At 70.5% G+C, this 110,261-nt stretch carries 83 protein-coding genes and 4 pseudogenes (1 of these 87 cut by a window edge); 59 read left to right on the forward strand and 28 right to left on the reverse strand.

What is annotated here, in order from left to right; genetic code table 11:
* From FXF51_RS40245 to FXF51_RS40265, 5 genes are all read right to left on the reverse strand, one after another.
* Positions 1–13 carry the start of a PrsW family intramembrane metalloprotease gene (locus FXF51_RS40245; RefSeq protein ID WP_148440025.1) on the reverse strand. It extends 1,463 nt beyond the left edge of the window, so only the first 13 of its 1,476 coding nucleotides appear in the window; its start codon is at positions 11–13; the stop codon falls past the left edge of the window.
* Positions 14–15: 2 nt separating this feature from the next.
* Positions 16–1,041, reverse strand: coding sequence for a hypothetical protein (locus tag FXF51_RS40250; RefSeq protein WP_148440026.1), 1,026 nt, complete (start codon positions 1,039–1,041; stop codon positions 16–18).
* Positions 1,042–1,382: 341 nt separating this feature from the next.
* On the reverse strand, positions 1,383–2,099 hold the full coding sequence (locus tag FXF51_RS40255) for a hypothetical protein (RefSeq protein WP_148440027.1): 717 nt from the start codon (positions 2,097–2,099) through the stop codon (positions 1,383–1,385).
* Positions 2,100–2,252: 153 nt separating this feature from the next.
* A complete protein-coding gene (locus FXF51_RS40260) occupies positions 2,253–3,233 on the reverse strand; it encodes an aldo/keto reductase (protein WP_148440028.1) in 981 nt (326 codons plus the stop codon).
* On the reverse strand, positions 3,221–4,141 hold the full coding sequence (locus FXF51_RS40265) for an EamA family transporter (RefSeq protein WP_148440029.1): 921 nt from the start codon (positions 4,139–4,141) through the stop codon (positions 3,221–3,223). Before FXF51_RS40265 ends, FXF51_RS40260 begins: the two co-directional genes overlap by 13 nt.
* A gap of 35 nt (positions 4,142–4,176) precedes the next feature.
* Here FXF51_RS40265 and FXF51_RS40270 point away from each other — a divergent pair, with 35 nt between their 5' ends.
* Positions 4,177–4,659: an Lrp/AsnC family transcriptional regulator gene (locus tag FXF51_RS40270; RefSeq protein ID WP_148440030.1), complete on the forward strand. Its 483-nt coding sequence runs from the start codon at positions 4,177–4,179 to the stop codon at positions 4,657–4,659.
* Between the two features lie 51 nt (positions 4,660–4,710).
* Here FXF51_RS40270 and FXF51_RS40275 read toward each other — a convergent pair whose 3' ends face one another.
* Positions 4,711–6,132, reverse strand: a complete 1,422-nt coding sequence (locus FXF51_RS40275) for a sensor histidine kinase (protein ID WP_187414832.1) — start codon at positions 6,130–6,132, stop codon at positions 4,711–4,713.
* 76 nt (positions 6,133–6,208) lie between these two features.
* On the reverse strand, positions 6,209–7,678 hold the full coding sequence (locus tag FXF51_RS40280; RefSeq protein ID WP_187414833.1) for a sensor histidine kinase: 1,470 nt from the start codon (positions 7,676–7,678) through the stop codon (positions 6,209–6,211).
* 355 nt (positions 7,679–8,033) lie between these two features.
* Here FXF51_RS40280 and FXF51_RS40285 point away from each other — a divergent pair, with 355 nt between their 5' ends.
* The 3 genes and pseudogenes from FXF51_RS40285 (at position 8,034) to msrA (ending at position 9,355) form a co-directional block, all read left to right on the forward strand.
* Entirely contained in the window at positions 8,034–8,513 is a 480-nt protein-coding gene (locus tag FXF51_RS40285) for a PPOX class F420-dependent oxidoreductase (protein WP_148440033.1), read from the forward strand.
* 83 nt (positions 8,514–8,596) lie between these two features.
* Positions 8,597–8,752 (forward strand): annotated as a pseudogene (locus tag FXF51_RS63920) (peptide-methionine (R)-S-oxide reductase); the annotation flags it as partial.
* Between the two features lie 96 nt (positions 8,753–8,848).
* A complete protein-coding gene (gene msrA, locus FXF51_RS40290) occupies positions 8,849–9,355 on the forward strand; it encodes a peptide-methionine (S)-S-oxide reductase MsrA (protein ID WP_411268421.1) in 507 nt (168 codons plus the stop codon).
* 203 nt (positions 9,356–9,558) lie between these two features.
* Here the strand turns inward: msrA and FXF51_RS40295 are convergent, their stop codons facing one another.
* Together FXF51_RS40295 and FXF51_RS40300 are read right to left on the reverse strand one after the other, a co-directional pair.
* The gene (locus FXF51_RS40295) at positions 9,559–11,103 is read right to left on the reverse strand and encodes a Gfo/Idh/MocA family protein (RefSeq protein ID WP_148440035.1); all 1,545 of its coding nucleotides are present in this window, start codon (positions 11,101–11,103) and stop codon (positions 9,559–9,561) included.
* A 236-nt stretch (positions 11,104–11,339) separates the two neighbouring features.
* Positions 11,340–12,254 carry a LysR family transcriptional regulator gene (locus FXF51_RS40300; RefSeq protein WP_148440036.1) on the reverse strand — a complete coding sequence of 305 codons (915 nt, stop codon included), beginning with the start codon at positions 12,252–12,254 and terminating at the stop codon, positions 11,340–11,342.
* 345 nt (positions 12,255–12,599) lie between these two features.
* Here FXF51_RS40300 and FXF51_RS40305 point away from each other — a divergent pair, with 345 nt between their 5' ends.
* The 9 genes from FXF51_RS40305 (at position 12,600) to FXF51_RS63050 (ending at position 21,416) form a co-directional block, all read left to right on the forward strand.
* Entirely contained in the window at positions 12,600–12,944 is a 345-nt protein-coding gene (locus FXF51_RS40305; protein ID WP_148440037.1) for a DoxX family protein, read from the forward strand.
* Positions 12,945–13,663: 719 nt separating this feature from the next.
* A complete protein-coding gene (locus FXF51_RS40315) occupies positions 13,664–15,256 on the forward strand; it encodes an ABC transporter substrate-binding protein (protein ID WP_187414834.1) in 1,593 nt (530 codons plus the stop codon).
* A complete protein-coding gene (locus tag FXF51_RS40320; RefSeq protein ID WP_148440039.1) occupies positions 15,253–16,203 on the forward strand; it encodes an ABC transporter permease in 951 nt (316 codons plus the stop codon). Before FXF51_RS40315 ends, FXF51_RS40320 begins: the two co-directional genes overlap by 4 nt.
* 1 nt (position 16,204) lies before the next feature.
* Positions 16,205–17,077, forward strand: coding sequence for an ABC transporter permease (locus tag FXF51_RS40325; RefSeq protein WP_148440040.1), 873 nt, complete (start codon positions 16,205–16,207; stop codon positions 17,075–17,077).
* Positions 17,077–18,891 (forward strand): ABC transporter ATP-binding protein, encoded by a 1,815-nt coding sequence (locus tag FXF51_RS40330; protein WP_148440041.1) that lies wholly within the window; start codon positions 17,077–17,079, stop codon positions 18,889–18,891. Before FXF51_RS40325 ends, FXF51_RS40330 begins: the two co-directional genes overlap by 1 nt.
* Before the next feature lie 11 nt (positions 18,892–18,902).
* Positions 18,903–19,331 (forward strand): hypothetical protein, encoded by a 429-nt coding sequence (locus FXF51_RS40335; RefSeq protein WP_148440042.1) that lies wholly within the window; start codon positions 18,903–18,905, stop codon positions 19,329–19,331.
* Positions 19,332–19,343: 12 nt separating this feature from the next.
* Positions 19,344–20,174, forward strand: coding sequence for an SDR family oxidoreductase (locus tag FXF51_RS40340; RefSeq protein WP_148440043.1), 831 nt, complete (start codon positions 19,344–19,346; stop codon positions 20,172–20,174).
* A gap of 10 nt (positions 20,175–20,184) precedes the next feature.
* Positions 20,185–21,213: a PucR family transcriptional regulator gene (locus FXF51_RS63045; RefSeq protein ID WP_262380135.1), complete on the forward strand. Its 1,029-nt coding sequence runs from the start codon at positions 20,185–20,187 to the stop codon at positions 21,211–21,213.
* Entirely contained in the window at positions 21,210–21,416 is a 207-nt protein-coding gene (locus tag FXF51_RS63050) for a PucR family transcriptional regulator (RefSeq protein ID WP_262380136.1), read from the forward strand. The genes FXF51_RS63045 and FXF51_RS63050 overlap by 4 nt, the downstream gene beginning before the upstream one ends.
* Here the strand turns inward: FXF51_RS63050 and FXF51_RS40350 are convergent.
* A complete protein-coding gene (locus FXF51_RS40350) occupies positions 21,407–22,234 on the reverse strand; it encodes a proline racemase family protein (protein ID WP_187414835.1) in 828 nt (275 codons plus the stop codon). The genes FXF51_RS63050 and FXF51_RS40350 overlap by 10 nt on opposite strands.
* 157 nt (positions 22,235–22,391) lie before the next feature.
* On the opposite strand from FXF51_RS40350, the gene FXF51_RS40355 reads away from it, so the two are divergent.
* From FXF51_RS40355 to FXF51_RS40370, 4 genes are read left to right on the forward strand one after another with little or no spacing between them, the layout of a single operon-like run.
* Complete coding sequence (locus FXF51_RS40355) at positions 22,392–23,744, forward strand: serine hydrolase domain-containing protein (RefSeq protein ID WP_148440045.1); 1,353 nt, start codon at positions 22,392–22,394, stop codon at positions 23,742–23,744.
* Positions 23,744–24,904, forward strand: a complete 1,161-nt coding sequence (locus tag FXF51_RS40360; protein WP_148440046.1) for a dipeptidase — start codon at positions 23,744–23,746, stop codon at positions 24,902–24,904. Before FXF51_RS40355 ends, FXF51_RS40360 begins: the two co-directional genes overlap by 1 nt.
* Positions 24,905–24,908: 4 nt before the next feature.
* Positions 24,909–26,246: a hydroxymethylglutaryl-CoA synthase gene (locus FXF51_RS40365; RefSeq protein WP_148440047.1), complete on the forward strand. Its 1,338-nt coding sequence runs from the start codon at positions 24,909–24,911 to the stop codon at positions 26,244–26,246.
* Between the two features lie 8 nt (positions 26,247–26,254).
* Complete coding sequence (locus FXF51_RS40370; protein ID WP_148440048.1) at positions 26,255–27,424, forward strand: acetyl-CoA acetyltransferase; 1,170 nt, start codon at positions 26,255–26,257, stop codon at positions 27,422–27,424.
* Here the strand turns inward: FXF51_RS40370 and FXF51_RS40375 are convergent.
* Positions 27,421–28,650: a metal-dependent hydrolase family protein gene (locus tag FXF51_RS40375; RefSeq protein ID WP_222871662.1), complete on the reverse strand. Its 1,230-nt coding sequence runs from the start codon at positions 28,648–28,650 to the stop codon at positions 27,421–27,423. The two genes, FXF51_RS40370 and FXF51_RS40375, sit on opposite strands and share 4 nt — an antisense overlap.
* Before the next feature lie 51 nt (positions 28,651–28,701).
* On the opposite strand from FXF51_RS40375, the gene FXF51_RS40380 reads away from it, so the two are divergent.
* From FXF51_RS40380 to FXF51_RS40450, 15 genes are all read left to right on the forward strand, one after another.
* Positions 28,702–29,376: a TetR/AcrR family transcriptional regulator gene (locus FXF51_RS40380; protein WP_187414836.1), complete on the forward strand. Its 675-nt coding sequence runs from the start codon at positions 28,702–28,704 to the stop codon at positions 29,374–29,376.
* Positions 29,373–30,893, forward strand: coding sequence for an AMP-binding protein (locus FXF51_RS40385; protein ID WP_148440051.1), 1,521 nt, complete (start codon positions 29,373–29,375; stop codon positions 30,891–30,893). Before FXF51_RS40380 ends, FXF51_RS40385 begins: the two co-directional genes overlap by 4 nt.
* An 8-nt stretch (positions 30,894–30,901) precedes the next feature.
* The gene (locus tag FXF51_RS40390; protein ID WP_148440052.1) at positions 30,902–32,059 is read left to right on the forward strand and encodes an acyl-CoA dehydrogenase family protein; all 1,158 of its coding nucleotides are present in this window, start codon (positions 30,902–30,904) and stop codon (positions 32,057–32,059) included.
* Complete coding sequence (locus FXF51_RS40395) at positions 32,059–32,988, forward strand: threonine/serine dehydratase (protein WP_148440105.1); 930 nt, start codon at positions 32,059–32,061, stop codon at positions 32,986–32,988. Before FXF51_RS40390 ends, FXF51_RS40395 begins: the two co-directional genes overlap by 1 nt.
* A gap of 9 nt (positions 32,989–32,997) precedes the next feature.
* A complete protein-coding gene (locus tag FXF51_RS40400; protein WP_148440053.1) occupies positions 32,998–34,035 on the forward strand; it encodes a dipeptidase in 1,038 nt (345 codons plus the stop codon).
* Positions 34,032–35,867: a CocE/NonD family hydrolase gene (locus FXF51_RS40405; RefSeq protein ID WP_148440054.1), complete on the forward strand. Its 1,836-nt coding sequence runs from the start codon at positions 34,032–34,034 to the stop codon at positions 35,865–35,867. The genes FXF51_RS40400 and FXF51_RS40405 overlap by 4 nt, the downstream gene beginning before the upstream one ends.
* A gap of 8 nt (positions 35,868–35,875) precedes the next feature.
* On the forward strand, positions 35,876–36,640 hold the full coding sequence (locus FXF51_RS40410) for an enoyl-CoA hydratase-related protein (protein ID WP_148440055.1): 765 nt from the start codon (positions 35,876–35,878) through the stop codon (positions 36,638–36,640).
* Complete coding sequence (locus FXF51_RS40415; RefSeq protein ID WP_148440056.1) at positions 36,637–38,418, forward strand: 2Fe-2S iron-sulfur cluster-binding protein; 1,782 nt, start codon at positions 36,637–36,639, stop codon at positions 38,416–38,418. The genes FXF51_RS40410 and FXF51_RS40415 overlap by 4 nt, the downstream gene beginning before the upstream one ends.
* A 55-nt stretch (positions 38,419–38,473) precedes the next feature.
* Positions 38,474–39,154 carry a pyridoxamine 5'-phosphate oxidase family protein gene (locus FXF51_RS40420; protein WP_148440057.1) on the forward strand — a complete coding sequence of 227 codons (681 nt, stop codon included), beginning with the start codon at positions 38,474–38,476 and terminating at the stop codon, positions 39,152–39,154.
* 288 nt (positions 39,155–39,442) lie between these two features.
* The gene (locus FXF51_RS40425; RefSeq protein WP_148440058.1) at positions 39,443–40,999 is read left to right on the forward strand and encodes an ABC transporter substrate-binding protein; all 1,557 of its coding nucleotides are present in this window, start codon (positions 39,443–39,445) and stop codon (positions 40,997–40,999) included.
* On the forward strand, positions 40,999–41,958 hold the full coding sequence (locus FXF51_RS40430; RefSeq protein WP_148440059.1) for an ABC transporter permease: 960 nt from the start codon (positions 40,999–41,001) through the stop codon (positions 41,956–41,958). The genes FXF51_RS40425 and FXF51_RS40430 overlap by 1 nt, the downstream gene beginning before the upstream one ends.
* Entirely contained in the window at positions 41,955–42,833 is an 879-nt protein-coding gene (locus FXF51_RS40435; protein ID WP_148440060.1) for an ABC transporter permease, read from the forward strand. The genes FXF51_RS40430 and FXF51_RS40435 overlap by 4 nt, the downstream gene beginning before the upstream one ends.
* A complete protein-coding gene (locus FXF51_RS40440) occupies positions 42,830–43,807 on the forward strand; it encodes an ABC transporter ATP-binding protein (RefSeq protein WP_148440061.1) in 978 nt (325 codons plus the stop codon). Before FXF51_RS40435 ends, FXF51_RS40440 begins: the two co-directional genes overlap by 4 nt.
* Positions 43,804–44,865 (forward strand): ABC transporter ATP-binding protein, encoded by a 1,062-nt coding sequence (locus FXF51_RS40445; RefSeq protein WP_262380137.1) that lies wholly within the window; start codon positions 43,804–43,806, stop codon positions 44,863–44,865. Before FXF51_RS40440 ends, FXF51_RS40445 begins: the two co-directional genes overlap by 4 nt.
* 151 nt (positions 44,866–45,016) lie before the next feature.
* A complete protein-coding gene (locus FXF51_RS40450; protein ID WP_187414837.1) occupies positions 45,017–47,794 on the forward strand; it encodes a TIM barrel protein in 2,778 nt (925 codons plus the stop codon).
* A 197-nt stretch (positions 47,795–47,991) separates the two neighbouring features.
* Here the strand turns inward: FXF51_RS40450 and FXF51_RS40455 are convergent, their stop codons facing one another.
* Entirely contained in the window at positions 47,992–49,380 is a 1,389-nt protein-coding gene (locus tag FXF51_RS40455; RefSeq protein ID WP_148440062.1) for an alpha/beta hydrolase domain-containing protein, read from the reverse strand.
* A gap of 229 nt (positions 49,381–49,609) precedes the next feature.
* Between FXF51_RS40455 and FXF51_RS40460 the strand changes: the two genes are divergently transcribed.
* Positions 49,610–50,857 (forward strand): PP2C family protein-serine/threonine phosphatase, encoded by a 1,248-nt coding sequence (locus tag FXF51_RS40460; protein WP_148440063.1) that lies wholly within the window; start codon positions 49,610–49,612, stop codon positions 50,855–50,857.
* Positions 50,858–51,560: 703 nt separating this feature from the next.
* On the opposite strand, the gene FXF51_RS40470 is transcribed toward FXF51_RS40460, so the two are convergent.
* Complete coding sequence (locus FXF51_RS40470) at positions 51,561–52,151, reverse strand: RICIN domain-containing protein (RefSeq protein ID WP_148440065.1); 591 nt, start codon at positions 52,149–52,151, stop codon at positions 51,561–51,563.
* A 420-nt stretch (positions 52,152–52,571) separates the two neighbouring features.
* On the opposite strand from FXF51_RS40470, the pseudogene FXF51_RS63540 reads away from it, so the two are divergent.
* Positions 52,572–52,703, forward strand: a pseudogene (locus FXF51_RS63540) (chaplin); the annotation flags it as partial.
* A 61-nt stretch (positions 52,704–52,764) separates the two neighbouring features.
* Here the strand turns inward: FXF51_RS63540 and FXF51_RS40480 are convergent.
* Positions 52,765–53,622 carry an SAM-dependent methyltransferase gene (locus tag FXF51_RS40480; RefSeq protein ID WP_148440066.1) on the reverse strand — a complete coding sequence of 286 codons (858 nt, stop codon included), beginning with the start codon at positions 53,620–53,622 and terminating at the stop codon, positions 52,765–52,767.
* A gap of 656 nt (positions 53,623–54,278) precedes the next feature.
* Between FXF51_RS40480 and FXF51_RS63060 the strand changes: the two genes are divergently transcribed.
* A complete protein-coding gene (locus FXF51_RS63060) occupies positions 54,279–55,409 on the forward strand; it encodes a ricin-type beta-trefoil lectin domain protein (protein WP_262380138.1) in 1,131 nt (376 codons plus the stop codon).
* Positions 55,410–55,445: 36 nt separating this feature from the next.
* Here the strand turns inward: FXF51_RS63060 and FXF51_RS40490 are convergent, their stop codons facing one another.
* From FXF51_RS40490 to FXF51_RS40500, 3 genes are all read right to left on the reverse strand, one after another.
* Positions 55,446–56,462, reverse strand: coding sequence for a LacI family DNA-binding transcriptional regulator (locus FXF51_RS40490; RefSeq protein ID WP_148440067.1), 1,017 nt, complete (start codon positions 56,460–56,462; stop codon positions 55,446–55,448).
* 112 nt (positions 56,463–56,574) lie between these two features.
* The gene (locus FXF51_RS40495; RefSeq protein ID WP_148440068.1) at positions 56,575–57,579 is read right to left on the reverse strand and encodes a LacI family DNA-binding transcriptional regulator; all 1,005 of its coding nucleotides are present in this window, start codon (positions 57,577–57,579) and stop codon (positions 56,575–56,577) included.
* Between the two features lie 214 nt (positions 57,580–57,793).
* Positions 57,794–58,837, reverse strand: a complete 1,044-nt coding sequence (locus FXF51_RS40500; protein ID WP_148440069.1) for a LacI family DNA-binding transcriptional regulator — start codon at positions 58,835–58,837, stop codon at positions 57,794–57,796.
* Between the two features lie 197 nt (positions 58,838–59,034).
* Here FXF51_RS40500 and FXF51_RS40505 point away from each other — a divergent pair, with 197 nt between their 5' ends.
* From FXF51_RS40505 to FXF51_RS40515, 3 genes are read left to right on the forward strand one after another with little or no spacing between them, the layout of a single operon-like run.
* Complete coding sequence (locus FXF51_RS40505; protein ID WP_148440070.1) at positions 59,035–60,306, forward strand: ABC transporter substrate-binding protein; 1,272 nt, start codon at positions 59,035–59,037, stop codon at positions 60,304–60,306.
* A 1-nt stretch (position 60,307) separates the two neighbouring features.
* The gene (locus tag FXF51_RS40510; protein ID WP_148440071.1) at positions 60,308–61,252 is read left to right on the forward strand and encodes a carbohydrate ABC transporter permease; all 945 of its coding nucleotides are present in this window, start codon (positions 60,308–60,310) and stop codon (positions 61,250–61,252) included.
* Positions 61,249–62,079: a carbohydrate ABC transporter permease gene (locus FXF51_RS40515; protein ID WP_262380139.1), complete on the forward strand. Its 831-nt coding sequence runs from the start codon at positions 61,249–61,251 to the stop codon at positions 62,077–62,079. The genes FXF51_RS40510 and FXF51_RS40515 overlap by 4 nt, the downstream gene beginning before the upstream one ends.
* Before the next feature lie 55 nt (positions 62,080–62,134).
* Here the strand turns inward: FXF51_RS40515 and FXF51_RS40520 are convergent, their stop codons facing one another.
* Positions 62,135–63,580 carry a non-reducing end alpha-L-arabinofuranosidase family hydrolase gene (locus tag FXF51_RS40520; protein ID WP_148440072.1) on the reverse strand — a complete coding sequence of 482 codons (1,446 nt, stop codon included), beginning with the start codon at positions 63,578–63,580 and terminating at the stop codon, positions 62,135–62,137.
* Positions 63,581–63,589: 9 nt separating this feature from the next.
* A complete protein-coding gene (locus FXF51_RS40525) occupies positions 63,590–65,602 on the reverse strand; it encodes an RICIN domain-containing protein (protein WP_148440073.1) in 2,013 nt (670 codons plus the stop codon).
* A 658-nt stretch (positions 65,603–66,260) separates the two neighbouring features.
* Between FXF51_RS40525 and FXF51_RS40530 the strand changes: the two genes are divergently transcribed.
* Together FXF51_RS40530 and FXF51_RS40535 are read left to right on the forward strand one after the other, a co-directional pair.
* Positions 66,261–69,047 (forward strand): glycosyl hydrolase family 95 catalytic domain-containing protein, encoded by a 2,787-nt coding sequence (locus tag FXF51_RS40530; protein WP_262380140.1) that lies wholly within the window; start codon positions 66,261–66,263, stop codon positions 69,045–69,047.
* Between the two features lie 44 nt (positions 69,048–69,091).
* Positions 69,092–71,209: an alpha/beta hydrolase gene (locus FXF51_RS40535; protein ID WP_148440075.1), complete on the forward strand. Its 2,118-nt coding sequence runs from the start codon at positions 69,092–69,094 to the stop codon at positions 71,207–71,209.
* On the opposite strand, the gene FXF51_RS40540 is transcribed toward FXF51_RS40535, so the two are convergent.
* Positions 71,206–71,907, reverse strand: coding sequence for a helix-turn-helix domain-containing protein (locus FXF51_RS40540; protein WP_148440076.1), 702 nt, complete (start codon positions 71,905–71,907; stop codon positions 71,206–71,208). The two genes, FXF51_RS40535 and FXF51_RS40540, sit on opposite strands and share 4 nt — an antisense overlap.
* On the opposite strand from FXF51_RS40540, the pseudogene FXF51_RS63925 reads away from it, so the two are divergent.
* Together FXF51_RS63925 and FXF51_RS40550 are read left to right on the forward strand one after the other, a co-directional pair.
* Positions 71,851–72,006: pseudogene (locus FXF51_RS63925) on the forward strand (CocE/NonD family hydrolase); the annotation flags it as partial. The gene FXF51_RS40540 and the pseudogene FXF51_RS63925 overlap by 57 nt on opposite strands.
* 106 nt (positions 72,007–72,112) lie before the next feature.
* Positions 72,113–72,739 (forward strand): CocE/NonD family hydrolase, encoded by a 627-nt coding sequence (locus tag FXF51_RS40550; protein ID WP_187414838.1) that lies wholly within the window; start codon positions 72,113–72,115, stop codon positions 72,737–72,739.
* A 37-nt stretch (positions 72,740–72,776) separates the two neighbouring features.
* Here FXF51_RS40550 and FXF51_RS40555 read toward each other — a convergent pair whose 3' ends face one another.
* Positions 72,777–73,580, reverse strand: coding sequence for a hypothetical protein (locus FXF51_RS40555; RefSeq protein WP_222871665.1), 804 nt, complete (start codon positions 73,578–73,580; stop codon positions 72,777–72,779).
* 434 nt (positions 73,581–74,014) lie between these two features.
* On the opposite strand from FXF51_RS40555, the gene FXF51_RS40560 reads away from it, so the two are divergent.
* From FXF51_RS40560 to FXF51_RS40580, 5 genes are all read left to right on the forward strand, one after another.
* Positions 74,015–74,935 (forward strand): phosphotransferase, encoded by a 921-nt coding sequence (locus FXF51_RS40560; RefSeq protein WP_148440078.1) that lies wholly within the window; start codon positions 74,015–74,017, stop codon positions 74,933–74,935.
* 103 nt (positions 74,936–75,038) lie between these two features.
* A complete protein-coding gene (locus FXF51_RS40565; protein ID WP_148440079.1) occupies positions 75,039–76,337 on the forward strand; it encodes an alpha/beta hydrolase domain-containing protein in 1,299 nt (432 codons plus the stop codon).
* Between the two features lie 124 nt (positions 76,338–76,461).
* Complete coding sequence (locus FXF51_RS40570) at positions 76,462–79,980, forward strand: alpha-N-acetylglucosaminidase TIM-barrel domain-containing protein (RefSeq protein WP_148440080.1); 3,519 nt, start codon at positions 76,462–76,464, stop codon at positions 79,978–79,980.
* 435 nt (positions 79,981–80,415) lie between these two features.
* Positions 80,416–86,505, forward strand: coding sequence for an RHS repeat-associated core domain-containing protein (locus FXF51_RS40575; RefSeq protein ID WP_148440081.1), 6,090 nt, complete (start codon positions 80,416–80,418; stop codon positions 86,503–86,505).
* Between the two features lie 173 nt (positions 86,506–86,678).
* The gene (locus FXF51_RS40580) at positions 86,679–87,911 is read left to right on the forward strand and encodes an MFS transporter (RefSeq protein ID WP_148440082.1); all 1,233 of its coding nucleotides are present in this window, start codon (positions 86,679–86,681) and stop codon (positions 87,909–87,911) included.
* Between the two features lie 171 nt (positions 87,912–88,082).
* Here FXF51_RS40580 and FXF51_RS63545 read toward each other — a convergent pair.
* Positions 88,083–88,319 (reverse strand): annotated as a pseudogene (locus FXF51_RS63545) (alpha/beta hydrolase fold domain-containing protein); the annotation flags it as partial.
* Positions 88,320–88,426: 107 nt separating this feature from the next.
* On the reverse strand, positions 88,427–89,395 hold the full coding sequence (locus FXF51_RS40590; RefSeq protein WP_148440083.1) for a TolB family protein: 969 nt from the start codon (positions 89,393–89,395) through the stop codon (positions 88,427–88,429).
* Between the two features lie 654 nt (positions 89,396–90,049).
* Here FXF51_RS40590 and FXF51_RS40595 point away from each other — a divergent pair.
* Together FXF51_RS40595 and FXF51_RS40600 are read left to right on the forward strand one after the other, a co-directional pair.
* Positions 90,050–90,334, forward strand: a complete 285-nt coding sequence (locus FXF51_RS40595; RefSeq protein WP_148440084.1) for a hypothetical protein — start codon at positions 90,050–90,052, stop codon at positions 90,332–90,334.
* A 121-nt stretch (positions 90,335–90,455) separates the two neighbouring features.
* The gene (locus FXF51_RS40600) at positions 90,456–94,097 is read left to right on the forward strand and encodes a hypothetical protein (RefSeq protein WP_187414839.1); all 3,642 of its coding nucleotides are present in this window, start codon (positions 90,456–90,458) and stop codon (positions 94,095–94,097) included.
* On the opposite strand, the gene FXF51_RS40605 is transcribed toward FXF51_RS40600, so the two are convergent.
* The gene (locus FXF51_RS40605) at positions 94,098–96,938 is read right to left on the reverse strand and encodes an AfsR/SARP family transcriptional regulator (RefSeq protein ID WP_148440086.1); all 2,841 of its coding nucleotides are present in this window, start codon (positions 96,936–96,938) and stop codon (positions 94,098–94,100) included.
* A gap of 183 nt (positions 96,939–97,121) precedes the next feature.
* Positions 97,122–98,042 (reverse strand): RNA polymerase sigma-70 factor, encoded by a 921-nt coding sequence (locus FXF51_RS40610; protein WP_148440087.1) that lies wholly within the window; start codon positions 98,040–98,042, stop codon positions 97,122–97,124.
* Positions 98,043–98,220: 178 nt separating this feature from the next.
* Between FXF51_RS40610 and FXF51_RS40615 the strand changes: the two genes are divergently transcribed.
* The 3 genes from FXF51_RS40615 (at position 98,221) to FXF51_RS40625 (ending at position 100,269) form a co-directional block, all read left to right on the forward strand.
* Entirely contained in the window at positions 98,221–98,718 is a 498-nt protein-coding gene (locus FXF51_RS40615) for a carboxymuconolactone decarboxylase family protein (RefSeq protein ID WP_148440088.1), read from the forward strand.
* 13 nt (positions 98,719–98,731) lie between these two features.
* Positions 98,732–99,484: an SDR family oxidoreductase gene (locus tag FXF51_RS40620; protein WP_148440089.1), complete on the forward strand. Its 753-nt coding sequence runs from the start codon at positions 98,732–98,734 to the stop codon at positions 99,482–99,484.
* 158 nt (positions 99,485–99,642) lie between these two features.
* Positions 99,643–100,269 (forward strand): isochorismatase family protein, encoded by a 627-nt coding sequence (locus FXF51_RS40625; RefSeq protein ID WP_148440090.1) that lies wholly within the window; start codon positions 99,643–99,645, stop codon positions 100,267–100,269.
* 473 nt (positions 100,270–100,742) lie between these two features.
* Here FXF51_RS40625 and FXF51_RS40630 read toward each other — a convergent pair whose 3' ends face one another.
* Entirely contained in the window at positions 100,743–103,265 is a 2,523-nt protein-coding gene (locus FXF51_RS40630; RefSeq protein WP_148440091.1) for an MMPL family transporter, read from the reverse strand.
* 159 nt (positions 103,266–103,424) lie between these two features.
* Between FXF51_RS40630 and FXF51_RS40635 the strand changes: the two genes are divergently transcribed.
* Positions 103,425–104,099 (forward strand): TetR/AcrR family transcriptional regulator, encoded by a 675-nt coding sequence (locus tag FXF51_RS40635; RefSeq protein ID WP_187414840.1) that lies wholly within the window; start codon positions 103,425–103,427, stop codon positions 104,097–104,099.
* A 484-nt stretch (positions 104,100–104,583) separates the two neighbouring features.
* Here the strand turns inward: FXF51_RS40635 and FXF51_RS40645 are convergent, their stop codons facing one another.
* Positions 104,584–105,267 carry a TetR/AcrR family transcriptional regulator gene (locus tag FXF51_RS40645; RefSeq protein ID WP_148440093.1) on the reverse strand — a complete coding sequence of 228 codons (684 nt, stop codon included), beginning with the start codon at positions 105,265–105,267 and terminating at the stop codon, positions 104,584–104,586.
* Positions 105,268–105,378: 111 nt separating this feature from the next.
* Here FXF51_RS40645 and FXF51_RS40650 point away from each other — a divergent pair, with 111 nt between their 5' ends.
* The 6 genes from FXF51_RS40650 (at position 105,379) to FXF51_RS40675 (ending at position 109,705) form a co-directional block, all read left to right on the forward strand.
* Positions 105,379–105,930: a hypothetical protein gene (locus FXF51_RS40650; RefSeq protein WP_148440094.1), complete on the forward strand. Its 552-nt coding sequence runs from the start codon at positions 105,379–105,381 to the stop codon at positions 105,928–105,930.
* 180 nt (positions 105,931–106,110) lie between these two features.
* Positions 106,111–106,437: a PadR family transcriptional regulator gene (locus FXF51_RS40655; protein ID WP_148440095.1), complete on the forward strand. Its 327-nt coding sequence runs from the start codon at positions 106,111–106,113 to the stop codon at positions 106,435–106,437.
* Positions 106,434–106,790 carry a DUF1048 domain-containing protein gene (locus FXF51_RS40660; protein WP_148440096.1) on the forward strand — a complete coding sequence of 119 codons (357 nt, stop codon included), beginning with the start codon at positions 106,434–106,436 and terminating at the stop codon, positions 106,788–106,790. Before FXF51_RS40655 ends, FXF51_RS40660 begins: the two co-directional genes overlap by 4 nt.
* 1 nt (position 106,791) lies before the next feature.
* Positions 106,792–107,118, forward strand: a complete 327-nt coding sequence (locus FXF51_RS40665) for a DUF1048 domain-containing protein (protein ID WP_148440097.1) — start codon at positions 106,792–106,794, stop codon at positions 107,116–107,118.
* Between the two features lie 85 nt (positions 107,119–107,203).
* The gene (locus FXF51_RS40670) at positions 107,204–107,548 is read left to right on the forward strand and encodes an alpha/beta fold hydrolase (protein ID WP_222871666.1); all 345 of its coding nucleotides are present in this window, start codon (positions 107,204–107,206) and stop codon (positions 107,546–107,548) included.
* 306 nt (positions 107,549–107,854) lie between these two features.
* On the forward strand, positions 107,855–109,705 hold the full coding sequence (locus FXF51_RS40675) for an APC family permease (RefSeq protein WP_148440110.1): 1,851 nt from the start codon (positions 107,855–107,857) through the stop codon (positions 109,703–109,705).
* Between the two features lie 103 nt (positions 109,706–109,808).
* Here the strand turns inward: FXF51_RS40675 and FXF51_RS40680 are convergent, their stop codons facing one another.
* Positions 109,809–109,943, reverse strand: a complete 135-nt coding sequence (locus FXF51_RS40680; RefSeq protein WP_222871667.1) for a KUP/HAK/KT family potassium transporter — start codon at positions 109,941–109,943, stop codon at positions 109,809–109,811.
* Between the last annotated feature and the right edge of the window lie 318 nt (positions 109,944–110,261).

Below are 110,261 nucleotides of genomic sequence, written 5' to 3' on the forward strand. Positions count from 1 at the left end.
GTTGCCTGGTCATGGTCACCTGTCGCGCAGCGCGGGAGGACGGGGAGGGGGCGGGGGAGTGGGCCAGGCTCTGGAGTACGGCGATCTGGGCGGCTCCTGCCCGGAACCGGCGTGGAAGGGGGCGGCCGTCGGCCTGCCGCTCTCCGGCGCGGGCAAGGACGGACGGCCCGGCAAGGCAGGCAGATCGTCCAGCGTGGTGCGCCGGTCGACCACGCAGCTCACGACGAGCCCGAGCGTGAGCAGGCAGCCCCCGGCGATCGACGTGAAGGCCCGGAAGAGGCGCAGGTGCGGCTGGGACTCGAAACCGGCAGGCTCCGGCAGCCTGCGTGGCGCGCGGGCCTGCTCGGATCGAGGGCCGCGGGGGCCGTCCGTGCGCGGCTTTCGAGCGCGCCTGAATCTTTGCGGTCTGTTCGCGTAGAGGAAGACCCCGATCGCTACGATGACAAGCGCCATCATGATTCGGCCTGTTGCCGCCACCAGAAGTGACAACGCCGGGTCTTCGCCATCGCCTGTGGCGGGTGGCTGCACGAAGAACTCGCCGACCGGCTCGATGTCGCTCACATGGCAAGTTCCCCCGCCGGGAATGCTGAGCGCGAGGTTTTCGGCATGTAGCCGATATGTGCCGGGGACGGCTTTCCAGCTACCGTCATTCAGGTTGCCGGAACCATTCAAGAAAGCGCGATCGCCCGCCGCCATCCCCTGGACGGGAACCACCAATGAGGCCGTTGCGGCTGCCGTGCGATTGTCATAATCCTCGAACTGCTCGCCGGGCCGCAAGGAGAACGTGACACTGCCGGATACCTGAGCGGGGATGCTCTGGACGCCGGTTCCGCCGCCGCCACCCAGCTCAAGTCGCACCTGAAACGGTGTGGTACCGGGTGTGCCGGCCAGGACGATCGAGGGCGATTGCACGGCCAGTTGTCCTGTTCCGCCCATTTCGCAGGTGATTGCGGCTGGTCCGGAGTGTGCGTAACCCATGGCGAGGACGCCCGGGGCGGTAAGGAGCCCAAGAGCGCCGATCCCGAAGAGGGCGTTTCGCATGGATTCACTTTCGACAGTCGTCCGACGCTATTTCATGCGAGGATATCCCGGCCGCAGGGGAAACTCGCCGGGAATTTCGGCGGGCAGTTCCTGTTCGAGAACTTATGTCCGTTAATTAACGTAAATCCCGGGGTGATCTCGCGCCCTCCGCGACGTCGCTGAGCAGCAGCCGCAGACTGGCCCTGGCCCCGGCCGCGGACGTGGGCCAGCCGGTGTGGCGCGGTGCCTGGTCGGCGTGCACGCCTGGCCGTCACCGGAGCGACCGCCCGGGAGATCGCCGCCCAGTTTTCCTGAGCCCCGCGCCGAGCTTGTCCGGCTGCCGGATCCGGCCTGAGGGCGGGTCACACCCGGCGGTAGATGATCGGCTGCGCGGCGATGCCGTTGGCCTTGAAGTTGGCCAGCACGAAACTGCGGAACGTCGGCCGGAAGAGCAGGCCGGGAAGGAAGGTCCGCAGGTTCGGCCAGCTCGCGTGGTTGATGATGCCGTAGTCGCCGGGCTCGCCCTCCAGCGGACGCATCAGCGCGGAGTCGGGCAGGGCGGTCTTGGCCTGGAACCACCCGGCGGTGTACTCCCACACCTTGAGCAGCCGCTCGCGGTCGTCGGCGTAGAAGTAGTTGAACAGGAAGGCGCCATCCCGGGTGTGGTCCACGTCGCCGAGCCGGGCGGCGTTGTCCGCGACGATCTCATGGGTGCGGCGGGCGGCCGTACGCAGCGTCTCGGCGAGTTCCTTGCAGGCGGGACTCTCGCGCAGCTCCAGGGCGGCCGTCACACTCGCGGCGCGGATCAGCACCACGACGTCGTAGCGCGCCGGCTGGAGCCCCCGGGCGGTCAGCAGCTCATCGCCTTCGCCGGGCGGGCGCAGGATCGCGCGGAACACGTTCGCCTCGCAGGCCTCGACCGTCGAAGCCAGAGCCTTCAGCCGAGTGGCCAACTGGGTGGGAGCGGTCGCGAAGGGGCCGCGCCAGCCGCCGACCTCGCCGGCCAGCATGAGGAATCCGTCGTCGGACGGAGGCACCAGGCGTGCCCCGACCGCCAGATGATCGTTGATCAGCTTCATGAGGGCGACGGTAGTTTCGGACCGGTGGCCTCCGCCTCAGTCACATGACTGGTATGCGTGACCGAGGCGGAGGGTCGGCGCCCTCGCCTCGGGCCGTGAACAGGTGAACTGGCGGCTGTCTACGACTACCGGGGTGCCCCGTAGGCCTGGCACTCAGGAGTGGCCGATGACCTGGTGCGGCCGATAAGGAGCCTGCAGCCGGGCCGTCTCCTCCTCGCTCAGCGACACCTCCACCGCCGCGACCGCGTCGTCCAGGTGGCCCACCTTGCTCGCCCCGACGATCGGCGCGGTCACCCCCGGCCTGCCGAGCAGCCAGGCGAGCGCGAGCTGCGCCGGCGGCAGGCCTCGCTCGGCGGCGACCGCGCGCACCACGTCGACGACGTCGAAGTCCGCGTCGGTGTACATGCTGCCGGCCAGCAGGTCGCTGCCGGATCGCACCGTACGCCGCCGGCCGTCGCGGTGGCGGCTCCCGGTGAGCAGGCCGCGTGCCAGCGGGCTCCACGGGATGACGCCCACCCCCTGGTCCCGGCAGAGCGGGAGCATCTCGCGCTCCTCCTCGCGGTACACGAGGTTGTAGTGATTCTGCATCGACACGAACTCGGTCCAACCGGCCGTCCGCGCGGCGTGCTGCGCCTTGGCGAACTGCCAGGCGTACATGCTGGAGGCGCCGATGTAGCGGGCCTTGCCGGCCCGCACCACGTCGTGCAGGGCCTCCATGGTCTCCTCGATCGGCGTCTCGTCGTCCCAGCGGTGGATCTGGTACAGATCGACATGGTCGGTGCCCAGCCTGGTCAGCGAGGCGTCGATGGCGGCCAGGACGTGTTTGCGGGACAGCCCGCGGTCGTTCGGGCCGGGCCCCATGGGGAAGTAGACCTTCGTGGCGAGGACATAGTCGTCGCGGCGCTCGAAGAGCTTGCCGAGCAGCCGCCCGGTGATCTCCTCGCTCGCGCCGCCGGAGTACATGTCAGCGGTGTCGAAGAACGTCACACCGGCCTCGACCGCACGCCGTACGATCGGCTCGGCCGCGTCCTCGCGCAACATCCACGCCCAGTTGTCCGGATCGCCGTACGTCATCATGCCCAGGCAGATCCGGGAGACCTGCAGTCCTGACGAGCCCAGCCTCATGTAGCGCATGTCGCCTTGCCTTCGTGCGGAAGTGTGGTCTTCGCCGCGACCGGAGCGGCTTCGCTGTGGAGCGCGACGGAGAGCACCACGAGAGCGACGCCGCTGAGCTCGGCGAACGAGGGGAACTGGCGGAGCACCACGACGCCGATCACCGTCGCCGTGGCCGGGAGCAGCGCCACCAGCAGCGCGTACGTCGCCCTGGACATGCGCGCCATCGCGAGCTGGTCGCACACGTACGGGATCACCGACGAGCAGATCCCCACCGCGACCCCCGCGGCGAGGACGACCGGGTCGAGCAGCGCCGGCGCGGCCTGCCCCACGGCCACCGGCGCGACGAACACGCAGGCGACGAGCATGGCGGCGGCCAGCCCGTCGATGCCGCCGACGCCGCGCAGCCGCCGGGCCGTACGGTGGGCCAGCACGATGTAGGCGGCGAACAGCACCGCGTTGGCGAAGGCGAACACCAAGCCCAGGGGCTCTCCGACCGGCCCGATGCCGGTCAGCGTGTAGACGCCGCCGACGGCGGCCACGAGCGCCACGACGTTGCGTACCGTACGGGCGCCGAGCGCGGCCAGCACGATGACCGGCAGGAACTCGATCGCGGCGACGGTACCCAGAGGCACGCGATCGATCGCCAGGTAGAAGCAGACGTTCATGGCCGCGAGGACCGCGCCCCAAGCGAGAATCGTCCGGCGTCCGCGGGCGTCGAGGCGGGCGAGGGTCCGCCAGGGACGGCGCCAGAGCGCGAAGACGAGCGCGGCACTCCAGATCCTGAGGCCCGAGACCCCGAGCGGGGCGAGCCTGTCGAACAGGAGCACGGCGAAGGCCGGGCCGAGGTAATGGAAGACGGCGCTTCCGATGAAGTAGGTCCAGGGAGGCGCCGCGGAGAGGACGGCGCGAGGGCCGGTGAGCGACATGAACGATATCGTCGGCCAAGTCGTAATTTAGGAGAATGGCGAATCGTAGAATCCGGCCCGAGCGGACTTACGAACCGAGGGAAATCGACGCCCTCGACCTTCGTATCCTCACCGAGCTGCAGGCCGACGCCCGGGTGAGCTTCGCCGAGCTGGGCCGCCGGGTCGCCCTGTCGGCGCCGGCGGTGGCCGACAGAGTCCAGCGGCTGGAGGAGAACGGGGTGATCGTCGGCTATCGCGCCGAGGTCGATCCGCGGGCCCTGGGCTTCCCGGTGACGGTGATGGTGCGCATCCGGCCGGCGATCAGGGAGCTCCAGCGCATCTCCAAGATCGCCCAGGAGGTTCCCCAGATCGTCGAGTGCTACCGGATGACCGGCGACGACTGCTTCTACTTCACGATGCACCTGCGGACGGTCGACGAGCTCGAGCCGATCCTCGACCTGTTCACCCCGTACGGCCAGACGACCACGTCCCTCATCCACACCGCGCCCGTGCCGCGCCGCCCGCTGCCCCTGGAGTGAGCGCCCGCGCAGGCCGGACCACGCGGGCCGCGGCCGCGCCACGCTCTCGGCTCAGCTCGGGTGGCGGTCCTTCTCGCGTCCGCCGGCGAACGCCTGCGCGTCGGACATCAGCGGCAGGAGCAGGACGAACCGCGCGCCGCTGCTGCTGTCGTCGAGGTCGAGGGTGCCGCCGTGCGCCTGCGCGATCTGGCGGGCGACCGTCAGCCCCAGGCCGGTGCCGCCGGCGTCCCGGTCGCGGGCGGTGTCCAGGCGGGCGAAGCGCTGGAAGACCATCTCACGCTTGTCCGGCTCGATGCCCGGCCCGTCGTCGAGCACCTCCAGGCGGGCGACCCCGTGGGGTGAGCGTACGGCGTTCTGCCCGGCCCAGGGCTCGCGGCGGACGGTGATCGTGACGGTGGAGGCGGCGTGCCGCTCGGCGTTGTCGAGGAGGGAGCCGAGCAGCCGGGACAGCGCGGCCCGGTCGGCGCTCACCACCGCATCGGGCTCCAGGTCGCAGGTGACGTTCAGGGGCGTGTCACGGCGGTCGCCGCACTGCCCGGTCACGAACGCGGCCAGGTCGATCGGCTCGCGCTGGAGCGGCTGGTCCGCCTCCATGCGGGCGATGTCCAGCAGATCGCCCACGATCGCCTCGATGCGGTCGAGACTTGCCAGAACAGTGCGGCTCAGCCTCGGCACGGTGGTGTCCTCGGGCGCGTACAGGGCGTCTTCGACCTCCGCGCGGATCGCCGCGATCGGGGTGCGCAGCTCGTGCGAGGCGTTGGAGGTGAAGTGACGCTGCTGGCCCATCGCGGCCTGCAGCCGGGCCAGGGTGCGGTTCACGCTGCCGGCCAGGTCGTAGATCTCGTCGTGGCTCGGCGGGAGCGGGACCCGGCGGTCGGAGGTCTCGCTGATCGTGTCCAGTTCCGCGCGGATGGCGGTCACCGGCCGCAGGGCGGTGGTGACGATTCGATGGCCGAGCGTGGTGATCGCCACGGCCATCAACACCGCGACGCCGAGCACGGTCGCGGCCAGCCACGGGGTGACATACGGCGGGACCGTCGGGCCCGAGCTGTAGACGATCCAGTCCTGTCCCTGCCGGTAGGCCGACTGCGCGACCACGATGTGGCAGCCCTGGCCCGCGAACAGCCCGCCGCAGACGACACCGGTGGACACGGTCCGGGGGATGGGGGTGAAGCCGGCCATCGGCGGGCGGCCCCGCAGTTGCGGTGTCGAGGCGACCACGGTGCCCGTGGCGTCCACGATCTGCACGTTGCGGTCGGCGTGCTCCACCAGAGGTGTGCGTACCTGGTCGTGCTCGACCTCGTACGCCACGCGGCCACCGTCCGCGGCGATCTCGCTCATCCGGTCTTCCGTGGCGTAGCGGTGGATCGCCAGCATCACCGCGGCGGCCAGCATGGCGGACAGCAGCGCCGCCATCGCCCCGGCGAACAGGGTGACGCGCTTGGTGATCGGCCAATCGTGCCAAGCGTTCATGGGGCCAGTCGAGCACATGTGCCGTAGCGGGAGGTGCACGCGCCGCTCTGATGACGGCATGAACGAGGCCAACACCTCACCAAGACCTCTTTCGCCGCCCCGCTGATCCGCGCCCGCCGTCCGATTCGGATCCGGGCCCCGCGGGTTCTCTGACGGCCGCTGCCAGCGGCAGGCGGACGACGAACCGCGCGCCGATCGGACAGTCCTCGACCGACAGGGACCCGCCATGGGCCTGGCACGTCTCCCTGCTGATGGCCAGGCCGAGCCCGCTGCCGCCAGGGTCCAGGCGCAGCCCGTCCGTCAGCCGGACGAAGGGCTGGAAGATGCGCTTGCGATCTTCGGCGGCGACGCCCGCGCCATCGTCCTGCACGGTCACCACGGCCTGCCGGCCGTCCTGCCCGACAGTCACCTCGACGTGAGAATGAGCGTGCCGTCGCGCGTTGGCCAGCAGATTGTTCAGCACGCGGGCCAGTTGCACACGCGAGCCGTCCACCGTCGGATCGCTGACCGCCCGCAGCCGGATCGGGATGCCGTCGCGCGGCAGCGCGGACACCTCGTCCCTGGCCAGAGCGGCCAGGCTGAGCGGCTGGTACGCCTCGGCGGCGGCACCGTGCTTGACCCGGGTGTAGGCCAGCAGGTCATCGATGATCGCCTCAAGGCGTTCCGCGCTGCGCAGCGTGTTCTGCAGGGCGGCGTGCGTGTCCACTTCCCTGAAGTACATGAGCGCCTCCTCCGCCTGGATGCGCAGCGCGGTGACCGGGGACCTCAGCTCGTGCGAGACCATGGAGGCGAACCGGCGGTAGGCGGTCACCGACTTCTCCAGCCGATCGAGGTAGGCGTTGGAGGCGCGCGCGAACTCGGCGATCTCGTCCTCGTGCGGCGGCGTCGGAACCCTGATGCTCAAGTCCCGTGCCGTGGCCTCGCGCATCTTCGTGCTGATCGCCCGCACCGGGCGCAGGGTCCGGCCGACCACCATCCAGGTGCCCCAGGCGGCCACCAGCGACCCGATCAGCACCGCGGCGCCGAACCCCGCCTCCAGGTAGTACCTGGCCACGACGACGGGTTGCACCGTGCCCGCGTAGATGTAGTGCACCCCGCCCGGCAGCGGCGCATCCGGCATCCGGGGATCGAGCCGCAGGGCGGTGACCAGCAGGCATTCGCCCTCGCTCCAGGGCGGGCAGACGGTGATGTCCTGCATGCCGTGACCGGCTGCCGGCTTGAGCGTGCTCAGCGGCGCCTTTCCGGCCGCGGCGGCGTTGGCGACCACCACACGCCCGCGGGAGTCGACGAGCTGGAGATACCGGTCTCGCGCGGTCGGCCTGGCCGGATTCGGCGGCGGAAGGTAGCCGGGGCGCATCCTGCTGACCCAGTCGACGACGGCCACATGGACCTGCTCGGAGATGTCCGCCGCGACTCTGTTGCGGACGCCGTACGCCGCGAGTGCGCCGACCACCGTGAGAACGACCAGGGACAACGCCCCCGCGGCCAGGGCGAAGCGGGCGCGCAGCGAACGCGGGTACAACCGGCCCGGTCTGTCGATGCTCATGTGCCCTGCGTCCCTTCTTCGGACACTGTCAGCGCTGTGCTGGTGGGCGAGAAGGGACAGCCCCTGGAACGCCGGCGTGCTCATGACGTCATGCGGGGCGCTTGAGCAGGGACGCTGCCGTTACCTTCGGGTGCGGCGGCATGGATCGCTCGTACTTCCCGGCGGGACGCAGGATGACAGCTTCAGCGCCATTCGCGTGACATGCCATCTCTTGTCGAACTTTGACCGTTTATGTGCGGAGTGACGCCCTGCCCCGCACCCCGACTAGTCCTTTAATGGATCGTCTGCAACAAAACTATCTGCTATGGTTTCTCCTGATCCGTTCACACCCCCGCGACGACAGGGATTGATTCCTATGGCCGACAACGAGAAGGGCGCCGGTCCTGCGCCCCGCATCCTCGCCGACGACGAACTCACCCGCCTGCTCGGCGACCAGCAGTTCGGCGCGCTGGCCACGGTGAAACGCAGCGGCCACCCGCATCTGTCCACCGTTCTGTACCACTGGGAGCCCCGCGAGCGGATCGTCCGGATCTCCACCACCGCAGACCGGCTCAAGGCGCGTCACGTACGCGCCAACCCCCGCGTCGCCCTGCACGTGAACGGGCCGGACGTCTGGTCCTTCGCTGTCGCCGAGGGCGATGCGGAGGTCTCAGAGGAAACCACCGAACCCGGGGACGCGATCGGCAGGGAACTGCTGGCGCTCACCCCAGGCTTCGAGGACCCGGCGGAGGAGGCCGCTTTTCTCCGGCAATTGGTGGACGAACGCCGCGTCGTGATCAGGCTGCACGTCTCGCGTCTGTACGGGACGGCTCTGGACATCTCCGCCCAGGCATAAGGGCCCGGCAGTCCATCGACGCCGAAACCTGGACTCGATCGTGCGGCGTCCCCAGGAATAGACGCGGCCCGTGGAGTGTCTCTATCTCCGCGTCCAAGACGAACGTGGTCGAACGTAAGGACTTGAGTCACAGAATGATCCGGGTGGAGGTCCGCTCGCTGCACGGCGACACCCACTTCGGTCACGTCCTCGACGACGGTCCTCCAGCCAGGGCGCGCCATGGCATCAACTCCGCGTCGTTGCGGTTCATCCACCGCGGTGACCTGGAGCGGGAAGGGTATGGGGACTACCGGACCCTGTGCACGAGTGACATCAACGACAAGTTGGGAGACGACGTGACCACCGAAAAGGCGATCCTCGCCGGCGGCTGCTTCTGGGGCATGGAGGAGTTGTTCCGCCACCAGCCCGGAGTCGTGTCCACGCGCGTCGGCTACAGCGGCGGCGACGTCCCGAACGCCACCTACCGCAACCACGGCACCCACGCGGAGTCCATCGAGGTCGTCTACGACCCCGACAAGACCGACTTCCGTGCGCTGCTCGAGTTCTTCTTCCAGGTGCACGACCCCTCGACGAAGGACCGCCAGGGCAACGACATCGGTACCAGTTACCGCTCGGCGATCTTCTACACCAACGATGAGCAGAAGCGGGTCGCCGAGGACACGATCGCCGACGTCGACGCTTCGGGCCTGTGGCCGGGCAAGGTCGTCACGGAGGTCACCCCGGCGGGCGACTTCTGGGAGGCCGAGCCCGAGCACCAGGACTACCTGCAGAAGTACCCCAACGGCTACACCTGCCATTTCCCCCGTCCCGGGTGGAAGCTCCCGAAGCGGGAAAAGGCCTGACGTCTCCGGCGCGTGGACCCCGGGTCCGCGCGCCGACGCGGCTTCGGCGCGGTCGGCACGCCGGGTCTGCCGCGCACGGGGCGTCGGCAGAAGGCGTCAGGGGCACCGGCAGAAGGCGTCAGGGGCACCGGCAGAAGGCGTCAGGAGCGTCGGCACAAGGCGTCAGGGGCGTCGGCGCAAGGCGTCAGGTGCACTGCCTCGGGTCACTGGCCGTCCGGGCCGCTGCGGGCGCCCGGTGCGGGATCGGCGTCCCCGTTCGCCTCGCTGCTGCCCGGCTCGATGATCCCGGTGGCGCGCCGGCCGGCGGTCGACCCGGCCCTGAGCTGCGGGTCCTCCGGTTGGGGGCGGTCGAAGGTGGGGCGGGCCTCCTTCCAATGGCCGCGGGTGAAGTCGGGCACCTTCACCGGACGCAGGCGTCCGGACCTCAGCGACTCGTGGCTGAGCGGGATCACCGAGCACCACGCCGCCGAGTCGTAGACGTCGATGTCGGGCGTCATGCCGAGCCGCATCAACTGCACGAGGCGGAAGATGGAGACGAAGTCGCCGCCGCCGTGCCCGCCGTACTGGTCGGCCAGCCTTTCCAGCAACGGCCATAACCAGTGGTCGTACTGCTGGCGGATGGCGGTGTAGGCGCTGCCGGTCCGCCAGGTGTGGTCGTCGTGGCCGAGCGATTCGAGGTAGACCCGGGCGTTGTCGAGCTCGATCGAGCCGCGCGTGCCGGTGAGCGTGGTCTCCCTGGTGTACGGGTGGGGGGAGTTCACGTCGTGTTCGACCCGGATGAACCGGCCTCGGGCGGTGGTGACGAAGCAGGTGTGCCGGTCGCCCGAGATGTACGGCTTGTCCTGCCAGGACGAGTGGTCCGGGGTCACCCGCGGGTCCTCCTCGCGGAACAGGGCCAGCGCCTTGGGCAGGGAGGCGACGGCGACCAGCTCGTCGAAGCGGTCCCCGCGGTTGATGCCCATGGCGGCCGAGACCGGTCCCAGGCCGTGCATCGGGTAGTGCAGGGCGTTCATCCGGGTCTGCCAGCGCCGCCGCCAGTACTCGGGGTGGTAGGCGCCGCCGAACAGGTACGGCCAGCGCAGGTCGTGGACGTAGCCGCCGGAGCCGTGCTGCAGGTCGCCGAAGAGCCCCGCCTGGACCATGTTGAACATCTGCAGCTCGGGACGGAAGTAGTTGACGTTCTCCAGGAGCATGCAGTGCTTGCGGGTCCGCTCGGACGTGCGCACCAGGCTCCAGATCTCGTCCAGGTGCGGGGAGATCGGCAGCTCGACGGCGACGTGCTTGCCGTGCTCCATGGCCGCCGCGGCCTGCGGGTAGTGCCATTCCCACGGCGTGGCGATGTAGATCAGGTCGATGTCGTCGCGCTGGACGAGCTTGAGGAAGTCCTGCTCGCCCGCGGAGTAGCCGACCGGCTCGACGTCCTGGAAACCCTGCTGCATGATGCGGGCGATGGTGCGGCTGACCCGTTCCTGACGGATGTCGCACACGGCGGTGACGGTGGAGACGGCGCCCCAGCGCACGTCCTGGCTCCCGCCCCGGTTGCCGAGGCCGATGAGCCCGACGCGGACGTTCTCGAAACCCTCGAACGGCACGTTCACCATGCTGCGCTCGCCCTGGGCGCGCGGCGGCTCCCAGGCGGCCGAGGCGTCGGCGGTGCCGACGCCGGCGACACCCGTGGCGGCGCCGAGCGAGATGCCGGACCTCAGCAGGTCGCGGCGTGAGGGGACGTAGCGGCGCGGAGAGGCCATAGCGATCACTCCCTGGTCGTGGACGGTGATGGTGCCTGGCGCTTTCCCCCCGGTAGTGGGCAGTATCGATCGTCCGCTGCCGGGGGGCAAGAGAGGCGCGCATCACACGAGCGGCGTTCGCGGGGCGGGCAGCAGCACCCTGCGGCGGCGAGGCCCCAGGCCGGGCCACCGGCGACCAGGGCACCGAAGCCGACGATGCCGGAGAGCGAGCGGGAGGTTCGTGCCGTGCTGACCGTTCAGGGGTGGATGGCGCGATCCGTGAGTTCGGGGGACATGATCGGGCCGAGGCGGGTGGCGGTGTGGGCGAGGTCCCGGACAAGGTCGGACTGGGCGGCGGTGCGCCAGATCAGCGCCCATCGTGCGGGCGGTGCGTCGTGGATGGGCACGTAGGTGATGTCGGGACGCGGGAAGTAGCGGGCGGCGTGGGCGTGGGCGGGCGACACGGCCTCTCCATTGGAGAGCAGGGGAAGCATCTCCGCCGAGTTGTTGACGATGGGACCGATCGGGATCAGCCGTCCGCTCGGGGTGCGCCGGGGGACGAGCGCCTCGCGCCAGTAATCCGGCCGCGCGCCGCCCATGACGACCTCGTCGGCCAGATCCTCGTAGGAGACCGAGGTCCGGGCCGCCAGCCGGTGGCAGGCGCCGACTGCCAGGACCACCGGTTCGATGTACACGACCGGGCCCGCGGTGAGATCGGCCTCCCGGACGGGCAGCCAGGCGACCTGCACGTCGACGGCCCCCGTTCGCAGCGGCCCGAAGGGATCGTTGAAGTCGACGTGGCGGATGTTCACGTCGCAGGTGGGACGGCCGGCCTCGAAGGCGTCCAGCAGCGGGCGCAGGTCCTGGTGGTTGGCGTTGGTCATGCCGATGCGCAGGACCTGGGTCTTTCCCCGGGCGGCGCGGGCGGCGCGGTCGAGGCCCTCGCGCATGCCGAGGTACATCGGCTGGAGGTCCTCGAAAAGGCGGCGGCCGATCGGGGTCAGCTCCACGTGCCGGCTACTGCGAGCGAACAGCGCGGCGCCGACCCGGCGCTCCTGCTTCTTGATCGCTTGGCTCACCCGCGACGGTGTCACGTGCAGGCGTTCGGCGGTACGGCCGAAGTGCAGCTCCTCGGCCAGCGTCAGAAAAATCTCGATGTCCCGCAGCTCCATCTTGCCCCCCGATCGTGAACCTATCGCTAATCGATCCGTGGCGGGAATCGTCGTTGTTCACCACGCGGGCAGGCCCGAACCTGGTAGTACACACCCCGTTGCCAAGGAGCCGTCGTGAACGTCCTGTTCTCGGGACGAATCTCGTCGTCCCCACCCCTGCGCCCCGACCACAGGGGCGGCCATGCCGCCACTCGCCCGACGGATGACCTCGGGCAGCGCATCGCAGGTACGGGCGCGGACGGTGATCAAGCCTGACGGGCCTCACTGCGGACTCGTGCCGCTGAAGTGTCGCCGCATGTCCATGATCCGTACCAGTGGTCGTGATTCAACTCTCAAGGAGATCGAATGTCCACCATTCTCATTGTCGTCACCGTGCTGACCGCCGCCTGGGTCGGTTTCTCGGGCTTCTCGCTGCTGCGTCGGGCAGGCTTCGTCGCCGAGCCGCTGATCGCGTACGGGGTGCCCGAGTCCTGGTGGCCGTGGCTGGGCGTGGCCAAGGCCGCAGGCGCGGTGGGCCTGCTCGTAGGGCTGGCGGTGCCTGCGATCGGCGTCGCGGCCGGGATCGGTCTGGTGGTGTACTTCCTGGGCGCCGTCATCACGGTGCTGAGGGCCCGTTCGTACAGGACGGTCGTCTTTCCCGTTCTGTACCTCGCCCCGGTCGCGGCCACCCTGTTCCTGGGCCTGGTCTGACTCCGCTGGCGCTGGGGGCGGTCTGGTCGACACGAGAGGCAAGCGGCCGACCCCGCCGCGGCGACCGTGCTCCCGGGCCGCGCCGTCGGTGTCGAGGCTGCGGGAGGTGCCCTCCGGTCGTGCTGGGCCGCGGCCTCGTCCGGCTCGTTGATGACCTTCTGTACGGTCGCTCTACGGACAGGGGTCCGCGCCGGCCCGGCGCGCCACCGGCCCAGTCCCGGCCGCCACAACCGGTGCCGCACCCGTGCGCCCACGCCGTGGGTCGGGCGTGTCGCCTTCGGCCAGGACGGGAGGATCGCCCTGGATGAGGTCGGGTTCGTGCCCGGCCGGCTGCTCGGGGCGGGTTTCACCTTCGGCCACCCGCAGTGGCCCGGGGCGGCCGCCGACCTTGTTCGGCGGCCGGGTCGTGAACAGGAGGCCCGGGCACTGTAGCGTGATCAACGCGGAGGCGGTGCCCCCGGCCGGCGCGCTGCCGTCATACCGGAGGAAGGCCCGGTGGCCCGCTGCCGGCGACGGGCATGCGCGAACCGTCGAAAACCCGGCCTGCCATTTCCTGCGGCTGTCGATCGACCCTCCGGCCGTCACGGGCAATCATCGATCACGTGCGACGTGGTAACGGCCCTGCCAGGACTTACACCCATGCGTACGTCTGTAGTGTCCGCCGATACGCGACAGTGCCTCGCCGGACACGGAGAAGTCCTCAAGGAAGGGAGACCGCCATGATCAAGCGAACCCAGGTCATGGTCGGCGTCATGGTCTCAGTCGCTCTCGTCACCGCGGGCTGCGGGACGGGCGCGAACAGCGGCGGCTCCGGCGCGGCAGGTCAGGCCATCGCACAGTTGCGGGTCGGCTCGGCGTCGGTCCCCACCCTCGACTACACCAAGAGCGCCTTCGGCTATCACGGCCTGGGAAACCTCGTGCTCGAGCCGCTGCTGATCCGCGATCCGAGCGGTGAGCTGAAGCCCTGGCTCGCGGAGTCGTGGGAGCAGTCCACGCCGACCACCTACGTCTACCGGCTGCGCAAGGGCGTCAAGTTCTCCAGCGGGAACGAGCTGACAGCCGAGGACGCCGCGTACGCGCTCAACGTCTACCGGCAGCCGGGATCGACGAACGCCTACAACTTCCCGCCCGCGTTGAAGAGCATCGAGGCGACCGACAGGTACACGGTCCGCGTCACCCTGAGCGAACCCAACGCCGCATGGGCGCTGGTTCCCGCACGCAATCAGCTGGGGATCTTCGAGAAGAGCTTCTACGAGAAGAACAAGCCCACCTACGGCCAGCCCGGAACGGGCGTCGTCGGCACCGGCCCCTGGAAGCTCGACACGTTCGACCCCACCAGCGCCGCGAAGCTCTCCGCCAACCCGGCCTACTGGGGTGGCCGCGTGCCCATCCAGGGCATCACCTGGACGTTCTTCTCCAGCGAGACCAGCGCGGCCACCGCGTTCCGCGCCAAGCAGCTCGACGTCTACTTCCCCCAGGGAAACCGCGCCTTCGCCTCCACGGCGAACACCAAGCTCGTCACGGCCCCGGACACGCGCTCGTTCGGCCAGTTCTCGATGAACACGCTCGTCCCGCCGTGGAACGACCTGCACGTACGGCGCGCCGTCGCCTACGCGCTCGACAAGCAGTCCCTCATCGAGGCCTGGGGCGGTTACGCCAAGCCGTCGGACTACTTCATCCCGCCCAAGCTCCTTGAGCAGCTCGGCTCGGCGCAGGAGGTCGAGCAGGCGCTCGCGGACGTGCCCACCTACCCGCACGACCTGGCCAAGGCGAAGGCGGAGATGGCCAAGTCGGCGTTCCCCGACGGCGTGGACGTCACCCTCACCTCGGGAGATTCGAGCGCCTTCAGGAACGTCAGCCAGGCGGTCGTCGCGCAGCTCGGCAAGATCGGCATCCGCGCCAAGCTCGAGGTGCAGCCGCCGAGCGCCGCCGTCGCCAAGGTCATCGGCCCCGACCGCAAGGCCGTCCCGTCCTTCGTCACCACCGTAGGCGGCACCTCCGCCGACCCCGGCGCCGCCTACGACTTCGCCATCGGGAGCGCGAACGCGGCCGAAGGCAAGTTCAACACGACGAACTGGAGCAGCCCCAAGGTGGACAAGCTCATCGCGGACGGCTTCGCGACGACGGAAGCCGCCGAGCGCCTCGACATCTACGCGCAGCTCAACAGGGAGTTCGCCGACAACGTGCCCTTCGTGCCGCTGTTCCTGCCCGAGGCGACACTGGCGCTGTCCAGCCGGTATTCCTGGCCGACCTTCAACGGGTTCTTCGCGCTCGACCGGCCCTGGGCGCTGGGGATCGGATACGCGCGATGACAGGGCGCCTCGTCTTCGTCGGCCGGCGGCTGGCGGGCATGGCCGTGCTGCTCACGGTGGTCTCGTTCGTGGTCTTCGCCCTCCTGCACCTGGCACCGGGCAACCCGATCGACTCCCTGCTCGGCCCGAGGCCCCGCTCTCCCGAGACGGTGCAGGCGCTGACCAGGGAGTTCCACCTGGACAGGCCCTTCATGGAGCAGTACTGGATCTGGCTCTCCGACGCGGTGCGCCTCGACTTCGGCACGTCGATCCAGACCACGCTGCCGGTGTCGGAGGAGATCGCGTCCCGCCTGCCGACCTCGCTGCTGCTGGGTCTCTACGCGTTCGTCATCACCATGGTCAGCGGAGTGGGCCTCGGCATCCTCGCGGCGGTCAAGCGCGGCGGCCCGGTCGATCGGGCGGTCGTGGGCGGGGTGGTCGTCGGGATGTCGACGCCGGCGTTCGTCGCGGCCGTCGTCCTGCTGTACGCGTTCGCGATCCAGATCCCCTGGTTCCCGGTGTTCGGCCAGGGAGCCGGCGGGCTCGACACGCTCTGGCACCTCACCCTGCCCGCGATCGCGCTCGCCACGGCGACCTGCGCCCTGGTCGTCAAGCACACCCGATCGTCGATAGCCAGGGTCCTGGACCAGGACTACATCGTCTTCGCCCGCGCGCGGGGCCTGTCCGTCCCGCGGATCCTCTTCCGGTACTCCCTGCGCAACGCCCTCATCCCGGTCATCACTGTCAGCGGGCTCGTCCTCACCTCCCTGGTCATCGGGGCGGTGCTCGTCGAGGTGACGTTCTCGGTCGAGGGGATCGGTCAGTTGCTCGTCAAGTCGGCGGTGGCCGAGGACATCCCGATGATCCAGGGAGTGACACTGCTGACGGCGGCGCTCGTCATGGGCGCCAACCTCCTCACCGACCTCATCTACATGGCGGTCGACCCGCGTATCCGGATGGGGACCTGACATGGCCGGTGTGAACCTCGCCGCCGGCCGACCGCCGGTGGCGGTCCGGGCGAAGCGGAGGCGCAAGGCGCCCGGGCCGATCATCGGGCTGTGCTTCGGCCTGGTGGGCGCCATCGTGGTGATGGCGCTGTTCGGCCCGCTCCTCGTCCCGCACGACCCCGATGCGCAGAACCTGGGCGACATCATGGCCATGCCGTCCGGGCAGCACTGGCTGGGCACGGACATCCTCGGGCGAGACACCTTCTCCAGGGTCATCACGGGCGCCCGGTCGGCGTTCCTCGGCCCGCTGGCCATCGCCGTGGGATCGTTCGTCCTGGGCAACGGCCTGGGCCTGCTGGCCGGTTACCGCGGCGGCCGCGTGGACGCGCTCATCATGCGCTGGGTCGACTTCATGTGGGCGATCCCGGCGCTGCTCGTACTGATCGTCGCGGTCGGTGCGGTCGGCGCGGGCTACTGGCCGACGGTCGCCATCCTGATGGTGCTCACCGTGCCGCTCGACACCCGCGTGGTGCGCGGAGCGACCCTGGAGCAGGTGCCGAGGCCGTACGTGGAGGCGGCCAAGACTCTCGGCGTCCCGGACCGCCGCATCATGCTGCTGCACATCTGGCCGAACGTCTCCCCGGTCTCCGTGGCGAACAGCTTCCTGGTGTTCGCGAGCTCGCTCGGAGTCCTGGCCGCGATGTCGTTCCTGGGCCTGGGCGTCCCGCCCGGCGCTCCCGACTGGGGCCTCATGCTCTCCGAGAGCCAGGCGCTGCTGTTCGACAACCCGATCGCGGCGCTCGCTCCCGGACTGATGATCGTCCTTACGGCCACCTCGACGAACCTCATCGGGGACTGGCTCTACGAGCGGCTGTCGAATCGGGGGACACGCTGATGCTTTCCATCTCCGATCTTCGTATCACGCACGGGGACAGAACCCTCGTGTCCGGCATCGACCTGACCGTGAAGCCAGGAGAGACCGTCGGCGTCGTCGGCGAATCAGGCAGCGGCAAGTCGATCACCGTCCGGGCGGCCACCGGGCTGCTCCCGCCCGGCCTCACGGCGACAGGTGAGGTCAGCTACGGCGGCCGCGACCTGCTCTCCCTCACCGAGCGGCAGTGGCGGCGGTCGATCAGGGGGCAGGAGATCGGGCTGATCATGCAGGACCCGTTCACCATGCTCAACCCGGTCATGCGCTGCGGCGACATCATCGGCGAATCGCTCGGTCACCGCGGAAGCCGCAGGGAGCGGAGGCAGGAGGCCGTCCGCAGGCTCGCCGAGGTGGGCATCCAGGATCCCGCGGTCGCCGATCGTTACCCGTTCCAGCTGTCGGGCGGGATGCGGCAGCGCGTCGCCATCGCCGCCGCGCTCGCCCGCGACCCGAGGGTGCTGATCGCTGACGAGCCGTCCACCGCACTCGACATGACGACCCAGCGGGCCATCCTCGCCCTGATGAAGCGGATCCAGGCCGCGCGCGGCATGAGCCTGGTCCTCATCACGCACGACCTGAGGGTCGCCTTCGCCATGTGCGACCGGGTCTACGTCCTCTACGCCGGATCCGTCGTCGAGGCAGCCGACGCCGCGGATCTCGACGCCGAGCCGCTGCACCCCTACAGCCAGGCGCTCCTGCTGTCCGAGCCCCGCATCGATCGGCGGGTCGGCGAGATCGTCGCCATCCCCGGCTCGGTGTCCGCGCCGGACGAGGTGGCCGGAGGCTGTGTGTTCGCACCCCGCTGCACCTGGACCGACCACGCCTGCCGGCAGGGCGATCCACCGCTGACCGAGGTCGCGCGGGATCGATGGTCCGCCTGCGTCCGCCTCCCCGAGGTGCGGCCGCACATGGCCGCGCTGCGGCAGCGGGCCGCCGCGCAGGCGCCCCCCGTCGAGAGCCCGCAGCCCAGCGCGCCGGTCATCTCCGTGCGGGACCTGTCCAAGACCTTCGGCGCCTTCCAGGCGCTCAAGGACGTCTCCCTCCAGATCGGCGAGGGCGAGAGCATCGGCGTGGTGGGGGAGTCCGGCTCGGGCAAGACGACGCTCGCGCGGGTGCTGGTGGGGCTCGAACAGGCGACGAGCGGAACCCTGACGATCGCCGGCGTCGACGTCGGCGACTGGGCCAAGCTGAGCCGGGCCGACCTGCGCAGGGTCCGCGGCACGGTCCAGATCGTCTTCCAGGACCCGTACTCGAGCCTGAACCCGATGCGGAGCATCGGCTGGACCCTCGCGGAGGCGGTCTCGACCTACGCCGCGAAGGACGTGAACGTCGGCGCCGAGGTCGATCGCCTGCTGTCCTCCGTCGGCCTCCCGGCGGCCGTCGCCGGGCAGCGCCCGGTGGCGCTCTCGGGCGGGATGCGGCAGCGGGTCGCGATCGCCAGAGCTCTGGCGGCAAGACCCAAGATCCTGATCTGCGACGAATCGGTGTCGGCGCTCGACGTCTCCGTCCAGGCCCAGATCCTCAACCTGCTCAACGGCCTGCGCGCCGAGCAGGGCATCGGCTATCTGTTCATCACCCACGACCTTTCCGTCGTCCGCCAGGTCACCGAGCGGATCTACGTGATGCGGGGCGGCCGCGTCGTGGAGTCGGGTGCCACTGATCTCGTCATCCAGTCACCCACCGATCCCTACACGGCGGAGTTGCTCGCCTCGGCCCCGCGCCCGGAACCCGAATGGCTTGACCTGCCCGCGGCGGGCGAAGCCGCGATCAGGCGATGAGGAGGAATCAGGTGACAGAGAGATTCGAGGCCGGGAGCGAGCAGTGGATGAGCGCTCTGCGGGAGGTCGTCGAGGAGACGCTCAAGGGCGTCGACGTGACGGGAGTACAGGTCGCCTTCTACGAGGAGTACCTGAACCCGCCCGCTCATCTGCTCGCCCACGGGGAGACGACGCTCACGTGGCACGTCGAGATCGGTGAGAAGGCCGTGGCGATCGGCCCCGGCCGCGTCGCAGACCCCACGTTCTGGATCGAGGCCGACTACGAGGGGGTGCTCAGGCTGGTCCGGGCCCTTTCCACCGACCCCGCGCTGCCGGAGATCGTCCGGGACCTCGAGACCAAGGGCCGGCTGAGGAGCTTCGGCGACCGGTCGAAGCTCCCGCCGCGGATCGCGGCGGCGCTGGTCACCATGCACGACGAGATCGCGAAGCGAACGAAATAGGAGCCGGGACCGATGAACGACAAATCTTTCGACGGGCAGGTCGCCGTCGTCACCGGCGGCGCCAGCGGGATCGGGCGCGCCATCGCGGAAGAGCTCGCCCGCCGCGGGGCGGCCGTCGCCGTCGCGGACGTCAACGCGGCGCGGATCGAGGAGACGGTCGCCTCGATCGAGGCGCTGGGGGCCGACGCCCTGGGCGTCTCCTGCGACGTCACCAGCGATGAGCAGGTGGGACGCCTGCACGACGCGGTCATCGACCGCTTCGGCCAGGTCGACGTGCTGTGCAACAACGCCGGCATCGCCACGCTCGGGCCCGCCTGGCGCATGGAGGTCGCCGATCTGCAGCGGATCATCGACGTCAACGTGCTCGGCCTGGTGCGAGGCGTCCGCGCGTTCGTCCCCGCGATGGTCGCCCGGGGCTCCGGCCATGTGGTGAACACGGCTTCCGTGGCGGGCATCTGGGCGTTCGCCTGGGGCGCGGCGCCGTACATCACCTCGAAGTTCGCCGCCTACGGATACTCCGAGGCGCTCGCGCGCGATCTCCGGCCGCACGGCGTCGGCGTCTCGGTGCTGTGCCCGGGGCGCGTACGGACGAACCTGGGGGAGTCGGCGAGCGTGTCGGGCGCGCCGAGGGAGAGCATCGCCGACTGGGTGTACTTCCCGCCGGAGATGGGCGAGCCCATCGACGTCGAGCTCGTCGGGCCGATCGTCGCCGACGCCATCACGGCCCGCGACTTCGCCGTCTTCACCCACGCCTACGACGCCGAGGTGTTCCGTACCTGGAGGAACGACATCGACAAGTCGCTCGCGGACGCGATCGCGAACTCACCGGCACCCCCGCAGTAGCCTCATGACTGTGACCCGTGAGCTCCAGAGGCTGCTCGACGCCCTAGGCAAGCGCCTGCGACGCAACGTCACAGTCGATGACCAGAGCCTGCGTCAGCTCGCCTTCTCCTCGCACGAGTACCCGGGCATGGACCGGCTCCGTGAGGAGTCGATCCTCACGCGCGACGTACGGCCCGCGGTCAGCGAATGGATCTTCGGGGCGGGCGCCAGGACCGCGCCGGGCCCCTTCCGCCCGCCGGTCAACCCGGAGATCGGCGCCTCCACCCAGCGGCTGTGCGTGCCGGTGCGCCAGCAGGGCACACTGCTCGGCTTCATCTGGATCCTCGAGGGGGACGACCGGCTCGGCGAGTCCGAGCTGCAGACGGTGCTGAACTCGGTCGACATGATCGCGGTGATCATGCAGCGCGACCAGCTCGCCGGCGAGCTGCACCGCAGCCGGGCCCGCGAGCTGCTGCGCGACCTGGTGGTCCCGGGAGACGCCGCCGCCCGGGCGCACGCCGCCGCAGAACTCGTCGACGAGGAGCTGTTCGTCGCGGGTGAGCCGGCGTTCGTGGTGTTCGTGAGCCTGCGCGCCGAGGACCGGCCACTGCTCGAAGCCGAGCGCGGCTCCCTCGGCGCGTGGCTCGAACGCGTCACGGGCAGGCTCTCCGACCGGCGGCACATCAGCCTGGTGCGCCGCAACCACGGCATGCTGCTGCTGTCGGACAAGGATCCGCTGCTCGCCGGTGCCGCGAAGCACGCGCTGATCGAGGAGCTCCTGGTCAAGCTCGAATCCGACCTGCCCGGCGTCGAGCCTGTCGCGGGCATCGGCAACGTCGTCGAGGACCTGGCCGGCGTGCACGCCTCCTACCGCCAGGCCGAGCGCGCGGCCCGGGTCGTCCGGAACGTGCGCGGCCTCGAACGCATGGCGTCCTTCGACAGGCTCGGCGTGTACGGCCTGCTCACCCTCATCCCGCCCGCCGAGCTCACCGCCGACACCCTCCCCGGCGGGCTGCTCCGCCTGCTGGAGGGGGGCCGAAGGGGGAGCAGCTCGCGGTGACGCTGGAGGCGTTCCTCGACAACGCGGGCGACGTCCAGCTCACCGCCGAGCAGATGTTCGTCCATCGCACGACGCTCTACTACCGGTTGCAGCGGATCGAGGAGCTGACCGGAGTCCAGCTGGCCAGCGGCGAGGACCGGCTGGCCTTCCACCTGGGGCTGAAGGTCGCCCGGCTGCTCGGCCGCCTCGACGATCAGGTCTGACGTGCCGGCCGCCACACGACGGTCCCCTCGATGTCCACGCTGACCCTGTCGTGGCCCGCGCCGCGGGCCCGGGCGCGGAAGGCGTGGCCGTACGGGCTGCGGTGCACGAGCTCGTCCCCGGCGGCGAGCTCCCCGTCATGGAGCGCGAGGATCATCCGCGCGCCGGTGCCCGTGCCGCAGGGGCCCAGGTTGAGGATGTCGTCGCCCCAGACGACCGCGCTGCTCGTCGCGCCGGCCAGGACCGGCTCGGTGAGGAGGAGCAGCCCCGGCCCGTCGAGACGGCGCAGCAGGTCGATGCCCGCGCGCCTGAGCTCCGCCGCCGCCGGCTCGACGGGCCGCAACCCGAGCTCGGCGGCGGGCAGGGCAGCGAACGTGTTGCCCCCGACCGTGACGGTCCGCAGGCGCAGCTTGCGATCACCGGCGTCGGCGAGGTGCGTGCGCGGCACCGCGCTCGCTTCCGGCAGGCGCAGCCGCACGACTCCCGCGCCGCGATCGGTGGCTTCGATGGGCCCGGCCGCGGTCTCGAAGGTGCGCCTGCTTCCCTCGCCGCCCGAGCGGACGGCGGCGGCGAACATCGTCGCCTCACCGCAGCCACCGATCATGCCGTCGGAGACGACGAAGACGAGCCGGTCGTCGCACCCGGGTGACGTCGGCGGGCTCAGCACCGCGACGATCGAGGCCGGGTCCCCGCCCCTGCGCACGAAGTAGTCGTGTCGTACGGCGTCGGTCAGGTCGTGGTCCACGGCCGTGGCTTGCACGCACGCGACGGGTTGCCCCGAAGAGGCGCCGGTGGCCAGGAGGGTGAAGTCGGAGGTCATGCCAGCGAGCCTCCCCGGCGGCATCCGGAGCTTCGACCGACAGCGGAAGGGAATCCTGGCCGCGCCTTTCGACAGGGTGCGGAAGTATTGCCAGCCTCAGGCGTATCACCATAGTTTACGCATATACGTCATCGCCTGACTGGGAACGGAGTCGCACGTGACGGAACTGCAGGAGCTCGTCCAGGACCTGGTGGCGCGGCACGGAATTCCGGGCGCCGTGGTCGGGGTGGTCGAGGACGGCCGGGTCGAGACCGCAGCCGCCGGCATCGCGAATCTCAACAGCGGGGTCGAGATGACGCCCGACACGCTGTTCCTGACCGGCTCGATCACCAAGGTGTGGACCACGACGCTGCTCATGTCCCTGGTCGAGCAGGGGCTCGTCGACCTCGACGCGCCGGTCAAGCGCTACCTGCCGGACTTCGCGCTCGCGGAGCCCGGCGTGGCGGACGCGCTGCTCGTGCGCCACCTCGTCACGCACTCCAACGGCATCGACGCGGCGATCCTGATCGCGGACGTCGGCGAGAGCGACGAGGCGATCGCGAACTTCGTCGAGCTGCTGCGCGACAAGGGCCAGCTGTTCGAGCCGGGCGAGTACTTCTCCTACAACAACGCCGGCTTCGTGCTCGCCGGCCGGATCATCGAGGTCGTCACCGGCGAGGGCTACTCCGCCGCGATGCGGCAGCGGCTGTTCGCGCCGCTCGGCCTGGAGCGCAGCATGTTCACGGCCAAGGAGGCGATCCTCCACCGCATGGCGATCGGGCACTATCCCGGCGCGGCCGGATACGTCCCCACGAAGCGTTTCCTGCTGCCCGAGTGCCTCGGCCCGGCGGGCACGACGTTCATCACCTCGGTGCGGGACACGCTGGCGTTCGTGCGGACCCACCTGCCCGGCGGCCCGCACTTCCTCGGCTCCGGCGCGGTCGAGCAGATGGCCGCCCACCACCTCGACTTCCCGGTGCCGGGAACGGGCTCCGTCGGGCTGAGCTGGCTGCGCAAACAGCACGGCGATCGCGTCGTCCTGACGCACGGCGGCGGCTCCTACGGCGGGGTGGCCATGATCGCGGCCGTGCCGGACCTGGGCGCCGCCTACATCGCCTTCGCCAACGGCGGACCGGGTTCGATGCCGTTCCACCAGGAACTCGCGGAGGCGATCGTGCAGAAGCGGTTCGGCCTGCCGCCGCAGGACGAGCCCGACCTGTCGGGCCCGCCCGCCGACGCGTCCCGCTACCACGGCGTCTACGGGAGCTGGGGCGTCGAGATCCCGATCACCGGCGACGGTGACGCGCTGGCCTGCGCGCCGAGGTGGACCGAAGACGTTCTCACGCGGGACCGGCCCGGGCCCGCCGCCGTCCGCGTCCGGCCCGCCGGCGCGCACGGCCTGGTCCTGGCGGACCACCCGGACCAGCCGCCCTTCGCGTACGGCGTCGGCGACGACGGCGCGGGGCATCCGAAGTTCCTGTTCATGATGGACCAGCTCGTCCGCCGCATCGGCGACCACGGGAGGATTTGATGGCAGAACAGTTCGGCACCTTCGACTTCGGGCTCGACGAGGCGCAGGAGGAGCGTGCCGCGCGGCTGCATCGCGAATGCGTCATCGTCGACGCCCTGTTCCAGGGGCCGGTCGGCTACCGGGTGTTCGACGAGGAGATGAACAAGGAGCTGCGGGCCCGCTTCGAGAAGACCCACGACATGCTGGGGACCTTCGCCGACGGGCTGGAGGCGCCGATCCGCCGGGCGATCGCGGGGCGGATGGACGAGGTGCGGCAGTGCTGGGACGACAGCGGCATCACCTGCGGCAACCGGCAGGTGGAGCTGTCGGAGGACCAGCACGTGCGCGAGCGCACGTTCTCGTTCGTGCAGAAGCAGTTCGACTCCTTCCCCTGGCTGACCAAGGCGCTGAAGGCCGCCGACATCCGCGCCGCGCACGAGTCCGGCACCCACGCCGGGCTGGTGAGCTCGCAGGTGATGCTGGGGCCGTGGCGCGATCTCGACGTGCTCGCCTGGGCGCATGACGCCGGGCTGCGGATGACGCAGCTCACCTACAACACGATGACCTCGGTCGGCGTGGGCTGCACCGAGCGCACGGACGCCGGGCTGTCCAGGTTCGGCGTGGACAGCGTCAAGGCGATGAACGAGCTCGGCATCATCGTCGACACCGGCCATGTCGGGCGGCAGACGACGCTGGACGCGTGCGAGGTCTCCGAGAAGCCGGTCGTGGCCTCCCACACGGCGGCGCGCGGCGTGTTCCCGCACGCGCGCGGCAAGACCGACGAGGAACTGCGCGCTCTCGCCGGGACCGGCGGCGTGATCGGCATCGTCACGGTCCCGTTCTTCCTGGCCGAAGGGCCTACCGTGACGATCGACGCGATGCTCGACCATGTCGAGTACGTCGCGGAGGTGGCCGGCGTCGACCACGTCGCCATCGGCACCGACTGGCCGCTGCAACTGCCCGGGTGGATGCTCGAGGGCCTGGTGCAGCCGCTGTTCGCCGACACCGGGTTCCGGCCGGAGGACGGTCTCGTCGCCACCCAGCAGATGGTCGGGTTCGACGACTACCGCGACTTCCCCAACATCACCCGCGGCCTGGTCGGGCGCGGCTGGTCGGACGAGGACATCGCCAAGGTGCTCGGCGAGAACTTCGTCCGCGTGATGGAAGCGGTCTGCGGCTGAGCCGATGACAGCGAAGCTGCTCGCCTACGCGACGTACCTGCCCCGCTACCGGCTCGCCCGCGCCGCCATCGGCGCCGCGCTCACCGGCGCCCCGCGCGGCTCCGGGGCGCGGACCGTGGCGGGGCACGACGAGGACGCGGTCTCCATGGCGGTGGCGGCCACCCGCGCGCTCGGCGCGGGGATCGGTGACGCGGACAACCTGTACTTCGCCACGACCAGTCCGCCGCTGCTCGACAAGTCCTGCTCGTTGATCGTGCACGCCGCCACCGGGATGCACGGCCGGGTCTTCGCGCTGGACCTGACCGGGCTGCGGTCGGGCTTCGGCGCGCTCAGCGTGGCCGCCGGGACGGGTGGCGTGGCCGTACTGGCCGACCTCCGGACGGGGCGGCCTGGGTCGGCGGAGGAGTCCGACGGCGGTGACGGCGCTGCCGCGTTCCTGTTCGGTTCCGGAGATGCCGTCGCGGAGGTGATCGGGTCGGTGTCGGTGCCGCTGGAGGTCATGGACGCCTGGCGGGCTCCCGGCACCGGCTACGCGCTGCTCGGCGAGGACCGCCTCGTCCACCATGTGCTCGCACGTGCCGTGCGGGAGATCGTGGCAGAGGCGGGGACACCGGTCACAGCCCTGGTCTCCACGCTGAACCGGCGCCTGGCGAGCTCCCTGAGAGCCTCGATCGGCGCGGCGGGCGGCGCGGACGTGCAGGATGCGCACCGCGAGAACACCGGCTACTGCGGCGCGGCGGACCTCGGCCTGCTCCTGGCCGGCGCCCTCGACACGGCAAAGGCCGGCGACACGATCCTCGTCGTCTCCGCGGGTGGCGGGGCCGACGCCCTGCTCCTGCGGGTGCTGAAAGACGGCCGCCGGAGCCCGGACAGGGTGGGGCAGGAGATCGGCTACCACCAGTACCTCACCTGGCGCGGCGCGCTCGGCCGCGAACCCGCCCGCAGGCCGGCACGTCCCGCCGTCGCTCCGGCCCCGGCCTTGCGCAACAGCGCGTGGAAGTACGGGCTGGCGGGCTCGCAGTGCTCGGCGTGCGCCAAGGTCTACCTGCCGCCCGCGCGGGTGTGCGCGTGCGGAGCCGTCGACCAGGCCAGGCCGTTCAGCGTCGCCGGCCTCACCGGGACCGTCGTGACGCAGGCCGCCGACGGCGTGTCCGACAGCCCGGCGCCCCCGGCGACGGCGGCACTGGTCGACTTCGGCACGACGGGGCGGCTCCTGCTGGAGCTCACCGACGTCCCGCCGGCCGGCATCGCCGACGGCGCCGAGGTCGAGATGACGTTCCGGCGCACGTACGTCCTCGACGGCGTCCCCAACTACTTCTGGAAGGCCAGGCCCAAGCGGTGACTGGAAGCATGCGCGACCGCGTCGCCATCGTCGGGATGGGGTGCACCCGATTCGGCGAGCTGTGGGACCAATCCGCCGACGATCTGCTCATCGAGGCTGCCCTGGACGCCATCGCGTCCGTCCCCGGCCTGCGCAAGGACGACGTCGAGGCCTACTGGTACGCCACCGTGGCCTCGGGACACGCCGGGCTCCCCCTGGCCAGGGCGCTCAAGGTCGAGCGCCCCGTGACGCGGGTGGAGAACTTCTGCGCGAGCGGCTCCGACGCCTTCCGCAACGCCGCCTTCGCCGTGGCGGCGGGGATCTACGACGTGGCCATGGCGGTCGGCGTGGAGAAGGTCAAGGACAGCGGCTACTCGGGGCTGACGCTGAACGCGCTGCCCGGCGACAACACCGCCGCCGAGATCAGCAACCCGGCCGCCTACGCGATGCTGCCCGCGGCCTACAGCCGGGCGTACGGCGTGGACCCGGGCGACATCCGCAGGGCGCTGACCCACATCGCCTGGCGCAACCACGCCAACGGCGCCAGGAACCCGGCGCGCGCGCAGTACACCTCCGAGGTGCCGAAGGAGAAGATCGACAGGGCGCCCAGGATCGCCGGCGACCTCAGCGTGTTCGACTGCTCGGGCGTCTCCGACGGCGCCGCCGCCGCGATCATCGTCCGCGCCGAGGACGCGCTCGGCTACACCGACAAGCCGATCTACCTCAAGGGCATGTCGCTGCACGCGGGGATGAGCGACGGCGCCGTCACCCCGGGCGTCGCGTACGCGTCCTTCCCCGAGGTCGTGCGGTGCGCCGAACTCGCGTACGCGGACGCGGGGATCACGAACCCGCGCGAGCAGCTCTCGATGGCGGAGGTGCACGACTGCTTCACGCCGACCGAGCTGATCCTGATGGAGGATCTCGGCTTCTCCCAGCGTGGCCAGGCCTGGCGGGACGTGCTCAACGGGGACTTCGACCTCGGTGGCACGCTGGCGGTGAACCCGGACGGCGGGCTGAAGTCCTTCGGCCATCCGGTCGGCGCGAGCGGCTTGCGCATGATCTTCGAGCTGTGGCTGCAGCTCCGCGGCGAGGCCGGCCCGCGCCAGCTGGCTTCGCCGCGGCTCGGCCTCGCGCACAACATGGGCGGGCTGCCCGGCGAGTTCGTCTCGTTCGTCGCCGTCTTCGGCGGCGAACGCTAGCTCACGATCACCCCGTTCCGCAGCACGACCGCGACGTTCTCCGGATCGGCGAACAGCTTCGGGTCCTCCAGCGGGTTCGCCGTGAACCCGGCGATGTCCGCCCGCTTTCCCACCTCCAGTGTGCCGATCTCGTTGTCGAGCCCGAGCAGCCGGGCGTTGACGCGGGTGGCCGCGATCAGCGCCTCCATCGGTGACTCCACCGCGGCCCGCAGCGTGAGTTCCTCGCCCCTGCGGCTCTGGTCGGGGCCGATGACGTCGGAGCCGAGACCGATCCTGACCCCCGCGGCCTTGGCCGCGAGCAGCCCGTCGATCATCGCCTGGCGCACCCGCGCCGCGCGCTCGGCGAACTCGCCGGGCAGGCCGAGCCCGTTCCTGATGACCGCCTCGACCGCGGTCAGCGTCGGCACGAGGGAGACCTGGCGCTCGGCCATGAGCGCGGCGGTTTCCTCGTCGATGCCGGTGCCGTGCTCGACGCACCGGGCCCCCGCCAGTACGGCGTTGCGGATGCCCGCGACGTTGTGCGCGTGGACGGTGACGTAGGTGCCGCGAGCCGTGGCCTCCGCGACGGCGGCCGCGATCTCCTCGAAGGTGAACTGGGTGTCGGTGAGCTTGTCATGCTTGGAGATGACACCGCCCGTGACGCAGAGCTTGAGGAAGTCGGCGCCGCGCCTGAACGACTCGCGTGCGTTCCTGCGCATCTCGTCGGGGCCGTCCGAGAGCATCGCCAGCGTCCGCAGGCCGGGAATCTCCCTGCCGCTCCACAGACCGGCGGGCTCCCACTCGGAGGCGTAGTGGCCGTGCCCGCCCGTCTGGCAGTGGATCGGGCCGCACTGCACGATCCTGGGGCCGGGGATCTTGCCCGAGGCGACGACGCCGACGAGTCCCGCGTCGATGCCGCCGCAGTCCCGCACCGTGGTGAAACCCGTGCGGAGCGTCCGGGCGCAGTTGGCGAACATGTCCGCCGCGATCTCCGCTACGGACATGTCGTAACCGACGCTGTCCAGGATCGGGCTGGCCATGCCCAGATGGACATGTGCGTCGATCAGGCCGGGAGTCAGCGTGAGGCCGGTGCAGTCGACGACTTCGGCCCCGCGCGGCGGGGCTCCGCCGATCCGGCTGATCCGGCCTGCCTCAAGGAGGATCCCGGCCTGTTCCGGGTCGCTTCCGGTGGCCGTGACGAGGGTGCCTCCATGGAGCCAGAGACTCTTCACTTCACTGTCGTACATACGTACACTATGGTCATACGCAAACACCGGTGCAAGAGCCGAGGAGGAAACGTGGCGACTCAGCGCAAGGTGCGTACGTCGGCGCGGTTGCCGCGCGGGGCGCTGGATCGGGAGGCGGTGGTCGCCGCGGCCCTGGAGATCGCCGACCGCGACGGGCTGGGCGGCGTCACGATGGCTCGCGTCGCCGAGGCGCTCGGCGGCAGCCCGATGTCGCTCTACCGGCACCTGCACGACAAGCAGGAGCTGCTCGACGCCGTCGCCGATCTCGCGGTGTCCGAGATCCCGGCCATCGTCCAGGACGGGCGGCCCTGGCGGGTGCGGCTGGAGGAGTTCGCGCTCGAGGTCCGCCGCTGCGCGCTGCGCCACCCGGCGCTGGTCGAGATCGTCCTGGCGACCTACGTACGGGGCCCGGCCGCGGCCTCCGTGGGGCTCGACATGATCTCCCTGCTGCACGAGGCCGGCTTCGACGAGGACTCCTCGATCCGCGGGTTCATGGCCCTGCGCAACCACATCATCGGCGCCCTGGCCTGGGAGGTCTCGCGCTTCCGCGGCGGCGGCGGCGAGGAGTTCGCCCGCGAGGTGGCCGACAACTTCGTGCACGCGGACACGCCCGCGGACTCGCCGGTCAGGCGGCTCAGCGACGTGGTCTCCGAAGATCTGGAGGGGCAGTACATGTTCGGGATCAGCCATCTGCTCGACGGTTTCGAGGCGGAGGTGCAGCGGTGAACGACCCGCGTCGCAGGCCGACCATCGTCGACCTGGTCTCGCGCTCACTCCAGCGGCATCCGGGCCGGGTCGCCTTCGCCACCCCGGACGGAGACCTGTCGTACGGCGAGTTACGGCGGCTGATCGCGCGGATCGCGGCGGCGCTGCGCGGCGGCGGGGTGCGGCCGGGCGACGGCGTCGCACTGATCGCCCCGAACCGGCCCGAGGCGTTCGCCGCGATGGTGGCGGCGCAGTCCCTCGGCGCGCGCTACACGCCACTGCACGCGATGGGATCGCCGGCCGACCACGCCATCGTGTGCGAGGACGCGGGCATCGCGGCGCTCATCGCCGACGAACCGCGGTACGCCGAGACTCTCGCGGCTGAGCTGAGAACCCCGCCGCGGGTCTTCGGCCTCGACGCCCTGGCAGCCGCCGAGCCGGACACGGACGACATCCCCACGGTGGCGCGGGAAAGTGACATCGCCTTCCTCGCCTACACGGGAGGGACCACCGGCCGCCCCAAGGGCGTGATGCTCTCGCACCGCTCCCTGGTCACGCACGTCCTGCTCTCCGTCGCGCACTGGCAGCTCCCGACCGAGCTGCGCTTCCTCGGCTCGACGCCGCTGACGCACGCGCTCGCGGGCATGGCGCCGGCGATCTTCCATCAGGCCGGCAGCATCACGCTCACGAAGGGCTTCGACCCCGCCGAGTTCTGCGAGATCGTGCGGACCCAGCGGATCACCGCGACCTTTCTCGTCCCGAGCATGATCTACGTCCTGCTCGACCACGTCGCCGCGCACCCGGCGGACCTGTCCAGCCTGCGGACGATCCTGTACGGCGCGGCCCCGATGTCACCCGACCGCCTCGAACAGGCCCTTGACGTGTTCGGCCCGGTGTTCGTGCAGTTCTACGGCCAGACAGAGGCGCCCAACACCGTCACCACGCTCTCGAAGCAGGATCACGAGCTGCGCCGGCTCGCCTCCTGCGGCAAGCCGCACCCCGCGCTGGACGTCGCCGTCCTCGACGACCACGACCAGCCCTGCGCGGTCGGCGAGCTCGGTGAGGTCTGCGTCCGCGGGCCGCTGCTCATGGACGGCTACTGGCGGCAGCCCGAGCTGACCGCGGAGGCGCTGCGCAACGGCTGGCTGCACACCGGCGACATCGGCCGCTTCGACGAGGACAACTACCTGTACCTCGCCGATCGCAAGAAGGACATGCTGATCACCGGCGGGTTCAACGTCTACCCGCGCGAGGTCGAGGACGCCCTGGCCGCGCACCCGGACGTGGCCGCCGCGGCGGTGATCGGCGTTCCGGACCCGAAGTGGGGCGAGGCGGTGACGGCCTTCGTCGTCAGAACCGCGGACGCGACCGCCACGGCCGAGGAGCTCATCGCCCACGTCCGCGAGCTCAAAGGGCCCGTGCACGCGCCGAAACGGCTCGACTTCGTGGACGGCCTGCCGCTCACCCCGCTGGGCAAGATCGACAAGAAGCGACTGCGGGCACGCTTCTGGGACGCCGCCGACCGGGCCGTCAATTGAGGAGACCGATGAGCACCACCACCACCGCCGCCCGGCCGCGCTGGGTCGATGACGAGGGCGCCGCGCTGAGCGCGGTCGCTCGCGACTTCTTCAGGACCGAGGTCGTCCCTCACTTCGAACGCTTCGATCAGCAGAAGCACGTGGACCGCGAGGTCTGGCTCAAGGCCGGGGCGCTCGGCCTGCTCTGCTGCGAGGTCCCCGACGAGTACGGCGGAGGCGGCGGCACGTTCGCGCACGAGGCGGTCGTCCTCAGCGAGCAGGCCAGGGCCGGCGACACCGGGCTCGGCCTCCAGGTGCACAGCGGCGTGGTCGCCCCGTACCTCGTCGCGCACGGCACCGAGGAGCAGAAGGCCCGCTGGCTGCCTGGAATGGCGAGCGGCGACCTCATCGGGGCCGTCGCCATGAGCGAGCCCGGCGCGGGCACCGACCTCAAGAACGTCAGGACGAGCGCCACCCGCAACGGCGACCACTACCTGCTCAACGGCTCCAAGACGTTCATCAGCAACGGCTCCCGGTGCGACCTCGTGATCGTCGTCGCCAAGACCGATCCGGCCGCCGGGAGGAACGGGATCTCGCTGCTCGTCCTGGAGACGGCGGCGGCACCGGGGTTCCGGCGCGGCCGGACCCTCGACAAGCTGGGCCTGCACAGCCAGGACACCGCGGAGCTCTTCTTCGAGGACGTGCCCGTCCCGGTGGAGAACCTGCTGGGCGCGGAGGGCGCCGGCTTCGGGATGCTGATGCGCGAGCTGCCCCGCGAGCGCCTCGTCATCGCCGTGAGCGCGGTGGCCGCCATGGAACGCGCGCTGGAGGAGACCATCGCCTACGCGAAGACCCGGGAGGTCTTCGGCGCGCCCCTGTTCGCCATGCAACACGTCAAGTTCGAGCTCGCCGAGCTGGCGACGATCGTGCGGGCGTCGCGGGTCTTCCTGGACGACTGCGTCGAGAACTTCTGCGCGGGCACCCTCGACCCGGCGACCGCGTCCATGGCCAAATGGTGGCTGACCCAGAACCAGTGCGACGTGACCGACCGCTGCCTGCAACTGTTCGGCGGCTACGGCTACATGCGGGAGTACCTCATCTCCCGGCTGTACGTCGACGCCCGCGCCCAGAAGATCTACGGCGGAACCAACGAGGTCATGAAGGACCTCATCTCCCGGGCCCTGTGATGGTTCCCGCGCCCGGTGACATCGAGGCCGCCGCGGAGAGGATCCGCGGGCACGTACGCAGGACGCCGCTGATCGAGGTGGCGCGGGGGACGTTCGGCGTCGACGCCTCCCTGGTGCTCAAGCTCGAACTGCTGCAACACACTGGATCGTTCAAACCGCGCGGCCTGTACAACCGGGCGCTGAGCCGGCCGGTGCCCGCTGCCGGGCTGGTCATCGCCTCGGGCGGCAACGCCGCGCTCGCCCTGCTGCACGTGGGCCGGCGGCTCGGTCACCCCGTCGAGGTGTTCGTCCCGGAGACGGCTCCCGCGGTCAAGGTCGCCAAGCTGCACGGGTACGGCGCGCGCGTCCACCAGGTGGGCGCCGGGTTCGCGGACGCGGCCGTCGCCGCCGAACGCGGCGCGGCGCAGAGCGGAGCCCTGCTCATGCACGCCTACGACCAGCCGGAGATCGTCGCGGGACAGGGCACCGTCGCACTCGAACTCGAACAGCAGTGCCCGGATGTCGACACCGTGCTCGTCGCCTGCGGCGGCGGCGGTCTCGTCGGCGGGACCGCCGCCTGGTACGGCCGCCGCGTCAGGGTCGTCGCGGTGGAGGCCGAGGGATCCCCCACGCTCGCCGCCGCCCGCGCCGAGGGTGAGCGGGTCACGATCGGCGTCGGCGGTGTCGCCGCGGACGCGCTCGGAGCGAGCCGGATCGGCGCGATCGCCTGGGAGATCGCACAACGCGCCATCGACGACGTCGTGGTCGTGCCCGGGCAGACGATCCTCGACGCCCGGCGACTCCTCTGGGACGAGCTGCGGATCTGCGCGGAACCGGGCGCCGCCGCGCCCCTCGCGGCGCTCACCAGCGGCGGCTACGTCCCCCGGCCCGGTGAACGCGTCGCCGTGATCGTGTGCGGCGGCAACAGCGATCCAGCAACCCTGATCTAGGAGATCGTCATGACGGATTCCCGCAGCCTCCACGACGACGCAGTCGTGGTCGACACCCACAACGACCTCATCCTGCTGGTCGACCACTTCGACCGCAGGGGACAACCAGACCACTTCGCCCGATACTGGCTGCCCGAGCTCCGCGCGGGCGGTGTCGACGTGCAGGTCCTGCCGATCTGCCTCGAGGAGCAGTTCCAGACGGAGGGCGCGCTGCGCAGGACGCTGCTGCTGGTCGAACGGATCCACGAACTCGCCGCCGAACACCGCGACGACGTGACGGTCTGCCTGACGGGCGCGGACGTCGACGCCGCCACCGCGGCAGGACGCATCGCGCTGGTGATCGCCCTTGAGGGCGCGCACGCCGTCGGGCAGGACCCCGCACTGGTACGCACCATGGCACGCGTCGGGGTCCGGGTGATCTCCATAGCGCACTTCGGCCGCACCTTCCTCGCCGACGGCAGCGGCCTGGACTCCACCTCGCGCGGCCGGCTGACCCCGGAAGGCATCACGGCGCTGCGCGAGATGGAGGAGCTCGGCATCGTCTTCGACATCAGCCACCTCGGGATCGCCGGTGTGGAGGACGTGCTGTCCCTGGCGACGCGGCCGTTCCTGGCCACGCACTCGGCGTGCCTCGGCATCGCCGACAGCCACCGGAACCTGGGCGACGAGCAGCTCAAGGCCATCGCCGGACTCGGCGGGGTCATCGGCGTCGCCGCCGCCATCCCGTTCTTCATCGACCCTGCCGCGCCGACGGCCGAACGCGTCGTCGACCACATCGAGCGGATCGCCGAGGTCGCGGGCATCGACCACGTCGGCCTGGGGCCCGACTTCATCGACGACTATTACCAGAGCGTCTTCGGCGGCTGGGTGGGCGCCCCGACCGGCGGCCACCCCTACGTGCCCGCCGAGATCTCACGCCCCTCCGACCTGCCGAAGATCACCGAGGTGATGGTCCGGCGTGGCTTCGCCGAGCAGGACATTCGCAAGGTCCTTGGTGAGAACGTGCTCCGCGTTCTCCGCGATGTGATGGGAGCACCGGCCAGATGACCGTGTCCGACGAGCTCCAGTACATATTGAAGAGCAGGGAGCCGCGCACGGCCGCCACCTTCGCGGCGGCTGACATCCGGCTCGAAACGGTGTCCGTGACGATGCGGGACGGCGTCCGGCTCGCCACGGATCTCTACCTGCCGCCGCGGCTGCCCGCACCCGTGGTCGCGGTGCGCACCCCGTACGGCCGGGACGCCGACAGGCTGGTGGCGCCGTTCATGTCGTTCGCCCGCCGCGGTTACGCGGTGGCGGTGCAGGACCTGCGCGGCACGGGCGACAGCGAGCCGGACGACCACGACTTCTACCTGTTCGAGCCCGACGACGGCCACGACTTCGTCGAGTGGGTCAGCGCGCAGGACTGGTGCGACGGGTTCATCGGCTCCGTCGGCGGCTCCTACGTCGGTCAGGTGCAGTGGCCGATGGCGACACACCCGAAGATGACCACGATCGTGCCGGAGGTCAGCGGCCTCGGGGTGGGCGTGAAGACCGCCTCGTACCACATGGTCGTCAACGCGCTCGCGCGCACCATCGGCCACGGCGAGGAGAAGTCGGACCTGCCGTTCTGGCAGCTCGAGCCGATGATGCTGGACGAGACGTGGGCGACGGGGTTCTTCAACGAGCCGTTCGTCAGCCCCCGGCTAGCCGAGCTGTCGCAGACGTTCCCCGAGCTCAAGGAGCTGTCGACGGTCGAGGCGCAGGCCTGGCTGTGGGCCCGCTACTGCTCGCTGACGTGCGCGGAACGCGCCGAGTTCGTCCGTGGTCTCACGGGGTCATCGCACGTCACCATGCTCGACGTCGAGAGCATCGGGCCGATCTTCGGCCAGGGCATCTCGATAGACAGGCACACCCTGCCCGCCGTAGACCCTGCCGCGCAGGTGGCCGGCCTGCGGGCGATCCCGCTGCTGCGCACCGGCTGGTACGACTGGTTCGTCAACGACGCGCTGGAGACGTGGGAGCTGCTCCGCGAGCACGCGCCGGAGCCGCTGCGCTCCCAGGCCCGAATCATCGTCACCCCGTCCGCGCACAACCTTCCCGGCTACAAGGAAGGCATGGGGGAGCACGAGGAGCTGTGGCACAACCACTGGAGCAGCGTCGACTTCACGCTGGCCTGGTATCAGGCCGTCCGCGACGGCTCCGTTGACGACTGGCCGCGCGTCATCTACTACCTGATGGGCGCCAACGAGTGGCGCACCGCCGACGACTGGCCCCTCCCGGAAGCCGTCGACACCCCGTTCTACCTCGGCGCGGACGGAACGCTGAAGACCACGGCCCCCGACCAGCGGCAGGCCGCTGACCAGTACGTCTACGACCCGCTCGACCCGACCCCCACGGTCGGCGGCCACATCGTCTCCTGGGTCTACCCGCCGGGAAGCGTGGACGTCAGCGCGGTGCAGCGGCGCGAGGACGTCCTCACCTACACCACGGAGCCGCTCGATCGTGACGTCGACGTCGTCGGCAAGCTCCGGGCGCTGCTCTACGTGAGCTCGTCGGCCGTGGACACCGACTTCGCCGTACGGCTGAGCGACGTGACTCCGGACGGACGGGCCGTACAGCTGGTGAACGGCCTGCTCCGGGCCAGGTACCGCGACCTGGAACGAGGCGCGGAACCACTCGTGCCCGGCGAGATCTACCCGCTGGAGATCGACATGTGGGTCACCGCCAACCGGTTCAAGGCCGGGCACCGCATCCGCGTCGACATCAGCTCCGCCGACTTCCCGCGGTTCGACCGGAACACCAACCTGGGCGGCGCGCCGGGCGATCCGGTCTCGGCGACCCAGACCGTCCACCGGGACGCCTCGCACCCCTCGCACATCGTCCTGCCCATCTGCTGAGGACCCGAATGTATCTTTCTCTTCAGGAGTTCGGCGCCACGACCGTCGTGACGCTGGACCGGCCGCCCGTCAACGCGGTGAATCTGAGCATGTACGAGGAGATCCGCGACCTGTTCGGCCGGTTCGACGAGAGGCTGCCGGCGACGAAGGCGGTCGTGCTCACCAGCGACGCCAAACACTTCTGCGCGGGCAACGACCTCGACGAGTTCCTCACTCTCGACCCGCGAAACTCCGCCGGGCGGATGCGCCTGGTCCGCGACGCCTTCGCCGCCATCTACGACTGCCCCGTCCCGGTGGTCGGCGCGGTCCGCGGGGCGGCGCTCGGCACCGGGCTGGCGATCGCCGCCTCCTGCGACGTCATCGTCGCCGGCGAGAGCGCCAGGTTCGGGACGCCCGAGGTGAGCGTCGGAGTGATGGGCGGAGGGGCGCACCTCGCCCGGCTGGTACCGCAGCCGATCATGCGGGCGATGTACTTCACCGCCGACCCATGGCCCGCCTCCGACCTGGTCGGGTTCGGCTCCGTGCTGCGCGTCGTCCCGGACGACGAGGTGCTCGACAGCGCGCTCGCCCTCACCGGGAAGATGACGCGGCACAGCCTCACCGCGCTCCGCCATGCCAAGGAGTCGCTGAACACGATCGAGTTCATGGACCTGAAGGCGGGCTACGAGTTCGAGCAGCGCATGACCGGCCGCCTGTCCGGGGAGCCCGACTCCAGGGAAGCCGTCGCCGCCCTCCGCGAGCACCGGCCGCCGAGCTACCGCGACCAGCCATGACCGGGCACATCGCGTCGTTGTGGGTGTACCCGGTGAAGGGCGCCCGTGGCGTGCCCCTCGACGAGGCCGACGTCCTGCCGGGCACCGGCCTGCGGCACGACCGCTCGCTGGCGATCGCGCGCGGCGACCAGCAGGTGCCGCCCAGGACGGCGTGGCGGCCGCGGTCGGCGTTCAAGCAGGTGGCACGCGACCCCGACATGACCCAGGTGACGGTCACCATGGCAGGGTCCGGCGTGGTGGAGCTGCGCCACCTCGCCCACCCTGACGGGCCGCCGGTGCGTTCCGACCGGCCTTCGGAAGACCTCCTCGGCGCGTGGTTCGGCGAACCCGGGCTGAGGCTCGTCCGGGGCGACGGGGCGGCTCTGTGGGATCTGCCCGACACCGAGCTTTCGCTGGTCAACCTCGCCACGGTGCGGGCGCTCGCCGCAGACCTCGACTTCCGGCGGTTCCGCGCCAACGTCCATCTCGACGGGCTGCCCGCGTTCGCCGAGCTGGCCTGGGTCGGCCGGCGCGTCCGGCTGGGCGACTGCGAGGTCGAGGTGACCAGGCATACCGGCCGCTGCCGCGCGACGTCCGCGAACCTGGTCACGGGCGAGCGGGACATCGAGCTCCCCTCCGTGCTCACCCGCGCCTTCGGCCACCCGAACCTGGGCGTCTACGCGCGCCTGGCCGCGCCCCGCCCCGCCCGGCTCCGGAAGGGCGCGCCGGTGACCGTGGGCGACCCGCCCGAGACCGTACGGCATGCCGACGCGTCCTGGCCACGGGAGGCGGAGGTGCTCGAAACGGTGCGCGAGGACGACAGGACCGTCAGCCTGTGGCTGCGCGACCCCTTCCGCCTGCCGGTGGCCGCCGGCCAGCACCTGCGCGTTCACCTGCCCACCTCGGACGGCGGGCTGACCTGGCGCGCCTACAGCGTCTCAGGACGGCTCCGGATCACGGTGCGCCTGCGCGGGGAAGTCTCCAACCGCCTCGCGTCGCTGGTCAGCGGCGACCGGCTGCTCATCACGGGCCCGTTCGGGCTTCCCGCGCTCTCCCCGGAACGGCGGCCGCTGTACCTGGTGAGCGCTGGGATCGGCATCACCCCCGTTGCCGCCACGGTGCGGCAACTGGCGGCGGAGGCGGCCCCCAGGCCGCTCGCCGTCGAGGAGACGGTGGGGGAGGCCGTCCCCAGGCCGCTCACCGTCCTGCACGTCGACGCGGACGAGCGGAGCGCGGCGCTGTGGTCCGAGGTCGCCGACGGCGTCCGGCGGACCGGCGGCACGGCGCGGCTCTTCGAGACCCGCCCGGCAGCCCGCCGCCCCGGCCCGCGCGACCTCGTCGAACTCATGCCCGACGGCGCGGACACGCTCGTGTGCGGCTCGATCGGCTTCGTGACCGCGGTGTCCGAGGCCCTGCGGGCGGCGGGCGTGGACGCGGACCGCATCCACGCCGACGCGTTCTTCTCGCCCGCGACCGAACCGCCCGTCCGGCGGCCCGCACCGGATCCGGGACCGCACCAGGTGACCTACCTCCCCGAGGACGTCGCGGCGACCTGGACGGACGCGGACGGCACGCTGCTCGAACTGGCCGAGAACCACCAGGTGCCCGTTCCGTCCGCCTGCCGATCGGGCGCCTGCGGCACCTGCGTGCTCGACCTGGTGCACGGCGAGGTGTCGTACCTGGTCGATCCGCCGATCCCGCCCGGTTCGCGGGCCGTGCTCGCGTGCGCCGCAGTGCCTGCGGGACCGATCGTCCTGCGCCGCCGGGCTGCTGCTACACCTGCCGAAGAGCCGCAGTGAAGATTCCGACGCTGGTCGTTGGAGCCGCGAGCCCAGGTTTAGGAGCATCGTTGTCATGACGAAGTCCCAGAAGACGGCCCCGGCCAGTGACCGGGTGAGGATCCGGCGTCGTCCCGCGCGCGGGACGTACGACCTGGACCTCGTTCGCTCGATTCTCGACGAGGCGATGCTGTGTCACGTCGCCTTCGTGGACGGCGGAGACCCGGTCGTCCTGCCGACGCTGCACGTCAGGGTCGGCGACCAGTTGCTGATCCACGGCGCGCGGAAGAACCGCATGATGAACAAGGTCGCCGAGGGCGCCCCCGTCTGCGTCGAGGCCACCGTGATCGACTCCGTGGTGATGGGGCGGAGCGTTCTGCAGAACTCGGTCAACTACCGATCCGCCGTCGTCATGGGGGAGGGGCGAGCCGTCGAAGATCTCGACGAGGTGCTGCCGGGGATGCATGCGCTCATCGACAAGATCACTCCGGGACGGCTTCCGTTCCTGCGCCCGCTCACCGACGCGGAGTTGCGCTCCGTGCTCCTGGTCAGTGTCCCGATCGTCGAGGCGTCGGCGAAGGTACGCACCGGTGACGCCGGCGACGCGCCCGCCGACAGGTCACTGCCCGTCTGGGCGGGCCGGCTCCCGCTCCGCATCGCCGCGGGGGCCCCTGTGCCGGACGAATACGTGCCCGCGGGGATGCCGGTTCCCGACCACCTCACGGGCTGGGGCGAGACCCGATCCGGCGCCTACTAGGCACTTCTGGCACCCACCGCTCCATGATCGAGTTCATGCGCGGCATGCGGATGCCGGTGCCGCCATAACCGCACGGAGACGACGTGGCTGCGTGCGGGAGATGGCTGGTGCGCCCCCGGCCAGGCGCCCTGGCCAGGCCCGCGGCCGTCCCTGGTGCTGAGGGCCGCTCGCCCTGATGACCGTCATGGCACTTGTGCGAAGCCTCCGTCACTGAGAGAATCCAGACGATCGCTTATAGTGACTTTCCGCTGCGGGAGACCTCCGGGCCCGGCCGCTCAGAAAGGCCCTATGAACCGTTTGTCAGGTGTCCTGGCCGTCATCGTCCTCGGGCTTGCCGCCGGGTGCTCCGACCCGACGAACGCCCGGTCCCAGAGCCGCTCGCCGTACGCACTCAACCTCCACCTGTACCAGAAGCCGAAGCGCTTCTCCCCGCTGGATCCCCCCAGCGGTCCCGACCAGCAGGTCATGACCTTGATCTTCGACAACCTGCTGACCGTCGACGATTCCTACGCCTACTCGCCACGCCTGGCCGCCCGCTGGCAGGTGGAAGAGGACCGCATCACCTTCCACCTGCGCCAGGGCTTGTCATGGAGCGATGGCAAGCCGTTCAGCAGCAAGGACGTGCTGTTCACCTACGAACTGCTGGCCGACCCCGGGAGCGGCAGCGCGATGGCGGGCAAGCTGGCCGCGGCCACCTTCGAGGCCCCGGACGACCACACCTTCGTGATCAACCTGACCAGGCCGAACGCCGGATTCCTCAGCTTGATCGCCGGGCCGTTCGCCTTCATTCTGCCCGAGCACGTGCTCGGCCGGGAGCCGGTGGACAAGATCGCTAACAGTGCCTTCTTCGCCCACCCGACGGTCGGCATGGGCCCGTACACCTTCGTGCGCCACAAGACCGACCAGTACGTGGAACTGGCCGCCAACCCGCACTACCGCAAACCCATCGCCATCCCCGCGATCTTCCTCAAACCCATCGGCTCCGACGCGGCGACCGCGCAACTCGGCACCGGCGAGCTGGATCTGGTCCAGGTCTCCCCGACCGACCTGCGGACGGTGGAAGCGTTCAAGGGCGTCACCGTCACGGCGAAACCGAGCCCCGGCTTCGTCCGGCTGGCCATCAACCAGAGCGATCAGAAGGATCGGCGCTCCGCCGATCCCCGGGTGCGGCAGGCCATCCTCCACGCGATCGACCGCAAGGCGCTGGTAGCCAACATCCTGGCAGGCAGAGGCCGGGTGCAGAACTCCTCGTTCGTCGTCTCCTGGGCGCTGCCCGGCGGGCTGGAGGAGTACGCCTACGATCCGGCCAAGGCCAGGGCCCTGCTGTCCGAGGCGGGCTGGACGGCCGGCGAGACGATGACGCTGTCCTGGATCCCCGGCCAGCGCGACCGTGACGCGGCGGCCACGGTGGTGCAGGCCGCGCTCAGCGCGGTGGGCATGAGCGTCGAGCTCAAGCCGGTACAAGCGGCCGAACTGCTGCAATCCTACGACCGGCGCACCTTCGACCTGGCGCTCTTCGGCGGAGGCGGCTACGCCGTGGACCCCTCCAGCAGCGCCGCCATCCTCAGTTGCGCCGCCTTCTACCCCAGGGGCGGGAACGTCGGTGACTTCTGCGACCCGTCGCTGGACGCCCTCACCGCCCAGGCCGACGCCCGTACCGATCAGGACCGGCGCGCCGAGCTCTACCAGCAGGCGGCGATCAAGGACAACGCCCAGGTTCCCTACGCGTGGTTGTACAACCCCGACATCCTGTGGGCCGCCGGTTCGCGGCTGCGCGGCTTCAGACCCAGCGGCGACCCCGCCACCGGCTTCTGGAACGCCGACGAGTGGAGCCTGGCCGGCTGATGCTCGCCTACCTCGCGCGCCGGCTCCTGATCAACGCGGCGGTCTTCCTGCTCATCAGCGTGGGCGTGTTCCTCCTGGTCCGGGCCGCTCCCGGCGACCCGGTCCTGACGATGGTCGACCCCGAGCAACTGGCCTCGGGCACGTCGGCGTTCATCGCCGCCAGACGTGCTGAACTCGGACTGGACGCGCCGGTCGTGGTCAGGTACGGCATCTGGCTGCGCGACGCGCTCAGCGGCGACCTCGGCTACTCCTTCGTCAGCGGCCGTCCGGTGGCCGAGGCGCTCGGCGAGCGGGTGGGGCCCACTGTGCTGCTCATGAGCGCCGCCCTGGCGATCGGCCTGACGCTGGCCGTGGCGGCGGGCACCCTGGCCGCGACCCGGCGCGACAGCGCGATCGACCACATCACGACCGTCGCCGGCCTGGGCATGATCTCGTTGCCCAGCTTCTTCCTGGGCATCGCCGCGATCTACCTCTTCTCGCTGAAGCTCGGCTGGGCGCCGTCTTCCGGCATGTCCACCCCGGGCGACGGCGGCGGCGCCGACATCCTGGCCCACCTGGTGCTGCCCGCGGCCATCCTGGCCCTGTCCGTCGCCGGGCCGTTCACCCGCTACGTGCGAGCCGGGCTGCTGACCGAGCTCAGCGCCGACTACGTGCGCACGGCCGAGGCCAAGGGCGCCGGTCCCGCCCGGGTGCTGCTGCGGCACGCGCTGCGCAACGCGCTTGTCCCGCTCGTGACCGTCACGATGATCTATATTCCGCAGCTCCTGGCCGGGGCGGTCGCCCTGGAGCAGGTCTTCGCCTGGCCGGGCATGGGGCAACTGGCCGTCAGCTCGGTCGGGCAGCTCGACCATCCGGTGGTGACGGGCTTCGCGATGTACGCCGCGGTGCTCGTGCTGATCTGCAACCTCGCCGCCGACCTGCTCAACGCGGTGGCCGACCCGAGAATCGGTGTGTCATGACGGCGGACGTCACGCCCGCCGTGCCGGGAGGGCCGTACCCGTCGGCCGCCCGGCGCTTCCTGCGCAACCGCATGGCGCTGGCCGGAGCCTCGTTCCTCGCCGTCACCGGCGTACTGGCGCTGGCCGCCCCGCTGGTGGCCGGGTACGACCCCAACGCGATGGAACTGGCGGCCTTCCGCGAGCCGCCATCGGCGGCGCACCCGTTCGGCACCGACTTCTACGGACGCGACGTGTTCGCCAGGCTGGTGCACGCCGCCAGGGTGTCGCTGCTGGTCGGGCTTGTGTCGTCGCTGACGGCGATCGCGATCGGCTCACTGCTGGGCGCGCTGGCCGGCATGTTCGGCGGAGCGCTCGACGCCGTCGTCATGCGCGTCGCCGACGTGGTGCTCTCCTTTCCCACGCTGGTCGTCATCGTCGCGCTGGCGGGCGTGCTCGGGCCGGGCACCGCGATGCTGGTGCTCGTCTTCGCCACGTGCAACTGGCCGACCACCTGCCGCGTGGTGCGCGGGCTGACGCTGTCGCTGCGCGAACGGGAGTACGTCCAGGCCGCGCGCACCTTCGGCGCCGGACGCCTGACGGTGATCGGCCGCCACGTGCTGCCCGCCGTCCTGCCGCAGGTCGCGGTGGCCGGGACGCTGCTGGTGGCGCAGCTCATCCTGCTGGAGGCGGTGCTGTCCTTCCTGGGCCTCGGCGTACGGCCGCCACAGGCGAGCTGGGGCAACATGCTGGCCGACGCGCAGAATCTCACCCTCATCCAGACCGCGCCGTGGTTGTGGCTGCCGCCCGGCCTGGCCATCGCGCTGACCGTCCTGGCCGTGAACTTCGTCGGCGACGGCCTGCGCGACGCCGTGGACCCGCGAGGAGCACGCGCATGACGCCGTTGCTCGCCATCGACGACCTCGCGGTGGAGTTCCCCACGCCCGGCGGCGCGGTGCGCGCCGTGGACGGAGTCAGCCTGCGGATCGCGCCGGGCGAGATCCTCGGCGTGGTCGGTGAGTCCGGCTCGGGCAAGAGCGTCACCGCACTGTCGGTGCTCCGTCTGGTACGGCCGCCGGGACGGGTGGTGCGCGGCAGCGTGCGCTTCGCCGGCGAGGACCTGCTGGCCCTGCCCGCGGCCCGGCTGCGCCGCATCCGGGGTCACCGCATCGCGATGATCTTCCAGGACCCGATGACGGCGCTCAACCCGGTCGTCCCGGTCGGCGCGCAGATCGCCGAGGCCATCAGGCTGCACCAGCCGCGCCTCGGCCGCGCGGCCGTGCGCAATCGCGTACTGGAGCTGATGGCCCGCGTCGGCATCGCCGATCCCGCGGGCCGTCGCGGCCGGCACCCGCACGAGTACTCCGGCGGCATGCGCCAGCGCGCGATGATCGCGATGGCGCTGGCCAACGAGCCCGACCTGCTCATCGCCGACGAACCCACGACCGCACTGGACGTCACCAGCCAGGCCCAGGTGCTGGACCTGCTCGACACCGCCAGACGGGAGTCCGGCGCCTCGGCGCTGCTCATCACGCACGATCTGGGGGTGATCGCCGAGCTGGCCGACCGGGTCGCGGTCATGTACGCGGGCCGCGTCGTGGAGCACGGCGACGTACACGCGATCTTCACCACTCCCCGCCACCCCTACACGCGCGGCCTGCTGGCCAGCCGGCCCGGCTGCCGGCCGACGGAGAGCCTGACGCCGATCGGCGGCAGCCCGCCCACCGCGCAGGCGCCGCCGTCCGGGTGCGCCTTCGAGCCGCGGTGCGCGTTGAGCGCCGGCCGCGGCGCCTGCCGGGCAGACCGTCCAGGGCCGGTCACGGTGGCCGCCGGTCACCTGTCGGCCTGTCACTTCCATGAGGAGCTGGCGTGAGAGAGCTCGGCCCGGCCGCCGAGGGGGCAGGGGAACCCGTCCTGGCCGTCGAGGGGGCAGGGGAGCCGCTGCTGGCCGTCGAGGGCCTGGTCAAGCACTTTCCCAGCCGCGGCGGGGTCCTGCGCGGGCGGACCGGGCCGATTCGAGCCGTCGACGGCGTGGACCTGGAGCTGCACGCCGGCCGTACCCTCGGGCTGGTCGGCGAATCCGGCTGCGGCAAGACCACGACCGGCCGGCTCGTCGTGGGTCTGGCCAAGCCCACCTCAGGCCGGATCCGTTACGCGGGGCGCGACCTGGCCGCCCTGTCCCGCAGACGGCTCCGCCCGCTGCGCGGCGAGATCCAGTACGTCTTCCAGGATCCGTACTCGTCGTTGTCGCCGAGGCTGACCGTCCACGAGATCGTCGCCGAGCCGCTGCGCACTCTCGGCCGTTACCGCGACGGCGGACGGCGGCGGGTCGGCGAACTGCTGGAGCTGGTCGGCCTGTCGCCCGAGCAGGCCGGCCGCTACCCGCACGAGTTCTCCGGCGGCCAGCGCCAGCGCGTCGGCATCGCCAGGGCGCTCGCACTCGACCCGCGCGTGCTGGTGCTGGACGAGCCCGTCTCGGCCCTGGACGTCTCGATCCAGGCGCAGATCGTCAACCAGCTCGCCCAGCTGCAGCGCGAACTTGGCCTTGCCTACCTGTTCATCTCGCACGACCTGTCGGTCGTCCGGCACCTGGGCGACACCGTGGCGATCATGTACCTGGGCCGGATCGTGGAGGAGGGCCAGGCCGCGCAGGTCTTCACCCGGCCGGCGCACCCCTACACCCAGGCGCTCATCTCTGCCCTGCCCATCTCGCACCCGCGCCATCGCGGCGACAGAAATCGGATCGTGCTCGCCGATGACGTGCCCAGCCCGGCGAACCCGCCGTCGGGCTGTCGCTTCCGTACCCGCTGCTGGAAGGCCCAGGACCGATGCGCGCGGCAGGAGCCGGCGCTGACCGGTACGGGACACCGGGTCGCCTGCCACTTTCCCGAGCCCTCCGAGCCGGGCCGCACGCACGTCGCTCACCTGTGAGCGGCCGTCATCGCGTGACTCTGCCTGTCAGGCCATCGAATCCGCCTAGTGGACCGCCCAGTAGCCGCATCGCCCCTTCCATCGGGAGGCGGCAAGGCATATAAGTAAGTATCTAGTTCGTTCGTTACGACGCCAAGAAGGTGAGACGCCCATGCTCACCGCGGATCACGGCATGCCGACTTCCCCCAGCCGCCGCTCCGAAAGCCTTCCCCTCGCGCTCGCGACGGTCTGCCTGTCCGGCACGCTGGAGGACAAACTCGTCGCCGCCTCCGCAGCGGGTTTCAGCGGAATCGAGATCTACGAGGACGACCTCATCGTGTCGAACTGGTCGCCGAGCCGGATCCGGCAGGAGTGCGCCGACCTGGGCCTGTCCATCCACCTCTACCAGCCGTTTCACGACTTCGAGGCGGCACCGCCCGCGACCTTCCACGTCAACCTCCGCCGGGCGGAGCGAAAGTTCGACGTACTGGAGCAACTCGGCGCGACCACGATGGCGGTCTGCTCGACGACGTCCGCGACCGCCGTCGACGACGACGACCTCGCCGCGGAACAGCTCCACACCCTGGCCGGCCGGGCCGCCGGGCGGGGCCTGCGCATCGCCTACGAGGGCCTGGCCTGGGGACGGTTCGTCAACACGGTCGAACACGCCTGGCGGATCGTCCAGCGCGCCGATCACCCCGCGCTTGGCTTATGCCTCGACAGTTTCCACGTGTTCGCCCGCGGTGACGACCCCGCCGCGATCCGGGCCGTTCCCGGGCCGAAGGTGTTCCACCTGCAACTCGCCGACGCCCCGCGGCTGCACATGGACGCACTCGAGTGGAGCGAACACCATCGGCTCTTCCCCGGGCAAGGCGTCTTCGACCTGGCCGGCTTCGTCGGCCACGCCTTGGCCGGCGGGTACGACGGCCCGCTGTCGATCGAGGTGTTCAACGACGTGTGCCGGCAGGCGGATCCCCGGCAGGTCGCCGTGGACGCGATGCGCTCGTTGCTGTCGCTGGAAGAGACGGTCGGCACCCTCGGCCCGGTGGCGGTCCGTGAGCGGGTTCGGCTGGGCGACCTGCCCCCGGCCCCGCGGCTGGACGGTCTCGTGTTCACCGAACTGGCCGTGGACGAGATCTCCGGCCCGAGCGTGGCGCGGGCGCTCACCGCTCTCGGGTTCACCCATACGGGCCGGCATCGCTCCAAGCCGGTGCACTTGTGGTCACAGGGCGGAGCCCGGCTGCTGTTGAACTTCGCCCCGCAGAGAACGGTGCCGCCGGGCACCGCGGCCATCTGCGCGCTGGCGGTGGAGAGCACCGACCCGGCAGGCTCGGCCCGGCGCGCCGAGCGGCTGCTGGCGCCCGTGTTACCCCGCGCCCGGCGCGTGGAGGAGGCCGACCTCGACTCCGTGGCGGCCCCCGACGGAACGGCCGTCTTCTTCTGCCGTACCGGCGGGGAGGACGACTGGCTGGGCGATTTCGCCCCCACCGGCCGCGCCGAGCACGGAAACGGCCTGCTGACCGGGACGGATCACGTCTCGCTCACCGAATCGGTCGACGACTTCGAGCAGGCCGCATTGTTCTATCACGCGGTGCTCGGCCTGCGGGAGACACAGACGGCCACGCTACCCGCGCCCTTCGGGCTGATCCGTAGCAGAGGGGCGACCGATCCGGAGCACCACGTCCGGATCAGCCTCAACACCGCGCCGCTCCGACGGGGCGACTGGGCTCCGGCGGTGCCGAACCCGCAGCACATCGCCTTCACCACCGACGACGCCATCGCCACCGCGCGGGCGATGCGCGCCCTCGGCGCGCCGCTGCTGCCGATCCCCGACAACTACTACGACGATCTGGACGCCCGCCTGGAGCTGTCGCCGGCGCTCCTGGCGGCGATGAGGCGGCACTCCATCCTGTACGACAGCGATCAGCACGGCGAATACCTGCACTTCTACACCGAGATGCTCGGCGCGCGGATCTTCTTCGAAGTGGTGCAGCGGGTGGGCGAGTACTCCGGCTACGGCGCCCCGAACAGCGCGGCCGTGCGCATGGCCGCGCACCGCAGGCGCCGGCTGACCACGCTGAAGGAGCCCTCGGCCGTCGCCGGCGGCGAGGGGGCGCACGACTACTCACTGGCGCATCTCACGGCGCTGAGCCTGTCCCCGCCCGAACTGGTGAGCGCCGCCGCCGACGCGGGCTACCGATACGTGGGCCTGCGCATGACCAAGGTCACCCCGCACGAGCCGCATCACCCCCTCGCCACCGACCCCGCACTGATGCGGGCGACCAAGGTCCGGCTCGCGGCCACGGGCATCGAGGTGCTCGACATCGAGCTGGCCAGGATCCCGCCCGAGGCCGACCCGGCGAGCTTCCTGCGCTTCCTGGAAGCGGGAGCCGAACTCGGGGCCCGCCACGTCATCACGCAACTCCCCGATCCGGACTTCACCCGCAAAGCCGACAGGTTCGCGCGACTGTGCGAGCTGGCCAGGCCGCTCGGCCTCACCATCGACCTCGAGTTCCCCTCGTGGACCCAGACGGGCGATCTGACCGGGGCCGTCCGCGTCCTGCGAGAGGCCCGCCAGCCCAACGCGGGCATCCTCATCGACTTGATCCACTTCGCGCGCTCCGGCTCCAGCGTGGCCGAGCTCCGGGAGCTGCCACCCGAGTGGTTCCGCTTCGCCCACGTCTGCGACGCCCCCGCCGCGGCGCCGGCCACCCAGGAGGAGATCATCCATGCCGCGCGCTTCGAGCGGCTGTTCCCCGGCGAGGGCGGCCTCGACGTGCACGGCATCCTCGGCGCCCTGCCGCCCGGGATCCCGTACGCCCTGGAGATCCCACGGGCGACCCTCGTGGCCCAGGTGGGCGCCAAGGAGCACGCCCGCCTCGCGATCACCGCCGCACGCCGCCATCTCGACGCGACCGCCCGGCGGACGGGACCCACCGCGGCGGCCTAGACGGCGCCCCGGGAGGGGCTTGGTTCCGGGCCCTTCTTGCTGGTCGGGGCCTCGCATGACGCGGCGCATGGTGCGAGCCGGCGCCGCGCGTCGGAGACTCGGAGCAGGCGCAGGGATGTCCGGCAACCGAACGGTGCCGCCTCGTTGACGGCGCCTTCGCGCGCCCGCTCACGATCGCCGCCTGTCCGCCCGCCCTCTCACCTGCCCACGGTGGAACGTTCGGCGTCACGGATGGTCCTGTCGGCATCCCGCCGGGTGATGAAGCCGTCCCGCAGGTTCTGCTGGGTGACCTGGCGCACCTTGCTCACGTAGTCGCGGTGGCCGGGATACAACCCGTTCAGGGTGGTCTCATCGAAGGGGATCCAGGTGCCGCCCTGGCGGCAGGCGCTGTTGGTGGCGTCGGTCAGGCCGATGTTCCAGCCGGTGTTGCGCTCCGTCGGAGCATCCACCGCCGCCAGCCGGATGCCGCCGCGTGCGATCTGGTAGGCGTCCCGGGTCAGGGTGGCGGGGCTGGTGGTGGTGTCGGTGATCTCCAGGTACGGCGCCGCGGGCGGCCGCCGGTTCTCCCGCGCCCAGCGCACGGCGTGGTCGAACATCGCGTTCAGCACGTACTCGTAGGGGACGTTGCTGCGTGCCGGCGACACGCAGGGCGCGGTGGGCCCGGCGAGCAGGCCCGACACGCCTGCGTCACGCAGCCGGATCGGATTGTTGACGAGGTAGGCGTGCCGGTCGGAGTGCGAGGCGCCGGCGATCTCCCAGTAGGCGTAATGGCCGGTGTCCGGCTGGCGGCGAGCGGCCTGGTTGGCGAGCACGTCGTACTCGCTGGCCGTCTTGAAGACCTTCGTGGCCAGGTCGGGACGGATCTGCACGCCACCGTCCACGATGGTGATCACGTCGTAGACGGGCGTGAGAGGGTGCACCGAGTTGGCGTACAGGGCGAGGCGGGAGGCCGATTGCGACTGGCCGGTCGCGATGAGCGTCCTGACCTTGAGATCGCCGAGAGGGCGGGCGCCGCGGGGGTCCGTCAGCGCCTGGGCGGCCTGGGTGAAGACGTCGTAGGCGAGGCCGTCGTCGGTGACGGTGCCGCCGGCGGTCAGGTCGAGGCTTCCGTACCTGGCCGGGTTCCACGTCCTGAGACCGGCGGGGGTGTGCACGCCGTTGCGCTGGGCGCTGACGCCCACCCAGGCGTATCCCTCGTCCAGCAGGTGGCGGAACGAGCGGGACCACATGACCTCGTAGTCGAAGGTGTTGGTCACGTTGTACCACTCGACGATCGCGGTGCCGTTGAACCGCTTCGGCGAGAGCGGGCGGCGGACGACGATGCGCGTCCGGTAGGGGTGCCCGGTGTCGATGACCGTTCCGGTGGCCTGGTCAGGAGTGGTGTAGCGGCTGGCGGTGCCTTCGATGAAGTACTCCTCCTCGATGTAGCCGGCCCTGCGGAGGTCTTGGTCCGTGGCGAAGAACGGATGGTCGCGAGGCCCGGCGCCGGTGGCGATGGGGCCGGTCACCGTCGGGGCGCCGGGCTCGTGGAGGGTGGTCGGCTGCAGGGCCATCAGGGATAACAGGCAGGCCAGAAGAGAGCGCATCGAGGACTCCGTCCAGAAAGTACGGACTAGATAGTTCATAAAGCTGCGTCACCGGCGCTGTGAAGTCAAGGAGGAGTCCGAGGCGCGAAACGGCGATCCGGGGCTGGAAGGGTTGTCCGAGCGGCGGCGACGGGTGCGAGGCCGGAGCGTCCGCGCGCTGGACGGTCATTCGCGGACGTGAGCTGACGATCTATGGTGATGGCACGGTTCTCCTAGGAAAGGCACCGCGATGGCAGGCGACGGCGAGGGGATGCTGGGCGGTCTGCTGGGGGTCAATCATCTGTCCGCGATGGAGGAGGTGCCGGGCCTGGTCGCCGAGCACGCGCGGCGGGTCGGGTTCTCCCAGACGACGGTGTACGTCGCCGACCTGCAGCAGCAGCATCTGGTGCCGTTGCCAGGGCAGCGTGACCCGTCCGGCGAACCGCTGGAGCCGATCGGGATCGACACCACGGTGGCAGGCCGCGCCTATCGCGATTCGGAGATCGTCCATGCCCGCCACGTGGCCGACCCCGCCGAAGGAGAGGCGGCGCAGCCGCCGCCGGCGGGCGAGGGGCCGCAGCGGCTGTGGGTGCCGTTGCTGGACGGCACCGAGCGGGTCGGGGTGCTCGGGGTGAGCGTACCGCCGGGCGCGCCGGCCGCCGAGTTGCTGGCCGCCCAGCTGGCCTCCCTGGTCGCGCTGCTGGTGATCAGCAAGCGCGCGCACAGCGACTCCTACGCCCGCCTCGTACGCGCCCGGCCGATGACCCTGTCGGCCGAGGTGCTGTGGAACCTGCTCCCGTCGGGCACCTTCGCCAACGACCGGGTGGTGGTCAGCACCGCGCTGGAGCCGGCGTACGAGGTCGGCGGGGACGCCTACGACTTCGCCATCGACGGCGACACGCTGCACGTGTCAATCTTCGACGCGATGGGGCACGACACCTCCGCCGGGCTGACCGCCACCATCGCCATGGGCGCCTGCCGCAACAACCGCCGCCAGGGCGAGGACCTCGCCGCGACGACCGAGGCCATCGACGCGGCGATCGCCGAGCAGTTCACCGGACGCTTCGCCACCGGCATCCTGGCGGATCTGAACCTGCGGACGGGCTGGCTGAGCTGGGTCAACCGGGGCCACCATCCCCCCTTGGTGCTGCGGGAAGGCCGGCAGGTCGCCAGCTTGGACGGCGAGCCCGACCCGCCGATGGGGTTCGGGCTGGGCGTCCGCACCGGTCTGCTGCGCTACCAGCTGCAACCGGGGGACCGGCTGCTGTTCTACACCGACGGCGTCATCGAGGCGCAGAGCCCGAAGGGGGAGTTGTTCGGGCTGGAGCGCTTCATCGATTTCATTGTCCGGCGCGAGGCCGATGGCATGTCGGCTCCGGAGACGCTGCGCCGGCTGATCCAGACCATCATGGAGCACCAGCGTGGCCGCCTTCAGGACGACGCCACCGTGGTGACGGTCGAGTGGCGCAGCAGGCGAAACGAGCAGCTCATGCTGTGACGCCGCGGGCGCGCCTCCGTGTCCGCCGGGGAGCGGGAGAGGTGACACGACCACGACGGCTGAACTCGGTGATCGGGCACGTACCGGTGACATCCCGGCTGAGGTGAGAAGGAAGAGCCGACGCACTCGGCGAGTCACAACAGGAAGGGGCGGCAGGCCGCTCCGGACGGCGGAGGCGGGGGAGCGCGGCGCTGCGGCTGGACTTTCCCTGCTACGGCGACTTCTTCCGTTCGGAGAACCCGGACCCGCGAGAACGCCTGACGCATCCCATCAGGTCGGCGAGCTGACCGGGCCACCGGGGAAGGAGGGACCGGAAGTGGCCGCCCACGACATCTCCGGTCCAAGCAGGACGGCCGAGGACCTGCCGACGGAGCCGGCCACGCCACACCTTCCGGTGGCGCGTCGAGAACGGCCGCGGGAGCGCCTGGTACGGACGTCCCTCAGCCCGGTCGACAGCCTGCGGACTGTCGATGACCTCCACTTCCGCGAACGTCTCCAAGACCTCCCGGGCGGACGTCGCATGGACCCACCACCACACCCTGCCCATGCCATTCGGGCTGGCTCACTTGGCTGGAGGACACGCCAGGCGTCGCGGTGGGCGTATTGACCGACCTATCACCCGTGTTGGGCAGGCCGCCTGCCGCGATCATCCCGATGGTGATGGCGATCGCCGGCTCGGCGGGCCGGGCGACGGCACGCGGCCTTACCGATGCGGCACCAGCTTCCAATACTGCGAAATGGAGGGCGGTCCCTCCCACATGGACGTGGGAACCACGTACACGTTGTTCGAGAGGACGTTGCTCTGCGTGCTGAGCGCGTACCCCGGGTAGACCTTCGGAATGATCGCGTACGAGTCCGCGTCATTCGGAACCGCGTCGCTGCCGTGAACCCGGCGAATGAACCACTTCTGCCGCTCGTTCGCGCTGTCCGGATTCTTGAGCCGGGGATTGTCCTTCTCATTGACACCGGCGGCGAGGCACCGGTTGTTCTCGAAGCTCTTGATCACGTACGTGCCGTCGCCGGCCGGCTCGATGTACCACAGGTGCCCCAGCAAGCCCTTGATCGTCATGACCGGGTCGAGGTTCCACGTCTGCACGGCCTGTTCGAGGTCGTCGTTGTAGTTGTCGGTCTGCAGGTACGTGCCGGTGACCTCGTGAACGAGCATGAACGGACCCTGGATGCCGCCTTCGCCGGAGATACTGGTCATGTGCCGTTCCCCTTTCTCGTTCTGACGTAGCAGGGGTCGATGGCGCGCCAACACCACCAGATTCACCCCGAATGCAGCGGCCGTCACGAGTCAGCAGCTGACCACATCCGGCCATTTCCCCGGGAACCCTGAACAATCTGTCAATGGTGGAGGTCCGCCAAGCCGCACGCCGAACTCCGCTCGGGGATAACGCTTCACGCGGGACGGAGTCTCGATCCCCGGCTGGCCGGCGACGACGTCCAGGATTTCTGCGGCCCGACGGGGGCCTGCCGCCCCGTCCGGGGGGCCAGACAGTCTGTGTGAGATCACTTCACTGACATCTCATCCGGCCCGGCGTCCACTATCAACAACCTGTCGAATCCGGGAGGCATGATGGCGGACTCCGACGCCCCGGTCAACGTGTATCAACATCGTCGGACTTCTTGACCCTATATTCGGGAATGTCTGCGTAGCTGGGTGAGACGCCTATTCCGATCCCTGCGGGAAGCACGATAATCGCCCGTCGAGATGACTCCGAGCCGCTTGCCGAGGGCCGGCATCATCGGCATTGCCCTGCCGCCGGGTGTGCTTTCCGGAAACGTTATTCAAGTTCCGATCCACCTGTGCGGGAACAGCATCGATTTCGTCGCGCTCCTCAACCCCACGTTCGGGGTCTATGGGAGCCAGGTGCGTGGTCCGACCCGGCTCACGCACCGAGTTCTCACGGCTTGCGGGCCAGAGCGCCGTAGGCCCAGGCGTGACCGCCGGGAATCTGCTCCTGGTACTCGATGGGATCCGGCCGCCATGTCACCACCTCGACGAGGCCCGGGTCCACCAGGTTCCACCCTTCGAAGAAGCGCAGTGTCTCGTCGAAGGTGCGCGGCACCATGGGGGCGGTGCTGTTGTCGTAGGGCTTGGTGAACTCCTCGCGGCGCACCTGGTCGGTGAAGTCGAGCGTGATGTGCGACAGCAGCAGGTGACTGCCGCCGGGCACCGCGGCCTTGAGCTGTTCGACCAGCTCGTACGGCTTTTCCTCGTCGGTGATGAAGTGCATGACGCCGGCCAGGATGACGCCGACGGGACGGGTGAAGTCGATCACGCGCTGGACCGCGGGATCGGCCAGGATCTTCTCCGGCCGGCGCAGGTCCGCCTCGATCATGTCGGTCATGCCCGCGGGGTCACCGGTCAGCAGTGCGCGGCCGTGGACCAGGACGATCGGATCGTTGTCCACGTAGGCCACGCGGGCCTCGGGGATGGTCTCCTGGGCGATCGTGTGGGTGTTGTCCTGGGTGGGGATCCCGGTGCCGATGTCCAGGAACTGGGTGATGCCGGCCTCGGCCGCCAGATACCGCACTGCCCGGCCCAGGAAGGCGCGATGTGCGCGTACGCCCTCGCGCGTGCCAGGCGACACCTCGATGAGTGCCTCGGCGGCCTTGCGGTCGGCGGCGAAGTGGTCTTTGCCGCCGAGCAGGTAGTCATATATGCGAGCCGGATGAGGAATGTGCGGGTTGATTCTCGTGGCCGGAGCCTCGGCGTATGCGGCTGCCGGTGGATCTGTCACACCGTCGCTGTGCGTCATCTTCTCTTCCTTGTCGATCGGCGGCCTTGCCTGAGGGGCAGGGAATTTGAATTCCGTTCCGCCGGACGCGCTTGACGCACACCTCAGGTGTGGGACGGCAGGAGAGATCACTTCGGGCACCCAGTTTGGCACTTCTTCGATAGTTGTCAAGGAACAGATCGAAACGTTCGGCGACGTCCGATCTGGCCTGTGCCGGTTGTGCTGGTAGAGCGCAGAGCTTGGAGCTTCGGTCAGGATCTCTCCCTGCAGCGCTCATGGAAGTTTCACGGCCATCCTTCCGCAGGTCGGCCGCGTTCCCACGCAATAGCGCGAGGTGGGCCTGTTCGGTCGCGGCCCTAACGGGATTACGCAAGCTACGGTGCTCTTGACAGTATCTTTCGGTATCGGATTTGCTGCGTCTCACCACCTTCAACGACGTGAGAGGTCCATCGCCAGAATTGTTAGCGCTAACAAAGCAGAACAGCCAGTGCACCGACGGCAGCATCACCGCGGTATGTGCGAACAAGTGCCTGGACGTGCCCAGAGCTACTCCAAGGCTCCAGATCCACACCTGCCACGGCGGCACCGACCAACGCTGGACCCGCACCTGAACCCAATGGCGCCGCAGTCCGCCGTAGCACATCAGCGATGACAGACATGACCACAGGGAGGTCCTGGTGTCCGCAGCACAGAGGTCGTGGCAGGACAGGTGGGCCGCCGTGCTCACCGTAATGGCGTTGCTGGTGGCCGGCACCGTGATGAGCGCGAGGGCGGCCGCCGCCGAGTCCAACGGCGGAGTACGGGTCATGCCGCTCGGCGACTCGATCACCGAGGGCACGCAGGTGCCGGGCGGGTACCGGATCGGCTTATGGCAACGCCTGGCCGGCGGACGCTACACGATCGACTTCGTCGGCTCGCAGTTCAACGGGCCGGGCAGCCTGGGCGACCACGATCACGAAGGCCATCCGGGCTGGCGGATCGACCAGATCGACGCCAGCGTCACCGGCTGGCTGCGTACGCACACCCCGCGCACGGTGCTGCTCCACCTGGGCACCAATGACATCCTGCAGAACTACAACGTGGCCGGCGCCCCGCAACGGCTGTCCACGCTGATCGACCACATCACCGCGGCCGTGCCCGACGCGGACGTCTTCGTCGCGACCATCATCCCGCTGTCCAACGCCGGCCAGGAAGCCGCCGCCCGCACGTTCAACGCGGCCGTTCCCGGCATCGTCCAGAGCAAGGCGAGCAGCGGCAAGCACGTCCACCTGGTCGACATGCACAGCAAGCTGACCACCTCCGACCTGATCGACGGCGTCCACCCGACCGCCGGCGGTTACGACAAGATGGCCGCCGCCTGGTACGCGGCGCTGCAGTCGGTGTCCGGCAGCATCGGCCAGCCGGGGGACGGCACCCCCAGTGGGGTCGCGATCAAAGGTGTGGGCTCGGGCCGGTGCCTGGACGTTTCCGGCGCCTCGCAGGTGAACGGCGCGCAGGCGCAGATCTGGGACTGCGGCGGGCAGCCCAACCAGCGGTGGACACCCACCGCGAGCGGTGAGCTGCGCGTCTACGGCGGCAAGTGCCTGGACGTGGCCAACCGCAGCACCGCCGACGCCGCCGGCGTCGTCATCTGGGACTGCAACGGCCAGAGCAACCAGCAATGGCGCTTCAACACCGACGGCACGATCACCGCGGTGGGTGCGAACAAGTGCCTGGACGTGCCCAGCTACTCCACGGCCAACGGCGTCAAGCTCCAGATCTACACCTGCCACGCCGCCGCCAACCAGCGCTGGACCCGCGTCGGCTGATGACATCGCTCCCGCCCATGCCTGCCGCTTCCACGCTCAGGCAGGTGGGGGAGGAGCGGTGCTTTCGCGGACGACGAGTTCGGTGGCCAGCTCGACGCGGTTCTGCGGCAGCGGCTCGCCTTGGGCCAGGGTCAGGAGCATCGTGGTGGCTGCGGCGGCCATGTCGGTGAGGGGCTGGCGGATGGTGGTGAGCGGCGGGATGGTCCATCGTATCGACGGCATGTCGTCGAAGCCGATGACGCTGAGGTCGGCGGGGATGCGCAGGTCGAGCTGGTGGGCGGCGTGGTAGACGCCGATGGCCTGGCCATCGTTGGTGGCGAAGATGGCGGTGGGCGGGTCGGGCAGGCGGAGCAGGCGGTGCGCTTCGGCCAGGCCGCCCTCGATGAGGAAGTCGCCGCGCCCGATCAGCGCCGGGTCGGCGGGCACGCCCGCCATGTCCAGGGCGGTGCGGTAGCCGTCGAGGCGGGCGCGGCTGGCCAGGGCGTTGTCGGGGCCGGTGATGATGGCGATGCGGCGGTGGCCGAGTTCGAGGAGGTGGCGGGTGGCGGTGAGGCCGCCGTTCCAGTTGCCGGCGCCGACGGATGGGATGGTGCGCGCGGGTGCGTCGGCCGGGTCCAGCAGGACGAGGGGGATCTCGCGGCGGGCGAGCTGTTCGTGCTGGGGTTCGGTCAGGCCGGAGAACACCGCGATCACGCCGCTCGGGCGGCGTCGCAGGACGCCTTCCAGCCACTCGTCCGCGGCGTCGGGGTCGCGGCGCAGGTCCGAGATGCCCACGGTGAGGTCGTGCTGCCGCGCGACCTGCGCCACCCCTTTGGTGATCTCGACGGGGTAGTCGCCCTCCAGCGCGTGGAAGACCAGCTCCACCAGCCCGGTCGGGGTGGAGCGGCGGCGCTGGCGGCGGTAGCCGTGCCGGCGGATCAGCTCCTCCACTGTGGCACGGGTTTCGGCCGACACCTCGGAGCGGCCGTTCACGACCTTGGAGACCGTCGCGGTGGAGACACCGGCCAGCTCGGCGAGCTGGGCGATGGTGAGGGGGGACGACTCCGTGGTCATGGCGGCAGTCTAGTCACGCGGGGCGGCAGGGCGGGCGGTGCCGCCTCGTCAAGATCAATGTTCCGCGGACTCACGCCCTGCGCCTGAACGTCGGGCGCGCCGGTGGGATCGATCAGGGGAGCCGGGCGGTTCTCGCCCTGTCGGTGCTGTCCCGGGCGATGAGCTGCGGGGGGACGACCAGGTGCTCGTGGCCGGACGTCCCGGCCGGATCGATCTGCTTGAGCAGCAGGCCGATGCTGAGGCGGCCGACCTCGCCGAAGTCCTGCCTGACCGTGGTCAGCGGAGGAGTGAAGTACGCCGCTTCCGGAATGTCGTCGAAGCCCACCACGCTCACCTGCCCGGGCACCTGGACGCCGCTCTCCGAGAACGCCCGCAGCAGGCCGAGCGCCATCTGGTCGTTGGCCACCAGTACCGCGGTGACGTCGGCGACGCGGCCGGCCAGAGCTCTGCCGGCGCGGTAGCCGGACGCGGGGGTCCAGTCGCCCGTCAGCGGGTCGGGAACCGTCCGTCCGGCAGCCGACAGCGCGGCTCGCCAGCCCTCGCGCCGCCCCTCCGCCTCCAGCCAGTCGTCCGGTCCGCTGACGTGCCAGACGGTTTCGTGACCGAGGCCGAGCAGGTAGGCGGTCGCCTGCCGGGCGCCCGCGAACTGGTCCACGCTGACCACCGGCACGTGGCCTTCGTGGCGGCCTTCGACCGCCACCGCCGGCAACCCCGCGGGCAGGTCGGCGAGTGCCTCGGCCGCGGCGCGTTGCGGTGCGACCACGACGACGCCGTCCACTCCCTGGGCGGCCAGGTGGCCGATGGCTTCGTTGACGCCGGCCCTGTCGATGGTGCGCAGGCTCATGATGGTGACGAAATAGCCGGCTTCCCTGGCCGCTCGTTCGATGCCGTGGACCGTGCTGGCCGGGCCGTACAGGATGGTGTCGAAGCTGACCACGCCGAGCCTGTGCGAGCGGCGGGTGACCAGCGCCCTCGCGGTCATGTTACGGCGGTAGCCGAGAACGTCGATGGCGTGCAGGACCCGCGCCCGCGTTTCCGCGCGGACCCTGGGATGCCCGTTGAGCACCCGCGAGACGGTCTGGTGTGACACGCCGGCGAGTTCGGCGACGTCGGCCATGACCGGTGAACGGCGCTCGGCGGGTGGCCCCCATTCTTTCCCCTCCGGCGGCGGGTCGTGGGCTGGGGGAGCGGCTTCATACGTGGGGAACTCCTCGGCGTCACGCGTTGTCAGCGTTGACTTCGCGAGTGCGGTTCGCGGCCTGGGCGACACGCTAGGTCGCCGCGCCGAAAGCTGTCAAGGATAGTTTTCGGCCGAAGTTAATTAACTTTCGTCAGCCGATCGGCCGTGCGGTGCTCTCCCTGATGATCAGTTCTGTGCCTAGTTCCACGCGATGCTGCGTCAGCAGCTCGCCTCGCGCGAGCTTGAGCAGCATCTCGGTGGCCGTGGCGGCCATCTCGGCGAGTGGCTGACGGATGGTGGTCAGCGGCGGGTTCATCCAGCGGGCCGCGGGCAGGTCGTCGAAGCCCACCACGCTCACGTCGTCGGGGATGCGCAGGCCGAGCAGGTGGGCGGCGCGATAGACGCCGCAGGCCTGGCCGTCGTTGCAGGTGAAGATGGCGGTGGGCGGTTCGGGTAGCCGCAGCATGCGCTCGGCCTCGGCGAGGCCGCCCTCGACGAGGAAGTCTCCCCGGCCGATCAGCTCCGGGTCGGCGGGGACGCCGGCCATGTCGAGTGCGGTGCGGAAGGCGTCCAGCCGTGCCCGGCTGGGGAGGGCGTGGCCGGGCCCGGCGATGGCGGCGATGCGCCGGTGCCCGAGGTCGAGCAGGTGGCGGGTCGCCAGCAGCCCGCCGTTCCAGTTGCTCGCGCCCACCGAAGGAACCTGGGGTGCGGGATCGCCCCTGGGGTCGAGCAGGACGAGCGGGATGCCGCGGGTGGCGAGCTGCTCGCGCTGAGCCTCGGTCAGGCTGGAGAACACCGAGATCACACCGGTGGGACGGCGGCTCAGCACGCCCTCGATCCAGCCCTTGCCCGGAGTGTCGCGGCGGTGCAGCTGCGAGAGCACCACGGCCAGCCGGTGCTTACGCGTCACCCGCTCGACCCCTCTGGCGATCTCGGTGGGGTACTCGCCTTCCAGCGCGTGGAAGACCAGCTCCACCAGGGGCGTGGCGGTCGTGCGGCGCCGTTGCGGCCGGTAGCCGTGCTCACGGATGAGCCGCTCGACGAGGGCCCGGGTCTCGGGCCCGACCTCGGCGCGGCCGTTGACGACCTTCGACACGGTGGCGATGGAGACGTGGGCCAGCTCAGCGAGCTGCGCGATGGTCAACGGCGGGGATGGGGCGGCGCCGTCGTCGGACGGGCCAGCGGCCGTGCTCATGCCGGGATTCTAGCGACCGGTTTCGGTGCTTCAGCGCTCACGTTTCGGCGTTCTTGCGAGCAGGTTCTTGACGAGTTTCCGACACCGCACGTATGGTCCCCGAATTAACTATCGTGATTGCTTCCGAAAGTTTCAGAGTAGCGACAGTCTCATGCACCCCCCGTCCATGGGCCGTACGGCTCAGGAAGAGATGACCTGTGAAGCTCCGTACCGCCACCCCGATCGTGCTCGCCGCAGCGCTCGTCCTGACCACCGCCGCCTGCGGTGGTGGCGGCGCGACGCAACCCTCAGGCGACGGCAAGTCGTTTGAGTTCTGGTCGTTCAGCGGCATCAACCAGAAGCGGTCCGTCGAGGACTACAAGAAGATCAATCCAGGCGTGCAGGTGAAGCTCACCGAAGTGGGCACCTCCACGGAGACCGCGCAGGCGCTGACCACGGCGCTGGCCGGCGGCAAGGTGCCCGACCTGGTGCTCATCCAGGGCGACGACCTGCCGAAGTTCGTCCAGCAGCCGCAGAACTTCCAGGACCTGCGGCAGTACGGCGCCGACAAGATCAAGGGTGACTACCTCGACTGGGTGATCAGCCAGCCCACGGCCAAGACGGGCGAGATCATCGGTATTCCCACCGACGTCGGTGGGATGGCGGTGGCCTACAGGACCGACCTGTTCAAGGAGGCAGGGCTGCCCACCGACCGCGACGAGGTGAGCAAGCTCTGGCCGACCTGGGACGCCTTCATCGAGACCGGCAAGAAGTACACCGCCGCCACCGGCAAGGCGTTCGTCGACAACGCCGGCACCAGCGTCTTCTACCAGGCCGTCAACCAGGGCCCGGAGAAGTACCACGACCCTTCGGGCAACGTCGTGTACGCCACCAGCCCGCAGGTCAAGACGGCGTTCGACCTGGGCATCAAGGCGGCGCAGGCCGGCATCACCGCGAAGCAGAGCTCCTTCGAGGACGGGTGGAGCGCCGCGATGGGCAAGGGCGACTACGCCGTCATCTCCGCGCCGTCGTGGCTGCTCGGCCAGATCCGCGACAACGCCCCCGGGACCAAGGGCAAGTGGGACATCGCCAAGATCCCCGGCGGCGCCGGCAACTGGGGAGGCAGCTACCTGGCCATTCCCAAGGGCGCCGCCAACCCGAAGGCGGCCTGGGACTACATCTCCAAGATGCAGTCGCCCGAGGGCCAGCTCCAGCACTTCGTCGACGTCGGCGCGCTGCCCACCACCCCGTCCGTGTACCAGGACCCGAAGCTCCTCGGTATGAAGGACCCGTTCTTCTCCGACGCGCCCATCGGGAAGATCTACACCGACTCGCTGCTCGGGCTCAAGCCCTTCCTCATCGGGCCGGAGAGCGCGGCCATCGGCCAGGAGCTCCTGAACGCGATCACCAACGTCGAGCAGGGCAAGGGCGACCCGGCCACGGCCTGGGACACGGCGCTGGCCAACATCAAGACCGCGATCGGCAAGTGACATGACCACGACGCTCAGCCCGCCCCGGGTCATGCCCGAGACCGAGGGGCGGGTGCGGCAGAGCCTGGCCGAGCGGGTGGCCCCGTACGCCTACATCGCCCCGTTCTTCCTCCTGTTCGCGGTCTTCGGGCTGTTCCCGCTGCTGTTCACCTTCTACATCGCGCTGTTCGACTGGAACCCGATCGGCGAGCACGTCTTCATCGGCTTCGACAACTTCAGCCGGCTGCTCGCCGACCCCCGGTTCTGGAACGCCGCCTGGAACACGATCAGCATCTGGTTGCTGTCCACCGTGCCGCAGCTCCTGGTGGCGCTGGTGCTCGCGCACCTGCTCAACCACGCCAGGCTGCGGCTGGCCGTCTTCTTCCGCATGTCGATGCTGGTGCCGTACATCACCTCGGTGGCGGCCACCACGATCGTCTTCGCCCAGATGTTCGACCGCGACTACGGCCTGCTCAACTGGCTGCTCGGGCTCGCCGGTGTGGGGCCGATCGACTTCCTGCAGTCGGTGTGGGGGAGCCACGCCATGATCGCCGTGATGGTGACCTGGCGCTGGTTCGGCTACACCACGCTGCTCTACCTGGCCTCGCTGCAGGCCGTGCCCCGGACGATCTACGAGGCCGCCGCGGTGGACGGCGCCGGCGCCTGGAAGCAGTTCCGGCACATCTCCGTCCCGTCGCTGCGCCCGGTCATCGTGTTCACCATCGTCACCTCCACCATCGGCGGGCTGCAGATCTTCACCGAGCCGCTGCTCGCCTCCCGCTCCGCGCCGCTGACCTGCGGTCCGGTACGGCAGTGCCAGACGCTCACGCTCTTCCTGTACGAGCAGGGCTTCGGCCAGTTCCAGTTCGGCTACGGCGCGGCCATCGGCGTGGCCCTGTTCGTGCTGATCATCGCCGTCGCGGCGCTCAACTACGTCCTGTCCGCCCGTATCCGCCCGGAGCGATGATGAAGAAGGCCGACCGGGTCCGCTGGTGGACCTATCTGCTGCTCGCGGCGGCCACGCTGGCCTGCGCGTTCCCGCTGTACTGGATGTTCGTGGTGGCCACGACGGACACGGCGACCGCCACCAGGCTGCCGCCGGAGATCGTGCCAGGGGGGAACTTCTTCCACCTGGCCGGGCTCGTGTTCTCGACCGTGCCGTTCGTGCGCTCGATCCTCAACAGCCTCGTCGTGGCCGGCACGATCGGCGTGGGACACGCCCTGCTCTGCTCGCTGGCCGGGTTCGCCTTCGCCAAGCTGCGCTTTCGCGGGCGCAACGTGCTGTTCCTCATCGTCGTGCTGACCATGACCGTGCCGACCCAGCTCGCCGTCATCCCGCAATACATGATCATCTCTTCGCTGGGGTGGGTGGACACGCTGCAGGCGCTCATCGTGCCGGGGCTGGCCAGCGCGTTCGGCATCTTCTGGATGCGCCAGCACCTGGCCACCACCATCAGCGACGAGATCCTCCAGGCCGCCCGCATCGACGGGGCCGGCACCTGGCAGATCTTCTGGCGGATCGCGTTCCCGCTGGTGCGGCCGGCCGCGTTCGTGCTCGGGCTGCTCGGGTTCGTCACCGCCTGGAACGACTTCCTGTGGCCGTTCATCGTGCTGAAGTCGCCCGAGATGTACACCGCGCAGATCGCCATCAAGGCGCTGCAGAACAGCTACACGATCGATCTCGGCCTGGCCATGTCCGGCTCGTTCCTGGCCACCCTGCCGCTGATCGTGCTGTTCGTCTTCGTCGGCAGACGCATGGTGGCCGGGATCATGGACGGCGCCTTCAAGGGCTGACCCCTGAGAGGCGGCCCGGAGATCCGGGCCGCCCAGGAGGGTCAGCGCTGGAGGGTCAGCGCTGGAGGGTCAGCAGGCCGGGACGGTAGGGCAGGAGGCCGTAGTCGCCGCCGGAGCTGGGGCTGCGGCCCTGGTAGAGCAGTTGCAGGTTGCAGGGGTCGACGGTGAACGTCTGGTCGGCGCTGGTGCGGATCAGTTCGCCGTGGCTGATGTCGTTGGTCCAGGTGGCGCCGCTGTTGGCCTTGCCCGCGAACGGGTTGCTCTCGGTGGCGGCCTGGGGGGTCCAGGAGCCGTTGAGGCTGGTGGCGGTGAAGGAGCGGAAGTAGCGGCCCTGCGCGCCGATCGCCTCGACGATCATGAGGTACTTGTTCTGGCCCTGCAGCTTGTAGACCTGGACGGCTTCGAACAGGTTGTTCGTGGTGTCGCTCATGATCACGGTGGAGGTGCTGCCGAAACTGCCGGGGAAGTTCCCGATCGGCATGCTGGCGCGGTAGATCTTGCCGTTGTCGCCGGCGAAGAACAGGTACATGTTCGTGCTGTCACCGATCACGGTCTGGTCGATCGGGCCGGTGCCGGAGCCGGAGATGCTGCCGGAGAACAGCGTCTGCGCCGCGGACCACCCGTTGGGGTTGCTCGGGTCGCTGGACGTGCGGTAGGAGAACGCGGGGCCGCCCCATTGGTAGGCGAGCACCCAGACGTTCTTCGGCGCGAAGTAGAACAGCGTGGGCGCGACGGTGGCGTTGGTCATGGTGTTCTGGCTGGCGGAGGCCATCTCCGACCAGTTGGTGAACGGGGTGAAGTTCATCGAGCCCCACCGGGTGCCGGTGTCGTGGGTGGTGGCGTAGACGAGGTGGCGGCCGTTGTAGGGGGCGACGGTGAAGTCCTTGAGCGAGACCCAGCCCGACTTCGGCTGGGCCAGCGCGCCGGTCGAGGTCCAGCGGTAGCTCGACGGGAGGTCGCACTGGCCGGGGTTGCCGGTGCCGCCGTCCACCTTGACGAGCTGCCACTGCTGGTTGGCGCCGCCCCAGTCGTCGTACTGGACGATGTTGCCGCCGTCGGCGGTGGAGGCACCCTGCACTTCGAGGGCCTTGTTGCTGTTGCGGTTGATGAAGCGCACGTAACCGCTGTCGGAGTCGGCCAGCCGCCACTGCTGGTTGGTGCCGTTGAGGTCGGACCATTGCACGATGGAGCCGCCGTTGGCGGTGGAGAAGTTGTAGACGTCCAGGACCTTGCCGGAGTGCCGGGACTTGATGCGGTAGTAGCCGCCGCCGGAGTCAACGAACTGCCACTGCTGCTGGTTCTGGTTGTTACGGGTCCACTGGGTGATGCGGGCGCCGTCGTTGGTGGCCAGGTTGTAGACGTCCACGGCCTTGCCGCTGTTGCGGTTGACCAGGACGTACCAGGCGTTGGTGTCGACGGTGGCCGCGTCGGCGGGCTGCACGGCGATGAGCAGGCTCGCCAGTAACGTGGCCACCGTCGCCAGAATGGATCGGAGTTTCACAGGGTCTCCTCAGGGGGTGGTGAGGTCGAAGCGGCGCACGGTGACCGCGCCGCCGAGGGACTGGGTGGCGTGGTTGAAGATGCCGAAGCGGTAGCCCATGAAGAACTGCCAGGCGTTGTTCAACGTGAAGGCCGGGCCGAGGCTCGTGAAGGTGGTGCCGTCGGTGCTGTAGGAGAAGCGGGCCTGTCTGCCGGAGCCGGGGCGGATGTCGGCGTTGACCCGCAGCCAGATCCGGCCGCCGGAGATGTTCGCGCTCGCGGCTTCGGCGCCGGTGCCGGTGGTCTGCCAGGAGCTGTTCATGGTCAGCCCGTTGGTCATGACAACCCGATTCGCGCCGTTGTCGCGTTTGACGCCGATCCAGGCCGACTGGTCGCGCAGCATCGCCAGCCCGGCGCGGTCGCCGTTGGCCATCTGGGAGTAGTCGAGCTCGATGGTCGCGGTCGAGGACGGGCCCTGGATGCGGTGGGTGAGCGTGTTGCGGGCGTTGTAGAGGTCGTTCGTCACGGTCGCGGTCTGCAGGCGCAGGCCGGTGCCGGTGGAGAAGCGGCTGGTGTCGGGGTTGTGGTTCCACTCCCAGCGGTGACCGAGGCCGGCCGAGGTGAAGGTGTCGGGGCCGGTCATGGGCGCGACGGTGCGGCTGGTCTGGATGTTCGGCTTCGGGTAGGTGGCTCCCCACGTGCCGTTGACGGTCTGCAGGACCGGCCAGTCGCCGCTCCACGTGATCGGGGCGAGGGCCGGAACGCGTCCGCCGGGGTAGGCGTCGACGAACGACATGTAGTACCAGTCGCCGTTCTGGGTCTGGACGAGGCCGCCCTGGTGGGGGACGCCGCCGCCGGAGATGGGGCCGGGCAGGTTGAGCAGGACCTGGCGCATCTCGTACGGGCCCCACGGCGAGGTGGAGCGCAGCACGTACTGGCCGTTGGCCGGGCGGGTCAGCCAGATGTAGTAGTAGCCGTTGCGCTTGTAGAAGCGGGCGCCCTCCAGGGTGCCGACGCTGCTCGGGGTCTGGAACACCTGCTGGGCGCGCACCTGGCTGAGCCCGTCGGCCGACAGCTGGGCGACGCTGATGGTGCCGTTGCCGTAGGCGACGTACATGGTGTCGTCGGTGTCGATCAGCAGGCCGGCGTCGTAGTAGCAGTTGCCGATCTGCGAGCGTTTGGTCCACGTGCCGTCCACGGCGGAGGCGGTGTAGACGTAGGTGCGGTTGAACTCGACGCAGCCGAGCCAGTAGTAGGTGCTGTTGCTGGGCCGGTAGTTCAGGGTGGAGGCCCAGATGCCCTTGACGTAGGCCCGGCCGCCGTTGAGGTCGTAGGCGTTCGAGCCGAAGTCGAGTCTCGGGACCGAGTGGCCGGCGTACTCCCAGTCGACGAGGTTGTAAGAGCGCAGGATCGGCGCGCCCGGCGAGTAGTGCATGGTCGAGGCCGAGTAGTAGTAGGCGTCGCCGACCCGGATGATGTCGCCGTCGGCGAAGTCCTGCCAGACGACCGGGTTGGTGTAGGAGCTGCTGCCGCCGGTGACGGGGACGAGCTGCCACTGCTGGTTGGCGCCGTTCCAGTCGTCGTACTGGACGATGTTGCCGCCGTCGGCGGTGGAGGCGTTCTGCACTTCGAGGGCCTTACTGCTGTTGCGGTTGATCAGCCGGACGTGGCCGTCGGGGGAGTCGGCCAGGCGCCATTGCTGGTTGGTCCCGTTGTGGTCGGCCCACTGCACGACGGCGGCGCCGTTGGCGGTGGAGGCGCCGGACACGTCCAGGACCTTGCCGGAGTGCCGGGACTTGACGCGGTAGTAGCCGCCGCCTGAGTCGACGAACTGCCACTGCTGCTGGTTGCCGTTGTTGCGGGTCCACTGGGTGATGCGGCCGCCGTCGCTGGTGGACAGGTTGTAGACGTCCAGGGCCTTGCCGCTGTTGCGGTTGACCAGCACGTACCACGCGTTCGGATCGACCGTCGCGGCCGACGCCTGCGGCGTCAGGAGCAGGCTCACGAGCGATAAGCACGCCAGGATCGCCAGCACGCGCCTCATACGAACCTCCACAGGTTGTTGTCCGAGCCGTGGTCGTCGGCGAGCACGACCTGCGCGCCCTAAGGCGTGCCGCCGACGCGGCTCAAGGACATGCGGGACTCCTCGGAAAGGGAGGATGACCGGCCGCGCCGCGCCCGTTGTTAGCGCTAACATCTGATGGCGTCGCCCTCCTCCGTTCGCTGCGTTGTGGCGGAGTACATCCGACGGTTCGGCCCGGCGTCAAAAGAGATGCGGCTCCACCGGTACGGGCGATGCCGTCCCAGTGCCTTCCCGCCTGGAGTTTCACCCCCAGCGGGACCGTGCCGCGTCTCTGAAAGTTTCACAGAAGTTACCAGAGGGCAACAGAGTAACTTGCGAATCTTGAAAAGTTAAGTTGCTGCCTGAAAGTTGTCGTCAACCCCCAAGAAGGGACGCCCGACCCGAGTGCTGGCCAGCCTTCCGCTGGTCCATGGCCCTGACCATCAGGAATCGCCGCCTCATTAAGTTTCTGTCCCGGCCATGGTTGACGGGCCGCAGTCAAGGCCCTTACCTTCCTCCAGGAGATCCGCGGTCCGTGACGTGTTCGTGCCCAGTAGCCGACGGACGAACGAGAGTCGAGATGGCTGACTTATCCCGAAGGCAAGTGTTCAAGCTCGGCGCGGCCGGAGCAGGAGCCGCGATGTCACCGCTGGGCTGGACGGCCGCTGCCCGGGCCGCCACGGCGCCCCCTCCCGAGGTGAGCGCCGCGAACGATCTGGCCCTGTGGTACGACGAGAGCGCCGGCACCGACTGGTTGCGCGCGCTCCCGATCGGCAACGGCCGCCTGGGCGCCATGGTGTTCGGCAACACCGACACCGAGCGGTTGCAGCTCAACGAGGACACCGTGTGGGCCGGAGGACCGTACGACCAGAGCAACCCCCGAGGGGCGGCGGCACTGGGGCAGATCCGGCAACTGGTCTTCCAGAACCAGTGGAGCCAGGCCCAGACCCTGATCGACCAGAACATGCGCGGCACCCCGGTGGGGCAGCTGGCCTACCAGACCGTCGGCGACCTGCGGCTCGGCTTCGGCAGCGCGGCCGGGGTCACGGAGTACAACCGGTATCTGGACCTCACCACGGCCACCACGGCCGTCTCCTACCTGCACAACGGCGTCCGGTACCGGCGTGAGGCGCTCGCGAGCGCGCCCGACCAGGTGATCGCCATCCGCCTGACCGCCGACCGGCCGGGCTCGATCACGTTCTCCGCGACCTTCGGCAGCCCGCAGCGGACGACCCGCTCCAGCCCGGACGGGACCACGATCGCGCTCGACGGCATCTCGGGCGACATGGAAGGAGTGGCCGGCTCCGTCCGGTTCCTCGCGCTGGCCCGCGCGGTCGCCGACGGCGGCACCGTCAGCAGCTCCGGCGGCACCTTGCAGGTCAGGTCCGCCGACAGCGTGACGGTGCTGATCTCCATCGGCTCCAGCTACCGCACCTACCGTGACGTCGACGGCGACCACCAGGGCATCGCGCGGCGCCACCTGGACGCGGCCACCGGCAGCACCTACGACGACCTGCGCGGCCGGCACGTCGCCGACCACCAGCGGTTGTTCGGGCGCGTGACCCTGGACCTGGGCCGGACCGCGGCGGCCGACCAGCCGACCGACGTGCGGATCGCGCAGCACGCGAACACCGACGACCCGCAGTTCTCGGCGCTGCTGTTCCAGTACGGCCGCTACCTGCTGATCAGTTCCTCCCGGCCGGGCACCCAGCCGGCCAACCTCCAGGGCATCTGGAACGACTCGCTGACGCCGTCGTGGGACTCGAAATACACCATCAACGCGAACCTGCCGATGAACTACTGGCCGGCGGACACGACGAACCTGTCCGAATGTTACGAGCCGGTGTTCGCGATGCTCGACGAGCTCGCGGTCAGCGGCGCCCGGACGGCCCGCGTACAGTACAACGCCGGCGGTTGGGTGACCCATCACAACACCGACGCGTGGCGGGGGACGTCGGTCGTGGACGGCGCGTTCTGGGGCATGTGGCAGACCGGCGGCGCCTGGCTGGCCACCCTCGTCTGGGACCACTACCGCTTCACCGGCGACCTGGAGTTCCTGCGGCGGTACTACCCCGCGATGAAAGGCGCCGCACAGTTCTTCCTCGACACGCTGGTGCAGGAACCGAACCTCGGCCATCTGGTCACCAACCCGTCGAACTCTCCGGAACTCGCCCACCACGCGGGCGTCAGCGTCTGCGCGGGCCCCACGATGGACAACCAGATCCTGCGGGACCTGTTCAACGGCTGCGCCCAGGCGGCTCAGACGCTCGGCGTCGACGCCGACTTCCGGACGCGGGTCCTGGCCGCCCGCGACCGGCTCCCGCCGATGAGGATCGGCTCGCGCGGCAACATCCAGGAGTGGCTGTACGACTGGATCGAGACCGAGCCCGCCCACCGGCACATCTCCCACCTCTACGGCCTGCATCCCGGCAACCAGATCAGCAAGCGCGGCACCCCCGCGCTGTTCACCGCCGCGCGGCGCACCCTCGAACTGCGCGGTGACGACGGGACAGGCTGGTCACTCGCCTGGAAGATCAACTATTGGGCGCGGATGGAGGAAGGCGTCCGGGCGCACGCGCTGCTGCGCCTCCTGGTGACGACGGCCCGGCTGGCGCCGAACATGTTCGACCTGCACCCGCCGTTCCAGATCGACGGCAACTTCGGCGCCACGTCCGGAATCGCCGAGATGCTGCTGCAGAGCCACAACGGCGAGCTGCACGTGCTGCCGGCAGTGCCGCCGGCCTGGCCGAACGGCAAGGTACGGGGCCTTCGGGGGCGTGGCGGCCACACCGTGGACGCGACGTGGAGCTCCGGCGGGGCCGGCGAGATCCTCATCAGGTTCGATCGTGACGGAGCGGTCAACGTACGCAACCGGATCTTCGCCGGCACCTACGAGGTGGTCGACACCACCACCGGCGCCACCGTCACCGTCGCCGCACCCGAGAGCGACGTCATCAGGCTGACCGGCCAGGCCGGCCGCACGTACCGGATGACCGGGTCCGGCCCCGCGCCGGCGAGCTACGTGCGGATCGCCAACGCGACCACCGGCCTGGTGCTGGACAGCGGCGGAAACGTCGCCTCGGGATCGAACCTCAAGCAGTGGAACTGGGACGGCAGCACCAACCTGCAGTGGCAGCTCGTGGACCTGGGCGGCGGCTGGTACCGCATCGTCAACCGGACCAACGCCATGGTCATCGACAGCTGGGGCAACGCCGCCAACGGCGCCGGCGCCCGGCAGTCGGCCTGGACCGGCGGCACAGGCCAGCAGTGGCGGCTCAACAGCACGGGCAACGGCCGGCACCAGATCATCAACCGGGGCACCGGCACCGCGCTGGACGGCATGGGCAACGGCACCGCCGGCTCCACCGTGGCCATGTGGGCGCCGAACAACAGCACCAACAACCAGTGGACGATCACGAACGTGTGACGCCGGCCAGAACGGCACCTGAGCCTTCGAAGGGGAGTTCTCGCATGCCATTCGCACGCAACCAGGGCGGGCGCCGACTGGTGGCGACGATCGCCGCCGGAGTGATCGCGATCGCGGCGGTGCTGCTCGCACCGGGGCCGCAGGCGTCCGCGGACGCGCCGTGGCTGAACCTCTCGCAGGACGGCTTCGCGACCTTCAGCGTCCCGGCGGCCGCCGTCGAGGCCGCCGCGGGCCCGGTGTCGCAACTCGCCGTCGAGGGGAACTTCGGCCCCTCCTCCGCCTGGGCGGAGTACGGTCTGACCCGCCGGGGCGACGTCTGGTCAGGAGTTCTCGGCCCGCTCAGGCCCGGGCTGTACTCCTACCAGGTCACCGGCGACGAGACCAAGGTCCTCAAGGACCCGACCAACGACACCACGGTGGCGTCCAAGCCGCTCTGGAGCACCTTCTTCGTGCCGGGTGACGCCGCCCGCCTGCTGGCGGACGCGCCCGAGGGACAGGGCGGCAAGATCGAGACCCTGACCTACGGAGCCGGAGGCAAGGCCCGGGTCTGGACGCCCCCCGGATACGCGGCCAGGAAGACCCATCCCGTGCTGTACCTGCAGTCCGGCGACGGCTGGAGCGCCACCGACTGGCTCGACCTCGGCCGGGCCGGGCAGATCCTCGACAACCTGTCGCTCCGGAAGGCCATGGAGCCGATGGTGGTCGTGATCAGCGACGGCGACGATCCGCGAGGTCTCCGGAAGGCGGTCGCCGCCCGTTACCGTGTCCACCGTGACCCGGCGCACCAGGCGATCGCCGGGGTGGCCGAGGGCGGGGCGCAGGCGCTGCGTGCCGCTCTGACCAGCCCGGGACAATTCGCCTACGCCGGCTCCTTCTCGGGTCTCCTGACCGACGTCAAGGTGACCGGCCACCACGTCGAGCTGCTGCGCCTGTACACGGGGAACGTGACCGACCCCGCCTACAACGCCACCGCCCGCCTGACGAGAACGCTGGACCGCGCCCGTGTCAGGTACGAGTTCGACGGGGTCAACCCCGACGCCGGCGCGAACTGGAACGCCTGGCAGGAGAACCTGATCGACTTCGTGCCGCGGCTGTTCCGCAAGGTGCGCGACCACGGCCCGAGCGCCGGTCACCGGCCGCTGAAGGGCGAGTTCGCCCCACCGGCGCCCGGCACCACCCCGACCCCGTTCGTGACCGAGGACGGCTTCGTCACCTTCGAGACCACGACCGCGTTCGCCGCTGCCCGGCGCGTCACGGTGTGGGCGAACAACGGCCGCAACGGCAGCTGGCTGCGCGTCCCGATGACCCGGCAGGGCGATCGGTGGCGGGTCACCATGGGCCCGCTCGACCCGTGGTTCTACTACTACCAGTGGTTCGTGGACGGGGTCCCGGTCAAGGACGCGTCGAACCCGGCGAAGGTGACCACCGAACCGAACTGGAGCACCTTCCTCGTCAACGGGCCCGAGGCACGCCTGCTCACGGACGTTCCCGCCGGTCAGGGCGGCAAGGTCGAGAGCATGACGTACCGGAGCAGCGTGACGAACCAGGACCGCACCGCCCTGGTCTGGACCCCGCCGGGCTACGACCCGGACCGCGCGCAGCCGTACCCCGTCTTCTACCTCCAGCACGGCGGCGGCCAGAACCACACGGACTGGGTCGAGATGGGACGCGCCAAACAGATCCTCGACCACCACTTCCTCGATGGGAACCTGGTGCCGATGGTGGTCGTGATGGGCAACGGCAACGTGCCCGACTTCAACAAGGAACTGCTGGACAACGTCGTCCCGGCGGCGCGCGCCCGCTACCACGTCTCCGACCACCCCTCGCAGCAGGCCCTCGCCGGGCTCTCCATGGGAGGCGCGCAGACGTTCGGCGTGCTCAAGGCGTTTCCTGGACGGTTCGGCTACGTCGCGGTGTTCTCGGCATGGTTCGGCAGCGACGCCGGCGTCGACGCTGAGGCGATCAACAACGGCACCAAGCTGCTGCGCCTGTACGTCGGCGACCGGACCGACTTCGTGAACCCGCTGTTCATGACCTCCCTGACCACCATGGACGACCTCGGTGTCCGCTACGAGTTCGACGGCGTCACCCCAGGGCCGCACGGCTGGGACGTGTGGCAGAAGAACCTCATCGACCTGGCGCCACGCCTGTTCAAACGCTAGCGACCGTGCTCGGAGTTGCGGTGCAACCGGCGCAACATGAGAGCGAAGGTGAGCCGCAGGCGGCCGGGCTGCTCGCGCAGGGACCAGCCGAGCAGCCGCTCGGCCTGGGCCATCCGCTCGTGCAGGGTGGAGTGGTGCACCCGCAACGACGCGGCGGCCGTGCGCAGGCCGGCCCCGCCGGCCAGCATGTCCAGGGTCGCCGGCATCCACGGGGCCGCCGCCGCCGTCCGCTCCACCGCGGCGAGGTCGGGCCCCGCCCCGAGCCCGGCGTCCACCGCGGCCGTCAGCATGATCAGGCCGCCGAGGTCCTCGGCGTGGACGACCCGCGGTCCCGGATCGGCGGGGGTGCCGTCGGCGGTGAAACGCGCCGCCGCCCGCGCGGCGGCGACCGTCTGCGGCAGCTCGAGCAGGGGTACGGCGGGACCGACGCCGGCCCGCGGGCCGTCCGGCGGCGTTTCCGTGTTAGCCGCGATGACCTGCAGCGCTTCCGTGTTAGCCGCGATGACCTGCAGCGAGCCGTCGAATCCGGCGATCACCCGCGCGGGCGCCGACCGGGTCAGACCCAGCGACTTCGCGGCGTGACAGCGGTCCTCGACCGGCGCTGAGGCGTCCAGCAGCACCTCCACCAGTTCGCCGTCGTCGTGCAGGACACGCGCGGCCGATACGCCTCCGAAGGCGACTTCGCGCCGTTCACGCACGAGGCCGCCGACGGCGCCGACACCATCGCCTGGCTGCTGGAGCAGGATTTCTGCGACGGCCAGGTGTTCGTGTACGGCGCCTCCTACATCGGCGCCACCCAGTTGCTGGCCGCCTCCGCCGCGCCGGAGGGCCTGCGCGCCATCGCACCCCATACGAGAGCTGGACCTACCGCGGCGGAGCGCTGCAACTCGGGTTCGTCCTGCTGTGGATCATCGAGTCGCTGGCGGGGGCCCGGCCGGCGAGCAGGCGACGCTCACCTACCGGTCCGACCCGGCGAACCCGGTGCCGACCACCGGCGGGGTGACGTTCCTGCCCGGGCTGCTCGTCGCCCGCAACTCCGGGCCCAAGGACCAGGCCGCGATCGAGGCCCGCGACGACGTGCTCGTGCTCACCTCGCCGCCGCTGGAGACCGGCCTGACCATCGCGGGCGAGGTGGTCCTGCACCTGGAGGCGGCATCCTCGGCCGAGGACTGCGACTGGACGGCCCGGCTCACCGAGGTCGACCCGGCAGGCCGATCGGCCGGGCTGGTCGACGGCATCCTGCGAGCGCGCTACCGGCACGGCGGCGACGCCGTCGCACTCGTACCCGGGCGGCGGGAGTCCTACTGGCTGCCGCTGGGCTCGATCGCGCACGTGGTGCCGGCAGGGCATCGGCTCCGCCTGCAGATCGCCTCGTCCAACCATCCCCGCTTCGATCGCAACCCGCAGACGATGGCCGACCCCGCCGGGGTGACCGGCGACGACTTCGCCGTCGCCGACCAGACCGTCTTCGTCGGCGCCGGCGGCACGCACCTCGTGATCCCGATCGCCCCCGGCCTGCCGGAGGGTTAGGCGTGGACGCGATCACCGAGGGGCGATCCGACGTGCGTCACCGTCCGCCGTCGAACAGGGCCAGGAGCCCCGGCGCCGGATCCGCTACGTTGGTCATGTTCGCCACCACGACGACGAACATGATGAGCGACGACATCGCCGAAAGAACGCCGTACGACTTCAGCACGCGTCTGGTCCGCCTGTCGGACGACCCGGTTCTGGCGGACCTCGTCCACAACACGACGCTCAGGCCGGTGAACGCGACCGCCACGACGAAACCGATCACGACCAGCGTCACGTGGTACAGCGCATAGTCGCTGATCATCACCTCGAGGGCGGCCGGGGTCCGGCGACCCGCTCCTACGGGCTCGGCCAGTTGCTGCCTGACTTGGCCGATCGTATCGGCGAGCGCTGTGTCGGCGGCGCCGACCGGCAGCAGCGACATCAGCGAGGCGAAGGGCGCCACCGCGCCCTGCACGTTGGCCACCACCACCAGCAGTGAGAACAGTGCGGGCATCGTGACGAGAACGCCGGCCGACGCGAGGGCGGCCCTCCTGCCCGCCCTCGCGTCGGCCCTCAGGAACGCCTTCCAGAGGAGAACGCCGAGCGCGACGAGCACGATCAGCAAGATCGCAGCGATCACGGCCTTGGCCACGTGGTAACGGGACCAGTAATCGACGACCCTCGCCAAGCTCGGGGAGAGATCCCGGTCGCCGGACCTCCAGTACTCGGCGAACGCCTTGCCGAGCGTCTCGACAAGGCTGCGCTGATCGGCGAAACCGCCGTCCTGCCTGCTCGCGGCCAGCGTGCCAGGGGCGACCACGAAGGCCGCGGCGAGGACCACGGCGAGGGCGGTGAGCACCGTGAGTGCGCGAGCGGGGATGCCGGCGGATCGCGACGGGGCTGCGGGAGTGCGCAAGGAGACTCCTCCGGCTCGATCGAATGTGTATCAGCTCTGACCTGCGGGTTCGCCGGCGTCCATGACGGGCGGCAACGCCAGGACTCTTCTCACACCTGTAGTTCGGCGGCGGGATGCGGCTGGATGGCGCAGGTCCAGACGTTCCCCAGCAGGCTGGCGCTCGCCCGCCTGACCACCGCCACGCGCCCCTGAGCCCGATGCCCGCGCTGATCGCGAATCAGAGGAACGCCCCCGGCACCGACGCATCGACCGCGTACGCGCCGCTCCCGAGCCCTGACCGCCCCACGCGGTGCCGGGCGACGAGGACGAACGAAGCCGAGCCTTGACCTCAGCACCCATGTCCCCCGCTGGGCCGCGCGCATGGCACAGTCGTGAACATGCCCCTGGACGAGCTGCCGGAATGGTTGCCGGCTTGGTGTCTGGACCAGCTGGGCGGCGAACCCGCCGGCGTGTTGTTCCGGTCGCGACAGGTCTCGGTGGTGTTCGGCCTGCGGTTGGCCGATGGCCGGGACGTGGTCGTCAAGGCGCGTGCCGACGACGGCCGGGCGGCGTCGTGTGTCGCGGCGCAGGCCCGGCTGGCCGAGCGCGGGTTTCCCTGTGCCCGGCCGCTGACGCCGGTGGTCGGTGTCGGTGCGCTGGCCGTGCACGCTGAGGAATGCCGGCCCGGCGGTGAGGTGCTGCACGGGGACTCGCCGGACATCGCCGTGCGGTGCGCGGAGGCGTTCGCTCGCCTGATGGCCGAACTCGCCGGCCTGGTCGTCGCGCCGCCCCTGCCGAATCCGCCCTGGGTGCGCTGGGACGGGACCGGTTCCGGGACGTGGCCGGCGATCGACTTCCTCGACGGCCTGGACCAGAGTGTCGTGTCCGAGCACATCGCCGAGGCGGCCGAGCGGGCCCGGCGGCGACTGCTGGCCGCCGGTCTGCCGCGCGTGCTCGGACATGCCGACTTCGAGGCGCAGAATCTGCGATGGCACGGCCGGCGGCTGTGGGCGGTGCACGACTGGGACAGCCTGGCGTGGCAGCCGGAGGCGGCACTGGTGGGGGCGGCGAGCGGGTCGTTCGCCAGTGCCGGGCCGCCGACGCTGGCGCCGATCGAGAGCTCCGAGGCGTTCCTGGTGGCTTACCAGGACTTTGGGCAGCGCGTGTTCACACCCGCCGAGCTGGAGATCGCGTGGGCGGCCGGCGTGTGGATGGCTGCCTACAACGCCCGGGAGATGGCCCTGTGCGGTGGTTCCCCGGCGGGCGGCGAAGCGCTGCGGGCGCAGGCAGCCGAACGCCTCCGCCGGGCGAACGTCTGACCCCCGTCAGCCTGCCCTTGACACCTCGCTGCGTCAAGGGCAGGCTGACGGGCCTGACACGTCAAGGACGGGCTGACAGGCCCGACACGAAGGAGACCCGCCCATGGATCTCGAACGATGCCCGGACGGCCAGGCCATCGAGGTCGCCCGCGGCCTCGCCACGGGCTACACCGAGGAGGAGTACCTGCTGCGCGGCACGGCCGCCTCGTACGCCGACGAAGTGGCCCCGTACGTGACCCGAATCCTGGTACGCAGACCCGAACACTTCAGCGGCACCGTGGTGGTGGAGTGGTTCAACGTCTCCTCGTTCATGGACGCCGGCGTGGAATGGCAGTACGTCCACGACGAGCTGTTACGGAGCGGCACGGTCTGGGCCGGGGTGTCGGCCCAGTGCCTGGGGGTCACCGGCAGCGTGCATCCCGTGGACGGCCCTGCCCCGGGCGGGCTCAAGGCGTCGAACCCGGAACGGTACGGGATGCTCGACCACCCCGGCGACGACTTCTCCTACGACATCTTCTCCCAGGCCGGGACGGCCGTCCGCGAGCTGTTCCCCGGCGCGCGGCTCATCGCGGCCGGGATGTCGCTGGGCGCCTACATGCTGACCACCTACATCAACGAGGTCGACCCGATCGCCCAGGTCTACGACGGGTTCCTGCCGCACTGCCGCATCGGCATCGCCCCGGCCCTCGTGCCGTCGCGGCGGCCGGCGGCGTCAGGTCTCGACGGGACGCCGGTGCCCTTCCGCGCCGACCCGCGGGTGCCGGTGCTCGCCCTGGTGACGGAGACCGATGTGATCACGGCCGGGTACGCGGGGGCCAGGCGGCCCGACGGGCCCAACCTGCGCGTGTGGGAGCTCGCCGGGGCCTCGCACGCCGACACCTACCTCAACACCACCGGCCGTCTCGACCTCACCCACGCCACCCCCGCGGAGCTGGCCGCCGCGCTGGCCCCGACCACCCGCGTGATCGGCATGGACCTGCGGCACCTGGCCAACTCCGGCCCTCAGCACCACTACGTCGCCAAGGCCGCGATCCGGCGGCTCGACCAGTGGGTGCGCGAGGACGTCGCGCCGCCGCAAGCTCCTCCGCTGGCCACCGTGCCCGGCCCCGCGCTGGAACGGGACGACCACGGCAACGCGCTCGGCGGGGTCCGCACGCCCTGGATGGAGGTTCCCACCGCCGTACTGACCGGAATCAGCCCGGACGGCGGCGTCCTGGGCAGGCTCTTCGGCCTGACCGTCCCGTTCTCCCCGGCCATCCTGGACGGCCTGTACGGCGACGGCTACCTGCCCGCCTTCGAGGCCGCCACCGACGACGCCGTCGCCGAGGGGTTCCTCCTCGCGGACGACGCGCCCCAGATCAAGGCCCTGGCCGCCGCCTCCATGGAGGCCGGGATGCCCTGAGTCCGGATCCGGCTGGGGTGTCGCCTCGTGACGAAAAGGGTCCAAAGGGTGTCGAGCCCGGCGTTGTGGATCACACTGATCGCATGATCGACATCTGCTCACCGGCTCGGAGGTCGCTCGCCCCATGACCCGTTCCCGCCCCGCCACCGCCTTACCCTGGCCCCTGGCAGCCATCGCCGCAGTGCTCGCGCTGCTCGCCACGTCCCTCGTCCCCATGCCCGCCGCCGCGGACGCCGGCGCGGAATCGCCCGCCGCAGCCGCCGGCGCGGAGTCGCCCGCCGCGCAGGCGCTCGAACGGCTGATCGGGGCGTCGCGGGCCCAGCAGGTCACCCTGCGCACGATCGACAGGGGCACGGGCCCGGACCGGTTCGAGGTGTCGGCGGAGGGCGGCGGGCTCGTGGTCGCCGGCACGACGCCCGCCGTTCAGCTCACCGGCTTCGGCTACTACCTGCGCCACGTGGCGCACGCCGACGTCTCCATCAACGGCTCCCAGACGAACCTGCCGGAGCGGCTTCCGCTCCCCGGGGCGCCCATCGCCGAGGACTCCTCGGTGGAGCACCGCTTCGCGCTCAACGACACCAACCAGGGCTACGCGGGACCGTACCTGAGCTGGGAGGAGTGGCAGCGGCGGATCGACGTCCTGGCGCTGCACGGCATCAACGAGGTGCTCGTGTACGAGGGCCAGGAGGCCGTCTATCAGCGCACCTTCACCCAGTTCGGCTATTCGGCGCAGGAGATGCGCGCGTGGATCCCGCAGCCGGGCCACCAGGCGTGGTGGCTGCTGCAGAACATGTGCTGCACCGACGGCCCCATCTCCCAGCAGCTCATCGACCGGCGGGTCGAGCTCGGCCGCAAGATGACCGACCGGCTGCGCGAACTCGGGATGACCCCGGTGCTGCCCGGCTACTTCGGCACCGTGCCGGCCGACTTCAAGTCCCGCAACCCCACGGCCAACACGGTCGCGCAGGGCACCTGGAACCGGCTGCCGCGCCCCCACTGGCTCGACCCGACGAACGCCCTGTTCACCCGCGTCGCGGCCCGCTTCTACCAGGTGCAGAACGAGCTGTTCGGCGCGAGCACCATGTACAAGATGGACCTGCTGCACGAGGGCGGCACGGCGGGCACGGTCGACGTCGCGCGCGCCTCGCAGGCGGTGCAGCGGGCGCTGAACACCGCCCACCCCAAGGCGCTGTGGACGATCCTGGGCTGGCAGAAGAACCCGCTTCCCGCGACGCTGCAGGCCATCGACCGCAGCAAGATGTTCATCGTGGACGGCATCAGCGAGGAGCCCGGCATCACCGACAGGGACAAGGACTTCCTCGGCACCGGCTACGCGTTCGGCACGATTTGGAACTTCGGCGGCCACTTCAACCTCGGCGCCCGGCTGACGGTCTGGAACGAGAAGTTCCACGCCTGGCGCGCCAAGCCCGGCACGGCGATGAACGGCATCGCGCTGATGCCCGAGGCCATCGACAACAACCCCGCCGCCGTCGCCTTCTTCGCCGACCTGCCCTGGCAGGACGGCCCGGCCGACCTGCCCGCCTGGTTCGACGGCTACGCCACCGCCCGGTACGGGGGCGACGACGCGCACGCGAAGGCGGCCTGGCGCATCCTGCTCGACACCGTCTACACCTGGCCCGCCGCCGCCGACAGCCGGCACGTGACCGGCCTGTACGACGACGAGCCCGGCCTGTCGAACACCGGCTACCCGCTGCCGTACGACATCGCCGCCTTCGACCGGGCGCTCGACGAACTGCTGCGGGTCGGCGAGGGGCTGCGCCATTCCGGCGCCTACCGCTACGACCTGGTCGACGTCGCCAGGCAGGTGCTGGCCAACCACAGCCGGCTGCTGCTGCCCAAGATCCGCGCCGCCTACCGCAGCCGGGACCTCGACCGTTTCGAGACCCTCACCGCCCAGTGGCTGGACTGGACACGCCGGCTGGACCGGCTGCTCGGCACCGACGAGAACTTCCTGCTCGGTGCCTGGCAGGCCGAGGCCCGCAGGCAGGCCGCCACCCCGGCCGAGGCGGCGACCCTGGACTACAACCTGAAGTCGCTGGTCACGCTCTGGGCCACCGGCACCGATCTGCAGGACTACGCCCGCCGGGAGATGCACGGCCTGGTGGGGCAGTACTACGCCAAGCGATGGGAACTGTTCTTCGCGAGCCTGGCGACCGCGCTGCGCGCAGGCAAGGAGTACCCCGCGCCGATCGACTGGCAGGCCGTCGCCCAGGACTGGGCCAGGGCCGGCACCGACCTGGCCGCCGAGCCGAGCGGCGACGCCTACGCCGAGGCCGGCCAGGTGGCCGCGCTGCCGTACGGCTCGGTGAGCGTCGGCGCCGACCGCAGGGGCGTCAAGCCGGGCGGCACGGTGCGCGTCACCGCCGCCTTCACCAACGGCAACACGCTGCGTCCCGCCGGGCAGGTCGCGCTCCGGCTCGACGCCCCGGACGGCTACCAGGTGCAGCCGGCCTCCCCGACCGGCGCCGATCAGGTGGCGGCCGGCGAGACGTTCACCGCGTCCTGGACGGTGACCGTCCCCGCCGGCGCCACCCCCGGCCAGACCCCGGCGCTGACCGCCACCGTCACCTGGGGGCCGGACGCCCTCCCGGAGAAGGCCGTGACGCACCTGCTGATCGGCGGCGCCGCCCCCGCCTCGTACCGGACCATGGCCAGCGCACCGGCCGAGTTCGCCCCCGTCGGCGGCGGGGTCGCGATCGCCGCGGGCGGCGCGGACCTGTGGCGGGCGACCAACGAGCTCGCCACCGCCTACCGCAAGGACGCCCTGGCCGCGGGCCGGCAGCTCACGAGCATCGTGCAGCGGCAGGACGGCGCGGCCGACTGGACCCGATCCGGGCTGGTGGTGAGCAATGACCTGGCCGCCACCGGGTCCGCCGGCTACGCGAACATCGCCGTCACCCCCGGCCGCGGCTGCGTCTTCGGCTGGGACTCCAACAGCGACGGGCAGCTCGACTCCTATCGCGAGACGGGCGGGTTCGCGCCGCCCGTATGGGTTCGCATCGGCAAGTCCGGCGACCGGCTCACCGGCTCCTGCAGCACCGACGGCAAGAACTGGTCGGTGGTGGGGTCCGCGCGCGTCCCCGGAGCGGAGGCCACCCTCGACGCCGGCCTCTTCGTCAGCGCCGCCAACCGTCACACCGGCCAGGAGGCGATCGCGGTGCTGACCGACCCCGTGGCGGCCCCCTCCACCGCGCGCGACAGCGCCGCGGACACCCTGCGCAGCCTGAACAAGCCGGTCAAGGCGCTGAGCTGGGAGACCAACCGCGGCCCTGAGCACGCCAACGACGGCAACCGGGCCAACTCCCCGTACTTCGCCGGCCAGATGGACTGGGGCAGCACCTGGTGGCAGGTGGACCTCGGGGCGGTCAACGACCTCTCCCGGGTCAACGTGCGCACCTACGTCGCGGGGGAGCGGTACTACGAGTACCGGCTGGAGGGCAGCCTGAACGGCACCACCTGGTACACCATCGGCGGCCGGCGGGGTCCCCAGCCCGCCGCCGACGCGGGCGACACGATGACCACGGAGGCCGCCGCCCGCTACGTGCGGGTGATGGGCACTCATAACAGCGCCAACCTGTCGTTCCACCTGTCGGAGGTCAGCGTCTACGGCAAGCAGCGGTGACCCCGCGACGCACGAGGGACGAGCTTCTGAGCTAAATGATCAGAAGCATGGGTCGCTGATGGGCGCGGGCGACAATCCGATCATCGAAGGGTGAACGAGGAGGCGCTGGACGGGCCCTCGTCCGAGCGTCCTCCTGCTCGGCATGGGCGAGGCGCTGATGCGGATGGTGCACGGATCGGTCACGGTGTGCTTGAGCGCCGGGAACATCGCCGAGTGAGACAACACCCCCCACCCACCCCTTTGAGAGGGTTCATGGATCTGCCGGATGAATTAGAGCTGCCCGAATCCCGTTGGAATCGGGCCCAACCCCCCGCCGAACTCGACATTCCCGACACCTCCTGGAACCGTTTCTGGGAACCCCGACCCGAATCCCCCTGGCCCCGCAGGATCGCGTTCACGCTCTCGTTCCTGCTGATCGTCCCTCTCGTTCAGGCCATGCCGGCCGCGGCGGCCTCCCGCCCGGCGCCGGTCACCCAGAAGGAGACGCCGGTCAAGGGCACGAGCGTGCCGGTCCAGGCGCCGGCGGCCGATCCCGTGCAGAAGCAGGCGTGGCAGGCGCCGCCGGCCGTCACCTGGCCCAGGGCACAGAAGGCGGAGCTGGGCGGCGCCGCGGCCAGGACCCTGGCGGCCGGCTTCCCCGTGCGGCTGGCCCCGGCGACGGACAAGGCCAGGACGGCGACGGCGGCCGAGCCGGTGAGCGTCGAGCTGCTCGACACCGACCGGCTGGGCCTGGCGATGCGGGTGTCGCCGGGCCAGAGCGTCGCCGCCACGGCCAAGGCCACCCCGCGCAAGACGCGCCTGGAGATCGACTATTCGGGCTTCCGGTACGCGTACGGCGGCGACTACGGCGCCCGCCTGCGCCTGGTCAAGCTCGACGAGTGCGCGCTCGACGCCGCCGCCACGAACTGCGCGGCATCGCAACCGGTGAAGAGCGAGAACAACGCCAAGGACGGCACGGTGACCGCCGAGGTGGAGACCGGCGCCGTCTACGCGCTGACCGCCGCCGCTTCCGGCCCGGCGGGCGACCATTCGGCCACGTCGCTGTCCCCCTCCTCCGACTGGAGCGTCGGGACGCAGTCCGGCGACTTCAGCTGGAGCTACGGGATGCGCACGCCGCCCTCGCTGGGCGGCGAGGAGCCGGAGCTTTCCCTCGGCTACTCCTCGCAGAGCGTGGACGGCCGCACCGCCTCCACCAACAACCAGCCGTCCTGGGCCGGTGAGGGCTTCGAGCTGAACCCGGGCGGCTACATCGAGCGCCGCTACAAGTCGTGCACGCTCGACGGCAAGAAGACCGGCGACCTGTGCTGGGACCAGGAGAACGCGGCCATGTCACTGGGCGGCTCGTCGATCGAGCTGATCAAGGACGCCACGTCCAAGCAGTGGCGGCCCAAGCGCGACGACGGCACCCGCATCGAGTACCTGACCGGCGCCACGAACGGCGACAACAACGGCGAGTACTGGCGGGTCACCACCGCCGACGGCACCCAGTACACCTTCGGGCTGAACCGCCTGCCCGGCTGGGTGAGCGGCAAGGGCGAGACCAAGTCGGTCCAGACGGTGCCGGTGTTCGGCAACAACAGCGGCGAGCCCTGCTACAACAGCACCCCGGCCAACGCCTGGTGCCAGCAGGCCTACCGGTGGAACCTGGACCTGGTCGTGGACCCGCACGGCAACGCGACCACGTACTGGTACGAGCGGGCGACCAACCACTACGGCCGCAACTCCAAGCCCGAACTGGGCACCTCCTACGTCCGCGACGCCTACCTGACCCGCATCGACTACGGCTACCTGTCCGGCGAGTTGTTCACCAAGGCCCCGGCGTCCCAGGTGCTGTTCGAGGTGGCCGAGCGCTGCCTGCCCAGCGGGACCGTCACGTGCGCCGCCGACCAGCTCAACAAGGACACCGCCAAGCACTGGCCGGACGTCCCCTTCGACCGGATCTGTGACTCCGGCGTCAAGTGCACCGACCGCCTCACCCCGGTGTTCTTCAGCCGCAAACGGCTGGTGAAGGTCACCACGCGGGTCCGCGACCCGGCCGGCCAGTACTACGCGGTGGACTCCTGGGCGCTGACGCATCAGTTCCCCGCCACGGGTGACGGCCTCAGCCCGTCGCTCTGGCTGGCCTCCGTCCAGCAGACCGGTCACGTGGGCGGCACGATCACGCTGCCGAGGACCACGTTCATGGGAGTGCAGCTGCCCAACAGGGTGGACTCGACCGAGGGCCGCGCCCCGCTGGTCAAGTGGCGCGTCCAGGCCGTGGACAACGGCACCGGTGGCGAGCTGCGCGTCAACTACAAGGCGGCCGAGTGCAAGCCCGGCGAGCTGCCGGCCGCCGACAAGAACACCAGGCTGTGCTTCCCGCAGCGCTGGTCGCCGCCCGACGAGACGGAGGTCACCGACTGGTTCCACAAGTACGTCGTGGCCCAGACGGTGGAGACGGACCGCGTCGCCGCCTCGCCCAGCGTGGTCACCAGTTACGAGTACCTGGACGGCGCGGCCTGGCGCTACGCCGAGAACATCCTGGTCAAGCCCGAGCACCGCACGTGGGCGGACTTCCGCGGGTTCGGCCGGGTACGCGTCCGTGAGGGCGACGGCCAGGACGGCAAGCGCACGCTGACGGAGTACCGCTACTTCCGGGGCATGCACGGCGACAAGCAGGCCGACGGCACCAAGCGCAGCGTGCAGGTCGAGGACTCCGAGGGCGTCAAGCTGGACGACCTCGACCAGTACTCGGGCCTCGAACGCGAGGAGATCCTGTACGACGGCGACGGCGGAGCCCTGCTCAAGGCGGTCGCCGAGCAGCCGTGGTCGCTGAAGACCGCCGAGTCCACCCAGGGCGGCATCACCAAGAGCGCGCACATCGTCGAGGCCAAGTCCATGGTCACCCGCACGGCCATCGCGGGCGGCAAGTGGCGGCGCACCGGCGAGGAGCGCTCGTACGACGCCAAGGGCCTGCTCACGCAGGTCGAGGAGAAGGGCGACCTGTCCACCTCCGCCGACGACGAGTGCGTCCGTTACACCTACGCCCGCAACGACACGAGCTGGCTGCTCGACTACACCAGCCGCATCCAGAAGGTCGCCGCCGGCTGCGGCACCGCGGTGTCCACGCTCGCCGCCGGCGAGATCATCTCCGACGAGAAGGTCGCGTACGACGGCAAGGCGCACGGGCAGGCGCCGAGCAAGGGCGATGTGACCGCCGTCCAGCAGCTCGTCTCCGAGGACGGCACGACGATCACGGAGAGCACCCACACCTACGACGCCTACGGCCGCGAGACCAGCGAGACCGGCGTGGACGGCGCCAAGGCCACGACCACCTACTCCCCGGCCACGGGCGCCCTGCCCACCGAGTTGGCCGAGACCAACCACCTCGGCCACGTCGAGCGCACCAGGCTCGAGCCGGCCTGGGAGGAGCCCGTCACCGAGATCGACACCAACAACCGCCGCGTCGACATGGAGCACGACGCGCTCGGCCGCCTCGTCAAGGTCTGGCAGCCCGACCGCAGCAAGGAGGCCGGCCAGTCTCCCAGCACCGAGTACTCCTACGTGACCCGGGCGGACGGCCCGAGCGTCGTCACCACGAAGACGCTGCGCGGCGACGGCGGCTACACCGTCAGCCACGAGCTGTACGACGGCCTGATGCGCGAGCGCCAGACCCAGGAGCCCGCGCCCAGGGATGACCAGAGCACGGATCCCGCCCTGCGTGACGGCCGCACGATCACCGACACCTTCTACAACTCCCAGGGCGAGCAGTACAAGGCCAACACCGGCTACTTCGCCACCGGCACCCCCGCCACGGACCTGCTCGCGGTCGCCGACGCCGACGTGACCAACCAGGTCGTGTCGACCTTCGACGGAACGGGCGAGATCGAGGCCCAGGTCCTCAAGTCCAAGGGCGCGGAGAAGTACCGGGTCACCATCAAGCAGGAGGGCGACCGGGTCCATCTGACGCCGCCGCAGGGCGGCATCGCGACCACCCGGATCGGGGACGCCGAGGACCGCCTGATCGAGCTGCGCCAGTACAAGGGCTCGACCCCGACCGGCGAGTACGAGTCCACCAAGTACACCTACGACCACGCCGGCCGCCTCGCCACGGTGACCGACGTGGCCGGCAACGTGTGGCGCCACCACTACGACCTGCGCGGCCGGGAGATCAGGACCGAGGACCCGGACAAGGGCGTCACGACGATGACGTACAACGACTCCGACGAGGTCGTGACCACCACGGATGCCCGGGGCAAGACGCTGTGGTACGGCTACGACACGCTGGGCCGCACGACCGAGCTGCGGGAGGGCTCCTCCTCCGGGCCGCTGCTGGCCGAGTGGAAGTACGACGCGCTGGCCAAGGGGCACCTCAACGCCGCCATCCGGTACGTGGGCGGGCAGGCGTACAAGGCCGAGATCACCGCGATCGACGCCGACTACCGCCCGCTGCGCGAGAGCGTGACCATCCCCGCGCGGGAGGGCAAGCTGGCCGGCACCTACCAGCTCAACACCCGCTACACGCTCGACGACCAGGTGCAGTCGGTGACCTTCCCCGCCGGAGGAGGCCTGGCGGAGGAGTCGGTCGCCTACACCTACGACGAGCTGGGCCAGCCGGTCAAGATGACCGGCCTGTCCACGTACGTGGGGGCGGCCCGCTACTCCAAGACGGGCGAGACCCTCCAGTACGAGCTGGGCGAGGCGGGCAGGAAGACCTGGCTCACCTACACCCACGACGAGTCCACCCGCCGGCTGAGCAGCATGCGGCTGGACAGGGAGGGCGCGGCCAAGACCGACCTGGACATCAACTACACCTACGACGCGGCCGGCAACATCACCAAGATCGCCGACAGGGCGAGCGGCCAGGACACGCAGTGTTTCACCTATGACGGCCTGCGCCGGCTGACCTCGGCGTGGACCGCCACCGACGACTGCGCCGGTGGCAGGCCGGAGTCCGGCAAGATCGGCGGCGTCGCCCCGTACGCGGTCAGCTACGCCTACGACTCCGTCGGCAACCGGACCAAGGAGACCAAGCACGCCTGGGGCGGCGTCGGGGAGACCGTCCGCGACTACGCCTACCCGGCGCCGGGCGGCAAGCAGCCGCACGCGCTGCAGAGCGCCGGCTCGGACGTGTTCGCCTACGACGAGGCCGGCAACACCACCCGCCGCAAGGTCGGCACCGCCGACCAGAGCCTGGTCTGGGACGCCGAGGGCAATCTGGAGTCGGTGACGCAGGCCGGCAAGACCACCTCGTTCGTGTACGACGCCGACGGCGACCGGCTGATCCGCAAGACGCCGACCGACGCGACGCTCTACATCGACGACATGGAGCTGCGTTTCGACTTCGCCAAGGACGCCGTCGAGCAGACCCGCTACTACACCTTCAACGACCAGCCCGTCGCGGTGCGCACGCCGGACAACCGGGTCTACTTCATGGCCTCCGACCACCAGGGCACCGCGCAGGCGGTGGTCAACGGCGGCAACGGCGATCTGGCCGTACGGCGGCAGACCCCGTTCGGCCAGGACAGGGGGACACCACCACCGTGGTGGCCCGGCCAGCGCGGATTCGTCGGCGGCACCAAGGACGACTCGATCGGGCTCGTGCACCTCGGCGCCCGCGAGTACGATCCCGTGCACGGCCGGTTCCTGTCGGTGGACCCGCTCATCGACGACACGGATCCGCAGCAGCTCAACGGCTATTCCTACGCCAACAACAGCCCGGTCTCCATGAGCGACCCCGATGGGCAGTGGATCTGGGTGCCGGTCGTCATCGGCGGCCGATACCTGGCCAAGAAGCTCATTCAGCGCAGGCTGCGGCAGGAGGCCCTGCGCCGGGCGAGGGAGGCGGCCAGGAAGCGTGCCCTGGAGGAGGCCAAGAAACGGGCGCGTGAGGAGGCCAAGAAGCGCGCCAGGGAGGCCGCGAGGAAGCGGGCGGCGGAGAGGGCCAAGAAGAAGGCCATGGAGCGGGCCAGGCGGGCGGCGAGAGAGGCCGCCAGGAGGGCTCGCGAGGCCGCCGCCAGGCGGCGGGCCGCGGCACGGGCCAGGCGGGAGGCCGCCAGGAAGGCCCGTGAGGCGGCGCACCTGCGGCGCAAGGCGCTCAACGCCCGCGCTCGCAACCACCGCCAGGGCCGGCTTCCCGCGGGGATCCAGCACGCGCGCTCGCAGCCGGCGCGGCGGCCGACGAGCCGCAGGGCGACGCAACGGCCGGCACCGTCCAAGGCGACCAGACAGCCGGCCAGGCCGCGGCCGAGCCAGGTCTACCGCAACGACGGCAGCGCCCAGCCGACGCAGTCCTACACCGTCTACGGCAACGGGCGCATGTACCCGCAGGGCAGGCCGCCGTCGAACCTCTCCGGGCGCGGCGGCGACGGCCCGGGGGGCAGCGGCCAGGGAGAGAAGCGGCTCTTCAAACCGAAGGAGATCGAAGTGGAGATCAACACCAAGAAGGGAGCGGTCGCGAACCTCGGCCTGCGTGGCGGAAAGCTCGGCGACGACATCGCCGACTTCATCGACGCCGTTCTCCGCGGATTGGGCGGGATGGGCTGATCCTGCTGGATGATCATCGGCGCGGGGCCTGCGGGCTCCGCGCCGGTGCGCCCGGCAACGCACGCGGCGCCCTGACCCGCCCTTCAACGCGCAAGGCGGTGTCACCGGCGAGATGGTCCCGCAATGCGGCGTGCCCCGATCCATGATCGCCAACACACTCTAGGGTGGATCAAATGCCCCCCGACTTCCGTCGTTACGTCACCGCCGACGGCTTCAGCCAGTTCGGCACCCACGTCACGCGCGTGGCCCTCCCGCTGGTCGCGCTGCTGGTGCTCGACGCGGGCCCGTTGGAGCTGGGCCTGCTCAGCGCGGCCGAGATGCTCGGCTTCCTCCTCTTCGGGCTGCCCGCCGGCGTGTGGGTGGACCGGTTGCGCAGGAAGCCCATCCTGGTGACGGCCGACGTGCTGCGCGCGGTGTCCCTGGCGTCCATCCCGATCGCGGCGCTGTTCGGCGTGCTCACGCTGGCGCAGCTCTACGCCGTCGCCGTGATCGTCAGCACCGCCACGGCCTTCTTCGACGTCGCCCATCTGAGCTTCCTGCCCTCCATAGTGACCAAGGAGCAACTGCCCAAGGGCATGGGGGCCCTGGAGTCCGTGCGCAGCCTCGCCGTACTCTTCGGCCCGGGGCTCGGCGGCTGGCTCGTGCAGGTGCTCACGGCGCCCATCGCCATCGTGGCCGACGCGGTCAGCTACCTGATCTCCGCCACCCTGCTGGCGACGGTCAAGGCCAAGGAGACCCCCTCCGGGGAGCGCGTGAGCCTGATGGAGGGCCTGCGCTACGTGCTCGGCCACCCCATCCTGCGCCTGATCGGCCTCGTCGGCGCCATGAACATGTTCACCAGCGGCATCTGGGCCATCGTCCAGCCGTTGTACCTGGTCAAGGAGCTGGGCGTGAGCGCGGCTGCCTACGGCCTGATGATCTCGGGTGCGGGGGCCGGCGGCCTGCTCGGCGCGCTCCTCGCGCCACGCGTGATCGCCCGCTTCGGTCACGGCCCCACGATGTACGGCGCAGCCGTCCTCCTCATGCCGCTCTTCGTGCTCGTCGCCTTCACGGGACCAGGCTGGCGGCTCGCCCTCTTCCCGATCGGCATGGCGCTCATCTCCCTGGCCGGGGTCATGCTCAACGTCGCCCAGGGCAGCTACCGCCAGGCGATCTGCCCCGAGGCCCTGCGCGGCAGGATGAACGCCAGCCTCCGCTTCCTCACGTGGGGTTCGCTGCCACTCGGCGGCGTCGTCGGCGGACTGCTGGGCGAGGCCGTCACCGTTCACCAGCTTTTGTGGATCTCCTGCCTCGGCGCCGCGGCGGCCTTCCTGCCCTACGTGCTGGTTCCCGCCGTACGAAAGCTCAAGATCACGGACGACGGCGGCCGTGCGGGCACCGACGCCAAGCAGGACAGCCGCGTGTAGGTCGTCTTGCCATGGGCGGGTCCGGGTCGGATCCGCGCGAGGAATGCCACTGAGACGGCAATGAGGTCCGCGATGTCGTCGTGGCCCGTGAACATGTGCCCGGCTCCCCCGACCGGCAGGAACGTTGAGCTCACGCCCGCCGCCGGCAGCAGAGATCGCGCTGTCGGTGAGCCCGGCCAGCGCCGCAAGATGGCCGCCCGCGCTTTCACCCCACAGGCCGATGCGGCCGGGATCGAGATTGAACTCCCCGGCGGAGGCTCGCAGATAGGTCAATGCGGCCTTGACGCCGTCGAGTTGGGCGGGGAACAACGCCTCGATGAGCGCGTCGAACACCGAACCCGGTCGCACGGTCTCGGGCAGGAATCTCCGGTCGCCGAAGAGGAAGGCGCCGCCGTGGATCCATACCACCAGAGGGCACGCGAAGGTCGAGCAACAGGTCGACCACCGCCGTCGGCGGCTTCAGGTGCGGGCTCTCCAGCTTGGCGAAGGAATCCGGGTCAAGCGCGGCCGTTGCCTCAGCGGCCAGGTGTGTAAACGAGATCCACCCACTCCTGCCTGGCCTTCGCCGAGAACGTCGCCAGCACGCGCGTGACGTCCCCGTCCAGGTCCGTCACCACTGCCCGGTGGTCGTCGTGGTCGTCGCGGGTCACCATGGCCAGATGCCGATCGTCCCACCAGCCGATCGTCCATGCCCTCGACCCGTCGTTGACCCGCTTGACCAGCTTGCCCGAGGCGAAGTCCCACACGCAGAGGTTCGACGTCTCCATCGACAGGCGCAGCGTGAGGAACTGCTTGCCCGAGGGCGAGAACGAGTCCGCGCCATGCATGATGCCGACGTCACGCAGGGTGCGATGCGTCCGTCCGTCCTGCCGGAGCACCCGCACGTCCCATGTCTGGTCCCAGAAGTTGGCGGTCAGGTATCGGCCGTCCGGAGTCCATCGAAAGGTCGCGTGCTCCTCGACGCCGCGGACGGTGACGGCCTTGGAGGTGCCGGTGATGGTGTCCACGATCACGAAGCCGACGGTGGTGATCCCGTCCTTCTGGATGCTGAGGACGAGCTTGCGGCCGTCCCGCGTCCACGCAGGGGAGGCGGTGCTGAGCGGTTTGCGTACTGTACGGATGCGCTTGGCCTTGCCCTTGTCGTCGAAGATCACGACAGAGTCGAACGCCCCGGGCGAGGAGTAGGGCACGCCCGCGGCCTTTCCGCCCTTCGGCGCCGGGATGACTTCGTCGTACCCCTTCTTCTTCGTGAAGGAGATGCCGTCGGCGGAACGGAGATAGGCGGCGCGGTGCGACGACGACACCTCCTTGCTGAAGGCGGTCACCCGCCAGGGATCGCCGTCTCGTTCGTGCAGCACGACGCCGGCATCGGGCACGTTGACGTCGCTGTCGTCGAGTGGCTGGGCGGTCGCGGGCGCCGTGGCGACCAGGAGCAGGAGCAGGGGAGCGGACAGCGCAGCGGGTAACAGCCGCAAGTGGATCATCACGGCAGCATAGTGTCAGGGGAGACGTGGGAGACCCGCGGTCGTCGACCGGGGCATCGATGAACGTCCGGCCGGTGCAGCCAGGCCCCGACCGGCCGGCGCTTCGCAGCGGGCACAGCGCTGGCTCGTCACGGGTGCTGGCCATGACCCGAATGCGGGCGCCGTCATCATGCGTGTCCTTGTGGCCTGCGCAGACGGTTCCAGCACGGTCGATCCCGGTGAAGTGGACCAGGATCGCCGTGCTGTGGCGGAACCTTCGAGCGCTGCCGGCGATCAAGGGCTGAGCACATCGCCGTGTTCGGCAAGCGCTCAGCAGGCCTACCCAAGCCGGAACCGCCAGCTCGCCGTCCGCGTCGACGGCGTCGCGGCCGGCTCGCAGAACAGGTGGGCGGCCGACTTCGCGACCGCCCGCACCATCGGGACCGGCTCGTGGATCACCCCGGACCCGCCAGGGCCACGCCTATGGGACCGAGGCGCGCGCCGGCGGCCTGGAGCCGACGTTCGCTCATCTGGGCGTGGTGGAGGCCGAACACCTCCCGCGTGGGCGGATCACCACTTCGGTCCGGCACCTCGGACGCTCGACCGAGGCGTGCGACGACCACGCCCAGGCCGCCCGGCCGGCCTCCGCCGTTCTCCGAGGTGGTTCGCCACCGCGTGGACGTCGAAGACCTGGACCGGGGCGTCCAGGTCTCCATCCTGGTCGGCCTGCCCATCGCGCGACAGGGTCGCCCCGGCGGCCGGATCGCCCAACCGGCCGCGCAGGCACAGCAGGCGGGACTCGGGACCGGCCCCGACGTCGCGCCGGACGTGAACGCCTCCGCACAGGAGCCCGGCCCGGTCCACGTAGGCGTCGACGGCCGCATCCCCCGCATGGATCTCCAAAGATCCCAGTACGTGAAATCTCATCATTTACCCCCTCTGATCGTGCTGGAGATCTAAGGTCTAAGGCGGTCCAGCGATGTCCGAAATGGCCCTTCGTGGGTTCAGGACAACGCGGCGAAGACTCCGGACAACGAGAGGTGAATGCACATTGGGGCGGCCTGAGCAGCCGGTGGATCCGTTGGCCGGTCCCGTCGAACGGCTCGCCTGGGAACTGCGCCGGCTCAGGGACGAGGCCGGGCGACCGAGCTACCGCCTGCTCGCGGAGCGCGCGCATTTCTCGCGGAGCACCCTCGCCGAGGCGGCCACCGGCACGCGGCTGCCCACTCTTGAGGCGACTCTGGCGTACGCCGTCGCCTGCGGTGGCGATCCCGCCGAATGGGAGCGGAAGTGGCAGCTGGTCGCGGCCGAACTCGAACGGTCGCAGCGCCGCTGCCCTTACCCCGGCCTGCTTCCGCTGGACGTCGACGCCGCCGACCTGTTCTTCGGCCGGGACGACCTCCTCGACGTTCTGCTGAAGGCGGTGAAGCAGGGACCGCTGACGGTGGTCCGCGGCGCCACCGGCAGCGGCAAGTCCTCGTTGCTGCGGGCCGGGCTGGCCGCGCGGCTGATGGCGAACGGAACCACCGTCACGCTGCTCACGCCGGGCGTGCACCCGCTGTCCCGGTTGCCCAGTTCCGACGCTGACGCCGCCGATGTGATGATCATCGACCAGTTCGAGGAGACGTTCACGCTCTGCGCCGACGAGCCGGAACGCGCCGGCTTCCTCGACGCGCTGAGCGAGCTCGTCAGCGGTCAGGACGGCCCGGCGCTGGTGATCGGCATCCGCACCGACTTCTACGAGCGCTGCCTGTCGCATCCCGGTATGGCCGCGGCCCTTCTCGACAGCCTTCACCTGCCGGTCGGACCCATGTCCGAGCAGGAGCTGCGCGCCATCATCACCGAACCCGCCGCCCGGGCGGGGCTGAGCGTGGACCCGGACCTGGTGGTCACCGTGGTCGCCGAGGCCGCCGAGCAGACGGGCGCGCTCCCGATGGTCGCGCACGCGCTGCGCGAAACGTGGAGCAGGCAGCAGGGGGACACGCTGGCGCTGGCGGACTACCGGGCCGTGGGCGGCGTGTCCGGCGCGATCGCGCGGACCGCCGAGCACCTGTACGCCGACCTGGAAGACGACCAGAGGCTGCTGCTCCGCGCCGTGCTGCTGCGGCTCGTCGCCCTGGGCTCGGGCAGCTCCGACACCCGCCGCGGCCTCGACCGGGACGAGCTCGCCGGCATCGGACCCGCCGGCGAGCTGGACGCGGTCCTTGACCGGCTCGCCGCCGCCAGGCTCATCGTCGTGGACCAGGACCTGGTCGACATCGCGCATGAGGCGCTCCTCACCGGCTGGCCCCGGCTGCGGGAATGGCTCACCGCCGACCGTGAGGCCCTGCTGCGGCACCAGCGGCTCACGTCCGACGCGGCCGAGTGGACCCGCAACGGACGCGGCGAGGACTACCTGTACCGCGGCACTCGCCTCGCCTTCTGGGACGGCGAGGCGAGCTTCGTGCCGCTGAACGAGCTGGAGCGAACCTTCCTGGCGGCCTGCCGCTCCAGCGCGGCCGAGCGTGACCGAGCCCGCCGCCGCATCCGTCTCGCCTTCGGCGGGCTGCCGGTCGCCGCCGTCGTGGTCATCGTGCTGGCCGCGCTCGTCGTGGTCCAGGTGGGCGACAGGGGCACCGAGCGCGAGCGCGCCGCCTCGGTGCGGCTGGCCGCCGAGGCGCGCCGCCAGCTCCAGCAAGACCCGGAACTGGCGTTGCTGCTGGCGATCGAGGCGTACGAGGCGGAGCCCACCCCGGAGGCCGACCTCGTGCTCCGCCAGGCCACCGCGGACTCCCGGCTGCGCGGCTCCACCCCGACCGGCCTGCGCAGGGTCGAAGGGACGACGGCCACCCCGGACGGCCGGAAACTCGCGATCTGGGGCGCCGGGTCGGGCCCGGCCAGCCTGGAGATCTGGAGCCTGGACGGCACCGCGCCGCGCCGGGCCGACCATGTGCTCCAGGCGGATCGGACGGACGGCATCCAGAGCGCCGCGTTCAGCGCGGACGGCCGGCAGCTCGTCACGGGAGACGCCGGGGGAGAGCTGCTGCTGTGGGATCTGGCCTCAAGCGGTCCGCCCACGGTTCTGGGGACCCTGGACGGTGTCGTCAACGGCGTCAGCGTCAGCCGGGACGGCACGGTGGCGAGCGCGCACAGCGACGGCGTGCGCATCTGGAAGCCGGGAAGCTCCAAGCCCGTCGAACTCAGCGTCCCCGGCCGCGAGGTCAGGAGCGTCGCGTTCAGCCCCAGCGGCAGGCTGCTCGCCACCGGCGGCAGCGGATCGCCGCTGCGCGTGTGGGACATGACCGGTGACCGGCCCGTTCTGCAGCGCGCGGCCACGCGCGGCGAGCCGGAGCAGGTGGCCTTCGCCCCGCGCGGACCATGGGTCGCGACCGTCGAAGGCGACGTTCCCCGTGTCTGGGACGCGACGGAGACGCCGGCCGGCGACTGGATCCCGCAGGTCGAGCTGGCCGGCCACGTCCCGGAGCTGAACGGCCTGGTGTTCACCGCGGCCGGGGACCGCATGGCGACCTACGGCGCCGACGGCCTGATCCGCGTCTGGACGACGGGCAGCGAGGCCGACCCACTGGTGTTGCGCCGCCCGAAGGCGGATCCGCGCGGGGCGGCGTTCACCCCGGACGGGAAGTCGTTGGTCAGCGTCGACGCGGACGGCTCCCTGCGGACGTGGGACGTCACGGCGGGCGACCCGGCGCCGAGCGAGGGCAGGCCCCTGGCGCTCAGCGATGACACGAGCACGGTGGCGGTCAGCGCGGGGCCGGCTTCACTCCTCACCTCGCGGGACGTCCAGATCAAGGTGTGGCGCGGCGCGACCCCGGCCGAGGTGCGCGGCCCGAGTGATGCCGGCTACCACGTCGCGCTGAGCCCTGACGGCCGGCGGTTGGCGGGCATCGGCCGGGCCGGAACCCTGAGCCTGTGGGACCTCTCCAACCCCGGCGCGCCGGTCACCACACCCGCGCCCTTCCGCGGCCTCCCGGCCGGCCTGGTGTTCAGCGCCGACGGAAAGCGGATCGTGGCGGGCGCCTCCGGCACCGAACCACAGGTGTGGCAGATCTCCCCGTCCGGCGGGCTGACCGCGGTCACCGGCTGGCAGCGCCCGCCCACCGGCCGCGCCGACGGCGACGTGGCACTCAGCGCGGACGGCATGAAGCTGGCCGACGCCCGTGACGACCACACCGTCGTCGTCTGGGACCTGACCGGCAAGAGCGAGCCGAAGATCCTTCGCGGCCATGCGGAGGACATCACGGGCCTCGCCTTCAGCCCGGACGGGCTGCGGCTGGCCGCCGCGGCCGCGGACGGAGCCATCCGGCTCTGGGACACCGGCGGCCAGGGCGAGCCCGCGGGCGTGCTGTACGGCGCCGAGAGCACCGTCCGCAAAGTGCGGTTCAGCCCTGACGGCACCTGGCTGGTCACCAACGAACCCGCGGGCCCCCTGCGGCTCTGGCGGGCAGCAGGGGGCGGCGAACCGCTGGAGCTGACCGGCTGGGGCGCGACCGGCGGTCTCGCCGTCTTCAGCCCTGACGGCAGCCGGATCGTCAGAGGGCTGAGCCCGCAGATCTTCCTCGGCCGCTCGCTGGCGACCGGTCTGGGCGGCAGCCTCGTCCGGACCCGCGCCTGCGAGGTGTGCGGCCCCGCCGGAACGGTGCTCGACCTCGCCCGATCGCGCCGTACCCGCGAGCTGACCGCGGAAGAACGCCGCAGCCATCTCGACCCGGCGGCTTCCACCTGATCAACGGGCTCCCGCGCTCAAGTGCTTGACGGGGTCGGGAACTTCGGGGAGGTCCTGGGCGAGCAGGACCTCCAGCTCCTCCTCGGTGAGGAGATGCACGTCGCACAGAATCCGGGCCGACCGGTGCCAGCACTGCCGGGCCTCGTCCCGCCGTCCGAGATCGTGCAGGGTGTCGCCGAGCCCCCACAGGCTACCGGCCTCCAGCGCGCGGGCACCGGCCTTGAGGTGGAGGGAGGCCGCCCTCCTGTAGCCGGCCTCGGCCTCGACGAGCCTGCCGGCGCGCCGGCAGGCGTCGGCCAGCGTGTCGGTCGCCGCTCCCTCGCCGTAGGGGTTGTCGAACTCCGCCCAGATCTCCAGGCTTCGCCGGCTGGCGTCGATCGCGTCGTCCAGCCGGCCCATCCTGATCAGCACCGCGGCCCGGCCGTTGAGGATCATCGCCTGGTAGTCGCGCAGGCCACTGGCTGTCGCTGTCGCCGCCGCCTCGTCCTGGGTGGCGAGCGCGTCGTCGAACCGCCCCAGCTTGCCGTAGGTCGTGCCGAGATTGTGCAGGGTGCCCGCCTTACGCAGGGGCAGACCCGCGCGGTCCCAGCACGCGAGGGCACGCTCGAACTGCTCGACCGCGAGCTCGAAGCGACCCTGGTTCTTGTGGATGAGGCCCACGTGGTTGTGCCCGCGGGCTTGGCCCGCCCAGTCACCGGTCCGGGCGGCCACGTGCAAGGCGTGGTGATGGATCTCGGTCAGATCGGCGAGCCAGCCTCTGTGGCTGAACGGCCTGTTGAGACTGGCGGCGAGGCCTTCCACCGTGCCGGGATCGTCGGGGCGGCCGGTGGCCTGCCGGGCGACGGCGATGAGGTTGTCGCGCTCCAGCTCGATCCAGTCGATCGCCTCCAGCGGTGTGTCCAGGCGAAGGCCCGGCTGGTCGGCGCGGAGGTCCCTGACGATGGGGGAGGTGGGATCGAGCAGAAGGCTGGCCGTTCTGGCCGTGGCGAGGTAGTGGTGCAACGCGCGGCGGGTGGCGGCCACCCGGTCGTTCTCCTCGATGATGTCGTCCGCTTGTTCGCGGGCGTAGAGGCGGACGAGGTCGTGCGTCCTGTAGCGGCCCGGCCCCGCCGATTCGAGCAGCCGGGCATCCAGGAGGCGGTCCAGCGCGTCCGCCACCGTGCGCTCGGGCCGATCAGCGAGAGCGGCGGTGGCCGACGGGGTGTGGGTGGGCGTGTCGAGGAGGCCGAGCTGGGCGAACAGGTGGGCGGCGTCCTGCCCGGCGGGCTCCTCCTGGAGGTGTTGCAAACTGACGGCGATGCAGGCGCGGACGGCCAGGTCGGCGTGCTCCAGCGTGTCCAGGCGGCTGGTGGCGTCAGCGAGCTTGCCGGCGAGGTAGGACAGCGTCCAGTCAGGGCGGGCGGCCAGACGTGCCGCCGCGATGCGAAGAGCGAGGGGCAGGCCCCCGCAGAGCCGGACGATCCGCTCGGCGGACTCCGGCTCGGCGTGAACCCGGCCGGGGCCGGCGATACGGGCCAGCAGCGCGGTGGACTCGGACGGGTCGAGGCCGGGAAGGTTCAGCTGGCTCGCCCCGTCGACCGAGGTGAGAACCTGCCGGCTCGTGATGACGACCGCGCAGCCCGGCCCGGCGGGAATGAGCGGGCGGACCTGGCGGGCGTCGAGGGCGTTGTCGAGGATGAGCAGCACGTGCCGCGCCGAGGTGAGGGATCGGTAGCGGGCCGCGGCCTCGTCGACCGTGGTCGGTACGGCGGAGCCGTCCAGGCCGAGCGAGCGTAACAGCCGGCCGAGCGCCTCCAACGGGGACAGCGGCCGGAGGCCGTCGGTGGCGCCGTGCAGGTCGATGTAGAGAACGCCGTCGGCGTAACGGCCGGCGACGGCGTGCGCCAGATGCACGGCCAGCGCGGATTTGCCGATCCCGCCGGGACCGTCGATGGCGACGATCGCCGGCGTGCCGGCTTCCGGGCCGGTGAGCGCCTTGCCGAGCCACGCGAGCTCGGCCTCGCGGGCGGTGAAGGCGCGGGTGCCGGCGGGAAGCTCGGCCGGGGCGACGGCGCCGGCGAGCGTGACCTGCTGCGCGGGAACGGTCAGATCGAGGACGGGATCACGGGCGAGCATCGCCTGCTGGAGCCGGCGCAGCTCGGCACTCGGCTCGATGCCGAGCTCCTGAATCATGACGCGGCGAGTCTCCTGGTAGACCGCGAGCGCTTCCGACGACCGTCCGGCGCGGTAGAGCGCCAGCATCAGCTGCGCGTGCAGCCTCTCCCGCAGCGGGTGCGCCTCGATGTGGACGGTCAGATCCGGGATCACCGCATGGTGATCACCCGCCGCCATCTGCAGATCGACATGATCTTCCAGGGCGGTGAGACGTTCCTCCGTCAGACGGGTGGCCTCGATCCCGGCCCACTCCGCCGACATGCCCGCCAGGGCCTCTCCCCGCCACAGGACCAGAGCCTGCCGGAACGCCTTGTCCGCCGTGACGAACTCTCCCCGGGCCCGGTCGGCACGCGCTTCGCGTACCAGCCTCATGAACAGGTGAGCATCGACGTGATCGGGTGGCACGTCCAGGCAGTATCCGCCCGGCGCGGTCACGATGACCTCGTCGAGCCCCTGGAGCGCGAAGAACTCGCGGAGCTTCGACACCACGATGTGGAGCTGCTTCGGCGCTGTCGCCGCCCGGCTCTCCGCCCACACATCGGTGAGGAGCTGATCGGGGGTGACCACCCGGCCGGCGCTCAGTGCCAGCCGGGTCAGCAGGCCGATCCGGCGGCTGCCGGTCAGCGACAGCGCGGCGCCGTCCGCCGTCAGCTCCCACGGGCCCAAGATCTTGATGCCCAGTTCCATCGCGCAACCCTCCGTAGGCAGGACCAGCGTTCATCGGTCATGACCGTTACCTGTTGGAGGGCCTCCTCCGTGATCTTTTGAGCAGCAGGTGACGAACCTACCGGAACACCTCGCGTGTTGGCACACCGTCGCCGTGTGCGCGTCCAGCATCCCTTGCCAGGCGCCGGACCCACGCACCGGTTCTCAGCGGGTCACCACGGTCTGCTGGTCGATACGCGACAGCTTCTCTGGATTACGCACATGGTAGGCGCCGGTGACGTACCCGTGCTCCACGCGCACCGCCACCACGCCGTCGATCTCGCCGTTGACGCGGACGAGCAGCCCCGGGCCGCCGTTGATCTGCACCAGCTCGACGGACCTTTCCCCATCGCGCTTCCACCAGCCCACCGCCAGCAGGCGAGCGACGTGGTCAGCCCCCACGACGGGCCGCAGCAGGGCATGCTTGACACCGCCGCCGTCGCTCAGGGCGACGACGTCCGGCGCGAGGACATCGAGCAGGCTCTGCAACTCGCCGGTTTCGACCGCTCGCTGGAAGGCCTGGAGGGCGGCCCGGTGCTCGGCCGGGGAGCCGGCGCCGCGCGGCCGGCGCGCGGCGACGTGGGCCCGCGCCCGATAGGCGAGCTGACGGACCGCGGACGGGCTCCTGCCGACGGCCTCGGCGATCTCGTCGTACTCCAGATCGAACACCTCGCGCAGCACGAACACCGCACGCTCGATCGGCTGGAGCGTCTCCAGCACCAGCAGCATCGCCATCGAGACGCTCTCGGCCAGCTCCACGTCCTCGGCCACATCGGGTGCGGTCAGCAACGGCTCGGGCAGCCACGGCCCGACGTAGGACTCCTTGCGCCGGCCGAGCGCGCGCAGCCGGTCCAGTGCCTGCCGGGTGACGATCCGCACCAGGTAGGCGCGCTCCTCCCGCACGCTGTCACGGTCGATGCCGGACCATCGCAGCCAGGTCTCCTGCAGGACGTCTTCAGCGTCGGCGGCCGAGCCGAGCATCTCGTAGGCGACGGTGAACAGCAGGTTGCGATGGGCGAGGAACGCCTCGGTGGCGGGGTCGAGCGGCCCCGGTGCGTCCGTCGTCCGTCCGCTGCTCTCACTCATGTCTGGCCCCTGCCTGTCCGCACTCAGCTCTATCACACGCACGAGACGCCCCCGCGGACCGTTCTGTAACACCTGCCACGGGTGGTTCACATCACAGGTCAGCCCTTGTTACGGGAGGCGGGCGGCCGTCGTCTTGTGGCCGGCACCACGAATTGAGTTGAAGAAGGGAATCCTCACCATGTCCGCACCCACGACGGGCGACCTGCGCTCGCGCATGCCCAACCCCCTCCCGTTCGTCCCCGAGATGGCGGAAGTCGCCGGAGGTCTGCACCAGGTACTCAAGAACGGCTCGATTCCGCAGGTCACCGTCCACCTGCTGCAGCTGCGCGCCGGCCAGATCCTCGGCAGCACGTACTTCACCATCAGGGAAACCACCAACCTCCGCCAGGCGGGGGAATCGGATGAGCGCATCACCGCCGTGGCGACCTGGCACGACGCCACCTGCTTCACCGACGCCGAACGGGTCGCGCTGGAGCTGGTGGAGGCGGTCCTCACCCCGAACCCGTCCGGGGAACGCGTCCCCGACGAGCTGTACGCCAAGGCGTCCGCGCAGTACGACGACAAGGCGCTGTGGACGCTCATCATGGCGATCGCCCACATCGGGTTCTTCACCCCCGCCGCGCTCATCGCCAAGCCGATCCCCGGCATGCCCCCCGGCCAGAACTACACCGGCTGAGTAAGGAACCGAGATGAGCAGGATCGCAGTGGCCGGAGCCACCGGGCGGCTGGGCCGCCACGTCGTCGACGTCCTCACCGAACGGGAGCATCAGGTCGTGCCGATGTCCCGGGCCATCGGCGTGGACGTCATCACCGCCGAGGGCCTGGCCGAGGCCCTCACCGAGGTGGAAGTCATCATCGACGTCGCCTCATGGCATGCCTCCGAGGAGGAGGCGGCGAGGGAGTTCTTCCGCACGTCGGCCCGCAACCTGCACGAGTACGGGCAGAACGCCGGGGTCACCCGGATCGCCATGGCGTCCATCATCGGCGTCGACAAGGCCACCGCCGGTTTCCTGGCCGCCAAGAAGACGCACGAGGAAGCTCTGCTGTCCGGCCCGCTCCCCGTCCGCATCCTGCGGGCCGCGCAGTTCCACGAGTTCGTCGGCCAGCTCCTGGACTGGCAGCAGGGCGACGTCGCCTACATCCCGGCGTTGCCCACGCAGCTCGTGGCCTGTCGTGCCGTGGCCGAGGAGCTGGTCGATCTGGCCCTCGACCCCGCAGAGCCCGCTCCAGGAACGCCTGTCCCCGAGATCGCCGGTCCACGGAAGGAGACCTTGGCGGAGGCGGCCGCGCTCCTCGGCGCCCGCCGAGGCGTCAAGGTCGTCGGCGTTGACGGCTCGGGCATGCCCGATGCCGACATCGCCGCCGAGGGCGGGTTCCTGCCCGGCCCGCACGCCAAGCTCGCCGGCCCGGCCTTCCAGGAGTGGCTCGACACCCGCCCGTGAGCCGGACGGATGACCCGCCCTGACCTTGTTCTCGAAGTTCTCGAAGTTCCACGGCACGGGGCTCCGAGAACAGGGCTCCCTCCCGGACCTCGCCGGCCGGGAGGGAGGGCCCGCTCTGACGCCCGGACACATCACCGCATCCCGGAAAGGGGCTTCTCATGCCTGTCACCACGATCGACCCAGCAACCGCACTCGTCCTCATCGACCTGCAGAACGCCGTCGTCGGCCGCCCCGCGAGCCCTTACACCGGCGCCGAGGTGGTGGCCCGCGCGGTCGAACTGGCTGACGCCTTCCGCCGCCACGGCGCTCCGGTCGTCCTGGTCCGGGTCACGGCCCGCGCGGACGGATCGGACGCTGCTCCAGGACGCACCGAGATCCCCCGCCCGCCCGGCCCCCTGCCCGCGGGCTGGGACGCCATCGTCGACGACCTGACCGGCCATCCCGGCGACATCACCGTGACCAAACGCGCCTGGAGCGCCTTCTACGGCACCGACCTCGACCTGCGGTTGCGCCGCCGTGGCGTCACCCAGGTCGTCCTGGCCGGGATCGCCACCAGCATCGGCGTGGAGTCCACCGCCCGCGCCGCCTACGAACACGGCTACAACGTCACGCTGGTGACGGACGCCATGACCGATCTGAACGCGCAGGCGCATCGCCACAGCATCGAACGGATCTTCCCCCTGCTCGGCGAGAGCGCCACCACCGCCGAGCTCATCGACCTGCTCAGCGTACTGATCCGCGCGAGTGCCACGACATCAGCCGCCAGTACGTTCACGGCATTCTGAGCCTGTACGCCGAGGCCGACCGCATCGGCGAGCCACTGCCGCAGGCACTTACCGCTCGACCTGCGAAAACGGGACTACTCGACGTCTACCGGCACTTCCCGTCCAATCGCGACAGCGGAGGCCCGTCATAGGGCAGGTGCGGTTCGGCGCCGATGAGCATGACGCCCCCTTGGCAACGGGGAGGGGTGCAGCGTCTCCGCGGTGGCCAGCCCGCTCCCCGAGGCCCTGGCGGCGACCGGTCGCCTCACGACTGCGCCAGGTAGATGACCGCAGCCGGTGAGGAGAGGTCCGGAACTCGACCCGCCGGGGTCCATGAGTCGCCTTGACCGGTCACCCCGCCGGCGCTGGTCAGCCAGCGCGTCGGGGGCATGCTGGACGATCGGGTGCTGCCGATCGTGAGCGGGCGGTCCAGGCAACCGGCCGGGCCGCGTACGCTCAGGGCTTGCCCTGACCGCCCGCTCCACCGTCTGTCGTCAGCGCGCGGCGGTCTCGGGGACCCGTGCCGGAGCGGGCTGGTGGTGGCGTTCCAGCTTGGCGCCCTCGACGTCCACGTCAGGCAGGATTCGGTCGAGCCAGCGCGGCAGCCACCATGCCTTGTCGCCCGCCAGGTGCATGAGCGCCGGAATGATCCACATCCGCACGACGAAGGCGTCGAGGAGCACGCCGAAGGCCAGGGCGAAGCCGACCGGCCTGATCATCGTCATGTGGGAGAACATGAACCCGCCGAAGACCGAGATCATGATGACCGCGGCGGCGGTGACGACGGCTCGGCCCGCCCGTACGCCCTCGGTGACCGCCTGCCGGGCGGGAGCGCCGTGCGCGTAGGCCTCGCGCATCCCCGAGGTGAGAAAGAGCTGGTAGTCCATGGCGAGCCCGAACAGGATGCCCACCATCAGGGTCGGCAGGAAGTTGAGGATCGGCGCCGGATCGGTGACGCCGAAGACGCTGCCGAGCCAGCCCCACTGGTAGACGGCCGTGACGCCGCCGAGCGCCGCGAACAGCGACAGGACGAAGCCACCCGTGGCGATGAGGGGCACGAGGATCGAGCGGAACACGACGATCAGGATGAGCAGCGACAGGCCGACGACGAGCGCGAGGTAGGTCGGCAGGGCGTCGGAGAGCTTCTCGGAGATGTCGAGGTTGGCGCTGGAGCTGCCCGCGACGGACATGGAGACGTCGTCGGACCCGAGGTCGAGCGTGCGGCCGCGCAGGTCGTGGACGAGGTCGCCGGTGGACTCCGCGGTGGGCCCACCGGCCGGGACGACCTGGAAGACCAGGACGGTGCCCTTGTCGTTGGCGCCGATGGGGGCGACCGCGGTCACGCCGTCGACGTCCATGAGCTGCTTGCCGAGGTCGGCCTGGGCCGCGGTGAGGTCGTCCCCGGTCACGCCCTTGGCGAGGTCGGCGACCACGATCAGGGGGCCGTTGGCGCCGGCGCCGAACTTCTCGGTGATGGTGGTGTAGGCGCGGTACTGCGTGGAGTCGGCGGCTTCGGAGGCGCCGGTGGGCAGGCCGAGGCGCATCGAGGCGGCGGGCAGCGCGATGAGGGCCAGCGCGCCGACGCCGATCACGATACGCAGCAGAGCACCGCCGATGGTCATCGGCTGCACGTGCTTGGGCGCCGCCGGAGACCCGGTGCGCACGGGGGCTTGATCGGCGGACTTCCTGTCGCGTCGGGGGAGCAGCCGGTGTCCGAGCAGGCCGAGCAATGCCGGCGTCATGGTCACCGTGAGGACCACCGCGACGGCGATCGCGACCGCGCCGACGGTCCCCATCAGCGCGAGGAACGGAATCCCGGTGACGTTGAGGGCCAGCAGCGCGATGAGCACGGTGCTGCCCGCGAAGACCACGGCGTTGCCGCTGGTGCCGTTGGCCAGCCCGATGGACTCCTGCACGGCCATGCCCGCCTTCAGTTGGCGGCGGTGGCGGTGCAGGATGAACAGCGCGTAGTCGATGCCGACGGCCAGGCCGAGCATGGCGCCCAGGATGGGCGTGACCGACGTCATCTCGATGGTTCCGGACAGTGCCATGGCCCCCGCGACCGCCACGCCCACGCCGAACAGCGCGTTGAGGATCGGCAGCCCGGCGGCCACGAGGGTGCCGGTCATGACGATGAGCACGATCGCCGCGACGATCAGTCCGACCGCCTCGCCGACGCCGCCGAGCGAGATCTCGCCCTGTGCGATCTCGGCGGAGTAGTCGGCGGTGACGCTGTCGGGCAGCGCGCCGTCGAGGGTCTCGGTGACGGCCTTTTTGGTCTCCGGGGTGACCTCCTGCTGGGGCAGGTCGAAGACGACGGTCGCGGTCGCGGTCGAGCCGTCGGAGGAGACGGTGCGGATGCCCTCCGCCATGGTCAGCAGGTCGCGTCCGGTGAACAGGCGCTGCTCGGACTTCTCCAGGGTGGCGCTCTGCTTGTCGAGCTCGGCCTGCTGCGCGTCGAGCTGGGCGATGCCCGCCTTGAGCCGGGTGAGGGTCGCCTCGGACTGCGGGTTCGAGCCGGCCCGTGCGATGCCCGCCTGTATCTGCTCGATTCCCGCTTCGGTCTGCTTGCGGGCCTGGTCGAGCTGCTTCTGGCCCTTGCCGAGCTGGTCGCGGCCGTCCTCGATCTTGGCCAAGCCGTCTGTGAGCTTCTTCGCCTGGTCCGCGCGCGCATCGGCGGAGGTGAACGGGTCGGCGACCTGGTCCACGCCGTCGAGGTCGGCGACCTTCTTCAGCGCGGCGCTGACGCTCGCGCGCTGGTCGGCGGTGATCTCCGCGCCGTTCCTGGAGTGGAGGACGACCTGGCCGGTGCCGCCGCTGGCCACGGGAAGCTCGGTCTTGAGGCGGTCGGTCACCTGCGCCGTGGGCGTGCCGGGAATGGTCATCGTCGAGCTCATGGCGCCGCCGAAGGCCAGGAAGGCTCCCACGGCCAGACCGAGCACGACGACCCAGACGGCGATCACCCACCAGGCCCGCCGGGCGGCGAACCGGCCCAGCCGGTAGAGCAGTTCGGCCATCGTGCACTCGCTTTCTGCGTCTGACGGGGGATTCAAAAATCGGATGGTGGCTATCCGCTTCCGCACTCTAGCGAGAAACGGATAGCGAGCATCCGCTTCATGCCGAGTGCTGGCTGTGATGTTGATCCCATCTATCCGCTTAGGGGTACGCTTCGAGGCGTGACACCGCGACCTACCGAAGCCCCTGAGCCGGCGCGGCATGGCGCCCTGCGCCGGGATGCGGAGCGCAACCGGGATCGCATCGTGCGTGCCGCTCAGGAACTCTTCGCCGAGCGCGGCATCGCCGTCGGCTTCAACGAGGTCGCCCACCGTGCCGGCGTGGGCGTCGGCACCGTCTACCGGCGCTTCACCGACAAGGAAGAGCTCATTCACGCGGCGCTGGAGAAGCCGCTGGCCGAGCTGGCGCAGGTCGCCCAGCGTGCAGGCGAGGCCGGACGGGCTTGGGACGGCCTCGAACTCCTGCTGGGAAGCATCACCGAGCTGCTGGTGGACAACCTCGGGCTGCGCGACGTGGCACTCGGCGGCGGCGCATGGCGGCTCGCCAGGCCCACCGTCGAACGCGTCGCGGAGGTGATGAGGCACCTGCTCGACCGGGCGCGGGCCGAGGGCGACCTGCGTGACGGTGTCGCCGGCGACGACGTGACGATGATCCTGTGGCTGGTGACCGACCTGGCACAGCATTCCGTCCAGGTGCGCCCGGGACTGTACCGCCGCTACCTGCAGGTCCTGCTCGACGGGCTACGTGCCACACCGGACGGGACGCCGTTGGTGGAGAAGCCCACCGAGCAGCAGGTGCTGGCGATCTGCCGGCGCTGGGCCGGTGCGCCCTTGTGACCGTGCCGATGCCGCCGTGGAGCACGGCGACGCAGACGCGCGGCAGCAGCCAGGCGTGCGGAGCCTGCTCGATCACCAGGACGCCATCCGGCTCCGACCCCGGTCGCAGGAGCTGCCTGAAGCCGACGTGAATCGGCGGGGCACCGGCGTCCAGGAAGCGGGCCAGCCGCTCCGATGGCGTCCAGCCGGCGGCGGGGACCCTGGTCGCGCTGTCCACCTACCTGTTGATGGCCCTGACCCCGCACAGCCTGGATCAGACGCCGTTCGAGGTCGTCTCCGCGTTCGGCACGGTCGGCTTGTCCACCGGCATGACCGCTGACACCGACGCCGGCCCGCCGGATCCTGCTGGTGCTGCTCATGTTCATCGGCAGGATCGGACCTCTCATCCTGGGCTCCGCCCTGGCGCTGAAGGACCGCACCCGCCGTTACCAGCTACCCGAGGACCGGGTCATCGCCGGGTGATGCGGCGGCTGGTTGGCCCGGCTCACGACGGTCGATTGCCGAGCTCGGACTGAAGGCCGTTCAGGATCGTGCGCAGCCCGAACTCGAGTTCCTGATCGGGGGCCGGTGAGGGGGCGCCGTCCCCCTGCTCCGCGTTGTGGGCGCGTAGCCGCGGGAACCGCATCGCGATCTCGGTCGCCTGCGCCACCATGGTGCGGATCTGCTCCTGCTCGTCGCCGCCGGTGCGGCGCAGGCGCGCCCTCCATGCCGCTTCGGAGGCCACGCCGAGAGCGTTACCCAGGACGAAGGTGAAGACGGTCTTCATGGCCTGCTCGGCGTCCCGTCCGGTGAAGCCGGCCGCCTGGTAGACCGCGAGCAGGTGATCGTCATGGCGGGCCTTGCCGAGGCCGTACAGGAGGTGGGTGCTCATGGCGGGGACGAGCCACGGGTGCCGGAGAATCATCGCGAACAGCCCCTTGGCCATGGTTGTGGCCGCCGCCCGCCAGGTGACCTGCTCCAGATCCGGTAGCTCGATCTCCTCCCAGACCGCGTCGGCGGCGAGCACGAGGAGGTTGTCCTTGCTCTTGACATGCCAGTAGACGGCCGTCGCCGCGGAGTTCAGGCGGGTGCCGAGCTGTCGCATGCTCAGGCCCTCGATGCCTTCGCTGTCCAGCAGCTCGACGGCCGTTCGGATGATCTGGTCTCTGGTCAGCGTCTCGCGTGGCACCTGCCCAGGATAGGGCGCTCTTGCACAGCGTTCGAGCCGAGACTTGCACAGTGTTCAAGTCCAGTCGTACGCTCGCACTTGAACACTGTGCAAGTCGTCGGAGGGTACATCGTGACACCGGTCGTGGTTCTGTGCGCGTCGCTCCTGCAGTTCCTGCTCGCGGGCACCTTCTTCGTCATCCCCGCCGTCGGCCGCCGTCGCGGTCCGGTCGCGCAGAGGGCGGCCGAGGACGAGGTGGCCAGGCAGGAAATCTCGGCAGCGGTCCTGGCTCGGCACCGGATCGACTTCGGAGCGAGCCGGGCCAGTGTCGTCCTCGCGATGTCCATCGGGGCGTGCCTTGTGGTGCTCGCCCTGCTCGACCTGAGCGGAAGCGGCACTGTGCGCATCCTGTCCTGGATGTTCCAGGGGGTGGTCTTCGTGCTCGGATGCGTGATCATGCCTGGAGAGGTGTTCACCACGCGATACCTGAAAGCGGTCGCCCGTAAGTCGGACGACCCGAGCCTGCGGAGCCTCGATGTCGAAGCATTCGTCGACGCCGCCGCGAAGGCGTACCCTTCCTGGTTCCGCGGCGTGATCGCGGCTCGCCTCGTCCTGGCGACGGCCGGCTCGCTCGTGGTCATCAGCTTGCTGGCCATGCCCGCCGCCAGCGACTACTTCGCATGACATCGCTGCTCGAGCATCGCCCGTCACCGTGCCGGTGTGGCATGTGGCCTGCACGGCGACGTTCCCGCCGGCAAGCAACCTGCAGTCCCCTCCTTGTCGCGCCGCCGCTCCACTACTTCGTGCTACTGTATAGGGGTACTTGGTGCTACCGAGTACCGAGCGTGCTGAAGAGGACTCACGATGGACGACCTGACGGAGATGTTGAAGGGCACGCTTGAGGGCTGCGTGCTCAAGATCATCGGCAGCGAGGAGACCTACGGGTACGCCGTCACACGCCGGCTGAACGACCTCGGCTTCGCCGACGTCGTCGAGGGGACGGTCTACACCATCCTGCTGCGCCTGGAGAAGAAGAGCCTCGTCCAGGTGACGAAACGCCCGTCCGAGCAGGGGCCGCCCCGCAAGTTCTACGCGCTCAACGACGCGGGCCGCGCAGAACTCGCGACGTTCTGGGCGAAATGGGAGTACGTCTCAGCACGGATCGACAAGCTCAGGGAGGGCGGGAGATGAATTTCTGGGACACCATCACCGGCAACGATCTCAACAGGGAATGGAAGGCGTTCGCAGCCCGGGCCGCGCTGTTGCCGGCCGACCACCGGGCGGCGTGGGAACAGATCATAGGTCATCTCTTCATCTACGGGGATTTCACGGGTCGCAACCTGATGCCGATCCTCGACGGCGCCCTGGGGCTGCTGGAGGAGACGGCGTCCGATGGCCAGAGCATCGACGAGGTGCTGGGCGACGACATCGCGGGCTTCTGCGCGGCACTGGCCGGCGGGGCTGGGGCCCGGACCTTTCACGGCCGATGGCGTGAGCAGTTGAACAGGAACGTCGCCAGGAAACTGACCCGGCTGGGAGGCTGACGTGGGCATCCAGGACATCATCGAGGGCAAGAAGCAGTGGCGGGCGCACCTGGCGAGGGTCAAGGCGCTCCCGCCGGACTACGAGATCGTCTACAAGGAGATCCAGCGGTACTACTTCAAGGTCGGGCCGGTCGCGCTGACTGAAGGCGACCTGCTCTCGGAGCTTCTCGAATTCTTCGAGGCGGGCGCGGCGGCAGGCAAGGGAGTCCTGGAACTCATCGGCAACGACGTCGCCGCCTTCGCCGACGACCTGATCAAGGACTCACGCACCTACGCGGACATTCATCAGAATTCCATCGGCGGGGAATCCGGCACGGCCGAGAAGTAACGAGTCTGAATTCTCATCAGCCCGCCCATCGGCGCGGCCCGGGGCCGATGTCTCCACCGGCAATGGCGAGTCCGAGCCATGTGAAGTGGACCAGCATGATGCCGGTCGGCATACGGCGCTGGCCGTGATCGACACCGGCGGCCCCGGCATCCCGGTCGTCCACCTCAACGGCGCCTACGCCGACCTGGGCAGCGACTACCGGCACATCACCCACGACGAACGCGCCCGCGGCAGATCGAAGCGCTCGACGGACTACTCGTTCGAGGCATGCATCCGTGACCTCGACGCCGTCCTCCAGCGGAGGGGTGTGGACCGGCCGATCCTGGCGGGCTGGTGCCGGCGCGGAGCGGATCCGCGAGCCGTTCCGCCGCATGCGCTTGTTCTTCCCTATCGCCGCCCGGCTGGGCCTGGCGGCGCGGATGAGTGCTGACGAGCACGCGGAGGTCAACATCGAGCTGAACGAGATCGCCGCCGCCGGCGTGCCCGCATTCGGAACGTCAAGGTGAGCACGAAGGTCGCGAGCGACCACAGCAAGATTCTGCGCAACGACTCTCCCGCCGTCGCCCGGGCCGCGCGCGAGCCGGCAGCCATTCACGGACGCCCCGGTCGGCTGATCCGACGTACATTTCGCGTAGTTATTCGCGCTGTTGGCGTCAGAAATGCATATGGAGGGACTTGGCCGGGCCTGCCTCGGCGGCACCATGAGGGCGAAACCCCCTTTCCAGGAGCCTTATCCATGTCCATTCTGCAAACCCGGTCCACCTCCAAGGAGCCTGCCGATACCGGCGAAAGGCATCGCCTGTCCGTCGTCGGCGGGCTGGCCGCACTGTCGCTGGACGCGATGGCGTCGGTCGCGTACGGGCCCGAGGCGATCGTCCTGGTGCTCGCGCTGGCGGGCGGCGCGGGGCTCGGGTTCACCATCCCGGTCACGCTGACCATCGCGGCCCTGCTGGCCGTGCTCACCTTCTCCTACCGGCAGGTCATCGCCGCCTTCCCCGAGGGCGGGGGCGCGTACGGGGTGGCCAAGACCCACCTCGGACGGCGGGCCGGGCTCGTCGCCGGAGCCTCGCTGATCATCGACTACGTGCTCAACGTGGCCGTCTCGGTGGCCGCCGGCGTGGCCGCGCTGACGTCGGCCTTCCCCGGGCTGCTGCCCTGGACGGTGTGGCTGTGTCTGGCGGTGCTGGCCCTGGTGACGGCGGTGAACCTGCGCGGGATCGCGCACAGCGCCCGCGCCTTCATCGTCCCGACCGTGATCTACGTGGGCGCGATCCTGCTGGTGATCATGGCCGGGCTGGTCAGGGGAGAGCCGGCCGTCCCGGTCGAGCAGCAGGTCACGAACCTGCAGACGGTCGGGGTGCTGCTGCTGTTGAAGGCGTTCGCCAACGGCTGCGCCTCCCTGACCGGCGTGGAGGCCATCGCCAACGCGGTGCCGTCGTTCAGGAGGCCGCGCGTGCGCAGGGCGCAGCGGGCCGAGGTCGCGCTCGGCGCCCTGCTGGCGGTCATGCTGATCGGGATCGCCGCGCTGATCGAGAAGTTCGCCATCGCGCCGGTGGCCGGGGTCACCGTGCTGGCCCAGGTCACGCAGGCGTCGCTGGGGGATGGGCCGCTGTTCTACCTGGTGCAGTTCGCCACCGTGGTGCTGCTGGCGCTGGCCGCCAACACCTCCTTCGGCGGGCTGCCGGTGCTGGCCCAGCTCCTGGCGGGCGACAACAACCTGCCGCACTTCTTCGCCCTGCGCGCCGACCGTCAGGTGCACAGGTACGGCATCGCGTTCCTGACTGTCACCAGCGGGCTGCTGCTGGTGGTGTCCGGAGGGGACATGAACCTGCTGGTGCCGCTGTTCGCGATCGGGGTGTTCGTCGGGTTCACGCTGTCGCAGGCTGGCATGGTGCGGCACTGGCTACGCGACAGGCCCGCCGGATGGCGGTGGCGGGCGGCGCTCAACGGGTTCGGCGCGCTGCTGACCGGCGTGGCCGCGGTCGTGGTGACCACCTCGAAGTTCGGCGAGGGTGGCTGGCTGATCGTGGTGGCGCTGCCGCTGCTGGTGGCGGGCATGGAGTGGGTCAACCGCTCGTACGCGCGGATCGGGCGGCGGCTGGAGCTGGGCACGACCCCGCAGCCGCCCCGGCCGCGCCGCTCGCTGGTGGTGGTGCCGGTGCACGTCGTGTCCCGGCTCACCAGGGACGCGCTGTCGGCGGCCTTGTCGCTGGGCGACCGGGTGGTGGCCGTCAACGTCGCCCATCCCGAGGACGAGGCGCAGGCGCGGGCGTTCGTCGAGGACTGGGAGCGGTGGGCGCCGGAGGTCGAGCTGGTGCAGTTGTTCGATGCTCACCGGCGGCTGGACCGGCCGTTGCTGGAGTACCTGGGGCGGGTGCCAGAGCCGCACGTGTTCGTGCTGATCGCCGAGGTGGAGCCCGAGCACGCCTGGCAGCGGATGTTGCAGAACCAGCGGGGGGCCGTGCTGGCCAGGGCGTTGCGGCGGCGTACGGACGCGGTGGTGTGCCGGATGCGCTTCCGCGTCTCGGACAGGCCCGCCCTTGTCGAGCCGTCCACGGAGGGTCTGGGTGCGACGACCGGCTGCTGACGGCTGTCTTGCAGGCCGCGTGGCCGGCGGCGCGAACCCGACCAGGAGCACGACCGGCCACGCGGCTGCATCGGCACCCCGTGTCGCAGGACGATCGTCAGATTCAGGGTCGTCGGATGGTGGGGCCGTACGGAAACACCGTCTGGAGGGTGTAGATCGGGCTGGTCCCGATGTCGCCGAACACCACGCCCAACGCGCCGGCCACCACCGCGAGCCGCACCGAGTCACGCCCGCTCACGGCATGCCCGCCTGAGGGGAGTGCCGCGCGGGCCGGCCTTCGGTGATCGCGATCCTCCTGGGCACGGGCTGCTCCGCCGGACGATGCCGGGTCCGCTGCCCTCCGAACTCGCCGGCGCTGTCAACGTCGCGTCAGGATTCCCGGGGTCGAGCGTCCGGATTGCGTAGTGATCGCGGTAGGCGCCCGGAAAGGGTTCTAGCGTCCCTCATGTACGACTTTCGCAGGAGGGAAAAAGATGTCAGAGCCCCGATTGTTCGTCCCCGTCAGCACGGGCAGGTTCGCCTCGGCCCTGCGGCTGTTCCGCACCGCCGCGGGCAG

The organism is Nonomuraea sp. PA05 (assembly GCF_008086045.1).
In the GTDB taxonomy this organism is placed as follows: Bacteria; Actinomycetota; Actinomycetes; order Streptosporangiales; family Streptosporangiaceae; genus Nonomuraea; species Nonomuraea monospora.

Coding starts and splice junctions, on each gene's coding strand:
- FXF51_RS40340 (WP_148440043.1), top strand. CDS start 19,344: ATGAACGACAAATCTTTCGACGGGCAGGTCGCCGTCGTCACCGGCGGC.
- FXF51_RS40270 (WP_148440030.1), top strand. CDS start 4,177: ATGGCGAATCGTAGAATCCGGCCCGAGCGGACTTACGAACCGAGGGAA.
- FXF51_RS40450 (WP_187414837.1), top strand. CDS start 45,017: ATGCTCACCGCGGATCACGGCATGCCGACTTCCCCCAGCCGCCGCTCC.
- FXF51_RS40320 (WP_148440039.1), top strand. CDS start 15,253: ATGACAGGGCGCCTCGTCTTCGTCGGCCGGCGGCTGGCGGGCATGGCC.
- FXF51_RS40400 (WP_148440053.1), top strand. CDS start 32,998: ATGACGGATTCCCGCAGCCTCCACGACGACGCAGTCGTGGTCGACACC.
- FXF51_RS40260 (WP_148440028.1), bottom strand. CDS start 3,233: ATGCGCTACATGAGGCTGGGCTCGTCAGGACTGCAGGTCTCCCGGATC.
- FXF51_RS40660 (WP_148440096.1), top strand. CDS start 106,434: ATGAATTTCTGGGACACCATCACCGGCAACGATCTCAACAGGGAATGG.
- FXF51_RS40395 (WP_148440105.1), top strand. CDS start 32,059: ATGGTTCCCGCGCCCGGTGACATCGAGGCCGCCGCGGAGAGGATCCGC.
- FXF51_RS40330 (WP_148440041.1), top strand. CDS start 17,077: ATGCTTTCCATCTCCGATCTTCGTATCACGCACGGGGACAGAACCCTC.
- FXF51_RS40525 (WP_148440073.1), bottom strand. CDS start 65,602: ATGAGGCGCGTGCTGGCGATCCTGGCGTGCTTATCGCTCGTGAGCCTG.
- FXF51_RS40365 (WP_148440047.1), top strand. CDS start 24,909: ATGACAGCGAAGCTGCTCGCCTACGCGACGTACCTGCCCCGCTACCGG.
- FXF51_RS40610 (WP_148440087.1), bottom strand. CDS start 98,042: ATGAGTGAGAGCAGCGGACGGACGACGGACGCACCGGGGCCGCTCGAC.
- FXF51_RS40570 (WP_148440080.1), top strand. CDS start 76,462: ATGACCCGTTCCCGCCCCGCCACCGCCTTACCCTGGCCCCTGGCAGCC.
- FXF51_RS40360 (WP_148440046.1), top strand. CDS start 23,744: ATGGCAGAACAGTTCGGCACCTTCGACTTCGGGCTCGACGAGGCGCAG.
- FXF51_RS40295 (WP_148440035.1), bottom strand. CDS start 11,103: ATGGCCTCTCCGCGCCGCTACGTCCCCTCACGCCGCGACCTGCTGAGG.
- FXF51_RS40495 (WP_148440068.1), bottom strand. CDS start 57,579: ATGGCCGACGTCGCCGAACTCGCCGGCGTGTCACACCAGACCGTCTCG.
- FXF51_RS40405 (WP_148440054.1), top strand. CDS start 34,032: ATGACCGTGTCCGACGAGCTCCAGTACATATTGAAGAGCAGGGAGCCG.
- FXF51_RS40425 (WP_148440058.1), top strand. CDS start 39,443: ATGAACCGTTTGTCAGGTGTCCTGGCCGTCATCGTCCTCGGGCTTGCC.
- FXF51_RS40535 (WP_148440075.1), top strand. CDS start 69,092: ATGCCATTCGCACGCAACCAGGGCGGGCGCCGACTGGTGGCGACGATC.
- FXF51_RS40315 (WP_187414834.1), top strand. CDS start 13,664: ATGATCAAGCGAACCCAGGTCATGGTCGGCGTCATGGTCTCAGTCGCT.
- FXF51_RS40250 (WP_148440026.1), bottom strand. CDS start 1,041: ATGCGAAACGCCCTCTTCGGGATCGGCGCTCTTGGGCTCCTTACCGCC.
- FXF51_RS40530 (WP_262380140.1), top strand. CDS start 66,261: ATGTCACCGCTGGGCTGGACGGCCGCTGCCCGGGCCGCCACGGCGCCC.
- FXF51_RS40440 (WP_148440061.1), top strand. CDS start 42,830: ATGACGCCGTTGCTCGCCATCGACGACCTCGCGGTGGAGTTCCCCACG.
- FXF51_RS40500 (WP_148440069.1), bottom strand. CDS start 58,837: ATGAGCACGGCCGCTGGCCCGTCCGACGACGGCGCCGCCCCATCCCCG.
- FXF51_RS40370 (WP_148440048.1), top strand. CDS start 26,255: ATGCGCGACCGCGTCGCCATCGTCGGGATGGGGTGCACCCGATTCGGC.
- FXF51_RS40480 (WP_148440066.1), bottom strand. CDS start 53,622: ATGACGCACAGCGACGGTGTGACAGATCCACCGGCAGCCGCATACGCC.
- FXF51_RS40490 (WP_148440067.1), bottom strand. CDS start 56,462: ATGACCACGGAGTCGTCCCCCCTCACCATCGCCCAGCTCGCCGAGCTG.
- FXF51_RS40285 (WP_148440033.1), top strand. CDS start 8,034: ATGGCCGACAACGAGAAGGGCGCCGGTCCTGCGCCCCGCATCCTCGCC.
- FXF51_RS40280 (WP_187414833.1), bottom strand. CDS start 7,678: ATGAGCATCGACAGACCGGGCCGGTTGTACCCGCGTTCGCTGCGCGCC.
- FXF51_RS40300 (WP_148440036.1), bottom strand. CDS start 12,254: ATGGAGCTGCGGGACATCGAGATTTTTCTGACGCTGGCCGAGGAGCTG.
- FXF51_RS40590 (WP_148440083.1), bottom strand. CDS start 89,395: ATGATCCACTTGCGGCTGTTACCCGCTGCGCTGTCCGCTCCCCTGCTC.
- FXF51_RS40510 (WP_148440071.1), top strand. CDS start 60,308: ATGACCACGACGCTCAGCCCGCCCCGGGTCATGCCCGAGACCGAGGGG.
- FXF51_RS40430 (WP_148440059.1), top strand. CDS start 40,999: ATGCTCGCCTACCTCGCGCGCCGGCTCCTGATCAACGCGGCGGTCTTC.
- FXF51_RS40350 (WP_187414835.1), bottom strand. CDS start 22,234: ATGACCTCCGACTTCACCCTCCTGGCCACCGGCGCCTCTTCGGGGCAA.
- FXF51_RS40435 (WP_148440060.1), top strand. CDS start 41,955: ATGACGGCGGACGTCACGCCCGCCGTGCCGGGAGGGCCGTACCCGTCG.
- FXF51_RS40625 (WP_148440090.1), top strand. CDS start 99,643: ATGCCTGTCACCACGATCGACCCAGCAACCGCACTCGTCCTCATCGAC.
- FXF51_RS40255 (WP_148440027.1), bottom strand. CDS start 2,099: ATGAAGCTGATCAACGATCATCTGGCGGTCGGGGCACGCCTGGTGCCT.
- FXF51_RS40630 (WP_148440091.1), bottom strand. CDS start 103,265: ATGGCCGAACTGCTCTACCGGCTGGGCCGGTTCGCCGCCCGGCGGGCC.
- FXF51_RS40460 (WP_148440063.1), top strand. CDS start 49,610: ATGGCAGGCGACGGCGAGGGGATGCTGGGCGGTCTGCTGGGGGTCAAT.
- FXF51_RS40375 (WP_222871662.1), bottom strand. CDS start 28,650: ATGTACGACAGTGAAGTGAAGAGTCTCTGGCTCCATGGAGGCACCCTC.
- FXF51_RS40275 (WP_187414832.1), bottom strand. CDS start 6,132: ATGAACGCTTGGCACGATTGGCCGATCACCAAGCGCGTCACCCTGTTC.
- FXF51_RS40620 (WP_148440089.1), top strand. CDS start 98,732: ATGAGCAGGATCGCAGTGGCCGGAGCCACCGGGCGGCTGGGCCGCCAC.
- FXF51_RS40580 (WP_148440082.1), top strand. CDS start 86,679: ATGCCCCCCGACTTCCGTCGTTACGTCACCGCCGACGGCTTCAGCCAG.
- FXF51_RS40560 (WP_148440078.1), top strand. CDS start 74,015: ATGCCCCTGGACGAGCTGCCGGAATGGTTGCCGGCTTGGTGTCTGGAC.
- FXF51_RS40415 (WP_148440056.1), top strand. CDS start 36,637: ATGACCGGGCACATCGCGTCGTTGTGGGTGTACCCGGTGAAGGGCGCC.
- FXF51_RS40655 (WP_148440095.1), top strand. CDS start 106,111: ATGGACGACCTGACGGAGATGTTGAAGGGCACGCTTGAGGGCTGCGTG.
- FXF51_RS40305 (WP_148440037.1), top strand. CDS start 12,600: ATGTCCACCATTCTCATTGTCGTCACCGTGCTGACCGCCGCCTGGGTC.
- FXF51_RS40615 (WP_148440088.1), top strand. CDS start 98,221: ATGTCCGCACCCACGACGGGCGACCTGCGCTCGCGCATGCCCAACCCC.
- FXF51_RS40565 (WP_148440079.1), top strand. CDS start 75,039: ATGGATCTCGAACGATGCCCGGACGGCCAGGCCATCGAGGTCGCCCGC.
- FXF51_RS40420 (WP_148440057.1), top strand. CDS start 38,474: ATGACGAAGTCCCAGAAGACGGCCCCGGCCAGTGACCGGGTGAGGATC.
- FXF51_RS40390 (WP_148440052.1), top strand. CDS start 30,902: ATGAGCACCACCACCACCGCCGCCCGGCCGCGCTGGGTCGATGACGAG.
- FXF51_RS40515 (WP_262380139.1), top strand. CDS start 61,249: ATGATGAAGAAGGCCGACCGGGTCCGCTGGTGGACCTATCTGCTGCTC.
- FXF51_RS40265 (WP_148440029.1), bottom strand. CDS start 4,141: ATGTCGCTCACCGGCCCTCGCGCCGTCCTCTCCGCGGCGCCTCCCTGG.
- FXF51_RS40455 (WP_148440062.1), bottom strand. CDS start 49,380: ATGCGCTCTCTTCTGGCCTGCCTGTTATCCCTGATGGCCCTGCAGCCG.
- FXF51_RS40325 (WP_148440040.1), top strand. CDS start 16,205: ATGGCCGGTGTGAACCTCGCCGCCGGCCGACCGCCGGTGGCGGTCCGG.
- FXF51_RS40410 (WP_148440055.1), top strand. CDS start 35,876: ATGTATCTTTCTCTTCAGGAGTTCGGCGCCACGACCGTCGTGACGCTG.
- FXF51_RS40575 (WP_148440081.1), top strand. CDS start 80,416: ATGCCGGCCGCGGCGGCCTCCCGCCCGGCGCCGGTCACCCAGAAGGAG.
- FXF51_RS40605 (WP_148440086.1), bottom strand. CDS start 96,938: ATGGAACTGGGCATCAAGATCTTGGGCCCGTGGGAGCTGACGGCGGAC.
- FXF51_RS40675 (WP_148440110.1), top strand. CDS start 107,855: ATGTCCATTCTGCAAACCCGGTCCACCTCCAAGGAGCCTGCCGATACC.